At 70.9% G+C, this 113228-nt stretch carries 96 protein-coding genes and 11 pseudogenes (2 of these 107 running past the window's edge); 50 read left to right on the top strand and 57 right to left on the bottom strand.

The features are described from left to right. The 3 genes from AB5J54_RS01160 to AB5J54_RS01170 all read left to right on the top strand — a co-directional run. Positions 1-44, top strand: the 3' portion of a protein-coding gene (locus AB5J54_RS01160) for an ABC-F family ATP-binding cassette domain-containing protein (protein WP_369141960.1). The gene continues 1615 nt to the left of window position 1, outside the view; the window shows 44 of its 1659 coding nt (coding positions 1616-1659); its start codon lies off the left edge, out of view; the stop codon is at positions 42-44. A gap of 115 nt (positions 45-159) precedes the next feature. Beyond that, entirely contained in the window at positions 160-714 is a 555-nt protein-coding gene (locus AB5J54_RS01165; protein ID WP_369141961.1) for an ABATE domain-containing protein, read from the top strand. 222 nt (positions 715-936) lie between these two features. Continuing rightward, entirely contained in the window at positions 937-1479 is a 543-nt protein-coding gene (locus AB5J54_RS01170) for a hypothetical protein (RefSeq protein WP_369141962.1), read from the top strand. Positions 1480-1817: 338 nt separating this feature from the next. Here the strand turns inward: AB5J54_RS01170 and AB5J54_RS01175 are convergent, their stop codons facing one another. Next, positions 1818-2243 (bottom strand): Ohr family peroxiredoxin, encoded by a 426-nt coding sequence (locus tag AB5J54_RS01175; RefSeq protein WP_369141963.1) that lies wholly within the window; start codon positions 2241-2243, stop codon positions 1818-1820. Positions 2244-2580: 337 nt separating this feature from the next. Here AB5J54_RS01175 and AB5J54_RS01180 point away from each other — a divergent pair, with 337 nt between their 5' ends. Beyond that, a complete protein-coding gene (locus tag AB5J54_RS01180) occupies positions 2581-2772 on the top strand; it encodes a hypothetical protein (protein ID WP_369141964.1) in 192 nt (63 codons plus the stop codon). Between the two features lie 31 nt (positions 2773-2803). Here the strand turns inward: AB5J54_RS01180 and AB5J54_RS01185 are convergent, their stop codons facing one another. After that, a complete protein-coding gene (locus AB5J54_RS01185) occupies positions 2804-3784 on the bottom strand; it encodes a GlxA family transcriptional regulator (RefSeq protein ID WP_369141965.1) in 981 nt (326 codons plus the stop codon). A 107-nt stretch (positions 3785-3891) separates the two neighbouring features. Here AB5J54_RS01185 and AB5J54_RS01190 point away from each other — a divergent pair, with 107 nt between their 5' ends. Then, positions 3892-4716: a dienelactone hydrolase family protein gene (locus AB5J54_RS01190; RefSeq protein ID WP_369141966.1), complete on the top strand. Its 825-nt coding sequence runs from the start codon at positions 3892-3894 to the stop codon at positions 4714-4716. A gap of 43 nt (positions 4717-4759) precedes the next feature. On the opposite strand, the gene AB5J54_RS01195 is transcribed toward AB5J54_RS01190, so the two are convergent. The 3 genes from AB5J54_RS01195 to AB5J54_RS01205 form a co-directional block, all read right to left on the bottom strand. Further along, positions 4760-6694 (bottom strand): helix-turn-helix domain-containing protein, encoded by a 1935-nt coding sequence (locus tag AB5J54_RS01195; RefSeq protein ID WP_369141967.1) that lies wholly within the window; start codon positions 6692-6694, stop codon positions 4760-4762. 108 nt (positions 6695-6802) lie between these two features. After that, on the bottom strand, positions 6803-8167 hold the full coding sequence (locus tag AB5J54_RS01200; protein WP_369141968.1) for an MFS transporter: 1365 nt from the start codon (positions 8165-8167) through the stop codon (positions 6803-6805). Between the two features lie 81 nt (positions 8168-8248). Further along, positions 8249-9043, bottom strand: coding sequence for a 3-hydroxybutyrate dehydrogenase (locus tag AB5J54_RS01205; protein WP_369141969.1), 795 nt, complete (start codon positions 9041-9043; stop codon positions 8249-8251). A gap of 215 nt (positions 9044-9258) precedes the next feature. Here AB5J54_RS01205 and AB5J54_RS01210 point away from each other — a divergent pair, with 215 nt between their 5' ends. Further along, positions 9259-10005 carry an IclR family transcriptional regulator gene (locus AB5J54_RS01210; RefSeq protein WP_369149183.1) on the top strand — a complete coding sequence of 249 codons (747 nt, stop codon included), beginning with the start codon at positions 9259-9261 and terminating at the stop codon, positions 10003-10005. Positions 10006-10078: 73 nt separating this feature from the next. Here AB5J54_RS01210 and AB5J54_RS01215 read toward each other — a convergent pair whose 3' ends face one another. The 10 genes and pseudogenes from AB5J54_RS01215 to AB5J54_RS01260 all read right to left on the bottom strand — a co-directional run bounded on the left by AB5J54_RS01215 (position 10079) and on the right by AB5J54_RS01260 (position 24775). Continuing rightward, complete coding sequence (locus AB5J54_RS01215; RefSeq protein ID WP_369141970.1) at positions 10079-10681, bottom strand: sarcosine oxidase subunit gamma; 603 nt, start codon at positions 10679-10681, stop codon at positions 10079-10081. Then, entirely contained in the window at positions 10674-13928 is a 3255-nt protein-coding gene (locus AB5J54_RS01220; protein WP_369141971.1) for a sarcosine oxidase subunit delta family protein, read from the bottom strand. The genes AB5J54_RS01215 and AB5J54_RS01220 overlap by 8 nt, the downstream gene beginning before the upstream one ends. 11 nt (positions 13929-13939) lie before the next feature. Further along, positions 13940-15172 (bottom strand): sarcosine oxidase subunit beta family protein, encoded by a 1233-nt coding sequence (locus AB5J54_RS01225; RefSeq protein WP_369141972.1) that lies wholly within the window; start codon positions 15170-15172, stop codon positions 13940-13942. After that, complete coding sequence (gene glyA / locus AB5J54_RS01230) at positions 15169-16452, bottom strand: serine hydroxymethyltransferase (protein WP_369141973.1); 1284 nt, start codon at positions 16450-16452, stop codon at positions 15169-15171. The genes AB5J54_RS01225 and glyA overlap by 4 nt, the downstream gene beginning before the upstream one ends. Continuing rightward, a pseudogene (locus AB5J54_RS01235) lies at positions 16449-16580 on the bottom strand (bifunctional methylenetetrahydrofolate dehydrogenase/methenyltetrahydrofolate cyclohydrolase); the annotation flags it as partial. The gene glyA and the pseudogene AB5J54_RS01235, both read right to left, overlap by 4 nt. Before the next feature lie 21 nt (positions 16581-16601). Next, positions 16602-19040, bottom strand: a complete 2439-nt coding sequence (locus AB5J54_RS01240) for an FAD-dependent oxidoreductase (protein ID WP_369141974.1) — start codon at positions 19038-19040, stop codon at positions 16602-16604. Positions 19041-19246: 206 nt separating this feature from the next. Then, the gene (locus AB5J54_RS01245; RefSeq protein WP_369141975.1) at positions 19247-20215 is read right to left on the bottom strand and encodes an ABC transporter substrate-binding protein; all 969 of its coding nucleotides are present in this window, start codon (positions 20213-20215) and stop codon (positions 19247-19249) included. Positions 20216-20226: 11 nt separating this feature from the next. Continuing rightward, complete coding sequence (locus AB5J54_RS01250; RefSeq protein WP_369141976.1) at positions 20227-22200, bottom strand: ABC transporter permease; 1974 nt, start codon at positions 22198-22200, stop codon at positions 20227-20229. Then, positions 22200-23285 (bottom strand): glycine betaine/L-proline ABC transporter ATP-binding protein, encoded by a 1086-nt coding sequence (locus AB5J54_RS01255; protein WP_369141977.1) that lies wholly within the window; start codon positions 23283-23285, stop codon positions 22200-22202. The genes AB5J54_RS01250 and AB5J54_RS01255 overlap by 1 nt, the downstream gene beginning before the upstream one ends. 20 nt (positions 23286-23305) lie before the next feature. Further along, positions 23306-24775 (bottom strand): aldehyde dehydrogenase family protein, encoded by a 1470-nt coding sequence (locus tag AB5J54_RS01260; protein WP_369141978.1) that lies wholly within the window; start codon positions 24773-24775, stop codon positions 23306-23308. A 206-nt stretch (positions 24776-24981) separates the two neighbouring features. On the opposite strand from AB5J54_RS01260, the gene purU reads away from it, so the two are divergent. After that, complete coding sequence (gene purU / locus AB5J54_RS01265; RefSeq protein ID WP_369141979.1) at positions 24982-25875, top strand: formyltetrahydrofolate deformylase; 894 nt, start codon at positions 24982-24984, stop codon at positions 25873-25875. A 68-nt stretch (positions 25876-25943) separates the two neighbouring features. On the opposite strand, the gene AB5J54_RS01270 is transcribed toward purU, so the two are convergent. Then, positions 25944-26780 carry a 5,10-methylenetetrahydrofolate reductase gene (locus AB5J54_RS01270; RefSeq protein ID WP_369141980.1) on the bottom strand — a complete coding sequence of 279 codons (837 nt, stop codon included), beginning with the start codon at positions 26778-26780 and terminating at the stop codon, positions 25944-25946. A gap of 3 nt (positions 26781-26783) precedes the next feature. Further along, positions 26784-28454 carry a choline dehydrogenase gene (gene betA, locus AB5J54_RS01275; RefSeq protein ID WP_369141981.1) on the bottom strand — a complete coding sequence of 557 codons (1671 nt, stop codon included), beginning with the start codon at positions 28452-28454 and terminating at the stop codon, positions 26784-26786. A gap of 150 nt (positions 28455-28604) precedes the next feature. Here betA and AB5J54_RS01280 point away from each other — a divergent pair, with 150 nt between their 5' ends. Continuing rightward, positions 28605-29402 carry an IclR family transcriptional regulator gene (locus tag AB5J54_RS01280; protein WP_369141982.1) on the top strand — a complete coding sequence of 266 codons (798 nt, stop codon included), beginning with the start codon at positions 28605-28607 and terminating at the stop codon, positions 29400-29402. A gap of 1 nt (position 29403) precedes the next feature. On the opposite strand, the gene AB5J54_RS01285 is transcribed toward AB5J54_RS01280, so the two are convergent. The 5 genes from AB5J54_RS01285 to AB5J54_RS01305 form a co-directional block, all read right to left on the bottom strand. Next, entirely contained in the window at positions 29404-30534 is a 1131-nt protein-coding gene (locus tag AB5J54_RS01285; protein ID WP_369141983.1) for an aromatic ring-hydroxylating dioxygenase subunit alpha, read from the bottom strand. Between the two features lie 134 nt (positions 30535-30668). Then, on the bottom strand, positions 30669-31856 hold the full coding sequence (locus AB5J54_RS01290; RefSeq protein WP_369141984.1) for an NAD(P)/FAD-dependent oxidoreductase: 1188 nt from the start codon (positions 31854-31856) through the stop codon (positions 30669-30671). Continuing rightward, positions 31853-32215 (bottom strand): bifunctional 3-phenylpropionate/cinnamic acid dioxygenase ferredoxin subunit, encoded by a 363-nt coding sequence (locus AB5J54_RS01295; RefSeq protein ID WP_369141985.1) that lies wholly within the window; start codon positions 32213-32215, stop codon positions 31853-31855. Before AB5J54_RS01295 ends, AB5J54_RS01290 begins: the two co-directional genes overlap by 4 nt. 250 nt (positions 32216-32465) lie before the next feature. Beyond that, positions 32466-33098, bottom strand: a complete 633-nt coding sequence (locus tag AB5J54_RS01300; protein ID WP_369141986.1) for an MBL fold metallo-hydrolase — start codon at positions 33096-33098, stop codon at positions 32466-32468. Then, positions 33098-34186: an S-(hydroxymethyl)mycothiol dehydrogenase gene (locus AB5J54_RS01305; RefSeq protein ID WP_369141987.1), complete on the bottom strand. Its 1089-nt coding sequence runs from the start codon at positions 34184-34186 to the stop codon at positions 33098-33100. Before AB5J54_RS01305 ends, AB5J54_RS01300 begins: the two co-directional genes overlap by 1 nt. A 200-nt stretch (positions 34187-34386) precedes the next feature. Between AB5J54_RS01305 and AB5J54_RS01310 the strand changes: the two genes are divergently transcribed. Further along, on the top strand, positions 34387-35187 hold the full coding sequence (locus AB5J54_RS01310; RefSeq protein WP_369141988.1) for a TIGR01458 family HAD-type hydrolase: 801 nt from the start codon (positions 34387-34389) through the stop codon (positions 35185-35187). Positions 35188-35295: 108 nt separating this feature from the next. Here the strand turns inward: AB5J54_RS01310 and AB5J54_RS01315 are convergent, their stop codons facing one another. Then, positions 35296-35961, bottom strand: a complete 666-nt coding sequence (locus AB5J54_RS01315) for a response regulator (RefSeq protein ID WP_369141989.1) — start codon at positions 35959-35961, stop codon at positions 35296-35298. After that, positions 35958-37616: a histidine kinase gene (locus tag AB5J54_RS01320; protein ID WP_369141990.1), complete on the bottom strand. Its 1659-nt coding sequence runs from the start codon at positions 37614-37616 to the stop codon at positions 35958-35960. Before AB5J54_RS01320 ends, AB5J54_RS01315 begins: the two co-directional genes overlap by 4 nt. Before the next feature lie 64 nt (positions 37617-37680). Between AB5J54_RS01320 and AB5J54_RS01325 the strand changes: the two genes are divergently transcribed. Then, positions 37681-39216, top strand: coding sequence for an alpha/beta hydrolase family protein (locus AB5J54_RS01325; RefSeq protein WP_369141991.1), 1536 nt, complete (start codon positions 37681-37683; stop codon positions 39214-39216). Between the two features lie 112 nt (positions 39217-39328). Further along, complete coding sequence (locus tag AB5J54_RS01330) at positions 39329-39595, top strand: BBE domain-containing protein (protein ID WP_369141992.1); 267 nt, start codon at positions 39329-39331, stop codon at positions 39593-39595. A 135-nt stretch (positions 39596-39730) separates the two neighbouring features. Here the strand turns inward: AB5J54_RS01330 and AB5J54_RS01335 are convergent, their stop codons facing one another. Then, positions 39731-40177, bottom strand: coding sequence for an MscL family protein (locus AB5J54_RS01335; RefSeq protein WP_369141993.1), 447 nt, complete (start codon positions 40175-40177; stop codon positions 39731-39733). A 214-nt stretch (positions 40178-40391) separates the two neighbouring features. Between AB5J54_RS01335 and AB5J54_RS01340 the strand changes: the two are divergent. Continuing rightward, a pseudogene (locus tag AB5J54_RS01340) lies at positions 40392-40639 on the top strand (hypothetical protein); the annotation flags it as partial. 696 nt (positions 40640-41335) lie between these two features. On the opposite strand, the gene AB5J54_RS01345 reads toward AB5J54_RS01340, so the two are convergent. Together AB5J54_RS01345 and AB5J54_RS01350 are read right to left on the bottom strand one after the other, a co-directional pair. Continuing rightward, complete coding sequence (locus AB5J54_RS01345) at positions 41336-41680, bottom strand: hypothetical protein (RefSeq protein ID WP_369141994.1); 345 nt, start codon at positions 41678-41680, stop codon at positions 41336-41338. 237 nt (positions 41681-41917) lie between these two features. Beyond that, positions 41918-44026 carry a SpoIIE family protein phosphatase gene (locus AB5J54_RS01350; RefSeq protein ID WP_369141995.1) on the bottom strand — a complete coding sequence of 703 codons (2109 nt, stop codon included), beginning with the start codon at positions 44024-44026 and terminating at the stop codon, positions 41918-41920. Between the two features lie 150 nt (positions 44027-44176). On the opposite strand from AB5J54_RS01350, the gene AB5J54_RS01355 reads away from it, so the two are divergent. The 3 genes from AB5J54_RS01355 to AB5J54_RS01365 all read left to right on the top strand — a co-directional run bounded on the left by AB5J54_RS01355 (position 44177) and on the right by AB5J54_RS01365 (position 46277). Beyond that, complete coding sequence (locus tag AB5J54_RS01355; RefSeq protein WP_369141996.1) at positions 44177-44524, top strand: hypothetical protein; 348 nt, start codon at positions 44177-44179, stop codon at positions 44522-44524. Positions 44525-44848: 324 nt separating this feature from the next. Then, the gene (locus AB5J54_RS01360; RefSeq protein WP_369141997.1) at positions 44849-45493 is read left to right on the top strand and encodes a GAP family protein; all 645 of its coding nucleotides are present in this window, start codon (positions 44849-44851) and stop codon (positions 45491-45493) included. A gap of 97 nt (positions 45494-45590) precedes the next feature. Beyond that, a complete protein-coding gene (locus tag AB5J54_RS01365; protein WP_369141998.1) occupies positions 45591-46277 on the top strand; it encodes a hypothetical protein in 687 nt (228 codons plus the stop codon). 86 nt (positions 46278-46363) lie between these two features. On the opposite strand, the gene AB5J54_RS01370 is transcribed toward AB5J54_RS01365, so the two are convergent. Then, entirely contained in the window at positions 46364-46585 is a 222-nt protein-coding gene (locus AB5J54_RS01370) for a helix-turn-helix domain-containing protein (protein WP_369141999.1), read from the bottom strand. A gap of 69 nt (positions 46586-46654) precedes the next feature. On the opposite strand from AB5J54_RS01370, the gene AB5J54_RS01375 reads away from it, so the two are divergent. Then, positions 46655-47635, top strand: a complete 981-nt coding sequence (locus AB5J54_RS01375) for a DUF2254 family protein (protein ID WP_369142000.1) — start codon at positions 46655-46657, stop codon at positions 47633-47635. Positions 47636-47965: 330 nt separating this feature from the next. Then, positions 47966-49297 carry a DUF1254 domain-containing protein gene (locus AB5J54_RS01380; RefSeq protein ID WP_369142001.1) on the top strand — a complete coding sequence of 444 codons (1332 nt, stop codon included), beginning with the start codon at positions 47966-47968 and terminating at the stop codon, positions 49295-49297. A 199-nt stretch (positions 49298-49496) separates the two neighbouring features. Here AB5J54_RS01380 and AB5J54_RS01385 read toward each other — a convergent pair whose 3' ends face one another. From AB5J54_RS01385 to AB5J54_RS01415, 7 genes and pseudogenes are all read right to left on the bottom strand, one after another. Further along, positions 49497-50372 carry a universal stress protein gene (locus AB5J54_RS01385; RefSeq protein ID WP_369142002.1) on the bottom strand — a complete coding sequence of 292 codons (876 nt, stop codon included), beginning with the start codon at positions 50370-50372 and terminating at the stop codon, positions 49497-49499. A 438-nt stretch (positions 50373-50810) separates the two neighbouring features. Beyond that, on the bottom strand, positions 50811-51683 hold the full coding sequence (locus AB5J54_RS01390) for a MurR/RpiR family transcriptional regulator (RefSeq protein WP_369142003.1): 873 nt from the start codon (positions 51681-51683) through the stop codon (positions 50811-50813). 159 nt (positions 51684-51842) lie between these two features. Continuing rightward, complete coding sequence (locus tag AB5J54_RS01395; protein WP_369142004.1) at positions 51843-53057, bottom strand: M20/M25/M40 family metallo-hydrolase; 1215 nt, start codon at positions 53055-53057, stop codon at positions 51843-51845. After that, complete coding sequence (locus AB5J54_RS01400; protein ID WP_369149184.1) at positions 53054-53806, bottom strand: amino acid ABC transporter ATP-binding protein; 753 nt, start codon at positions 53804-53806, stop codon at positions 53054-53056. Before AB5J54_RS01400 ends, AB5J54_RS01395 begins: the two co-directional genes overlap by 4 nt. 8 nt (positions 53807-53814) lie before the next feature. Continuing rightward, complete coding sequence (locus tag AB5J54_RS01405) at positions 53815-54780, bottom strand: amino acid ABC transporter permease (protein WP_369142005.1); 966 nt, start codon at positions 54778-54780, stop codon at positions 53815-53817. A gap of 2 nt (positions 54781-54782) precedes the next feature. Further along, positions 54783-55730: an ABC transporter substrate-binding protein gene (locus AB5J54_RS01410; RefSeq protein WP_369142006.1), complete on the bottom strand. Its 948-nt coding sequence runs from the start codon at positions 55728-55730 to the stop codon at positions 54783-54785. Between the two features lie 273 nt (positions 55731-56003). Then, positions 56004-56184, bottom strand: a pseudogene (locus tag AB5J54_RS01415) (IS5/IS1182 family transposase); the annotation flags it as partial. Between the two features lie 108 nt (positions 56185-56292). Between AB5J54_RS01415 and AB5J54_RS01420 the strand changes: the two are divergent. Further along, a pseudogene (locus tag AB5J54_RS01420) lies at positions 56293-56490 on the top strand (hypothetical protein); the annotation flags it as partial. On the opposite strand, the gene AB5J54_RS01425 reads toward AB5J54_RS01420, so the two are convergent. Next, positions 56468-56941, bottom strand: a complete 474-nt coding sequence (locus tag AB5J54_RS01425; RefSeq protein ID WP_369149185.1) for an SRPBCC family protein — start codon at positions 56939-56941, stop codon at positions 56468-56470. The pseudogene AB5J54_RS01420 and the gene AB5J54_RS01425 overlap by 23 nt on opposite strands. Positions 56942-57276: 335 nt before the next feature. Continuing rightward, positions 57277-58290 (bottom strand): PI-PLC domain-containing protein, encoded by a 1014-nt coding sequence (locus AB5J54_RS01430; RefSeq protein WP_369142007.1) that lies wholly within the window; start codon positions 58288-58290, stop codon positions 57277-57279. Between the two features lie 355 nt (positions 58291-58645). Here AB5J54_RS01430 and AB5J54_RS01435 point away from each other — a divergent pair. Continuing rightward, positions 58646-59361, top strand: a pseudogene (locus AB5J54_RS01435) (GvpL/GvpF family gas vesicle protein). A 125-nt stretch (positions 59362-59486) separates the two neighbouring features. Then, entirely contained in the window at positions 59487-59774 is a 288-nt protein-coding gene (locus tag AB5J54_RS01440) for a WhiB family transcriptional regulator (protein ID WP_369142008.1), read from the top strand. Between the two features lie 218 nt (positions 59775-59992). Here AB5J54_RS01440 and AB5J54_RS01445 read toward each other — a convergent pair whose 3' ends face one another. Next, entirely contained in the window at positions 59993-64216 is a 4224-nt protein-coding gene (locus AB5J54_RS01445) for a S8 family serine peptidase (protein ID WP_369142009.1), read from the bottom strand. A 91-nt stretch (positions 64217-64307) separates the two neighbouring features. On the opposite strand from AB5J54_RS01445, the gene AB5J54_RS01450 reads away from it, so the two are divergent. Both AB5J54_RS01450 and AB5J54_RS01455 read left to right on the top strand, forming a co-directional pair. Then, complete coding sequence (locus AB5J54_RS01450; RefSeq protein WP_369142010.1) at positions 64308-65261, top strand: helix-turn-helix domain-containing protein; 954 nt, start codon at positions 64308-64310, stop codon at positions 65259-65261. Positions 65262-65883: 622 nt separating this feature from the next. After that, entirely contained in the window at positions 65884-66336 is a 453-nt protein-coding gene (locus AB5J54_RS01455) for an SRPBCC family protein (protein WP_369142011.1), read from the top strand. 136 nt (positions 66337-66472) lie between these two features. On the opposite strand, the gene AB5J54_RS01460 is transcribed toward AB5J54_RS01455, so the two are convergent. The 4 genes from AB5J54_RS01460 to AB5J54_RS01475 form a co-directional block, all read right to left on the bottom strand. Then, positions 66473-68059: a phospholipase D-like domain-containing protein gene (locus AB5J54_RS01460; protein WP_369142012.1), complete on the bottom strand. Its 1587-nt coding sequence runs from the start codon at positions 68057-68059 to the stop codon at positions 66473-66475. Between the two features lie 213 nt (positions 68060-68272). Then, the gene (locus AB5J54_RS01465; RefSeq protein ID WP_369142013.1) at positions 68273-68539 is read right to left on the bottom strand and encodes a hypothetical protein; all 267 of its coding nucleotides are present in this window, start codon (positions 68537-68539) and stop codon (positions 68273-68275) included. 377 nt (positions 68540-68916) lie between these two features. Further along, on the bottom strand, positions 68917-71766 hold the full coding sequence (locus AB5J54_RS01470) for a type 2 lanthipeptide synthetase LanM family protein (protein WP_369142014.1): 2850 nt from the start codon (positions 71764-71766) through the stop codon (positions 68917-68919). Between the two features lie 151 nt (positions 71767-71917). Then, entirely contained in the window at positions 71918-72121 is a 204-nt protein-coding gene (locus AB5J54_RS01475) for a DUF6229 family protein (RefSeq protein WP_369142015.1), read from the bottom strand. 527 nt (positions 72122-72648) lie between these two features. Here AB5J54_RS01475 and AB5J54_RS01480 point away from each other — a divergent pair. The 4 genes and pseudogenes from AB5J54_RS01480 to AB5J54_RS01495 form a co-directional block, all read left to right on the top strand. After that, a pseudogene (locus AB5J54_RS01480) lies at positions 72649-72897 on the top strand (molybdate ABC transporter permease subunit); the annotation flags it as partial. 737 nt (positions 72898-73634) lie between these two features. After that, positions 73635-73817, top strand: a complete 183-nt coding sequence (locus tag AB5J54_RS01485; protein WP_369142016.1) for an SflA family class IV lanthipeptide — start codon at positions 73635-73637, stop codon at positions 73815-73817. Positions 73818-73819: 2 nt separating this feature from the next. Beyond that, entirely contained in the window at positions 73820-76369 is a 2550-nt protein-coding gene (lanL, locus tag AB5J54_RS01490) for a class IV lanthionine synthetase LanL (RefSeq protein WP_369142017.1), read from the top strand. A gap of 113 nt (positions 76370-76482) precedes the next feature. Next, positions 76483-76647 (top strand): annotated as a pseudogene (locus AB5J54_RS01495) (hemin transporter); the annotation flags it as partial. A gap of 54 nt (positions 76648-76701) precedes the next feature. Here the strand turns inward: AB5J54_RS01495 and AB5J54_RS01500 are convergent. After that, positions 76702-76879, bottom strand: a pseudogene (locus tag AB5J54_RS01500) (tannase/feruloyl esterase family alpha/beta hydrolase); the annotation flags it as partial. 340 nt (positions 76880-77219) lie between these two features. Between AB5J54_RS01500 and AB5J54_RS01505 the strand changes: the two are divergent. From AB5J54_RS01505 to AB5J54_RS01530, 6 genes are all read left to right on the top strand, one after another. Next, positions 77220-78719: a PHB depolymerase family esterase gene (locus tag AB5J54_RS01505; protein ID WP_369142018.1), complete on the top strand. Its 1500-nt coding sequence runs from the start codon at positions 77220-77222 to the stop codon at positions 78717-78719. Between the two features lie 245 nt (positions 78720-78964). Continuing rightward, positions 78965-79741: a CoA transferase subunit A gene (locus tag AB5J54_RS01510; RefSeq protein ID WP_369142019.1), complete on the top strand. Its 777-nt coding sequence runs from the start codon at positions 78965-78967 to the stop codon at positions 79739-79741. Next, a complete protein-coding gene (locus tag AB5J54_RS01515) occupies positions 79741-80394 on the top strand; it encodes a CoA transferase subunit B (protein WP_369142020.1) in 654 nt (217 codons plus the stop codon). Before AB5J54_RS01510 ends, AB5J54_RS01515 begins: the two co-directional genes overlap by 1 nt. Before the next feature lie 400 nt (positions 80395-80794). Then, positions 80795-83761, top strand: coding sequence for an aminotransferase (locus AB5J54_RS01520; protein ID WP_369142021.1), 2967 nt, complete (start codon positions 80795-80797; stop codon positions 83759-83761). A 343-nt stretch (positions 83762-84104) separates the two neighbouring features. Further along, positions 84105-84545 (top strand): Lrp/AsnC family transcriptional regulator, encoded by a 441-nt coding sequence (locus tag AB5J54_RS01525; protein ID WP_369142022.1) that lies wholly within the window; start codon positions 84105-84107, stop codon positions 84543-84545. Positions 84546-84624: 79 nt separating this feature from the next. Next, positions 84625-85152, top strand: coding sequence for a hypothetical protein (locus tag AB5J54_RS01530; RefSeq protein WP_369142023.1), 528 nt, complete (start codon positions 84625-84627; stop codon positions 85150-85152). 115 nt (positions 85153-85267) lie between these two features. On the opposite strand, the gene AB5J54_RS01535 is transcribed toward AB5J54_RS01530, so the two are convergent. Next, the gene (locus AB5J54_RS01535) at positions 85268-85561 is read right to left on the bottom strand and encodes a YciI family protein (protein WP_369142024.1); all 294 of its coding nucleotides are present in this window, start codon (positions 85559-85561) and stop codon (positions 85268-85270) included. A gap of 354 nt (positions 85562-85915) precedes the next feature. Here AB5J54_RS01535 and AB5J54_RS01540 point away from each other — a divergent pair, with 354 nt between their 5' ends. Further along, the gene (locus AB5J54_RS01540) at positions 85916-86296 is read left to right on the top strand and encodes a hypothetical protein (protein WP_369142025.1); all 381 of its coding nucleotides are present in this window, start codon (positions 85916-85918) and stop codon (positions 86294-86296) included. Between the two features lie 33 nt (positions 86297-86329). On the opposite strand, the pseudogene AB5J54_RS01545 reads toward AB5J54_RS01540, so the two are convergent. Further along, a pseudogene (locus tag AB5J54_RS01545) lies at positions 86330-87167 on the bottom strand (IS5 family transposase). Between the two features lie 336 nt (positions 87168-87503). Between AB5J54_RS01545 and AB5J54_RS01550 the strand changes: the two are divergent. Further along, a complete protein-coding gene (locus AB5J54_RS01550; RefSeq protein WP_369142026.1) occupies positions 87504-88073 on the top strand; it encodes an SMI1/KNR4 family protein in 570 nt (189 codons plus the stop codon). A 260-nt stretch (positions 88074-88333) separates the two neighbouring features. On the opposite strand, the gene AB5J54_RS01555 is transcribed toward AB5J54_RS01550, so the two are convergent. After that, complete coding sequence (locus AB5J54_RS01555; protein WP_369142027.1) at positions 88334-88567, bottom strand: hypothetical protein; 234 nt, start codon at positions 88565-88567, stop codon at positions 88334-88336. A gap of 437 nt (positions 88568-89004) precedes the next feature. Between AB5J54_RS01555 and AB5J54_RS01560 the strand changes: the two are divergent. Next, a pseudogene (locus AB5J54_RS01560) lies at positions 89005-89127 on the top strand (IS5/IS1182 family transposase); the annotation flags it as partial. A 234-nt stretch (positions 89128-89361) separates the two neighbouring features. Here AB5J54_RS01560 and AB5J54_RS01565 read toward each other — a convergent pair. The 3 genes from AB5J54_RS01565 to AB5J54_RS01575 form a co-directional block, all read right to left on the bottom strand. Continuing rightward, positions 89362-89901 (bottom strand): hypothetical protein, encoded by a 540-nt coding sequence (locus AB5J54_RS01565; RefSeq protein WP_369142028.1) that lies wholly within the window; start codon positions 89899-89901, stop codon positions 89362-89364. Between the two features lie 745 nt (positions 89902-90646). Next, positions 90647-91021: a DUF6221 family protein gene (locus AB5J54_RS01570; RefSeq protein WP_369142030.1), complete on the bottom strand. Its 375-nt coding sequence runs from the start codon at positions 91019-91021 to the stop codon at positions 90647-90649. Positions 91022-91086: 65 nt separating this feature from the next. Beyond that, entirely contained in the window at positions 91087-93378 is a 2292-nt protein-coding gene (locus AB5J54_RS01575; RefSeq protein WP_369142031.1) for an FUSC family protein, read from the bottom strand. Positions 93379-93521: 143 nt separating this feature from the next. Between AB5J54_RS01575 and AB5J54_RS01580 the strand changes: the two genes are divergently transcribed. From AB5J54_RS01580 to AB5J54_RS01590, 3 genes are all read left to right on the top strand, one after another. Continuing rightward, a complete protein-coding gene (locus AB5J54_RS01580) occupies positions 93522-95018 on the top strand; it encodes an MFS transporter (RefSeq protein ID WP_369142032.1) in 1497 nt (498 codons plus the stop codon). After that, on the top strand, positions 95015-95668 hold the full coding sequence (locus AB5J54_RS01585) for a TetR family transcriptional regulator (protein ID WP_369142033.1): 654 nt from the start codon (positions 95015-95017) through the stop codon (positions 95666-95668). The genes AB5J54_RS01580 and AB5J54_RS01585 overlap by 4 nt, the downstream gene beginning before the upstream one ends. A 153-nt stretch (positions 95669-95821) precedes the next feature. After that, entirely contained in the window at positions 95822-96478 is a 657-nt protein-coding gene (locus tag AB5J54_RS01590) for a maleylpyruvate isomerase N-terminal domain-containing protein (protein ID WP_369142034.1), read from the top strand. A gap of 156 nt (positions 96479-96634) precedes the next feature. Here AB5J54_RS01590 and AB5J54_RS01595 read toward each other — a convergent pair whose 3' ends face one another. Beyond that, positions 96635-97117, bottom strand: a complete 483-nt coding sequence (locus tag AB5J54_RS01595) for a DedA family protein (RefSeq protein WP_369142035.1) — start codon at positions 97115-97117, stop codon at positions 96635-96637. Between the two features lie 381 nt (positions 97118-97498). Between AB5J54_RS01595 and AB5J54_RS01600 the strand changes: the two genes are divergently transcribed. The 5 genes from AB5J54_RS01600 (at position 97499) to AB5J54_RS01620 (ending at position 100714) form a co-directional block, all read left to right on the top strand. Next, entirely contained in the window at positions 97499-97933 is a 435-nt protein-coding gene (locus AB5J54_RS01600) for a nuclear transport factor 2 family protein (RefSeq protein WP_369142036.1), read from the top strand. 30 nt (positions 97934-97963) lie between these two features. Then, complete coding sequence (locus AB5J54_RS01605) at positions 97964-98536, top strand: SMI1/KNR4 family protein (RefSeq protein ID WP_369142037.1); 573 nt, start codon at positions 97964-97966, stop codon at positions 98534-98536. A 112-nt stretch (positions 98537-98648) separates the two neighbouring features. Then, entirely contained in the window at positions 98649-99422 is a 774-nt protein-coding gene (locus AB5J54_RS01610; RefSeq protein ID WP_369142038.1) for an IclR family transcriptional regulator, read from the top strand. Further along, positions 99419-100264 (top strand): SMP-30/gluconolactonase/LRE family protein, encoded by an 846-nt coding sequence (locus AB5J54_RS01615; RefSeq protein WP_369142039.1) that lies wholly within the window; start codon positions 99419-99421, stop codon positions 100262-100264. Before AB5J54_RS01610 ends, AB5J54_RS01615 begins: the two co-directional genes overlap by 4 nt. Positions 100265-100396: 132 nt before the next feature. Continuing rightward, positions 100397-100714, top strand: coding sequence for a DUF6221 family protein (locus AB5J54_RS01620; RefSeq protein ID WP_369142040.1), 318 nt, complete (start codon positions 100397-100399; stop codon positions 100712-100714). Between the two features lie 207 nt (positions 100715-100921). On the opposite strand, the gene AB5J54_RS01625 is transcribed toward AB5J54_RS01620, so the two are convergent. Both AB5J54_RS01625 and AB5J54_RS01630 read right to left on the bottom strand, forming a co-directional pair. After that, positions 100922-101170 (bottom strand): hypothetical protein, encoded by a 249-nt coding sequence (locus tag AB5J54_RS01625; RefSeq protein WP_369142041.1) that lies wholly within the window; start codon positions 101168-101170, stop codon positions 100922-100924. Positions 101171-101550: 380 nt separating this feature from the next. Then, a complete protein-coding gene (locus tag AB5J54_RS01630) occupies positions 101551-101796 on the bottom strand; it encodes a hypothetical protein (protein ID WP_369149626.1) in 246 nt (81 codons plus the stop codon). On the opposite strand from AB5J54_RS01630, the gene AB5J54_RS01635 reads away from it, so the two are divergent. The 5 genes from AB5J54_RS01635 (at position 101684) to AB5J54_RS01655 (ending at position 107632) form a co-directional block, all read left to right on the top strand. Further along, complete coding sequence (locus AB5J54_RS01635) at positions 101684-102814, top strand: MFS transporter (protein WP_369142043.1); 1131 nt, start codon at positions 101684-101686, stop codon at positions 102812-102814. The two genes, AB5J54_RS01630 and AB5J54_RS01635, sit on opposite strands and share 113 nt — an antisense overlap. 177 nt (positions 102815-102991) lie before the next feature. Next, the gene (asnB, locus tag AB5J54_RS01640; RefSeq protein ID WP_369142044.1) at positions 102992-104842 is read left to right on the top strand and encodes an asparagine synthase (glutamine-hydrolyzing); all 1851 of its coding nucleotides are present in this window, start codon (positions 102992-102994) and stop codon (positions 104840-104842) included. Between the two features lie 298 nt (positions 104843-105140). Beyond that, positions 105141-105323, top strand: coding sequence for a hypothetical protein (locus tag AB5J54_RS01645; RefSeq protein ID WP_369142045.1), 183 nt, complete (start codon positions 105141-105143; stop codon positions 105321-105323). Next, positions 105310-106734: an amidase gene (locus tag AB5J54_RS01650; RefSeq protein WP_369142046.1), complete on the top strand. Its 1425-nt coding sequence runs from the start codon at positions 105310-105312 to the stop codon at positions 106732-106734. The genes AB5J54_RS01645 and AB5J54_RS01650 overlap by 14 nt, the downstream gene beginning before the upstream one ends. A 70-nt stretch (positions 106735-106804) precedes the next feature. Then, positions 106805-107632: a thioesterase family protein gene (locus AB5J54_RS01655; protein ID WP_369142047.1), complete on the top strand. Its 828-nt coding sequence runs from the start codon at positions 106805-106807 to the stop codon at positions 107630-107632. Positions 107633-107664: 32 nt separating this feature from the next. On the opposite strand, the gene AB5J54_RS01660 is transcribed toward AB5J54_RS01655, so the two are convergent. Beyond that, positions 107665-108909, bottom strand: a complete 1245-nt coding sequence (locus tag AB5J54_RS01660) for a cytochrome P450 (RefSeq protein WP_369142048.1) — start codon at positions 108907-108909, stop codon at positions 107665-107667. A 95-nt stretch (positions 108910-109004) separates the two neighbouring features. On the opposite strand from AB5J54_RS01660, the gene AB5J54_RS01665 reads away from it, so the two are divergent. Then, positions 109005-109910: a LysR family transcriptional regulator gene (locus tag AB5J54_RS01665; RefSeq protein WP_369142049.1), complete on the top strand. Its 906-nt coding sequence runs from the start codon at positions 109005-109007 to the stop codon at positions 109908-109910. A gap of 37 nt (positions 109911-109947) precedes the next feature. Further along, positions 109948-110077, top strand: a pseudogene (locus tag AB5J54_RS01670) (IS5/IS1182 family transposase); the annotation flags it as partial. Here AB5J54_RS01670 and AB5J54_RS01675 read toward each other — a convergent pair. The 4 genes from AB5J54_RS01675 to AB5J54_RS01690 form a co-directional block, all read right to left on the bottom strand. Further along, complete coding sequence (locus tag AB5J54_RS01675; RefSeq protein WP_369142050.1) at positions 110075-110962, bottom strand: PhzF family phenazine biosynthesis protein; 888 nt, start codon at positions 110960-110962, stop codon at positions 110075-110077. The pseudogene AB5J54_RS01670 and the gene AB5J54_RS01675 overlap by 3 nt on opposite strands. A gap of 48 nt (positions 110963-111010) precedes the next feature. Continuing rightward, positions 111011-112597, bottom strand: a complete 1587-nt coding sequence (gene serA, locus AB5J54_RS01680; protein ID WP_369142051.1) for a phosphoglycerate dehydrogenase — start codon at positions 112595-112597, stop codon at positions 111011-111013. An 81-nt stretch (positions 112598-112678) separates the two neighbouring features. Continuing rightward, the gene (fdxA, locus tag AB5J54_RS01685; RefSeq protein ID WP_369142052.1) at positions 112679-113002 is read right to left on the bottom strand and encodes a ferredoxin; all 324 of its coding nucleotides are present in this window, start codon (positions 113000-113002) and stop codon (positions 112679-112681) included. A 36-nt stretch (positions 113003-113038) separates the two neighbouring features. Beyond that, a protein-coding gene (locus AB5J54_RS01690) for a 2-oxoacid:ferredoxin oxidoreductase subunit beta (RefSeq protein ID WP_369142053.1) crosses the window boundary here: on the bottom strand, positions 113039-113228 show its end. It continues 836 nt past the right edge of the window; the window shows 190 of its 1026 coding nt (coding positions 837-1026); the start codon falls outside the window, past its right edge; the stop codon is at positions 113039-113041.

The following is a 113228-nucleotide window of genomic DNA, read 5'->3' on the forward strand; positions in this document are numbered from 1 at the left end:
CGGAACACGACCGAGGACGGGAGGCGGCTCGGGCCCGGTCCTGACGCCGGCATCCGCGAGGTGGGCCCCAGGTCTCCGTCGAGCGCCCTGACCAGCAGCACTGTCCGGACCGGTGACGCATCCTTGCCTTCGAGGTGAATCACCTGTCAAAATGGTGACGTGAATCTTGACCACGTCTTCGTCTGCGGACACCCGGCGCTCGACTTCGCGGCCACCCTCCGAGCCCGGCGCTCGACCCGGTTCGAGATGTTCGTGACGCCGGACCGGCTGAACGCCTGGTACCTGGAGTCCGGCCTCGTGGATACGATCACGCCCGGCACCGAGGACGACGTACGGGAGGCGGTCACGGTGCGCGAGGCCCTCTACCAGCTCGTCACCGACCGTCGCCTCGGCGAGGAGTTCGACCGCGAAGCGCTCGCGGTGCTCAACGGCGCCGCGCGCAAGGTCCCCGTGACGCCGCAGCTCACCCTGGCGGGCAGGCACACCGACGCGACCCCGGAGCAGGCCCTGGCCACCGTCGCCCGACAGGCCGTCGAACTGCTCAGCGGCCCGGACGTCCCCCTGCTGAAGGAGTGCGGCAACCCGGAGTGCACGCGCGTCTACATCGACCGGTCGCGCGGTATGCGGCGCCAGTGGTGCGGCATGGAGTCCTGCGGCAACAAGTCCAAGGCGGCCGCGTACCGGGCCCGTAAGAAGACCGCGGCAGCGCACTGACAGGGCGGGCGGGGGGACGGCCGTTGCCGGCCCCCCGCCCTGTCGATGTACATCAGGCAGCGCCCTGGTTCGCCGTCGAGCCGCAGCGCACACCTCAGGTAACGCACATGTGATCAAGTACGGAGATACATGTGACCATTGCATCGAGCCGCAGTCCGCACCTGACCGGTCGGTGATGGGTACCATGCGCAGCAACATGCATACCGAGGGAGTGAAGCCGTGGTGACCAACCAGTCAACCGCCACCCGATTGGTGGACCAAGCCACGTCGGACCTGGAGGAGAACCGCCGCCTGCAGCAGGAGCTGACCAAGCGGATCGCGGTGCTGAAGCAGGAGGAGGCCCTCCTGACGGACATCCTGGCTCTCGCCCAGAAGTACGAGGGCTTCTCGGACCCGTCCCTGCTGCCCGAGCAGCAGCAGGACGAGCCGGTGGTCACCAAGGGAAGGCGAGCGTCCACCGGTGCGGCCGCGCGACGGAGGGCTCCGGTCAGGACCACCCCGGAAGGCGGCACATCCACGTCGGGCGCGAAGGGCACGTCGCGCCGGCCTCTGCTCGGTGACCTTCTGCTGGAGCTGCTCGGCACGTACGACGAGCCGCGCCTCGCGAAGGAACTGCGGGACGAACTGCTCACGAAGCACCCGGACCGCAACCCGACCCCGCAGGTGGTACGCAACACTCTCGAAGGCTTGGTCGCCAAGGGACGCATCCAGCGCCACAAGCAGCAGCGTTCCGTCATGTACACCGTCGTCCACCCGGCCGGCTGAGGCTTCCGCGCGCCTGAAGGGCTCACCCGCGTTTCGCCGCTCAGAGGAAATTGGAGGCGGACGGGCCGTACCCGCCGAACATCGCGTTCTGCGCCCAACCCCACACCTGCGCGTCTGTGGGCCATGCCCGCCTCTCGGCGTCTCCCAGGCTCCTGGACAGCCAAGCTCCGGCAACCCCGGAGGTACGGCCGAGAGTACGGCGACGGCGGTCGTCCGTGGGTGTGCGCGTGATGGTGGCCATGTCCTGCCCTCGCTCTCCGGTGGGTGGGATGGGTGTGCATGGGAGGTGCGGGTCCCGCGAGGGGGATCACGGGACCCGCGGTCTCAGGGGGCCGATGTCAGGCGGCGCCGGCGTTGATGACGACGGGGACGTTGTCGCGCGTGGCCTTGGAGTACGGGCAGATCTCGTGGGCGGCCCGCGCGAGCGTCTGGGCGGTCTCCTGGTCGACGCCGCCGAGGACGGGGCTGAGGACGGCGGAGAGGGAGAACGTGTCGTCGTCGCCGTGGGTCAGGGTGACCTCGGCGGTGATGGAGGTGCTGGTCAGCCGGATCTTGCGCAGGGTCGCGGCGCGGCGCAGGGCGCCGAGGAAGCAGGCGGCCCAGCCGGCGGCCAGGAGCTGCTCGGGGTTGGTCGCGGTGCCGGCGCCGCCGAGCTCCTTCGGGAGACCGAGGCCGGTCTCCAGCAGACCGTCGGAAGAGCGGACGCGACCGCCGTTCCGGCCCTCTCCGTCGACGTCGACAACGGCGGTGTAGGTGACTGCCATGGCTGATGCTCCCCGTCTGGGTCAAAGGGCTGGGACACCTCTCGGCCGGATTCCCTGATCGTCACCGGTTGAGGTGGTGACGAAACCATGGCAGCGCAGCGCGTAACCTGTCAAGACGGTGACGTCTGGTACGCGACGAGTTCAGCGGAACCTCCGCGTGGTGCACGGGCCTCTGACACCCACACGAGGTTCGACAGGCCGGAACGTTCGCCCTTCAGGCGCGAGCTGCGCACCTTCGTCACCGTCTTGACAGGTGATGCGCAGAGGTGCACGCTGGCATTACTCGCCATAGGCGACCCCAGGACGCGATCCACGAGCCGTGAGGTGGAGCAAGGTCATGCACAACGACATCGCGATGGACGCCGCCGCTGCCGCACGGCACGAACGCTTCGGCAAGCTCCCCGAGCGGATCCGCTTCGAGGACATGACCACCGAGGCGGACGTCGATCCGGGCTCGGGCGGGGCCGCGTACAACCCCGAGAACTCATGGAACTTCTACTCGTGCGTGGCCCTCGACCTGGGTCTTTAGCACCGCACCGTCGGGTATCTGAGAGACGACCTCACCGTTGCCGGCTCTTCAGCGCCGCGCGGTACGCGCTCGGCTGCCGACCCGTGTGTCGGACGAAGAGGCTGGTGAACGTTCCCGAGTCGCGGTAGCCGACCTCGGCGGCGATGCGCGCGACGGTCCTGTCGGTCGTCGCAAGGAGGTGCCTGGCCCGCCGCACCCGCGCACTGTGCAGATACGCGAGGGGCGTGCGGCCGGTCTCGTCGCCGAAGCGCCGCAGCATGGTCCTCGTGCTGACGCCGAACTCCCGGGCCAGGGCGGGCAGGTCGTAGCGGGCGGCGAGGTTCTGGTCGAGCCATCGCATGACGGCCGGCGAGAACCCTCGTCCCGCCGTCGGCAGGAACTCCGTGTCCACGTACGGCGCCTGGGTGGACCGCGTGTCGTCGAGGAGCGCGATGCGCGCCGTGCGCCGGGCCACGAGGGGGCCGTCGTGTTCGCGGACGAACCGCAGCGCGAAGTCGTACATGGCGCTGAACGCGGCCGTGGTGGTCACTCCGCGGTCGGTCACGACCAGCTCCTCCCGGCGGACCCGCACGGCGGGGTGGCGGTGGGCCAACCGGTCGGCGTGGATCCAGGACGTCGTCGCCTCGCGCCCGTCCAGCAGTCCGGCCTCAGCCAGCAGGAAGGCACCGACGCAGATCGAGACCACGGCGGTGCCCGACTCCGCCTGTGCCCGGATCGTGGCGATCTCCGGCTTGCGGTGAGCGAGTTCCGCGTCGAGGTCGCATGCGGTCGGCGCGTCGAAGCCCGGCACGATCAGGACGTCCGCCGGGCGGACCGCCGAGACGTCGATGCGTGCGCCGCCGGACGCGACCACGCGCCGGCGCGGCGAGACGACGGACACCTCGTACGAGGGCTCGGTGGCCCCGCCGGCGGCGGCGACGTGCGCGGCCATGGTCAGGATGTCGGGAACACCGAAGACCTCCGAGGCGAAGCAGCCGGGATGGGCAAGCACGCTCACTCGCAGCGGGCTCATGCGACACCTCCGAGGGTCGACGGGTGGCGACGTCGTGGCGACATCGCCGTGTGACATGGCGAGATCGCCGGTTCTCCGGGGAAGCAGCCTCCCGCCATCCTCCTGTCATGGCAACCACACGCGGGCGGTACGACGATCCTCTGGACGACTTCGAGCACCGGGAGGTCGAGGTGGAGGGAGTGACCAAGCGCGTGTACGTCGCCGGGTCGGGCCCCGCGGTCGTCCTCATGCCGGAGATGCCGGGCATCAGCCCTGACGTGGCCCGGTTCGCACGGTGGATCCAGGAGGCCGGCTTCTCCGTGTACGTACCGTCCCTGTTCGGCGTCGACGGGGCCTATCCGCTCGCCGAAGCCGCCGAGACCGTCGTCCGGCGCGCCTGCGTCAGCGCCGAGTTCCGGGCGTTCGCCGGAGGCGGTACCAGCCCCGTGGTCGCCTGGCTGCGTGGTCTGGCGCGGAAGGCGCACGCCGAGCGCGGCGGGCCCGGCGTCGGTGCCGTCGGGCTGTGCTTCACCGGCAACTTCGCCCTCGCCATGGCTCTCGAACCCGCTGTCGTCGCGCCCGTGGTCAACCATCCGTCTCTTCCGCTCGATGATCCCGCGGGTCTTGAGCTGGGCGAGGAGGACGCCGCCGCCGTGGCCGAGCGGGTCGGGCGAGACGGGCTGAAGGTGCTCGCCTACCGCTTCGAGAACGACAGGTGGTGCACGGGGCAGCGGTTCGCGGCCTACCGCGCGCTGCTCGGCGACGCCTTCGACGGACGTGTGCTTCCGGCCGAGGCGGCGAACACCGACCCGCCGCCGTTCTTCCGCGACATCGTCGGCTGCCCGCACAGCGTCGTCACGGCGCATCTCGTCGACGAGGCCGGTCATCCCACCGTAAGGGCCCGCGACGAGATCATCGCCTTCCTTGCGGAGCGGCTGCCGGCACGGGCCTGACGCGGGCGGTGCCGCGCCATCGGGCCGGTCGCCTTCTGCCGGTTCAGCGCCTGCGCGTGGCGCGCGCGAGGTGGTGGAGGCGGAGGGCCAGGTGGATCTCCAGGGCGCTGGCCGGGGTGTTCCAGTCGGGGCCGAGGAGTTGGGCGACGCGGTCGAGGCGTTGGACGACCGTGTTGACGTGGACGTGGAGGGCGTCCTTGGCACGGGAGAGGCTGGCGCCTTGGTCGTAGTAGGCGTGCAGGGTCCGCAGGAGTTCGGTGCCGCGCTCGGAGTCGTAGGCCATGACCGGGCCGAGGACGCGCTCGACGTACGCGCCGACGTCGGCGCGGTCGCCGAGGAGGACGCCGACGAAGCCTAGGTCGGCGATGTCGGCGCCTTCTCCGGTGTGGTCGAGGGCGTGCAGCGCCGTGACACAGCGCAGGGCTTCGCCGTGGAGGGCGGCGAGGTGTTCGGGTCCGTGGCCCGGGCCGGCCGCGCCCACGGTGACGGGTGCCCCGAGGGCCCGGGTGAGGTCGGCGGCGAGTTCGCGGGCGAGTGCTCCGGGCCGGTCGCAGGGCGCGAGCAGGACGCTGTGTCCGTGGCGGGTGCCTGCCAGGCCGCCGAGGCCGCGCACGACGCGGGCGGCTTCGGCGGCGAGTCGGGGGCGCAGGGCCGGCTCGGTGTCGAGGACGGCGATGGCATGGGGGCGGGCGAGGTCGAGTCCGAGGCGCCGGGCGCGCAGGGTGAGGCTGCCGCCGTCCCAGTGCGTCGAGGTGGCGGGGTCGGCGAGGAGTTCGTCGAGGAGTTCGCCGCGTACCCGGTCCTCGGTCTCGGCGACGGACCGTCGGATCAGGAGGAGCATGGCGGTGACGAGTGCGGCGCGTTCGAGCAGACGCCGGTCCGCTTCGGGGAGGTCCGCGCGTCCGGTCAGGACGATGCGGCCCAGTGGTTCGGCGCCGGCGAGGACGGCGCAGGTCCAGACGCCGTGGGCGTGGACGGCGCGGCCTTCGCTGTGCGACGCGTCGAGGGTGACGGTGGTGGGCGACACCGGTGCGGTGCCGACCCGGGCGAGCTCGCTGCCGTCGGTGTCGTGGACGGCCACTCCCCCGCCGAGCAGGGCCGCGATCTCGGCCGCCACCTCGTCGGTGCCGGCGCCGCGCAGGACCAGCTTGGAGAGTCGGTCGTGGGCGTCGGATGCCTGGTGCAGGGCTTCGCCGTGGGCGCGGGCCGTGGCGTTGGCGGCTTCGAGCCGGGCGAGGGCGGTGCGGGTCTCCTCCATCCGCCGGGTGCTGTCGATGGCGACGGCGGCGTGGTCGGCGAGCGAGCCGAGGAGGGCGATGGCGTCGGGGGTGAACTCGCGCGGGGTGCGGTCCGCCGCGAAGAGGACGCCGATGATCTCCTCGCCCAGCCGCAACGGCACTCCGAGGATCCCTCGGAGTCCTTCCTCCGCCACACCGTCGTCGATGGTTCCGGTGTGCCGGTAGCGGCGGTCGGTGCGGTAGTCCGTGCTGGCGTAGGGGCGGGCGGTCTGCGCGACCAGGCCGCCCAGGCCTTCGCCCATGCCCAGGCGGAGCTGCTGGAAGGCCGCCGAGACGGAGCCCTCGGTGACGCGCATGAACGTGTCCTGCGCGACGGGGTCGTTGAGCGTCAGATAGGCGACGTCCGAGCCGAGCAGGGTTCGGGCCCGCCGGACGATGGCGCGCAGCACGGCGTCGAGGTCCCGCAGGCCTGCCAGGTCGCCCGCCGTGTCGAAGAGGGCCACGAGTTCCGTCTCCCGGCGCCGGTACTGGTCGAGCACCCGCCGCACCGACAGGGCGACCTCGGTGGTCTCCTCGATCCGTTCGACGTCCTCCGGGGCGGCCCCGGCGGCCCGTGAGCGCGCGGGGAGTGCCGCGAGCTCCTGTGCCGGAGCGTCCGCGGCGAGGAGGTCGAGCATGCGGCGCGCGGCCGTCTCGGCGGGTGACGGCTTTCGGGCGTCGGCTCGACGGCCGGCGGTCATGGGGCCTCCTCGCGGCCTCGGGGCGGCTGGTGCCGCGGTCGTGGGCCCGGTCCGCCGTCGTGACACGCGTCAGGACGGCGGACCGGGCGGCTCACGTGTGGGTCGGTGCTATGCCCGCTCGCCCGCGGGGACCGCGGGAGCGGCGGTGGGCTTCTCGTCCCGGCCGCGGGCGAGGTCGCGGCCGCGGGTCTCCCGGGTGACGGCCACGGTGAGGGTGGTGACCACGGCGGCGGCACACAGGTAGAGGGCGATCGGCGTGGAGGAGCCGTAGTCCTTGAGGAGTTCCACGGCGATGATCGGGGCGAGTGCGCCGGCGAGGATCGAGGCGAGCTGGGATCCCATGGATGCGCCGGAGTAGCGGACCTTGGTGTCGAACATCTCGGAGATGAACGCCGCCTGCGGCCCGTACATCGCGCCGTGAAGGAGCAGGCCCGCGGTGACGGCCAGGGTGATGACGGGGAAGGACTTGGAGTCGAGGAGGCCGAAGAAGGCGAACGCCCACACGGCCATGCCCGCGGATCCGATGAGGGTCACCGGGCGCCGGCCGATGCGGTCGGACAGTGCGCCCCACAGCGGGATGGTGACGAAGTGGACGGCCGAGCCGATGAGGACGGCGTTCAGGGCGGTGCTCTTCGGCAGTCCCAGGTGGGTGGTCACGTACACGAGGAGGAAGGAGGTCAGGATGTAGTACGAGATGTTCTCGCCGAACCGGGTGCCGATCGCGGACAGCACCTCGCGCCAGCTGCGCTTGAACACCTCGACGACCGGGGCCTCCTCCTTGGCGCCGGCCGCGGCGGCGGCCTCGGCCTTGGCCTGCGCCTCCAGGAAGACCGGGGACTCGGAGACCGAGACGCGGATCCACAGGCCGATCATGACGAGCAGGCCGGAGAGCAGGAAGGGGATGCGCCAGCCCCAGGACTGGAAGGCGGCGTCCGACTGGACGGCGGCGAGCAGCGAGAGGACGCCGGTGGCGAGCAGGTTGCCGCCGGGGGCGCCGGCCTGCGGCCAGGAGGCCCAGAAGCCGCGGTTCTTGTCGCCTCCGTGCTCGGAGACGATGAGGACGGCCCCGCCCCACTCGCCGCCGAGCGCGAAGCCCTGGACGAGGCGCAGCACGGTGAGCAGGACCGGCGCCCACACGCCGATCGTGTCGTACGTGGGGAGCAGGCCCATCGCGAAGGTGGCGCCGCCCATCATGAGGAGGCTGAGCACCAGGAGCTTCTTGCGGCCGATCTTGTCGCCGAAGTGGCCGAAGACGATGCCGCCGAGGGGGCGGGCGGCGAAGCCGATGGCGTACGTGATGAACGCGATCAGGGTGCCCACGAGCGGGTCGGCGCTGGGGAAGAACAGCGTGTTGAAGACGAGGGCGGCGGCCGACCCGTACAGGAAGAAGTCGTACCACTCGATGGTCGTGCCGATCAGACTCGCGGCGACGATGCGGCCGATGCCGCCTCTCGGCGTGGTGGTGTCAGACATGGGTTTCACCGGGTTTTCACAAGGGGGGACGGGACGGGGTGGTGCGGGTGGCGCGTGCAGGGGCCGCTGTCGGGCGGCTGTTCAGCCGGCGGTCCAGCCGCCGTCGAGCGGCAGGGAGGTTCCGGTGAGGTAGCCGGAGTGGGGGCCGCAGAGCCAGAGCACGGCGGCGGCCACCTCCTCGGACTCCAGGAGCCTCTTGACGGGCGAGCGGGCGAGCATGACGTTGCTGAGCACGTCGCCCTCGCTGATGCCGTGGGCGGCGGCCTGGTCCCTTACCTGGTTCTCGACGAGCGGGGTACGGACGTAGCCGGGGTTGACGCAGTTGCTGGTCACTCCGTGCGGGGCGCCTTCGATCGCGGCGACCTTGCTCAGCCCCTCCAGGGCGTGCTTGGCGGCGACGTAGGCGGCCTTGTAGGCGCTGGCGCGGAGCCCGTGGACGCTGGAGATGTTGACGATCCTGCCCCAGCCCTGCCCGTACATGTGCGGCAGCGTCCTGCGCATGAGCAGGAACGGGGCGGTGACCATCACCTTCTGGATGAGCTCGAAGCGGTCCGGGGGGAACTCCGTGAGCGGTGCGACGTGCTGGAGACCGGCGTTGTTGACGAGGATGTCGACCTCGGCCGGGAGGAGGTCGACGGCTCCCGGGTCGGCGAGGTCGGCCACCTGTGCACTGCCCCCGGCGATCTCCGCGACCGCCTTGGCCGCGTCGGCGTCCCGGTCGACCACGTGGACGGTGGCCCCCGCCTGTGCCAGGGCGAGCACACAGGCCCGGCCGATGCCGCTGCCGCCGCCCGTCACCATCGCCGTACGACCGCTGAGGTCGAGGCCGGCGACGGGAGACGGCAGAGGGCCCGGGGTGGGAAATGTGTTCGTCATGGCCGGAAACAGTAGGGAGAGCCCTTCGCCCGGCCCATGTATGCGACCACCACAGTGGAGAGCGGCTCAATGGCGTCGAACCCCATAGGCGTGAGCTGTCAGGGGGCGTGGGGCGCTCGGACGGAGGCGCCGACGGCCACGAGGATCTTGCATATAGTTGCGTCATGAGCAACCACTCGGCATATGGCGAAACGCAGGCTCCCGCAGTGAACGGGGTGCAGTCCGTCGACCGTGCCGTCAGCGTCCTGGAGATCCTCGCCCAGCGCGGTGAGGCGGGCGTCAGCGAGGTCGCCGCCGAGATCGACGTCCACAAGTCGACCGCGTTCCGCCTGCTCGGGGCGCTGGAGGCGCGCGGTCTGGTCGAGCAGGCGGCCGAGCGGGGCAAGTACCGGCTGGGTTTCGGGATCGTCCGCCTGGCAGGGGCGGTCACGGGCCGTCTCGACATCACCCAGCAGGGCCGGCCGGTGTGCCAGCGGCTCAGCCAGGAGATCGGCGAGACCGTCAACATCGCGGTCCTGCAGGAGCATTACGCGGTCAACCTCTACCAGGTACGTGGTCCGGGCGCGGTCGGCACGCACAACTGGGTCGGGCAGCTCACCCCGGTGCACGCGACGTCCAGCGGCAAGATCCTGCTCGCCCATCTGCCGACGAGGGAGCGCGCCGATGTGCTCGCGGCATCCAGGTTGCAGAAGCTGACGCCGCACACCCTGACCGCCAGGACCAAGCTGGAGAAGAACCTCGCCGAGGCGCGGGAGCGCGGGTACGCGGTGACGCTGGAGGAATTCGAGATCGGACTGCACGCCGTCGCGGCCCCGATCCGTTCCCACCACGGCGAGACCCTCGCCGCCCTCAGCGCCTCCGGCCCCGCGTACCGCTTCACCGAGGAGCGCATCCACGAGCTCGCACCCCTGCTGGTCCAGGGCGCCGAGGAGATCAGCCATCGGATGGGCTCCGTGGGCTGAGCCTCCCCCGGTCCCCATGGAGGCGTGCGCGAACTCCGGTGCGGCGGCGCAGAGCGCCGCCGCACGGAACCGTTCACCCGTATTCCACGGCCGCGTCGAGGAGCCAGTCCGTCAGGTAGCCGGCGAAGGAGGAGCGTACAAGCACCCAGAACCCTGCCCTGGGCTCGTCCCGGGCCACCAGGACGACCTGGGTGCGGGCCAGCGTCGTCTGGGCCGAGCGGCCTGGGCCGAAGGCGCGCGGGTGCAGATCCAACCGGCAGCCGTGGGACAGCAGGTCGCGGGCGCGCGGTCCGCCGACCAGGAGGGTGGTGCGCTGGGCGGAGACGTCGGTGACGGAGACGTGGTCCTCCCCGGCCGCCGAGCGGATTCGGCTCTCCAGGTCCCGCTGGGTGCCGGGCCGGCCCACCACCAGCCATTCGTCGGGGCCGAGCCACACCGCGCCCCGGTCCCCCACACGTACGACGGTGTCGGGTTCCAGGGGCAGTTGGAGTCCCAGGGCGAGTCCGACGGCGTCCGCCGCCGGACTCTTGGCGTCGAGGCGGACGTTCAGCTGGGCCAGGAAGGGGACCTCGGCCAGGCGGACCGCGCCCCCGGAGGAGCGTGTCGCGGCGGCCAGGCGGTCGGTGGCATGCGCCAGAGGGCTGCGCTGCCGTGCGGTCGGGGCGGTGTCAGCCATCGCGGCGGGCTCCCTCGGGGTCGTAGAGGACGGGGCTTGCGACGGTCACCGGCAGCAGCCGGTCGCCGACGGGGGCGTAGAGGCGTTCGCCGATGCGGTCCCGGCCGCCCTTGATCAGGGCGAGCGCGAAGGTCCGGCCGAGCGCCGCGCTGCGGTAGCTGGAGGTGACGTGCCCGAGCATCGGGACGGGCGGGGCGGGCAGTTCGCTGTCGGCGACCAGGTGGGTGCCCTCGGGGAGGAGGGCTGCCGGGTCCTCGGGGAGGAGGCCGACGAGGTGCTTGCGATCGGGGCGGAGGGTGTCGGCGCGGGCGTAGGAGCGCTTGCCGATGAAGTCGGGCTTCTTCTTGGACACCGCCCAGCTCATGCCGAGGTCCTGCGGGGTGACCGTGCCGTCGGTGTCCTGGCCGATGATCGGGTACCCCTTCTCCGCGCGCAGGACGTGCATGGTCTCCGTCCCGTACGGAGTGATGCCGTGCGGGGCGCCTGCCTCGTACAGCGCCTCCCACAGGGCGAGGGCCTCCCACGGTGACACGTTGATCTCATAGGCGAGTTCGCCGGAGAAGCTGATCCGGCACACCCTCGCCTCGATGCCCGCGACCGTCGTCTCCCGCCATGCCATGAACGGGAAGTCGTCATTGGCGACCGCCAGTCGGGGTGCGAGTGAGCCGAGCACTTCGCGAGAACGCGGGCCGACCAGGGCGACGGTGGCCCACTGCTCGGTGACGGAAGTGCAGTGGACGCGGAGTTCGGGCCACTCGGTCTGCAGCCACTCCTCCATCCAGTCCAGTACGGCGGCCGCGTTGCCCGTCGTGGTGGTGACCAGGAAGCGGTCCTGGGCGACGCGGATGACCGTGCCGTCGTCGAAGATCATGCCGTCCAGGCGGCTCATGACGCCGTAGCGGATCATGCCGACCTTCAGGGTGCTCATCATGTTGGTGTAGAGCCGGTCGAGGAAGACCGCGGCGTCCGGGCCCTGCACGTCGATCTTGCCGAGAGTGGAGGCGTCCATGAAGGCCACACCCTCGCGGGCGGCGCGGCACTCGCGCAGCACGGCCGCGTCCATGTCCTCGCCGTCCTGCGGGTAGTACCAGGGCCGCTTCCACTGGCCGACGTTCTCGAACAGGGCGCCGTGCGCGACATGCCACGCGTGGACGGCGGTCGTACGGATCGGGTCGGACAGCGCGCCGCGGTCGCGGCCGGCGAGGGTGGCGAAGGAGACGGGGGTGTAGGGCGGCCGGAACGTGGGCAGGCCGAGGGCCGAGACGTCCACGCCGAGGAGTTCGGCGACGATCCCGCTCGCCAGGACCCCGCCCGTCTTCCCCTGGTCGTTGGCGGTGCCGGCCGTGGTGTAGCGCTTGGTGTGCTCCACCGAGCGCAGGCCCGCCCCGGTCGCCCGCGCCAGGTCGTCGACCGTGACATCGCGTTGGAGGTCGACGAACCGGGGCGCTCCCGTGCAGGTGGGGACGGCGAACACCGCCATGGGCGGGGTGTACGGCTGGGCCGCGACGGCCGGGAGGGCCGGCGCCTCGGCCGTGTAGCCCTCCGCCTCGACCGCGCGGGCGCCGGCCGCCGCGCCCTGGACGAGGGTCGTGGCGAGATCGAAGGCCCCGTTCGCGCTGCCCGCGACGTCCACCGCCTGGCGGCAGCTGTCGGGCACGAACGTGCCGAGCACCTCGTCGTGGCGGAGCTTGCCGCCCGCCTGGCTGAACAGATGCCCGACCGGGTTCCAGCCGCCGGAGACCAGGAGCAGGTCGACGGCGAACTCACGTCGTCCCGCGGACTCCCCGTACGGGGCAACCGTCACGGCGGTGAGGCGGGCCCCGCCCTCCGTGTCCGTGACCGTGTGTCCGGCCAGCACCTCGATCCCGGCGGACCGGGCGCGCTCGGCCCACTCCCCCGGCTCGGACCGGGTGTCGACGATCGCCGCGATGCCCACTCCCGCCGCGGCCAGGTCGAGTGCGGCGGCGTAGGCGCTGTCGTTGGTGGTGAGCACGACCGCGTGTCGGCCGGGCAGAACGGCGTACCGGTGGAGGTACGTCCGCGCCGAGGCGGCCAGCATCACGCCGGGGCGGTCGTTGTCGCCGAACGCCAGCGAGCGCTCGTGGGCGCCGGTCGCGAGGACCACGCGCCGGGCGCGGATCCGCCAGACGCGCTCGCGGGAGACGTGCTCCGGGGCCTCGGCGCCGAGGTGGCTGGTGCGGCGCTCGACGGCGAGGAGGTGGTTGTCGTCGTAGTGGCCGAAGACGGTGGTGCGCCGAAGGATTCGGACCTCCGGGGCGGCTTCGAGCTGTGCGCGGGTCGACTCCACCCAGTCGAGGTGTTCGCCGGTGCCGAGCAGGCTGCCGCCGAGTTCCGGCTGGTCGTCGGCGAGGATGACGCGTGCGCCGCTCCGCGCGGCCGCCGCTGCGGCCGCGAGGCCGGCGGGGCCCGCGCCGACGACCAGCAGGTCGCAGTGGGCGTGTACGGCGTCGTAGCGGGCGGGGTCCGGTTCTCCGGCGAGGCGCCCCTGGCCCGGGAGGCTGCTCGCGACCAGGCCGTCGTAGAGCTCGACCGTCGTGGCGGGGAGCATGGGCTCGGGGAAGGGGGCCTCGATCTGGACGACCGCGTTGGGTTCCTCCGCACCGGCCGAGAAGATGCCGCGGGGGCGGCCCAGCTTGATGCTGGTGGCGGCCTGGACGACGCCGTTGGCGAGGAGGGCGGAGGCGAGGGTGTCGCCCCGGAACCCTTCGTACCGGATGCCGTCGAAGGTGAAGCTCAGGCGGTCGGTGCGGTCGATCCGCCCGCCTCCCGACAGACGGAATGCCTGACCGGGCACGCCCCACGCGGGAAACTCCCGCGTCGTCCTCGGCTGCGGGCCGGTGGTCGTGCAGCGCCCTTCGGGCTCGCTCGCGGCCATCCCCGGACGGGCTGGATTCACTGGGCGTGGCTCGGTGGTGGCCGGGCGTGGCTCGGTGGTGGCCGGGCGTGGCTCGGTGGTGGCCGGGCGTGGCTCCCCCGCTCGGTACACCGCCAGGACCTCGTTCGTCGCCGTGTCACGCACCGCGTTGAACCACTTGCGGCAGCCCGCCGCATGGCTCCACCGCTCGGCGAACGGACCCTTCGGGTTGTCGCGGAAGAACAGATACCGCGCCCACTCCTCGTCGGTGAGGGCGGCGGGATCCTCGGGGTGGGGCACGTGCGCCTGGCCGCCGTAGTGGAACTCGGCCTCGTCGCGGGGCCCGCACCACGGGCAGGGAATGAGCAGCATGGTTCGGCTCCCTAGTGGGCCACCGCGGCCGCGCCGTGCTCGTCGACGAGCGCGCCGGTGGTGAAACGGTCGAGCGAGAAGGGGGCGTTCAGGGGGTGGGGGGTGTCGTGGGCGATGGTGTGGGCGTAGACCCAGCCGAGGCCCGGGGTGGCCTTGAAACCGCCCGTGCCCCACCCGCAGTTGAGGTAGAGGTTGTCGACCGGGCTGAGGCCGACGATCGGCGAGGCGTCCGGGCTGACGTCGACGATGCCGCCCCAGGTGCGCAGCACGTGGGCGCGGGCGAAGACCGGGAAGAGTTCCAGGGCGGCGGACATCTGCTCTTCGATGATGTGGAAGGCGCCGCGCTGGGTGTAGGAGTTGTACGCGTCGATGCCGGCGCCCATCACCAGCTCGCCCTTGTGCGCCTGGCTGACGTACACGTGGACGGCGTTGGACATGACCACCGTGGGGTGGACCGGCTCCAGCAGTTCGGAGACCAATGCCTGCAACGGGTGGCTCTGGAGCGGGAGTTCGATGCCTGCCATGGCGGCGAGGACCGAGGTGTGGCCGGCCGAGCACAGGGCCACCTTGCCCGCGCCGATGGGACCGCGTGTGGTCTGGACGCCGACCACCCGGCCGCCGACCACGTCCAGGCCGGTGACCTCGCAGTTCTGGATGATGTCGATTCCGGCGGCGTCCGCGGAGCGGGCGAGGCCCCACGCCACGTAGTCGTGCTTGGCGATGCCGGCGCGCGGCTGGTAGGTGCCGCCGAGGACCGGGTAGCGCACGTCCGGGGAGATGTTGACGATCGGGCAGACTTCCTTGACCTGCTCGGCGTCCAGCCACTCGGCGTCGACGCCGTTGAGCCGGTTCGCCTCCACCCGGCGCACGCTGTCGCGGACGTCCTGCAGACTGTGGGCGAGGTTCAGCACGCCGCGCTGGGAGAAGAGGATCGGGTAGTCCAGCTCCTCCTCGAGGCCTTCCCACAGCTTGAGCGCGTGCTCGTAGATGCCGGCGCTCTCGTCCCACAGGTAGTTGGAGCGGATGATCGTGGTGTTGCGGGCCATGTTGCCGCCGCCCAGCCAGCCCTTCTCCAGGACCGCGACGTCGGTGATGCCGTGGTTCTTCGCCAGGTAGTGGGCGGTGGCCAGGCCGTGTCCGCCGCCGCCCACGATCACCACGCCGTACGAGCGCCTGGGCTCGGGATCGCGCCAGAGCCAGTCGGGGTGGTCGGGGAGGTCGGCGCCTGGGGTGCTGGTGCTCATCGGACGTCTCCGTCTTCCGAAAGGTGCGGGTAGAGCGGGTACTTGGCCGCGAGCGTCTCGGTACGGGCGCGCAGGGCGGCCACGTCCGGTTCGGGCTTGAGGGCCAGTGCGATCACGTCGGCGACTTCGGCGAAGTCCTCCTCGGTGAAGCCTCGGGTGGCCAGTGCCGGCGTTCCGATGCGCAGGCCGGAGGTGACCATGGGCGGGCGCGGGTCGAAGGGGACGGCGTTGCGGTTGACGGTGATGCCGATCGCGTGCAGGAGGTCCTCGGCCCGCCGTCCGACGAGTGCGGAGTCCCGCAGGTCGACGAGGACGAGGTGGACGTCCGTGCCGCCTGTCAGGACCTTCACTCCGGCTGCGGCCGCGTCGGGCCGGGTGAGGCGCTCGGCGAGGAGGCGGGCACCGGCCAGCGTGCGGGCCTGGCGTTCGGCGAACTCGGGCGACGCCGCCACCTTGAAGGAGACCGCCTTCGCGGCGATGACGTGCTCCAGCGGGCCGCCCTGCATCCCGGGGAACACCGCCGAGTTGATCTTCTTGGCGAGGTCGGCGTCATTGGTGAGCACGACTCCGCCGCGGGGGCCGCCCAGCGTCTTGTGCGTCGTGGTGGTGACCACGTGCGCGTGCGGGACGGGGCTGGGGTGCAGACCTGCGGCGACCAGGCCCGCGAAGTGCGCCATGTCGACCATGAGGAGGGCACCGACGTCGTCGGCGATACGCCGGAAGGCCGCGAAGTCCAGCTTCCTGGGGTACGCCGACCAGCCCGCGATGATCATCTTGGGGCGGTGTTCCTTGGCGAGTCGCTCGACCTCCTCCATGTCGACGAGGTGGTCCGTGGCGGAGACGTGATACGGCACGACGTCGAGCATCCTGCCGCTGTAGTTGCTGCGCATGCCGTGGGTGAGGTGGCCGCCGTGCGCGAGGTCGAGGCCGAGAATGGTGTCGCCGGGCTGGAGGAGGGCGAAGAAGACGGCGGTGTTCGCCTGTGCGCCCGAGTGCGGCTGGACGTTGGCGAAGCCCGCCCCGAAGAGGGACTTGACGCGCTCGATGGCCAGGCGTTCGGTGACGTCCACGTGTTCGCAGCCGCCGTAGTAGCGGCGGCCGGGGTAGCCCTCGGCGTACTTGTTGGTCGCGACCGACCCCTGGGCCTCCATCACGGCGGACGGCGCGAAGTTCTCGGAGGCGATCATCTCCAGGGTGGACTGCTGGCGGTGCAGCTCTGCGCGGAGGGCGGCGTGGACCTCGGGGTCCAGCTCCGCCAGGGGGGTGTTCAGCGCGTTCATACGGTGTTCGCGTTCCTCTCGGCGGCCTCGACGACATGGGCGAGCAGCATCGCTCGGGTCATGGGTTCCACTCCCCCGGGCATCGACGCGACCCGTCCGGCGACCTGGGCGGCGTCTGGATGCACGTCGGCGGTGCCTCTTCCTCGCGGTCAGCCACGGAGGCGGGACATGGTCGGGTCGAACAGCGGCTCCTCGGCGACGACCGCCTCGATGCGCCGGTCGAAGTAACCGATGTGCAGGGTGGTGCCGGGGGTGGCGAGTTCCGTCGGGAGCCAGGCGTACGCGATGCCCTTGCCGATCGTGTAGCCGTAGGCGGCGCTGGTGACGTAGCCGACCGCGCGGTCGCCGTCGTAGACCGGCTCCTTGCCCAGGACGACCGACTGCGGGTCGTCGATGGTGAGGCAGGTCAGCTTGCGCCGTACGTCCTCCTTGCGGCGCTCCAGGGCTGCCTTGCCGATGAAGTCGCCCTTGTCGAGCTTGACGGCGAAGCCGACGCCGGCCTCGTAGGGGTCGTGCTCGTAGGTCATGTCGGTGCCGAAGGAGCGGTAGCCCTTCTCCAGGCGGAGGCTGTTGAAGGCGCCACGACCGGCGATGACGCCGCCGAGCGGCCGGGCCGCCTGCCACAGGGTGTCCCACAGCTTCAGGCCCTGGTCGGCGGTGGTGTAGAGCTCCCAGCCGAGCTCACCGACGTACGACAGCCGCATCGCGGTGACGGGCACCGGGCCGATGTACGCGCGCTTGGCGCGGAAGTACTTCAGGCCGTCGCCCGAGAAGTCCTCGTCCGTCAGCGGCTGCAGGACCTTGCGGGCCAGGGGGCCCCACAGGCCGATGCAGCAGGTGCCGGCAGTGATGTCGCGGACCTGGACCGTACCGTCTGCGGGGAGGTGGCGGGTGAGCCAGTCGAGGTCCAGGTTGCCGTTGGCGCCGACCTGGAAGAGGTCACGGGCCAGCCGGGCGACGGTGATGTCACTGCGGATGCCGCCGTCGTGGTCCAGGAGCAGGGTGTAGGTCACCGAGCCGACCGACTTGGCGACCTTGCCGGTGGTCAGTCCCTCCAGGAAGTCGGCGGCACCCGGGCCGCTGACCTCGAGTCGCTTGAGGGCCGTCATGTCGTACATCGCGACGGTCTCACGGGTGGCCTGTGCCTCGGCGCCGACGATGGGCGACCAGAACCGCGCGGCCCAGTCGTTCGGGGTGGGAATGTTGCGGCCTTCGACCAGCCCCGCGTTGGCCTCGTACCACTGGGGGCGTTCCCAGCCGCTCGCCTCCAGGAAGAACGCGCCGTGCTCCTGCTGGCGGGTGTGGAAGGGGCTCGTGCGGATCGGGCGCGGGTCCCCCGACGGCTGGAGGGGGTGGAGGATGTCGTAGACCTCGACGAAGTTCCGGCAGTCGCGGGCCAGGACGTACTCCGGGGACAGCTGGTGCGGCTCGAAGCGGTTGACGTCGCACTCGTGCAGGTCGAAGGACGAGCAATAACCGTCGACGAGCCATTCGGCCATGGCGCGGCCCACGCCCGCGGAGTGGGTGACCCACACCGCCTCCGCCACCCAGAAGCCCTTGACGTCCCGGGACTCGCCGAGGAGCGGGAAGTTGTCGGTGGTGAAGGAGAACAGGCCGTTGATGCCCTCCTCGACCTTGGCCTCCGCCGTCGCGGGGAGCAGCGACCGGGTCTCGGTCCAGGCGTCCTCGAAATCCTCCTCGGTGAACTTGAGGACCGACGGCATGTGGTCGGCCTCGTCGAAGGAGAGGATGTCGTCGACCGGGACGGGCATCGGGCGGTGGCCGTAGGAGCCGATGCCGATGCCGTCGAAGCGGTCGCGGTAGTAGAGGTCGGCGTCCTGGTGGCGCAGGATCGGTCGTACCGCCTCCTCCGTCTGGCCCGCGAGCGCCGGGACCGGGCCGGTCCAGGCGAGCTGGTGGGCGAGCGGGGTCAGCGGGAGACTCATGCCGACCATGCGGGCGATCTTCGGCCCCCAGATGCCGGCGCAGCACACCACGATGTCGGCGGCGATCTCGCCCTGGTCGGTGAGGACACCGGTCACCCGGCCCTCGCTCTGCCGGATGTCGAGCACTTCGTGGCGGGCCAGGAAGGTGACGCCGCGTTCGGTGGCCCGCCGGATCTGCGCCTCTACGGCGAGGACGGCCTTGGCGATCCCGTCCGTCGGTATCAGGAGGCCGCCGAGGACCCTGTCCCGGTTCACCAGCGGATGCCGCTCGACGCATTCGTCGGCGCTCAGCATGCGGGCCTCGATGCCCCAGGCGGTGATCCAGCCGTGGCGGCGGTGCAGTTCCGCGAGGCGTTCGGGCGTGGTCGCCACTTCGAGGCCGCCGACCTGCAGGAAGCAGGGCTTGCCGTCGACGTCGAGGGAGCAGAACTTCTCGACGGTGTAGCGGGCCAGCTCGGTCATGGTCTTGGAGGAGTTCGTCTGGAAGACCAGGCCGGGAGCGTGTGACGTGGAGCCCCCGGTGGCGGGGAGCGGGCCCTGGTCGACCACGGTCACTTCGGTCCAGCCGCGCGCGGAGATCTCGTCCGCGAGCGCCGCTCCCACGACGCCCGCTCCGATGATCACCACTCGGGGTCCCGCCATCGCCGCACCTCCTGATTCAAAACCAGTCAAGTTGCTTGCTGCGCAACATGGTTCAGGTTGCGCAACTCAATGTGCCGGTCACGGGGAGGGGTGTCAAGGGGGCGGCGGCGCCGGCGAACTGCCCGGAACGCGGCAATGCCCGGAGGGCGGCGCACACAGGTGCACACCGCCCGCCGGGCATCTCGGGACCGTCTTCTCGACGTGGGCTACTTGAGCCAGGCGTCGACCTTGTCGCGGTGGGCCTCGACCCACTTCTTCGCCGCCGCCTCGGGCGACATCTTGTCCACCGCGATGTACTTGGCCACGGTGTTCTGGTCGTCGTTCGTCCACGTGAAGTTCTTCACCAGGCGGTAGGCCGGGCTGCCGGACTTCGCGAACTTCGCGCTGACGATCTTGTCGAGGTCGTACACGGGATAGTCGCAGGCGATCTTCGCCGCGTCGGCGTCACAGCCCGTCGTGTACGCGGGCAGATCGACCTTGACCAACGGCACCTCGGACAGGAACCACTGCGGCTCGTAGAAGTAGCCGATCACCCATTCCTTGTTCTTCTCGGCCTCCCGGAAGGACTGGATGAGCGCGGTCTCGCTGCCCGCGTACACCACCTTGAAGTCCAGCTTCAGGTTCGTCACCAGCGCCGCGTCGTTGGTGACGAACGAGGGGTCGCCGTCGAGGAGTTGGCCCTTGCCGCCCGACTCGGAGGTCCTGAACTCGGACGCGTACTTGTTCAGGTTCTTCCAGTCGGTGATGTCCGGGTGCGCCTTGGCCAGCCACGGCGGCACGTACCAGCCGATGATGCCCTTGTTGCCGGTCGAGCCGGCACTCACGGCGGTCTTCTGCTGGGTGATGTACTTCTTCTTCAGATCGTCGTGGCCCCAGTTCTCCAGGACGGTGTCGACCTCGCCCGTCCCGAAGCCCTGCCAGGCGATCTCCTCCTTCAGGACCTTCTTGGCGACCGTACAGCCGAGGTCGTGCTGCGCGACGTACGCGACGACCGCCGCGTCCGCCTCGTAGCCCACCCACGGGTTGACCGCGATATTGAAGGTGCCGCACTTGCCCGGGCTGCCCGAATCCGCGGAGTCGGCACCGACCTTCGCGCCGCCGCAGGCGGTGAGGGTCAGCCCGAGGACGGCCACGACGGCCGCGCCGATTCTCCACTGTCGTACCTGTGCTGCCATGCTGGTGCTCCTTACGCACTCGCGCGTCGCGCCGCTGCCTGGGTGATCCGGTCGAACATGACTCCGAGAAGGACGATCGCGAGTCCCGCCGCGAGCCCCTTCCCGTACAGCTGGCCCTGCGAGAATCCGGCGACGACGTCGTAGCCGAGGGCGCCCGCTCCCACCAGGCCTCCCACGACGACCATCGACAGCACGTAGATCAGGCCCTGGTTGGTGGCGAGTGTCAGGGCGCCGCGTGACATCGGCAGTTGAACCTTGGTGATGATCTGCCAGGTGTTGCACCCGGCGGACACGGCCGCCTCGACGGTGGTCCCGGGCACGGCCCGCACCCCGTCCGAAATGATCTTGATGGCGACCGGCACCGCGTAGACGACCGCGGCGACGATGGCCGTGAACCGGGTCGCGCCGAACAGCGCCAGGAACGGCACGAGGTAGACGAACGGCGGCATGACCTGTGCCGCGTCCAGGGAGGGCCGCAGCACCCGGTCCACGAGCATGCTGCGCCCCATCCACACCCCGAGGACGATGCCGAGCAGCATGACCAGCACCGTCGCCACGAGGGTGGACGCCAGCGTCGTCATGGCGTCCGACCACAGGCCGGTGCCGACCAGCAGACCCACGCACACGGCCGTGGTGATCCCGGCCCGCCGACCGCCGAGCACGGCACCGAGTGCGATCAGCACCGCGCCGACGAGCCACCACGGGGAGTCGGTGAGCAGCGTCTGGAGCGGATTGAGCAGGCCGTTGGTGATGCCGTCGCGGAAGGCGTTGGTGAGGCCCGAGAGGTTGTCCTGCACCCAGGTGGTCACGGTGTCCGCAGCGCGCGCGATGGAGCCGCCGATGCCGCCGTCGCCGGGGAACTCCGCCGCCCATACATAGGTGTGCGAGAGGTGGACGAGGACCGCCGTGACCGCCGCTCCCGCACCGAGCAGCGGCCTGCGCCACGTGAGGAGGCGGTTCTTCGAACGCCGGGCCGTCACCTCGCGGGCGCCGGCCGCGGTGGTGACCCGGTCGAGGACGATCGCCATGACGACGATGGCGAGTCCCGCGTTGAAGGCCGTTCCCACATCGAGCGACTGAAGGGCCTGGATGACGGTCTTGCCGAGGCCGGGCGCGTCGATCAGCGCGGCGATGGTCACCATGGCCAGGGCGGCCATGATCGACTGGTTGACGCCCATCACCACCGTCCGCTTGGACATGGGCAGCAGGACCTTCAGCAGTGCCTGACGTCGTGTCGCACCCAGCGACGCCGCAGCCTCGACGGTGGTTCCGGGGACGGAGCGGATGGCGTGCGCGGTGATGCGGATCGCGGGCGGTGCCGCGTAGATCACGGTGGCGATCGTGGCGGAGGCCCCGCCGATGAGGAAGAACAGGGTCAGCGGGGCGAGATAGACGAAGGTCGGCATCGTCTGCATGAAGTCCAGGAAGGGCGTCACGATCCGGTTGAACCGGTCGGACAGCCCGGCCCCCACACCCAGCGGAATCGCGAACAGCAGCGCCACGAGGACCGCGGAGAGGGTGAGCGACAGGGTGTCCATGCTCTCCTGCCACAGCCCCTGCAGCCCCAGGAAGGTGAAGCCCGCCACGGCCAGGAGGGCGACCCGCCAGTTGCCCAGGGCCCAGGAGACGTAGCCCGCGATGCCGACGACGCCGAGCCATCCGATCTGCGGGACGGGGCGGCCGGCGGGGGGCTGTGAGATCAGGTGCTGGATGAAGGTCACCAGGTTGTCGATGACCAGGCGGATCTCGTTGAAGAAGTAGAGGAAGAGCGGGTTGGAGTTGCGGTCCGCGCCGATCGAGTCGTTGACGTCGTTGAACCACCGGTGCAGGTCGGTGAGGTCCGCCGCCGCCAGGGTAAGGGTCTGCTTTCCGCGGAGGACCACGAAGAGCAGCACCCAGGCGGCCAGGATCGCGGCCACCACCGTGCGCCGGCCGACCCCGCGCACGCCGGTCAGGGGGGCGGACTTCTCCAGGGCGACGGCCATCACGCGCCGCCCTCCCGCCCGGCGACCACCGTGAGGATCTCCTCGTCGCCGACGATGCCGAGCAGCTTGCCGTCCTCCACGACCTTGACCGGCCGGTCGGCCGCCAGTACCGCCCGGGTGGCCTCCTTCACCACGACGTCCGGGCCCAGCTCGGGACCGTCCAGGGCGTCATGCGGCTCCACCGGGCGCATGATCCACCGCAGGGTGAGCACGTCGCCGCGCGGCACGTCCTTGACGAACTCGCGGACGTAGTCGTCGGCCGGGGCGCCCACCAGCTCGTCGCCCGTGCCGCACTGGACCGTCTTGCCGTCGCGCATGATCAGGATGCGGTCGCCCAGCTTGAGCGCCTCGGAGAGGTCGTGGGTGATGAAGACCATCGTCTTGCCGACCTCGTGGTGCAGCCGGATGACCTCGTTCTGCATGTCGCGGCGGATGAGCGGGTCGAGTGCCGAGAAGGGCTCGTCGAAGAAGAGCACGTCAGGGTTGCCGGCCAGCGCCCGGGCGAGGCCGACGCGCTGCTGCATGCCGCCCGAGAGCTGGTCGGGGTAGGAGTTCTCGTAGCCGGCCAGGCCGACCAGTTCGACGACCTCCAGGGCCCGCTCGGTGCGCTCGGCCCTGCTCATGCCGCGGATCTCCAGGCCGAAGGCCACGTTGTCCACCACCCGGCGGTGGGGCAGCAGCCCGAAGTGCTGGAAGACCATGGAGAACTTGTGGCGCCGCAGGTCGCGCAGGCGTCTGCCGTCCGCTTCGCGGATGTCCTCGCCCTCGAAGAGGAGCTCGCCGGCGGTGGGTTCGATCAGTCGGGTCAGACATCGCACCAGCGTGGACTTGCCGGAGCCGGACAGGCCCATGACGACGAACACCTCGCCCTTGCGGACGTCGAAGCCGACGTCGCGGACGGCGGCCGTGCACCCGGTACGGTCCATGAGCTCGCGGCGAGTGAGGCCGCGCAACTCCTCGGAGTCCGGAACCTGGTCGGCCTTCGGCCCGAACACCTTCCACAGCCGGCGCACGGAGATGACCGGAGTGCCGTCATCCTGGTGCGCGCCGTGCCGCTGCGACACCTCGGTCTGCGTTGGGGTCATGGTCGACCTCTCTTCGGCATTCAGCCGCGGAACCAGTGCTGCGGCCGGGGTTGGATGTTCTGCCAGATGTGTTTGGGCTCCCGGTACTCGTCCAGGCCGGTCGGTCCCAGCTCCCGGCCCACGCCCGAGTGCCCGAAGCCACCCCATTCCGCTTGCGGCACGTAGGGGTGGTAGTCGTTGATCCACACCGTGCCGTGGCGCAGTCGCCGGGCGACCCGCTGGGCCTTGCCGGCGTCCTGCGTCCAGACGGCTCCGGCGAGTCCGTACTCGGTGTCGTTGGCGATGCGTACGGCGTCGTCCTCGTCGGTGAAGCGCTCGACGGTGAGCACGGGCCCGAAGGACTCCTCGTGCACGACGCGCATGTCCTGCCCGCACTCGTCGAGGACGGTCGGCGGGTAGTAGAAGCCGCCTCCGAGGGCCGGGTCGTCGGGCCGTTCACCGCCGCAGCGCAGTACGGCGCCCTCGGCGAGGCCTGTCGCGACGTACGCCTCGACCTTCTCCCGGTGCCGTGCGGAGATCAGTGCTCCGGTCTCGGCCTCGGGGTCGAAGGGCCCGCCGAGGCGGATCCGCCGGGCGCGGCGGACGACCTCGTCGACGAACCGGTCGTGCAGCGAGTCCTCGACGATCAGCCGGGCGCCGGCCGAGCAGACCTGCCCGGAATGCAGGAAGACGGCCGTGAGAGCGAAGTCCACGGCCGTCTCGAAGTCGGCGTCGGCGAAGACCACGTTGGGGTTCTTGCCACCGAGCTCCAGCGCCACCTTCTTCACGGTCGCCGCGGCGGCGGCCATGATCTGCCGGCCGGTCTCCAGGCCGCCCGTGAAGGAGACCATGTCGACGGCGGGGTGCTCGGAGAGCGGGGCGCCCGCCTCGGGCCCGGCGCCGAGGACGAGGTTGGCGGCGCCGGCCGGGAGCCCGGCCTCCTCCAGCGCCTTCATCAGCAGGATCGAGGTGGAGGGGGTGAGTTCACTGGGCTTGAGAACGATCGTGTTGCCGGCGAGGAGGGCCGGGGCCACCTTCCAACTCGCCTGCAGCAGCGGGTAGTTCCAGGGTGTGATCAGCCCGCACACACCGATCGGCTCGTAGACGACGCGGCTCACGGCGTCGTCGCGGCCGGTGTCGATCACACGCCCGGCGTCGATGCCGCCGATCCCGCCGTAGTAACGGAAGCAGGAGACGACGTCGGCGATGTCGTACTCGCTCTCCACCAGCCGCTTGCCGGTGTCCAGCGACTCGGCGCGGGCGAACTCCTTGGCGTCGCGCTCGATGAGGTCGGCGGTGCGCAGCAGCAGCGCGCCTCGCTCCCGCTCGGAGGTACGCGGCCAAGGCCCCTCGTCGAAGGCCCGGCGGGCCGCGGCGATCGCCGCCTCGGTGTCGGGGCGCGTCCCTTCCGAGACGGTCGCGGTGAGCGAGCCGTCAGCGGGACAGCGGATCTCCCGGCACCCACCGGCCACCGGATCCCGCCATTCGCCAGCCACATACAGGTCTGCCACGCGACAAGCCCTTCAGCCGAAATGCGTTGCGCATCATGCATTCAATTGCTCGTGGTGGAACACCATGGCGAACGCTGCAGACCTGCGTCAAGAGGGCGGCGTACGACGATTTCGCCGGGCGGGCACTTGCGCAACCACCCTTGACCGTAAGGGGAGTCGAGCCGACCATGTTGCGTATCGCTCACCATGTTGTGCATGACGCACCAATGGAGGTCGCTGTGTCCCCCACGTACCCTCGACCGCAGTCCGGCCGCGCATACATCCTCACCCTCTCGTGTCCCGACAGCGCCGGACTGGTCCACGCGGTGAGCGGCTTCCTCGTCAGAAACTCGGGCAACATCGTGGAAAGCCAGCAGTTCGACGACCGGCTCCAGGGCCGTTTCTTCATGAGGGTCCACTTCGACGTCTCCGACCCGGACACGAATGGGGAAACCCTGCGTTACCGATTCGGTCCCGTCGCCGAGGCCTACCGCATCGACTGGACCCTGAGCGAGGCGTCGACCCCGACCCGGACGCTCATCATGGTCTCCAAGTTCGGCCACTGCCTCAACGATCTGCTCTTTCGCCGGCGCACCGGCGCCCTCAACATCGAGATCCCCGCGATCGTCTCCAATCACCGCGACTTGGAGGGGCTGGCGGAGACCTACGACATCCCCTTCCACCACATCCCGGTCACCAAGGACACCAAGCCCGAGGCCGAGGCGCGCCTGATGGAGCTGGTGCGCGGGCTGGACATCGACCTGGTCGTGCTGGCCCGCTACATGCAGGTCCTCTCCGACGGCCTGTGCAAGCAGCTCGAAGGCCACGCCATCAACATCCACCACTCCTTCCTCCCCAGCTTCAAGGGCGCACGCCCGTACGAACAGGCCTACGCCCGCGGCGTGAAGCTCGTCGGCGCGACGGCGCACTATGTGACACCGGACCTGGACGAGGGACAGATCATCGAGCAGGACGTGGTCAGGGTGGACCACTCGCTCGACCCCGGGGACCTGGTCACGGTCGGACGGGACGTGGAGGCACAGGTACTCGCGCACGCGGTGAAGTGGCACAGCGAGAGCCGCGTCATGGTGTACGACAACCGCACGGTGGTCTTCCGCTGAGCGGTACGGCATGAGGGGGCGGGGCTGGTCCTCCAGCCCCGCCCCCTCATGCCGTACGACGCCGGCGTTCAACCTGCGAGCCGGTCCAACACGGCGCGACGCCACCGTTCCGTCTCCGCGATCTGGTTGAACGTGAACAGGTGCAGCCCGGCCACCCCCGCCGACGGCGCGGTGAGCGCCTTCGCGCCGCGCGCCAGCAGCCTGTCGGGGGAGTACCCGCCGGGCGTCGCGAACCGCAGGAACCACGAGGCGTGCCGGGTCAGGAAGCGCGTCGACTCCCCCACGCCGATCTTCGTCGCCATCGTCAGCAGCTTCGCCCGCTGCACGGGCCCCGCGACGCCCAGGTGGACGGGCAGGGTGATGTCCCGGCGCCGTATACGGGCGATCCACTCCCCCAGCACCCGCGGGTCGAAGCAGAGGTTGCTCACGATGTACGTGGCGTGCTCGCGCTTGGCCCACATGGCCTGGATGGTGACGTCGTCGTGGAGGAGCGGATGGCTCTCGGGATAACCGGTCACGCCGACGCGGGCGAAGGGCCTGCCCAGCTCGCTCAGCCTGCGCAGCACCGGCAGCGCCCCGTCGTAGGCCCCGGCCGGCGGGTCGGCGTCGCCCGCGGGAACGAAGACGTCGTCCACGCCCGCCTCGCGCAGCCGATCGACGACGTCCTTCAGGTGCACCTCGTCCCGCAGCAGCCGCGCGGGCACGTGGGGGACGACGCGGTAACCGTTCGCCGCGAGCCGGCCGGCGAGGTCGAGGGTCGGTTCCAGGCCCTTGACCGGCGACGCCGTCACGGTGACGACGACGTCGCGCGGCACATGGGCGAGGACCTTGTCCTGGGTCGCCTTCGCGGGCAGCACCTCGTAGCGGACGCTGTCGAGGAGCGCCCTCATTCCTGGGGTGCCCAAGGTCTACCCGGCCGGTGTCTGGGCGTCGCGGTGGCGGTAGTACACGGCCTTCGACGGCTCCAAGGGCTGCTTGCCGAGGATCAGGTCGGCGGCCTTCTCGGCGATCATCATCACCGGCGCGTAGATGTTGCCGTTGGTGACGTACGGCATCACCGACGCGTCGACCACGCGCAGGCCCTCCACGCCGTGCACGCGCATGCTGGTGGGGTCGACGACCGCCATCTCGTCGGTGCCCATCTTGCAGGTGCAGGAAGGGTGCAGGGCGGTCTCCCCCTCCTTCGCGACCCAGGCGAGGATCTCCTCGTCCGTCTCCACCTCCCGCCCGGGCGAGACCTCCCCGTCGTTGTACGGGGCGAGCGCCGGCTGGCCCAGGACCTTGCGGGCCACCCGGATCGCCTCGACCCACTCGCGGCGGTCCTGCTCGGTGGAGAGGTAGTTGAAGCGCAGCGCCGGGTGCTCGCGCGGGTCCTTGCTCTTGATCTTCACGGATCCGATGGCGTCGGAGTACATCGGGCCCACGTGCACCTGGTAGCCGTGGCCGCCGGCGGGTGAGGAGCCGTCGTAGCGGACCGCGACGGGCAGGAAGTGGAACATCAGGTTGGGGTAGTCCACGTCCTCGTTGCTGCGGGCGAAGCCGCCGGCCTCGAAGTGGTTGGTCGCGGCGGGCCCCTTGCGGAAGAGCCACTGAAGTCCGATGAAGGGGGCACGCCACTTCGCCATGTACGGCTGCACGGAGACCGGCTGCTTGCAGGCGTACTGGACGTAGACCTCCAGGTGGTCCTGCAGGTTCTCGCCGACGCCCGGCAGGTCGTGGACGACGTCGATGCCGAGGGCGCTCAGCTGCTCCGCGTTGCCGACGCCGGAGAGCTGGAGCAGCTGCGGGGAGTTGATCGCACCGCCGCACAGGATGACTTCCCTGGCGCGGACCTGCTGGAGGGCGCCGCGGCCGCGCCGGTACTCGACACCGACGGCCCGCTTGCCCTCGAAGAGCACGCGTGTGACGAGGGTGCGGGTTCTGACCGTGAGGTTGGGGCGGTTCCTGACGGGCTTGAGGTACGCCTTCGAGGCCGACAGGCGACGTCCGCGGTGGACGTTGCGGTCGAACTTGGCGAAGCCTTCCTGCCGGAAGCCGTTGACGTCGTCGGTGGGCGCGTAGCCCGCTTCCTGAGTGGCCTTGAGGAAGGCGCCGAAGAGCGGGTTGGTCGCGGGACCGCGTTCGAGGACGAGGGGGCCGTCATGGCCGCGGAACTCGTCGTCCGGGTCGGCGGCGAGACAGTTCTCCATCCGCCGGAAGTACGGCAGGCAGTGGGCGTAGTCCCAGGTCTCCATGCCGGGGTCGGCGGCCCAGCGCTCGTAGTCCATGGGGTTGCCGCGCTGGAAGATCATGCCGTTGATGCTGCTGGAGCCGCCGAGCACCTTGCCGCGCGCGTGGTAGACGCGCCGGCCGCCCATGTGGGGCTCGGGCTCGGACTCGTACTTCCAGTCGTAGAAGCGGCTGCCGATCGGGTAGGTCAGCGCCGCGGGCATGTGGATGAAGACGTCCCACGGGTAGTCGGAGCGGCCGGCCTCCAGTACGAGCACCCGGTTCGCCGGGTCCGCGGAGAGCCTGTTCGCCAGTGCGCTGCCGGCCGATCCGCCGCCGACAATGACGAAGTCGTATTGCAGGGGAGCCATAGTGCCTCGTCTCACTCGCGCCGTAGATATGCGGGGCATGCTAATCCGGTATCGCAGTACGCACCAGGTTGCGAACAACGCAACTTGCAGGTGCTTCATTTGGGCTTCGAAGCTTGCGACGACGTTGTTTACCGCGCGTATAGTTTCGCCATGAGCAACCACAGCCAAGACAGCGAAGCGTCGAACTCGCAGGCCGGCGGAGTGCAGTCGGTCGACCGCGCCATCAGCGTCCTCGAGATCCTGGCCCAGCGCGGCGAGGCGGGTGTCAGCGAGGTGGCCGCCGAGATCGATGTCCACAAGTCCACCGCGTTCCGTCTGCTCGGCGCCCTTGAGGCGCGCGGCCTGGTGGAGCAGGCGGGCGAGCGGGGCAAGTACCGGCTCGGCTTCGGCATCGTGCGCCTGGCCGGTGCGGTCACCGGACGCATCGACATCACCCAGCAGGGCCGCCCGGTCTGCGAGCGTCTCGCCGAGGAGATCGGCGAGACGATCAACATCGCCGTCATGCAGGAGCACTACGCGATCAACCTCTACCAGGTGCGTGGCCCCGGGGCCATCACGGCTCACAACTGGGTCGGCCAGCTGACCCCGTTGCACGCCACCTCCAGCGGCAAGATCCTGCTGGCCCATCTGCCCGCCGAGGAGCGCGCCGCGCTGCTGACCGAGGCGGGCATGAAGAAGGTCACTCCGCACACCCTCACCGCGAAGACGAAGCTGGAGAAGAACCTCGCCGAGGCCCGCGAGCGCGGCTACGCGTGGACCCTGGAGGAGCTGGAGATCGGCCTGCACGCGATGGCCGCCCCGATCCGCGACCGGGACGGCGTGGTCATCGCCGCGCTCAGCGCCTCCGGGCCCTCGTACCGCTTCACCGAGGAGCGTCTGCACGAGCTCTCCCCGGTGCTGCTCAAGGGTGCGGAGGAGATCAGCCACCGGATGGGCTACCTGGGCTGAGTCACCCCTGGGGGGTGCCCAGGCGCTCGTTCACCCAGTCGTGGAAGGCCCCGATGTGGTGCTCGCTGGGCACCAGCACCCCGCCCTTGGCGTACATGCGGGAGCTCATGCCGGGCTGCGTGCGCTCGCATGCGTCGAAGTCCTGGCGGTTGACCCGGTCGAAGAGCTCGACGGAACGGCTGACGTCCTTGCCGCTGTCGACGACGTGCGGGAGGTAGAGCCAGTCGCACTCGACGATCGTGCGGTCGGCGGCCACCGGGTACATCCGGTGGAAGATGACATGGTCGGGGATGAGATTGATGAAGACCTGCGGCTTGACGGTGATCGCGTAATAGCGGCGGTCCTGGTCCTCCGCCACCCCGGGAATGCGGTCGAGGCCCTCGGATCCGTCGACGGTGAAGCCCTGGATCTCCTCGCCGAACGCGGCACCGTGCCCGACGTAGTACTGGGCCGCGTAGCCGTCCGCGAACTCGGGGAGCACCTCGGTGAGTTCGGGGTGGATCGTGGCGCAGTGGTAGCACTCCATGAAGTTCTCGATGATGAGCTTCCAGTTCGCCTTGACGTCGTAGACGATCCGCCTGCCGACCGAGAGGTTGTCGATGTCGTAACGCTCGATCGACTCCAGGTCGCCGAGGCGGGTGACGGCCGCGCCGATGACGTCCTCCTCGAAGGAGGGCGGGTTCTCCGCCAGGCAGACCCACACGTATCCGAGCCATTCACGGACGGCCACGCTCACCAGGCCGTACTCGGTGCGGCCGACGTCGGGCATCTTGGTGAGGTTGGGCGCGGCGACGAGCTTGCCGTTCAGGTCGTACGTCCAGGCGTGGTACGGGCATTGGAAGGCCCGCTTGACCTCGCCGGTCTCCTCGGTGCGGAGCTTGGCTCCGCGGTGCCGGCACACATTGAAGTAGGCACGGATGGCGTTGTCCCTCGCGCGGGTGACAAGGATGCTCTCGCGACCCACGTCGACGGTGCGGAAGGCGCCGGGCCTCGCCAGTTCCGAGGCGCGCGCGACGCAGAACCACATGGTCTCGAATATGTGCTCCTGCTCCTGGGCGAAGATCGCCGGATCCGTGTAGGAGGAGCCAGGGAGGGTGGCGATCAGGCTGTCCGGCAGACCGGTCGATGTCACGGTGCACTCCTCTGGATACGTCGTGGAGGGGTCGTTCACGCGCCGGGAAGAGCGACTCCGGACAGCGTGGTGGAGGGAGCAACTTCGGGTGCCTGGTGCGGGGGCATGCGTGGTGTTCCGTGGGGGGGGTGACGTCAGGACGTCGCGGCGGCGAGCCGCTTGCGCCAGCGCGTGAACAGCCGCGGCTGGTTCATGCCGAGCACGGCGACCGGTTCTCCGGCGCGCCGGTAGACGGCCAGGACGTTGCGGTCGTCCACGGCGCCTTCCTCGACGGCCACGCTGTCGGCGCCGGCCGCATGACCGGCGAACTGGATCTTGACGCCGTACTGGTCGGACCAGAAGTACGGCGGCCTGGGCGCACCCGGTTCCACCGCGCCCCCCGCGAGCAGTGTGGCGACGGCGGCGTCCGGGCGCTCCCGCGCACCGGTCCAGTGCTCGACGCGCCGATGGGCGCCCGCGCGGGGGTCGTACCAGTTGGCGCAGTCTCCGACCGCGACCACCCCGGCCAGGCTGGTGCGGCCGTCGGCGCCGCACTTGACTCCGTTGTCGAGCTCGACGCCGGATCCCTCCAGCCACTCGACGCACGGACGGGCCCCCACACCGACGACGACGATGTCGGCCGGGATGCTGCGTCCGTCCTCGAGCAGGACGGCGTCCACACTCCCCCGGGCCCCCCTCCGGATGTGCTCGCCCCCACTCAGCCCCTTGACGCCCACACCGCACAGCAGCCGTACGCCGTGGTCCGTGTGGAGGGCGGAGACGATGCCGCCCATGGCCGCGCCGAGCGGTCCGGCGAGCGGAGTCGGGGCCGCTTCGACGACCGTCACGTCGAGACCGAGGGCGTGAGCGGTGGAGGCGACCTCGGCGCCGATGAATCCGCCGCCGATCACCACCAGCCGTCCGCCCCGGGCCAGTTCGTCGCGCAGGGCGCGGGCGTCGTCCAGGGTCCGCAGGACGTGGACTCCGGCCAGGCCCTCGGCGCCGGGGAGCCTGCGCGCGGCGGCGCCCGTCGCGATGACGAGGCCGTCGACGCGGACCTTCCGCCCGTCGGCGAGCCGTACGACGCGCTCGCCGCGGTCGAGTCCGGCGGCCCGGGTGCCGAGCAGCCACTCCGCCCCCAGCTCCTCGTCGTCCGCCTCCAGGGCGAGGTCCGCCTCGTCGAGGGTGCCGGCCAGGAACTCCTTGGACAGCGGAGGCCTGTCGTACGGACGATGGCGCTCGTCGCCGATGACGACCAGCCGCCCGTCATAACCCTGCTTCCGCAGCGAGCGCGCCGCCGACAGCCCGGCGAGCGACGCGCCCACCACGGCCACGGCTCTCATGCGGAACCCCCGGTGAGTCGGGCCGCGAGGCAGGGCGGCAGGTTGGGGGCGTCGGTCGACACCCGGACGTGGATCACGCCGTCCTCGACGACGACCTCGTGCGTCCGGACCGGGCGCTTGGCCGGCGGAGCGTCGACGGCGCCGGTCCGCAGGTCGAACTTCGAGGCGTGCAGCGGGCATTCCACCTCGCAGCCCTCCAGCCAGCCGTCGGCGAGCGAGGCGTCCTGGTGGGTGCAGGTGTCGTCGATGGCGAAGATCTCGCCGTCGTCGGTGTGGAACACCGAGACCGGCGGATCGATGTCAAGCCGGAAGGCCTCACCTCGCGGGAGATCCGCGAGACGGCACACGGGAATCTTCATGACACCTCGGTGCGTATAGCGAAACGGATTGCGGTAAGCGCAACGTCAGTCTGAAGTCGGCCCGAACCCTTGTCAAGGCATGCGCAGGCCGGGCAACTCGCCGCAGGAAGTTGCTCATTGTGCAACGCAACGCACGATGAAAAACGCACGGAGGGATCGCCCCAGCCCTTCCGGACATATGAAGGCGGCCCGCCTCCTCGTCCTGTGACGGACGGGGAAGCGGGCGCGTCGCGCTGCGCGCACCGGGCGGTCAGAATCCCCGGTCGATCCACTCCTCAAGGTGCGGAGCCTCGGCGGCGATGGTGGTCCTCTCCCCGTGCCCGGTGTGCACGACGGTGTCTCCGGGCAGCGTGAGCAGCCGGTCCCGGAGCGAGTCGACGAGGGTGGGGAAGTCGCTGTACGACCTTCCCGTCGCCCCCGGCCCGCCCGCGAAGAGCGTGTCGCCGCTGAAGAGGGCCGCCAGGGCCGGCGCGTACAGACCGACCGCACCCGGGGCGTGCCCGGGGGTGTGCAGCACGGCCAGCTCGACGCCCGCCACCACGAGCACCTGCCCGTCGGCCAGTTCGCCGTCGGGCGCCCGGTCCGGGTGGGTCTGCTTCCACAGCGGCAGGTCGTCCGGGTGGAGCAGGATCGGCGCACCCGTGCGCGCCGCGAGTTCGGGCGCCGCGTCGATGTGGTCGTCGTGGGCGTGGGTGCACACGATGGCCCGCAGCGTGCGCCCGCCGAGAGCACGGGCGATGGCCTCGGCGTCGTGCGCGGCGTCGACGACGATCACCTCGTCGTCGTCACCGATGATCCACACGTTGTTGTCGACGTCCCAGGTGCCGCCGTCCAACGAGAAGGTCCCCGAGGTGACCAGGTGCTCGATGCGGACGCCGGCCATCAGAGGACGACCACCGAGCGCAGGACCTCGCCGCCGTGCATCCGGCCGAAGGCCTTCTCGACCTCGTCAAGACCGATGGTCTCCGTGACGAAGGCGTCCAGATCCAGCCGCCCCTGCAGATAGAGGTCGATGAGCATGGGGAAGTCGCGGGAGGGCAGGCAGTCCCCGTACCAGGACGACTTCAGTGCGCCGCCGCGTCCGAAGACGTCGAGGAGCGGCAGTTCGAGCTTCATCTCCGGGGTCGGCACGCCGACCAGGACGACCGTGCCGGCGAGGTCGCGGGCGTAGAAGGCCTGCTTGTACGTCTCCGGGCGGCCGACCGCTTCGATGACGACGTCGGCGCCGAAGCCGCCGGTCAGCTCGCGGATCGCCTCGACCGGGTCGGACTCCCTGGAGTTGACGGTGTGGGTCGCGCCCAGCTTCTCGGCCGTGGCCAGCTTCCGGTCGTCGATGTCCACCGCGATGATCTTCGCCGCGCCCGCCAGGTGCGAGCCGACGACCGCCGCGTCCCCGACGCCGCCGCAGCCGATGACGGCCACACTGTCACCGCGTCCGACGTCGCCGGTGTTGATCGCGGCACCGATGCCCGCCATCACCCCGCAGCCGAGGAGTCCGGCGGCGGCCGCCGACGCGGCTCGGTCGACCTTCGTGCACTGCCCGGCCGCCACCAGCGTCTTCTCCGCGAACGCGCCGATACCCAGCGCCGGGGACAGCTCCTGCCCGGTCGAGGCGAGGGTCATCTTCTGCTTGGCGTTGTGGGTGTTGAAGCAGTACCAGGGCCGCCCCCGCAGACAGGCACGACACTGGCCGCACACCGCCCGCCAGTTGAGGATGACGAAGTCGCCGGGCGCGACATCGGTGACGCCCTCCCCCACCGACTCCACGACACCTGCGGCCTCGTGACCCAGCAGGAAGGGGAAGTCGTCGTTGATGCCGCCTTCGCGATAGTGCAGATCGGTGTGGCAGACCCCGCAGGCTTCGATCTTCACCAGCGCCTCGCCCGGGCCGGGATCCGGCACGATGATCGTTTCCAGGCTGACGGGGGCGCCCTTGCCCCGCGCGACGACAGCACGGACCTGATGCGTCATGGCCACTCCTCGGCTGGTACGAGACCTGAGCAGACGTTGCTCATCACGACACGTATCTCACGTGCCGCAACAAAGGATCGTTGAGCCCCCACGGGAGGTCAAGGCGTTCGACGCGCGGCACAGCGCACCGGAGTGATGGTCGTCGCGACCCGCGTGCCGAGGTCGCGGGTACCGACGCGTCAGGGGCTACCGTCGGCTTCATGGAGCGAATCCGAGCGGTCCTGGTCGACATCGACGGCGTCCTCACCGTCTCCTGGAAGGCCCTGCCGGGAGCGGTCTCGGCCCTGGAGCAGCTACGCGGCGCGGGGTTCGCCATCGCACTGGTCACCAACAACACCTCCCGCACCAGGGCCTCCATCGCCTCGCGCCTGGCCGGCCTCGGCTTCCCCGTCGAAGCCGGAGACATCCTGACCGCGCCGGCGGCCACCGCGGCGTATCTGCGCGAGCACTTCCCCGGCGCGCGCTGCCGCCTGCTCAACAGCGGTGACGTACGGGACGACCTGCCGGGCGTCACGCTCGTCGACGAGGGTGACGCCGACGTCGTCGTGCTCGGCGGCGCCGGGGCCGAGTTCGGCTACGAGGCCCTCAACCAGGTCTTCCGGCAACTGCAGCGCGGGGCCCGGCTGGTGTCGATGCACCGCAATCTGTACTGGCGCACCGAGGGCGGCCTCGACCTGGACACCGGGGCCTTCCTCGAAGGACTCGAGAAAGCCGCCCGCACCGAGGCGGAGGTGACGGGCAAACCGGCTCCCGCGTTCTTCGCGAGCGCCCTCGCCCACCTCGGCGTCCACGCCTCGGAAGCGCTGATGGTCGGCGACGACATCGAGTCCGACGTGCTGGCCGCCCAGCGGTCCGGCATCACCGGCGCACTGGTGAAGACGGGCAAGTACCTCCCCGAGACGCACCACACCGCCTCCGGCACGCCCGACCACGTCCTCGACTCCTTCGCCGACCTGCCCGCCCTCCTCGCCCCCGGGGGCGGCGGGACACCTCAGCGCTGACAGATCCGGACCGACGTGCCGCAGGGCACCAGTGGCGGGGATTCGGTGGGGTGCCCGGCGGGATCCAGCGGAAGGTTCGGGAGGCTGTCCCGCTTGGGGGCGGTGGTGTCAGGTCGGGTGGACGAGGCGGTTGTCGTAGGCGAAGACGACCGCCTGGATCCGGTCGCGGAGTCCGAGTTTCTGCAGGATCCGCCCGAGGTGGGCCTTCACGGTCGTCTCGGCGAGGTGCAGGGCGGCCGCGATCTCGGCGTTGGACAGGCCGCCGCCCACCTTGACGAGGACCTCGCGTTCGCGCGGGCTGAGCCGGCTGAGCCGTTCGTCCTGGTGGTCGGTGCGGCTCCCGTCAGGGAGGTGCGGCCGGAGGTCGTCCAGCAGGCGGCGGGTGATCCTCGGGGCGAGAACGGCGTCGCCCGCGGCCACATCGCGTATCGCGGTGAGGAGTTCCTCGGGCCTGGTGTTCTTCAGCAGGAAGCCGGAGGCTCCGGCGGCGAGTCCGGCGAAGGCGTATTCGTCGAGGTCGAAGGTGGTGAGGATCAGTACCTTGCTGCTGGGGGAGACACGGGTGAGACGGCGGGTCGCCTCGATGCCGTCGGTCCCGGGCATCCGGACATCCATCAGGACGACGTCGGGGCGCAGTTCCCGGGTGAGGCGTACGGCCTCGGTGCCGTCAGCGGCCTCACCGACGGGTGTCATGTCGGGCTGGGCGTCCAGGACCATGCCGAAGGCCATCCGGAGCAGCGCTTCGTCGTCGGCGATCAGGATGCGGATCGTCATGCGGGAGCTGCTCCGTCGCCGTCGAGGTGGAGGCGGGTGTGGACGTTCCAGCCGCCGCCCGGGAGCGGTCCGGCGCGCAGTGTCCCGCCGTAGGCGGCCGAGCGCTCGCGCATGCCGGGGATGCCCTGGCCGGACGGGCTGTCGGCGGGAGACGACGGGCCGGGGCCGGGGAGGTGGGGGCCGGGGCCGTTGTCGGTGACGTTCACGGTGACGGTCGCGGCGGAGCACTGTATCCAGACGTCGGCGCGGGTGCCGGCGGGGGTGTGTTTGAGGGTGTTGGTCAAGGCTTCCTGCACCAGGCGGTAGACGGTCAGTTGGGCGGTGGCGGGCACGTGGGTGTGGCTGCCGAGGATGTCGAGGCGGGTCGGCAGCCCGGCGGCGCGCATCCGGTCGGCGAGGGCGTCGAGTTGGGCGATGCCGGGCAGGGGATGGCGCTGCGCGTCGGGTTCGTCGGTCCGCAGGATGCCGAGCGAGCGCCGCATGTCGGTCAGGGCCTGCCGACCGGTCTCGGAGACCTGGAGCATCGCGGTGGTGGTCCTGTCGGGTGACCGGTGCTGCGCGTGGACGGCGGCGTCGGTGAGGGCGACCATGACGGACAGGTTGTGGGTGACGATGTCGTGCATCTCCCGGGCGATGCGGGTCCGTTCCTCGGCGACGGCCAGTCGTGCCTGCTGGTCCTGGTGGTGTTCCAGGCGTGCGGCCCGTTCCTCCAGGGCGGCGAGGTAGGCGCGCGTGGTCCGCGCGTTCGTGCCCAGGGCGACGGTGGCGACGACGGTCGCGGTCAGCGCGACGAAGGGGGCCAGGAAGGCGCCTTCCGTCACCCAGCGCAGGCACGCCAGCAGGGCCCCGCCCTCGACGACGGCCCCGGCGACGAGTGTCGCGCGTCCGCCCGCGTGCGCGGCCACCGCGTACAGGGCTGCCAACAGCGCGACGTCCGCGGGCAGTTGGACGTTCGCGAGCCACTGGACGAAGGCTGCGGCTGCGACGGCGCCGAACACCGCGCGTGGGGCAAGCCGCCGCCACAGCAGGGGCAGCGTGAGGGCCGCGGTGAGAGCCGCGGCCGGCGGGAGCTCGTGCGGCGCGCGCGTGGCCGCGACATGGAGCAGGAGGAGAGGTACCAGCAGGAGCGGCGTGGGCGGCAGCGCGCGCCGTACGCCGGGCGGCAGCGCGCGCCGTACGCCGGGCGGCAGCGCGCGCCGTACGCCGGGCGGCAGCGCGCGCCGTACGCCGGGCGGCAGCCGCCGACCGTGGCGCCGGGCGGCTGGTGTCGGCTCCGCCGGTCCCGTCGCCCGCCCGGTGGCGGCGGGGGCCGTGGTCGGCAGCCCGGTTGTCGTCGCCTGCTGTGCGCGGTCCCGGTGGCGTACCGGGTGGGCATGGTCGTGCCCTGCGGCAGCCTCCGTCATCATCACGTCCCTGTCGATGTCCCTTGCTGCTGCGGCGCCGTGGCGGCTCCGGTCCCCGGGCCGGGGCCGCCGCGTACGGCCGGAGCCGGGCCGCCAGGGGACAGCGCCCATGGCCCCCTGCGTCCCCGCGTCGCCGTGCTCCGCCCTTCCACGGTAGGGGGCGGGGGCGGCGGCGCACATACGTCCGCCGTCGGAGGACACCACGCCGGAGTACGACCGCAGGAGGAGCGCGGGTACCTCCTGCGGTCGCACAGCGGCCTACTCTTCGGGGTGTCCGTCTGCGACTGGGGTGGCATGCGCCGAAGACCGCGGGCCGATGTGCCACCGTGTGCGCCGCTTCGAGGATGGCGGGGTGACCGAGACAATCGCGGGACTGCCCATGTCCCCTCCGGAGTTCCTTGCCGTGCTGGGCGCCGTCGCGCTGGTGGTGGCGCGCTGGCTTCCCCCTGCCGCCCGACCGCGCGTCGCGATCGCGGCGGGGGCGGTGTGGGTGCTGTCCGTGATCGTGCTGGGTGTGGTGGGGATCCGTTGGCAGTTGCTGCCGGTGCTGGCGGGTGGTGCCGTCGCGCTGCCGTTCGCCCTCTCCCCGCTGCTCCGGACGCTCCGGCGCCGTCCCGGTCGGCGGGCGTGGCGGGCGCGGTGGTGGCTGGCGTTGCCGGGGTCGGTGGCCTGCCTCGGCCTGGTCGCCGCCGGGCCGGTGGCCGCCTGGGCGTTTCCCGTGCCCGTGTTCCCCGAGCCGTCGGGCTCCTTCGCCGTCGGCACCCGGGTGATGCAGTGGACCGACCCGAACCGCCCCGAGACCTTCACCGCCGCCCCGGACGACCGGCGCACGGTCGTGGTCCAGCTCTGGTACCCCGCACAGAAGAGCCCCGCGGGCGCGCAGCGGGCCCGGTACCTCGGACGCACGGGGCAGGAGGCGCGCACCGTGTCCGATGCCCTGGCCCGTGCCGTCGGCCTACCCGGCTTCCTGGTCGACGGCGTGCCGCAGGCCCGCACCCACGCGGTCTTCAACGCCCCGGTGGCCGGTGGGGGCGAACGGTTCCCCGTCGTGCTGTTCTCTCCCGGAGCGGGCGGGGTACGCACCCAGAACACCGCCTGGGCGGAGGAACTGGCCAGCCACGGCTACGCGGTGGCCGCCCTCGACCACCCGTACGACTCCGCGGCGGTCGTCCTGGACGACGGCCGGACCATCCGCGCCGTGACCGCCTCCACCGGCGACCGGGACGCGGACGAGGAGCTCGCGGCCGGCTGGACGGCCGTCAGGGCCGCCGACCTCGGCTTCGTCCTCACCCAGCTGGAGGGCCTGGACCGCGGCGCGATCGCCGCCCCGCCGGTCGGACGTGACCCGTCGACCGGGCGCGACCCGCTGGCCGGACGTCTGGACACCGGCCGGGCCGTGGCGACCGGCCACTCCATGGGCGGTGCCGCCGCCCTGCAGGCAGCCCGGCAGGACCCCCGGTTCGCCGCCGTCATCGACCTGGACGGCTACCCCCACGGCCCCGCCTCCCCGGCCCTCCACCAGCCGGTGCTCGCACTCACCCAGGCCATCACCCCGAGCACCGACCCGCGATACCTGCCCCGCCTCACCGAGGCCCTCGCATCCGACACCGCCACGAGCTACCGGCTCACCGTCCCCGGCGCCGCCCACCTCACCTTCATGGACGGCCCGCTGTACCTGCCGCCCGTGCCCTCGATCGTCGGCTCCCTGGGCCGCACCGGGAGCCCCCGCGTCGTCGCCGCAACCACGCTCGCCTTCCTGGACGCCACGCTGCGGCACACGCCCGGCGACCTGGCCGACGCACTGTCGGCCTACGGCAGCCTCAGCGTCCACCACCCGGACGCCCCCCGCTGACCGGCCGCGCCCACCGGCCCACCGCCCGGCGCTGCGCTCGACATCTGCCCGTCCCTGCGCTGCTTCCGCAGAGAGCTGCTCTCCCGGTGTCCGTCAACCTGCAGCGTGTGCGGTGGCACCGGTTCCTCCTCCACGCGGTCGGAGCCGCCGCGGGTGCGCGCGATGCCCGCCCGCCCGGGACGATCCGCGGCGCCGTGCGCGGAGCTTCCCTCACCGGCCTGTCCGACACGACACCATCTCCGTCATCGCCGATCACGCCTACCGGGCCCGATCGCGAGAAGCGTACGGCGACCGCGCCTACCGGAGACTGGCCGAGGCCAAGACCAAGTACGACCCCGACAATGCCTTCCACCTCAACAAGAACATCCGTCCCGGCTAAGGTCGCAAGAGCCAGACCGGAGCGGCGGTCCCGACGAATTGCCCTTCTGCTGGGCGACGGCACGCTGGAGGTTTCTCCCGTGTCGAGCACAAGGTACGACCGCCCCCGGGCACGGTGCTCGTCCTGCCGCCCGGCCTAGGAAGTTGTGACGGCGCTGGGCGCCGGGGGCTGCTCGCTGGCGCAGTGGAGACACTTGCTCGCAGCCGCGGGCAGGTCCTCCGAGAGGCAGGCCGGGCAGGTCTTGACCGGCCCGGGTTCGCCGAATGCCTTGACGCCGCGGCGGGCCTGGTAGTGCTTGTACGGCACGACGATCAGGAAGTAGACGACCGCGATGAAGATGATGAAGTAGATCAGGGCGGAGATGAACTGTCCCAGATCGAGGTAGGTCGCCTGGTTGCCCGCCTCGCCGAGCTGCCATCCGAGCCCCACGGATTTGCCGCCCTGGAAACGGCTGACGATCGGGTTGATCACGAAGTCCGTGAACGCTTTGATCAGGGTCGAGAAGGCCAGGGCGATGACCAGCCCGACAGCGATGGTGACGAGGTCGCCTCGCATGAGGAAGTTCTTGAAGCCCTTGAGCAATGTCCGCTTCCTTCCTGGATACCCGCGTGCCCGGCACGTCTGCACAGCGGGAGCAGCGCTCAGCAGCTAAGCGCAGACCCCCTGGCTGGTACGGGAGCCACGGCGCGATGACGCACAGACGGCCGCAGCCCAGGGCATCGAACTGTCGATCCAGCCTGCGGGCGACACGCGCTCCTGGGACGCCTCGGTTCGCAGGCCGAGGCGTTGCGCACCAAAGCGGTGGTTCGCCGAGCTGACCCAGAAGAAACTCAAGCGCGGCGTCCACCGCTCGGTCCAGCCCTTGAACGCGACATCCGGTCCTGGCTCGCCGACTGGAACGAGCACCCCAGACCGTTCGTCTGGACGAAGACCGCCGACGAGATCCTCGACAAAGTCGCCGCCTACTGCCGACGAAGCTCCGACTCGGGTCATGAGCGCTCCTCCGGCTCTGAAGCCTCAGGCAACCTGCCCCTTAATCGGTAGACGTCGTGGCGGGCGCCCCAGGCCAGGCGCCGTAGCAGCACGGAGAAGTATCCAAGACGAGCAGACCTCAGCCCAGTCCCAGAAGTTCGCGGGTGGAGAAACCTCCGGAGCCTCGAGGCGCGGCCGCTCCCCCTCCTCGCTCCACCCTTCATTTCGCCGACACGCGTGGCGTGAGTGCGCGGTACACGTCCCGTGGGGAGAAAAGCGTTCCACGTCCGTCGGGTGGGACGAGCCAGGACAGTCCGGTCACTCTCCGGCCGGGGTCGGGTACGGCCGGCCAGGTCCCGGTTGTCAGATATCGAGCGGGCCGTTCCCATCTAGTGGCGGGGCTGCCTGGAGTCATCAGGAGCACGAGTTCCTGACGCCTGCCGTCGCGAAGCACCGGGCCGGTCGTCACCTGTCCGGAGCGGGCGACAGTGTTCAGCAGACCGTGTCCCAGCATCTCCGGAACGGCCAGGGCGTCCCAGAGCCGCCCGGCCGGCAGGAGCACTACACCCCATTCGCTCAGTCTCCACTCGCGCAGGCACGCGGCGGGGTCATCACAGGCAGAAGCCAGCCACCGAGCCGACCACAAAGACGGATTCATCTGCTACCTCGTTCCCGGGATCAGCTGACGAAGGGGCCGACTATCCCGGACCAGGAGCGCCATGGACAGGGAGGCGGAGGGTGGCGGATTCGGCCGTCGCCTGTGATGTGTCAGCGGTTGTCGCACCCGCTGAGCCAGCGGCGGAGCGCGATGTGGGTGGCGTCGTCCAGCATGCACAGGGCCTCGATGGCGTCGAGGTCCCCCGGCCGGGGCGCGATACCTGCTGTGGTGAGCGCGGCGTGCAGCTCCAGTCGGCGGAGGTCGGCCGGCTCCAGAGCCATGGACAGCCGGCTCGAGGGCGCGGGCGCCGGCAGCGGGTAGTCGCCGAAGCCCATGGTGCCGCGATCCGTCGAGGTCTCCGCGGGCCGGTCGTCGATGAACGTGGCAGGGAAGCGGTACGGGTCGAGATCCAACAGTGCGGCGGGAGCGGTGGCGAGCGCCTGAAACCCAGTCATGAGTGCCTCCTCAGTCTTCGTGCAACTGCAGAGGACGACGGCGCAGGGATTGAGGACAGTTGCGAACAAGGAGGACATCCACCCGGATGTCCCCTACACCATCTCGTCACAAGAGAGATCACCCGACTGGCTGGGTGCAGCCGTAGATGACGCCCGCGAACCTGGTGACCTCACCCGGTGACGCGGGCATCAGCCGATGGTCGGGAAGCCCCCGGGCAGCAACCGGCAACGCCTCAGTCACGTCTCTGGCCGCTCCACGCCAGGTGCCGGTTTGGACTTGCCGCCGGTGAATCGGGTGACCAGCAAGGCAATGTCGTCGTCCGCGGAGCCCGGCACGAGATGGGCGAGGAGGCTGTCGCACAGTCCGGTCAGGGCCGGGTGGGGTTGGGCGAGGAGATGGGTGAGTTCGGCGAGACGCTCGTCGATGTCGCTGCCGCGGGACTCGATGAGGCCGTCGGTGTACAGAACGAGGAGGCTGCCCGGTTGCAGGGTGGTCTCGATGGTGGTGAAGCGGGTGCCGCCGACGCCGAGCGGGGTGCCGGGCGGCAGGTCGAGGAGATCGGCGGTGCCTTCGGGGCTGACGGTAACGGGCGGCGGGTGGCCGGCGCGGGTGATGCGGCAGCGACCGGTTGCCAGGTCGATCACCGCGTAGAGGAAGGTGGCGAGCATCGGCTCGGCGAGGTCGTCGAGCGCCGCCTCCAGCTGATGGAGCAGTTCTTCGGGTTCGATGTCGAGCCTGGCGAGTGCCCGGACGCTGGCGGAGAGCCGTCCCATCACGGCTGCGGCCTGTGTGCCGTGCCCCATGACGTCACCGATGAGCAAGGCCGCCTTCCCGCCTGGCAGGTTGAGCACGTCATACCAGTCGCCGCCGACCTCGTTGACGTCGCTGGCGGGCAGGTAGCGGTGGGCGACCTCGAGCCCGGCCGGTGGGGTGATGTGCTGGGGCAGCATGCTGCGCTGCAGGGTCAGTGCGGTGTCGTGTTCGCGGTGGTACAGGCGGGCGTTGTCGATGCTGAGGGCGGCACGAGCGGCGAGCTCGCCGGCCAGAGTCACGTCGTCGGAGGTGAAGGGGCCGATCGGACGGGTTCGGTAGAAGGAGGCCACGCCGAGTACCAGGTCCCGCGCGAAGAGCGGGGCCATCATGAACGAGTGCACGCCGAGCTGCAGCAGCTGGGCGGGCCTGGTGGTGTAGCGGGCGGCGGGGGATATGGCTTTCTCGTCGAGGGTGGCCAGCAGGAACGGCTGGCGTCTGGAGAGAGCCTGGGTGTACGGGGCTGCCGCGGGGAAATCGAGGGTGCGGCCGAGGGGGGCGAGAACGTCGGTGATCGCGGACCCGGTCAACGGGGACTTGCCCAGGCGGCGCAGGGCGACCCCGCCGGCCAGGCCCATGCCGGGCTCGTCGCCGCGGGCAAGGGAGTCCAGGACGTCGACGGTTACGGCGTCGGCGAAGCGGGGGACGGCAAGGTCGGCGAGTTCCTGGGCAGTGCGTTCCACTTCCAGGCTGGAGCCGATCCGGATGGACGCCTCGCTGAGCAGTGCGAGCCTGCGTCGTCCCGCCTCGGCTTCGACGTGAGCCTGCTGCTGGTCGGTGATGTCGAGCAGCGAGGCGATGACCCCGATCGGTCGACCGCCCGGATCCTCCACGCGTACGTAGGAGCACGACCACACCCGGTCGAAGTCGGGCTCGGACGGTATGCGGCCGATGCGGCGGCGGTCCAGGACCGGCTCCCCGCTGTCCAGGACGTGCCTCATCGCGGCTTCCATGTCCTCGGCGTTCACCTCGGGCAGGAGCTGGGACAGGCGCCGACCGATGTGGGCCGACTCCGACAGGCCGTTCATCCTCTCCAAGGCCGGGTTGACGCGGAGGAACCGCAGCTGCGTGTCCAGGACGGCGATACCGACCGGGGAGCGGGCGAACAGCCCGTCCCACACGGCCGACGATCCGCGGATACGCCGCGCGGCGTGGGCCTCGGCGGCGAAGAGCAGGATCGCGGAGGCGTCGTTACGCCGGTCGGGAACGGGGCTTGCCCAGATCTCCACTTCCACCGGGTGTCCGTCGCGGTGCCAGGCGGTCACCGTGCCCATGACTCCCCGCCCGCCGGCCGCTGCCTCCCACAGCGACCGGCCGAGGCTCCTGTCCGCGCCCGGGTGCAACAGCTCGGCGATGTGCCGCCCGATCACCTGCTGCGGGCTGTAGCCGAGCAGCCCCTCGGCGGCCCGATTCCACCGAACGATCGTTCCATCGGCGCTGGTGGCGACCTGCGCCACCGGAAGCGCACCCAGCCAGCCGCCGGCGTCCTGGGCCGCGGCGCTGACCAGGTCGTCGACCGGGTTCGGCTCACTCATTGCTCGCCTCCCCGCGGGTGAGTCCCGACCGCACTTCTCGGGGTCGTAGTGGCACACCCACTCACCCGCCTGCCGCCCACGAGCAGGAATGGCGTTGCGGTGAACTCGCTCAGCCGCCCGCCCTACGTGGTCGGAGGATGGGCTTCCTCCATGCTTCCCATCGTCTCCCCGGAAGCACCGGACCGCACCAGCGTCTGCCTACTGCCCGAGGCCGGTCGATCACCCACCGAGGCGGTGCCCCTTGCAGCCGACCCTGCTCAGGTCCGGATCAGGGTCGGCATCGCGGTGGGGCATGCCACCGACGTCCATCTGGAGGATCTGGCGGGTATGGCCGAGCAGGTCGTGGAGATACAGGATGCGGTCGGCCGTCTCGTCGGGGCTGCCGACGAAGACCGTGCCGCCGCGGCCGAAGGCCGCCTGACGGTCGGCGCGCGGCGGGCCGGGCGGCCGAGTTCGGCCATGCCCTCGGCCATCATGCGGTGCTCGTACCGCAGGTAGCTCGACCGGGCGTTACTGCCGGTGCCTGCGACGAAACCGTGGACGGCGACCGCGAGGTCGGACTCGGGTAAACGCGGCCAGGCCGAAAGAATGGCTGGTGGCGCCCCGGATCGCCTCGCCGTGGCCTCGGTGAAGCCGATGCGGGCGAAAGCGGCGGTGCGCCTTCGAGGGGACCGACCAGGCTTCACAGGCGTGGCCTGCTTGACCGGCCGGGCAGCCGCCTGCAGAGTCGGAACGCGGTCCCGTAGCAACGCCTCACCCCTACCGAGCGGCTCTCCGTCCCTACGTGGCGAACAGCGCCGAGACCCAGGAGCGACTGGTCCGATGGTCCTCGACCTGATGGTGATCGGTACGGCCATCACCCTCGGGCCCTTGCACAACAGCGCCTTCATCCTGCTGCTCTCCTCGCGGGGCGGCGTTCGTCAGGGTCTGGCGTTCCTGTTGTCGTGGCTGGCCAACCTGGTCGCGGTGATCGCCCTCGTCGTGCTGCTGACCGGCGGTCAGCCCCCGGCCCGTCATAGCGCGCCCTCGACCGCCGCGATCGCCGTGAAACTCGCCATCGGCCTGGCACTGGTGGTGTTCGGCGCGTACCGGCACCGCCGACCGCCCCGGCCGCACGGCCCGCCACGCTGGGCCGCCCGGATCGACAACGCTTCCCCGGTCGCGGCAGCCGGTCTGGCGTGGCTGTTGCAGCCCTGGGGCCTGGTCGGCGCGGGTGCCGCGACCGCCATCGACGCGGACCTCTCCACCCTCACCGACTGGCTCGTACTGACCGGCTACTGCCTGCTGGCCACACTCAGCCTCATCGTCATGGAGATGTACACGGTCTGGGTGCCCGCGGCCGCGCACGCCCGCTTGAACGCCCTACGGAGCTGGCTGGAGCGGCACCAGGAACAGCTGGTGGTCACGCTCTCCCTGCTGGTCGGCCTGTGGCTGACGGCCCGGAGCATTTACGAGCTGGTCGCCTGACGCAGGCAGCTGGTGCAACGCCCGCCCGCCCGACGGCTATACCTTCCGAGGGCAGGACAGCACCCTCACTCCACACTCGACCGTAAGGGCCGCCACCGTGACCGGACGCACCCCAGAGACGACCGAGAGCCCGAGACCGGACGAGACCTTCGGCGAGCCGCGATGGCCGATGGCCGCGGCCGTCCTCGCCGCCATGGTGCTGACCCTCCTGCTCCCCGACGACCTCCGTCTGGCACCTCGCTGGGTCATCCCCGCCGTCGAGGGACTGCTCCTGCTGGCGCTCATCGCCGGCGACCCGGGCCGGATCGACCGGCGCACGGCCGCCCTGCGGAGCATGTCGGTCGCCCTGGTGGGAGTCCTGGCCCTCAGCGCCGTCTGGTCCACCGTTCAACTCATCGACGACATCCTGCATGCCGGGAAGGAGACCAGCTCCGCCATCAGCCTGCTGCAGACCGGCGGCACGGTGTGGGCCTGCACCGTCCTCGCTTTCTCCCTGCTCTACTTCGAACTCGACAGCGGCGGACCCGCCGCCCGCGCCCACCGCATGCCCTCCACCCCCGCACTCGCCTTCCCCCAACAGCTCAACCCCGAACTGGCAAGCGCCGACTGGCGACCCCACTACATCGACTACCTCTACCTCGCGCTCACCAACGCCACCGCCTTCAGCCCGACCGACGTCATGCCCCTGGCACCCTGGACCAAGATCACCATGGGCATTCAATCTCTCGTCTCCCTGCTCATCCTCGGACTCGTGGTCGCCCGTGCCGTCAACGTCCTCGCCTGACAAGCCGCCGCGAGAACCGCGTCGGCCCGCACGGCTCCCGCGGTGAACGCCGGCGCGCGCTGCGGGGCGACGCCGGCGCTTGCCCATCACGCCCGAAGAGGCTCCGCCCAGCCGTTCCGCACCGCGCAGGCCCCGAGCTGCATCCGGGTCCGGACACCGGCCAGGTCCATGTGATGACGCAGCCGCCGGTGCAGCGTTCGCGGTGACAGACCGAGTTGTGTCGCGGCCGCCACGTCCGTCAGGCCGGCCAGGAGCAGCGCGAGGATCCTGCGGTCGAGCTCGGTCGGGCCGTGCTGACCGACCTCCACGGTGGGTTCGGATGCTCCGACCGTGGCCGACAGCGCGAGCGGGCCGGCAGTGCGCCATACCGACGCTACATGCGCCTGTGGTACCGGGACCGGCTGCAGAAGGCGGTGCTGGCGACCTTCACCGGGACGTTCGCGTTCGCTTTCTCCTTGCTGCGCAGCATCGAGACCGACTCCGTCCCCGATCTCGGGGTCACCCTGGCCGGCATGGCGGTGGCCGTCAGCCTCGTGCTCCTGCTCATCTGCCTCAACAGGTTCACCCACAATCTCCGACCGGTGGCCATCGCCGAGCTGGTCACCCGGATGGGGGAGGCCGTCTTCACGAGCGGGGCCGCGGCGATCCGGGGCGCGGCGCTCCACGGAGACGGAACCGTGATGCGCCTGCGTTCCGGACGCGGTGGATCCATCCAGGCGTTCAACGTGTCCGCGCTGGTCCCGGAGGCGGCGCGCCACGACTGCGTCTTCGTCGTGACCCGGCTGATCGGCGACTCCGTACCGCCCGGCACTGTCCTCATCGAGGTCCACGGGGGCACGTCGCAACCGGACCCGGACCGGGTGACCGGTCTCGTCGCCCTCGGTGCCGAGCGCACCATCGAGCAGGACCCCGCCTTCGCCCTGAGGATCCTCGTCGACATCGCCATCAGGGCCCTCTCCCCTGCGGTGAACGACCCTACGACCGCAGTGCAGGTGATTGATCACATCGAGTCCTTCCTGCACATGGTCGGCAGCACACGCCTCCCCGGTCGATGTGTACTGGCCGATCGCCACGAGCGCGCCCGGTTCGTTCTCCCGGGGCGTGACTGGGAGAACTTCCTCCAGCTCGCCGTGTGCGAGATCCGCGAGTACGGCGGGTCGTCCATGCAGATCTGCCGACAGCTCCACGCCATGCTCGAGGGCCTGCTCGACACCCTGCCGCCGTCTCAGCACGACGCCGTGCGGACGGAGATCAGCCTGCTGCAGGAGCCGATCGACCGAGAGTTCACCGACCCGGCCCGCCGGGCCATCGCGCAACGGCCCGACCACCGGGTCATCGGTGGGAAGTACCCCTCGTAGTGGGCTCGCACACGTCCGTCCGTGCCGGACCCGCACAGCGAGGGCGTCGACCGCCCTGTCGCGCAGGCCCTCCGTGATGACCTCCTCGTACCGGCCCGCTTCCGAAGAAGCGATGGCATTGCCGGATCCCCGATCCCGCGGACGCTCACCCCCCGACGCCTCCGCCCACGCCTCGATCGTCAGCGACGCCTCCCATCGCAACTGCTCGTCGCCGGTCAGATCCGACGCTTACGTCTGCGTCACCCGTCCGGCGGACTCGCCGCGCGGGAGGGCGGGTGGCGCTCATAGCGTCGGGCCGACGGAGTTCGCAGAAGCGCCCGGGAGAAACCGATGACAGATGAGTCGCTCGAGAAGCTGGCCACGGAGGCGTGGATCTACGGATACCCACTGGTCACGGCGGCCATGACGAAAGGCTCCATGACGGCGGTTCCGGCCCGGGACGACGCACATCGGAAGGCCCCGGTCAACCAGTTCTGCTACATGCGTGCCACCCCGGACGCCTCCTTCACCGAGGTCGTCTCGCCGAACGCCGACACCCTGTACTCCAGTGCCTGGCTCGACCTGTCCGACCAGCCGCTCGTGCTGACCCTGCCCGACTTCGGCGACCGCTTCTGGATGGTCCCGATCCTGGACGCCTGGTCCGATGTCTGCGCCGTCGTCGGCCGGCGCAAGAACGGCCCGTCCACCGGCCCCTTCCTGATCGCCGGGCCTTCCTGGTCGGGACCGACCCCGCCCGGCCTGACCCTGTTGAAGTCGCCGACCGTCGTGAACTGGATCATCGCCCGGTACGCGACCAGCGGCCCGTCGGACTTCCCCTCCGTCAACCGGCTCCAGGACGCCACGCGCCTGATCCCGCTGTCGGAGTGGACCGGCGACCCCGATGACTACATCCCTCCCACCGATGTCGCCGTTCCCGCCGATGCCGACACCACGACGCCGCCCGTCGACAAGGTCCACACTCTCAGTGGTCGCGAGTACTTCACCCTCCTCAACCGGATGATGGTGGACAACCCTCCCGCCCCGGCCGATGCTCCGGTCCTGGGCAGAGTCGCCAAGCTCGGTATCGCACCCGGCGCGAGCCTGGACGACCTGTCCCCCGAGGAGCTCGCCACCCTGGACGCGGGTGCGCGGCGCGGCCCGGGGGTCCTGCGCGATCTGCTCGCCCGAGCGGAGTCCGCAGGCTCCGGTGGGTGGACCGTGCACCGAGGCCTGGGTGATTACGGAACCGACTACGCCAAGCGCGCGGTCATCACCCGGTTCGGGTACGGAGCCAACCTCGACGCCGACGCCCTGTACCCGCACGCCACCACCGACGCCGACGGCCGCCCTCTCGACGGTGCCCACACCTACGTACTGCACTTCGACGCCGGCGAAACCCCGCCCGTCGACGGCTTCTGGTCCCTCACGATGATGAATGAGCATCAGCTCTTCGCCGACAACCCGCTGAACCGCTACGCGATCGGCGACCGCAGCGGTATGCGGACCAACCCCGACGGCTCCCTGGACATCTACGTCCAGCACGAAAGCCCCGGAACCGAGCGCGAAAGCAACTGGCTACCCGCACCCGCAGGCAGCTTCAACGTCTTCCTGCGTCTGTACTGGCCCAAGCAGCCGGCCCTCGCCGGCGACTGGACCCCGCCGGCCCTGCGACGCACCAGCTGAACCGCAGCCAGCACTCCAGCAGCGTTTCGCCATCCGGCCTGGTCAGGAGCGTCGTCGGGAGGGTGAGCCGGGAGTGAACGGCCCTGCGCCTTCGGCGCGGTGCTCAGTCGGTTTCACGACACGGTCCTCTTCCGGCTCCGCTGCCCCGCGGACAGTGAAACGTGGACGCTGTCCTGCCGACGTCCGATGTGCCCATCCATCAGGTGTGCGGTACGACTGCGACAGGACAGGAGGCGTGGTGGATGACGGCGTGGGTGACCGATCCAATGTGAGCGCCCCTGGTTGCCCTCCGCCGGCCGACGACCACGAGGCGTGCGTCCGACGCGGCCTCGATGAGATGCTCGGCTGCCCGTCCCGAAGCGGACACCTCCGCCACCTCCGTCGCCGGAAACCTGTCCCGGAACGGTCGTACCGCGTCGGCAAGCGCCGCCGCCCTCTCGTCCTTCGCGGCCGCGCTGGAGTGGTGAACGAAGGATTCATGCCATGTGTGCACGATCTCCAGCGGGACGTGGTGCCGCCCGGCGAAATCGAACGCGAAGGACAGGAGCTCGTCCTTGACTTCGTTCACATCGAGACCGAGCACCACCTTCCGGCGGCTGCTCCTCTCGGACGCATCGGAGCTGTCCTTCTCGTATCCGGGGCGAACGAGGACCACCGGACGCTGGGCTTCCGCGATGACCTCCTGCCCTACCGAACCGACGATGAACCCGCGGACGCTACCCAGCCCATGAGAGCCCACGACGAGCAGCTCCGCCTTGGCAGCGGCGGCGAGCAGCACGCTGACGGGCGCGTCTTCGACCTCGTCAGCGGTCAGGGCAAGGCCCGGCTGCCGGGACCCGACACGCCGCTCGGTCTCAGCCAGCACGCCTTCCGCCGCGCCGGCACGATCTTCGTGCGACACCTTCATCGCCCCCAACTGATGCTCCGCCCACCGCGTGGCGTACACCAGTCGCAGATCCTCGCCGCGCAGCGCCGCCTCGTCGGCGGCCCAGTCCACCGCCGCCACGCTTCCTTCAGAGCCGTCCACTCCCACAGTGACAGGTCGGGACATGCTGCTCTCCTCACCTCGGGCCATCGTCGACAGGCCCTCACGGGGCGCCGCTGGGCATCCTTGCGCGAGAGCACCTCGTCGAGAAGCTACCGAGTCGCCGAAGGAATGGTGTGCGCAGTGTTCGACGACGCTGCCGAAGTACCCCGTCCGGCGGAGGCACCGGGATGGCCGCCCTTTCGCAGACCGAGTTGTGTCGCGGCGGTCAGATCCGTCAGGCCGGCCAGGAGCAGGACGAGGATCCTTCGGCCGAGGTCGGTGGGGCCTTCAGCACCGACCTCGACGATGGAGCACCCGATCCGCAGGACTCAGCAGCCGACGTCCGGCCATGTTCCCCGACGTATCGACGGACGATCTGGTCAGGCCAGGACGTGCAAGAGCGACAGGCCGCACCCTGAGAGTCACCGGCAGGGCCGCGTCGACCTCGCCGCCCACACCGTCCGGGAGGGGGCGGTCCGCTTCGGGTCACTGCAGACCGATGCGCCGCGCGATCTCTTCGGTGTGCCGCAGACGCGCGGGCGCTTCCTCGCCGAGCGCCGCGACGACTCCGGCGACGACGGTCTCGACCACGGCGAGGGTGGGCACCAAACTGTCGTACGGCGACGGCGTCGTGACCAGGCTGGGCAGCACGACCTCGGCGTGCGCGGAGACCGGGGACAGCCATCGGTCAGTGAACAGGACGACCTTCGCACCTTGTTCCAGGGCGAGTTGGGCCATGGTGACCTTGTCCTGCTCGTAGCGGCGGTAGTCGAAGACGACCAGGACGTCGCGGCGTGTGAGCGCACCGAGTGCAGCGGTCCGTTCGACGTCGCCCGCGGGCAGGAGGCGGATGTCGCCTCGCAACTGCATGAGGTGCAGTCCGAGGTACTGGGCGAGGAGATGGGTGAAGCGGCCGCCGGCCAGGGTGATGCGCCGTCTGCCGTCGGCCAGGAGCGAGACGGCGTGTTCCAGGTCGTGCGGCGGGAGTTCGGTGAGGGTCTGCGCGACGGCGGAGCTGAACAGCCTGCTGCCCTGCCCGAGAAGGGACACCTCGCCGTCCGCCTCCTCGTCGGTACGGGCGCGGTCGGCGGATTCGTACAGGGACAGGGGCGAGGCGTTGCGTTCGTCGAGTTCCTCGCGCAGGGCGGTCTGGAAGTCGGGGAAGCCCCGGTAGCCGATCCGGTTGACGAAGCGGATGACGGTGGGGGCGCTGACGCCCGCCCGTTCGGCGAGGACGGCGACGGTCTCGAAGCCGGCGGAGGGGTAGTTGGCCAGGAGGACGCGGGCGACCTTGCGCTCGGCCGGGCTGAGGTCGCCCAGCTTGTGCCGGATCACGTCGGCGAGTGCGCCAGAGGCCATCGCGGGTTCCCTTCTCGGTCGTCGGCGGGCGTGCGGCCCGCGTGCCGAGCCTAATGCCGATCATCTGAGCCGCGTTCCAGGCCACCTCGGGGGCGGCGACGGGTGCTCCCGCACCGGGCAACGGCGCGATGAACCGGTGCGGGAGCGTCGGGGGCAGCGTCAGTCGCTGCGGCTGTCGCCGAGGTCGGCGATGAGGGAGGCGAGCAGGGCGACCCTGACCGGGACCGTACTGACGTCGAGCCATTCCTCGGGGGTGTGGTCGGCGCCGCCGACCGGTCCCAGGCCGTCCAGTGTCGGGACCCCTGCGCCGGCGATGGTGTTGGCGTCCCCGACGCCGCCCGTCGCCGTGGCGCCGACGGTCAGGCCCAGGCGTACGCCGATGTCCTGGGCCCGGTCGAGCATCCGGCGGGAGGCGGCCGTGTCCTCCATCGGCGGGCAGGACGCGAGTTCCTCGACGGTGACGCGGGTGCCGGGAACGACGGGCCGCGAGGCGGCCTCCTCGAGGGCGACGGCGGCGGCGCGCATGCCGCTGTCCGTGGCCGAGCGGATCTCGACGAGGAGTTCCGCCTCGGGGCAGACGATGTTGAAGCGACTGCCCGCGCGCACGACGCCGACGTTGAGGGTGACGCCCTCCCACGTGCCGTTCAGCGCTTGGAGGGCGATGACGAGGTGGGCGGCGGCCAGAGCCGCGTTCGCTCCGCGTTCGGGTTCGATGCCCGCGTGTGCGGCGCGGCCGGTGACGGTGAGCCTGAAGTCGGCCACACCCTTGCGCGCGATGACCAGGTCGCCGTTCTCCCGGGCGCATTCGAGGGCGAGGGCGTAGTGCGCCCCTTCGGCCGCCCGCCGGGTGACCGGCCTGCTGGCGGGTGAGCCGATCTCCTCGTCGGGCGTGGCGAGGAAGACGAGTTCCGCGTAGTCCTCGATGCCTGCCGCGGCGAGGATCTCGAGGGCTGCGAGGCCTGCGACCAGGCCTCCCTTGTCGTCGCTGACGCCGGGTCCGTGGGCGAGGGGCCCCCTGAGGGAGAAGGGGCGCTCGGCGGCGGCCCCGTCGTCGAAGACGGTGTCCATGTGCGCGGCGAGAAGGATTCTGCGGCCTCCGTCGGCGACGGCGAGGCGACCTTGTCTGCGGCCGATGAGCACATCTCCGGTGCGGTGTCCATGGGCCGGAGGCAGCGGGACGCGTTCCACGGAGAAGTCCAGACGCTCGAGGCGGGCCCGGACCAGGTCGGCGACCCGGTTGACGCCGTCGGCGCTGTACGAGCCGGAGTCGATCGCGACGAGTTCGGCCAGGTCTTCCAGGTACCGCGCCTGGTGTGCGCGGGACAGGGACAGCAGCGCTTCGTCGAGGGGCTGCTGCCGGGGCGGGGCGCTCACAGGACCTTCGAGAGGAAGGCGCGTGTGCGTTCCTGCTCCGGTTCGGCCAGGACCCGCCGGGGGTCACCGGATTCGACGACGACGCCTTCGTCCATGAAGACGGCCAGGTCACCGACTTCGCGGGCGAAGCCGATCTCGTGCGTGACGACGACCATCGTCATGCCGTCGTCCGCGAGCCGGCGCATGACGTCGAGGACGTCGCCGACGAGTTCGGGGTCGAGCGCCGACGTCGGTTCGTCGAACAGCATCAGTTTCGGTTTCATGGCGAGGGCGCGGGCGATGGCGACGCGCTGCTGCTGGCCGCCCGAGAGCTCGGCCGGGTAGTGGCCCTCCCGGTCGGCGAGCCCCACCTGGTCCAGCAGGGCCCTCGCCTCCTCGCGGGCGCGGTCCCTGGCGGTGCCGGCGACCTTGACGGGGGCCTCGATGACGTTCTCGAGGGCCGTCATGTGCGGGAAGAGGTTGAACCGCTGGAACACCATGCCGATGTCGCGCCGCCGGGCGGCGACCTCGCGCTCGCGCAACTCGTGGAGACGGGTGCCCTGCGGCCGGTAGCCGACCGGTTCGCCGTCGACTGAGAGCCGTCCTCCGTCGATCTTCTCCAGATGGTTGATGCACCGCAGGAACGTGGACTTGCCGGAGCCGGAGGGTCCAAGGAGACAGCACACCTGGCCGCGTTCGACCGTCAGGTCGATGCCCTTGAGGACCTGGAGCTTCCCGAAGTGTTTGCGCACGCCCTCGGCGTGCACCATGGGCGTGTTCAACGGCCCTCCTCCTTGTGTGTGCGGCCGCGCAGGGCGGTGAGGGGTCCGGCGCACAGGCGTCGAAGTGGGGAGGCCTCGGCGCCGCGGGCCGTGCCGCGCCCGTAGCGGCGTTCGAGCCACGCCTGCGGGACGCTCAGGGCGCTGACGAGAGCCAGGTACCAGAGCGACGCCACCACGAGCATCGGGATGACCTGGTAGTTCTGCCCGTACACGTCCTGGATGTTGGACATCAGGTCGTGCGCTGCGATCACCGACACGAGGGCGGTCATCTTGAGCATGTTGATCGTCTCGTTGCCCAGCGGCGGGATGATCACCCGCATCGCCTGGGGCAGCACGATCCGCCGCATGGTGAGTGCCGGACGCATGCCGAGCGAGTGCGCCGCCTCGGTCTGCCCCGCGTCGACGGACCGGATCCCGGCGCGGACGATCTCGGAGGTGTACGCGGCCTCGTTCAGGCCGAGCGCGAGCAAGGCCGCGACGGCCGGGGTGAGCAGGGTGTTGGTGTCGGCCTGGAGGAAGGTGACGCCGGTGAACGGGACGCCGATCATCACGTGCTGGTAGAGGGCTCCGGCGTAGCCCCAGAAGATGATCTGTACGAGCAGCGGGGTGCCGCGGAAGACCCACACGAACAGCGACGAGAGGGCGTACAGGACCGGGTTGTCGGAGAGACGCATGACGGCGACGAGGGTGCCGAGGCCGAGGCCGAGGGTCATCGCGGCGGCGGTCAGCCACAGGGTGGTGGCCAGGCCGTCGAAGATGAGCCCGGCGAACAGGTAGTGGCCGACGACGTCCCAGTGCAGGTTGCCGTTCTTCGCGAGCGAGCCGATGAGGCCGGCCAGCGCGGCGACGGCGGCCACCGCGGAGAGCCGGCGACCCCAGTGGTGGACGGGGACGATCTCGAAGGTGTCGGGTGCGAGGGAGTCGCCGGTGTGCGGTGTGGCCACGGGGGTGGTGGTGGTCATCTCTAGTCCACCGCCGCGTTCTTGGTGGCTTCCTTCACGGCGATGGAGGCGACGCCGTACTTGTCACAGATCCTGGCGAGGGTGCCGTCGTCGATCAGCGCCTGGAGCGCCCGCCTGATCGCGTCGGTCAGTTGCGGGAGCCGTTTGCTGACCGCGATGCCGTTGGGCGAGGCACGGTAGCCGGCCGGCGCCTCGGGATCCTCGGCCAGGTCGAAGGCCTTGCCGCCGTCTGCGGTCTTGGCCGACCAGCCGGCGGCGGGCTTGGTGACGACCTCCGCGATCACCTTGCCGGAGCGCAGGGCGAGTTGGGCGTCGGAGTCCTTGGGGAAGGTCTGGATGTCGGCCGCCTTCCGGCCGATGGCCCGGCATGTGGCCTGGTGGGCCTCGAGCAGCTTGTACTGGTTGGTCGCCGCCTGGACGCCGACCTTCCGGCCGCAGAGGTCGTCCAGCGTGCTGACCTTCGCCGGGTTGCCCTCGGACACCAGGATGCCCGAGCCGGAGCGAGAGTAGTCGACGAAGTCGACGACCTTCTGCCGCTCCTTGTTGTCGGTCAGCGCCGACATCGCGGCGTCGAACTTGCCGGCCTGGAGGGCGGGCACGATGCCGTCGAACTTCGTCGGGGTGAAGGCGAACCTGACGCCGAGCTTCGCACCCAGGGCCTGGCCGAGGTCGTAGTCCAGGCCGGTCAGCTCCCCCTTCCCCTCGGTGACGAACATCGCGAACGGGGGGTAGGGGACGTCCGTGGCCACGCGCACGGCACCTGCCTTCTTGATCTGCTCGGGCAGGGCCTCGTGGAGGGCCGCGTCCCGCGTGACCGTGACCCCGGCGACACTGCCCCCGGCCGCCGGCTCACCACCGCCGGTATCGCTCGCGCCGCAGCCGGAGACCACCGCCAGAGCCGTGCAGGCCAGCACGGCAGTCGCCCCGCGGCGGGGCACAGAGATGTACATCAACGTCGTTCCCTCTCGAACGTCCGAAGCGAGCGGAATCATCTCCGCCGACGTTTCAGAAGTTACACATCAATGTCATCAATGGCTAGATGTAACGTCTATTACGTACGGACGTCCGCCGTGCGAGGCGCCGAGCTGTGCCGTCGCCGCCACACCAGATGACCGACGCGGCGCGAGGCCGTCCGTCCCGGGCTGAACCTCGGTACGCGGGCTGATCCACGAACCCACCGGTGCGCAGGAGCCCATCGCTGCTCTGCCGCGATGGCGGCAAGGGCGGCCTCGACGCAGCCGGTTGCCCCGCTGGTCTGCCGGGACGGGAACCACCGCCCGGATACCGCGCTTGCGCAGGCGCCCGCGGATGGCGCGTGACGAGTACGCCTTGTCGGCCAGGACCATGTCCCGGCCGGGTGCGGGGCCGTCCGCGTCGACGGGGAACGCGCAGGCGGGCCATCACGGGGGCGAAGGCGGGGTCGGAGCGAACCTCGGCCGGCGAGACCTCCCGCTCGCCGGCCGATGTTCGCCCGGCGCACGGGACCGAGCGTGACCCAGGCACGACGTCCGGGCGGGCGGCATGTCCGAACACGCTCACGGGGCTGCCCGCGACACGCGCAGCGCCCTGCTCGTCGCGATCGGCACCGGCGTGGCCGCCGCACTCGTGTGTGACGGCGTCACCGTCACCGGCGGAGGTTACGCCGGGGACTCCCCGGCACGGAACTCTGCCGTCGTCCCGGCGTCTCTCAGCCGCGCGCGTCCCGCGTGAGGCGGCTGTCCACTTCGCCGTGCTCGCGCACCGCGATCCGTGACAGCTTGGTCAGCATCATGCCGTTGCGGACCGCGACGACGTAGTCCACCGGCAGTCCATGCATCCGTGTACCAGGACCGCGGAGCGGATGCCAGTCCAGGATGAACAGTGTGTTGTCGCCCCAGGGGATCAGGTTCATGGCGATGCGTGCCGCGCCGAACGGATGGGCCCTGGCCTCCAGCTCCAGCCGGTGTCCCGGATCGCAGATGCGGACGACGCACGTGTCGTCGAGGGTGAGGGGGCCCACGCCGACCCGGACGCGCAGGCGTGCGCCCACCTGGGGCCAGTGCGTGTCCGCCTCGAGGACCTGCTGGGTACCCGTCACCCATTCTCCGTAGCGATGGCCGTCGGACAGCAGGTTCCAGACCTCGGACGGTGAGCTGAGGATCAGACGGCGGTTGCGGGCCACATCGACCACGCTCCTTGACCAGGTGAGGATGCGGAAGCACAGCGCTTCATGGCCTGGGGCCCCTCCACGGCGAACCGGCGCTCCCGTCGCCGCGTCGCGCACGGAACACCTCCTCGGTCGCGGCGCGCCCATCGACACTATCCGCATCGCGCGCCGCGAGCATCCGCAGGGCGCGGTCCACTGCACGGGGAGAGGTCACGTCGGAGCAGCGCACCACTCGGTACGGCGCGTGGCCGGTCTCTCGTACAGCCAGGGCCAGTGGGCGACCCCCAGGAGCAGCGGCACGACGACCACGGGCCCGCCGCGCTTCAGCCCCGCGGCGGGTGGCCGGGGCCTCAGTTCCGGGCGTTCAGTTCCGCGACGATCGAGGCCGGCGTGTGGCCGCTGCTGTCGGACACCCGGTGGAAGTCGACCGAGACGAAGTTCGGGTCGCGGCCGCCGGCCGCCGCCCGGCACTGCTGGGTCACGCGGTCTCGCAGCTTGGTCCCGTTGTCGAGGGCGGCGTTGATGACCGTGGGTACGTTCCGGTGGTGGCTCATGGTGAAGAGCCGCCGGAAGCCGGGCTCCTGACGGTCCAGCGGCACGTCGGACCACCGGCTGACGCAGGAGAGGTCGTTGCCGAGGTCGCCGAGGCTCCAGAAGTTGCTGACGGTCCAGGCCCTGTCGTACATGACACCGAGATGCTCACGGTCGGGTGCGTCGCTGAAGATCAGCAGGCGCTTCCCCGCGCCGACGAGTTCGGTCATCCTCGGCCACCCCTGCCGGCGCACGTTCCACGCGTCGGGCCGGAAGAGCAGCTGGTCGAGGCCGCGTACCCGGCCGAGCGAGTCGCCCAGCTGCTGGGCGCTGACGTAGTCCTCCAGGAAGACGGTCACGACCTCTTGGGGGTTCGCCGCGAGGAAGTCCACCACTGTCTGCATGCTGCTCTGGAAGGACTGCCGGGGCAGCGCGTACGTGGCCCCTGCGAAGGTCTTGCAGTCGCCGTGGCAGAGGTAGACGTCGCTCGGGTAGCAGTCGCTGCCGAAGCTGACGACGCAGAGCCAGGTGCTGCGCTCGTACCAATGGGTGTCCAGGCTGAGGCCTCGTACCCCGTTGTCGAGCTGATGGCGCAGGGACTCGGACTGCGACACCGAACTCCAGCGGGAGTCCTCGTAGTTGGTGAACGCATTGTGGGTGCCGAGGAAGGAGACCTCGTCGAGCCGCCGGTCGCCCCAGCGCTCGCGGGCCTGGGCCACGGCCGCGCCCCTCGCGTTCGACGTCGCGACGAACCCGCGGGCGGGGGCGTCGGGTGGCGCGGCACTGGCCACGGCGGGTATTCCGACGAGGCTCACCAGGAGGAGCAGGACCACGGCAAGCGGTCCGGCCCTCAGAGAGGAAGCAGTCCCGACCGAGCGCACGCGTAACCGTGGGCCCCTACCGAGGCGGTTCTTCTGGATTGGCATGTCCATGCTCGACATGTACTCGCTCCCACCGGCGCGGCGCAAGGCTCCGCCAGTGACCGAGAACCCAGCCCGGTTTGAGGGCAGGACGGCCGGTAACACGGGAGACGACCACGACACCGAACCGCCCCCACGACATCACCCGGTCCAACGCGTGCTCCCAGCCCCCGGGCGCCTGATCGGGGCCCCGGGCGTTCCCGAGGCCCTCCGCCAGGAACCGTAACGACGGGACGGAAACGACACGCACTGGACGAGAGGGGAAACGATGACAACGTACGTCTACGGCATAGCCCCGGCCGACCGGAAGCTGTCCGGCGACATCGAGGGCGTGGGCGACCCGCCCAGGCCCGTGCGCGCCGTACGCAGCGGCGACCTGGTGGCCCTGTGCAGCGACGCCCCGGCCGAACTCGTTCCGCGGCGACGCGATCTGCTGGCGCATCTGCACGTCCTGATCGAGGCCGGCAAGGACGGATCGGTCCTGCCGCTGAGGTTCGGAGGGATCTCTCCCGACGACGAGACCGTCGCCGCCATCCTGGAGGAACGCCACGACCGCTACCTGGACGGCTGGAGGAGCTCTCCGGTAAGGACGAGTTCAACGTGAAGGTGCATCACGACGAGTACGCCGCACGGCAGGTGGTACTGGCCGACGAACCCAACCTGATGAACCGGCGTCCGGCCGGCCGCGCGGCGGGCGTCGACAGCCACGACACGGCCACCTTCGGCGAACTGGTCGACCGGGCCGTGTACGAGCGGGGAAGGTCCGACGCAGCGCTCGTCGAACGCGTCCTCGGCGCCCATGTGGCGGCGATGGTCCGCGGACCGAGGGCCGTCGGCCGACTGGCCGACCTGTCGTTCCTCGTGGAACGAGAACGCCGCCACGAGTTCGAGGAAGCGCTGCGCGGCCTCCACCAGGAGCACGCGCACCTCCGGACCCAGGCGACCGGGCCGCTGCCGCCGTACAGCTTCGTCGAAACCGATTGACCACATGGCCCCATCAGACGTCACTCCGACGAGGCGGACGAACCCTCGGCCCGTTTCGCGCGGGGCTTCACGGCCAGACGGGAGAAGAGAACCGTTTGGCCACCGAAGCGAAGGAGTGGGCTGACATGTCGAAGACATCGCACCTCCCCGGGCGGGCGGAGCATCAGTGGGCCTGGCAGAGGGCGGCCGCGTGCCGCGGTCTGGGCACCGAGGTGTTCTTCCACCCGGAGGGTGAGCGCGGCAAGAGCCGGGTGAAACGCGAGGAGGCCGCCAAAGCGGTCTGCGACCGGTGCCCCGTACGGGCCCAGTGCCTGCAGCATGCCGTCAGCGTGGCCGAGCCGTACGGAGTCTGGGGCGGCCGCACGGTGAGCGAGCGTCAGCCGTCCACGGGGACCGAGGCGGCTGCGGCATAGCCGGACCCGGCGGGCGCGAGACGGAAAGGAAGGCAGCCATGTCGACCCAGAACGCACTTCTCATCCTCGCGGCGGCGGTCGCCGTACTGGTGAAAGAGGGGCCTGCGTGAGATTCTCCCGCTCGGCCACGCGCGCGAGCGTCGACCGGACCCGGGAGTTCCGGGCCGGGTCGACGCTCGCGCCGGTCATGCGGTCACACGCGTCATGCGCGCGGTGGGTCAGCGGCGTAGCTTCAGGCGGTGCACCCCGCCGTCGACCGTGCCGACGTAGAGCGTGCGGCCGTCGGGGGCGGCGGCCAGCCTCGTGGTGTCGGTGTTCTGCAGGCCGCTTGAGATGTTCTCCCAGGTGAGGCCGTTGTCGGTGCTGCGCAGTACACCCCGGCCGCCCTGGACGAGTCCGGACTCCCTGGAGCCGGCGGTGGCCGCGTAGAGCGCTCCGTTCACCCGCAGCAGGTCCGAGACGTGGACCACGAGCGGGCCGGTGTCGGCGGTGCGGAAGGTCCTGCCGTCATCGGTGCTGACCCGGACGGACGATCCGCCGACGACCAGGCGTCGGCCATCCATCACGATCGCGGAGACGGGGCCCTCGGCGACCTTGGTCTTGGTGACGCCGCCGTCGTCCGAGCGGTAGAGGCCCGAAGCGTTGCCGAGCCAGAGGCGCCGCGGGTCGCGCGGGTCACCGGCCATGGCATCGAAGGACCTCTCGTGGAAGAGGTTCTTCCACGTCCTGCCGCCGTCGGACGTCGCGAACAGCCCGTCGCCGAAAATGCTCCTGAAGCTGATCGCCACCCGGTCCGGGTCGGCCGGGTGGACCAGGATCGAGGTCGGTATCTCCGCCGACGTGCCCTTCACCTGCCAGGTCCGGCCGGCGTCACCGCTGCGGGAGACCTCGAAGAGGCCGGTCGCGGTGCGCCGGACCTGCCACACCACCTTGGTGTCCTCGGGCGAGACGGCGATGTGCGAGGTGAGGCGACCGGTCCTGCCCTCCGCCCCGGACTGGCCCCACTCGGGGCCGGCGACAGGGATCGCGGTGCGGTAGGTGCCGCTCACCGTTCCGGCGAGCAGCTGGTCGCCGCCGGCCGCGAGGGCGAAGGTGGTCAGGCCCTGGACGCCGATCCTCCGGTATCCGCTGCCGTCGGCGGAGCCGCGGTACAGGCCGTCCTGTTCGCTGGAGACGGTCACCGAGCCGTCGGCCCAGCGGTCGTAGTCCATCGCGATGGCGGCCTTCGAGGGGGCGGACACGGGCTTCCAGGTCTTGCCGTGGTCGTGGCTCACCTGCCCGGCGCCGAACAGCGCGCGCAGGTACAGGTCGCCGCCGGAGGCGGACAGTCCGTTGCCGCCCTCCGCCAGGGGCAGCAGGGTGGACCAGGTGCGGCCCTTGTCGTAGGAGCCGCGGACGCCCGTACCGGGGACGTAGGCCGCCACCACGGTGGAGTCGGCCGCCATGCCGCGGACGGTGTTCACGGGCTCGTCGAGAACGAGGTGCGCCGTACCGGGGTCGCCCTTGCCGACGCCGTCGATCCGCCAGACGCCGTCGAAGGTCGCCAGGTACAGGGTGCCGCCGACGAGGGTCGCGTCGCGGACGTCGCCGGTCACGCCGGTGGGGTACGTCGCCCAACTGTCGCCCGCGTCCGTGCTGACCAGCAGTGTGTCGTCGACGATCGCGGCGAGGGTACGGGTCTGCTCGTCCGCGACGAACTCGTCGATGTGCGCGTCGGGCACGTCGAGCTTGCGCCAGGTTCGGCCGTTGTCGTCGGTACGCAGGATCGTGCCCCGGCGGGTGGGGTCGGCGGCCGTGTTCACGGCGTACCACCAGCGATCGGGGCGGCGGGCGTCGACCACGACCGCTCCGGTGCCGTTTCCGTCGGCGATCGGCAGCCTGCCCACCTGGCGCCAGTGGGCGCCGGCGTCGGTGGTCAGCCAGGGGGCGGCCTTCCGGAACTGGGTCATGACGGCCTGCTTCGGCCGGGCGGGCGACAGCGCGACGTGACCGGCCTCGCTGTTCGGGCCGATGGGCTCCCAGCGGTTGCCGCGGCTGTCGGCGGGGGTGACCTCGAAGGCGCCGGTTCCGGTGATCCGCCGGCCGTCGGTGGTCGTGGCCCGCACGGCCAACCGGTAGGCGCCGGCCGCCTTCCCGGTCACGTCGGCCTGGTAGTAGCCGGCGCCGTTCATGGTGGTGGGCAGGGTGAAGGCCTTGCCGTGCGGCGGCGTGACCCTGATCTCCGGCGGCGCGTTCAGGGCGGCCGGGGCGGCGATGTGCACGGTGGAACGGCCGTCGCTCGGGTCGGGGGACGCCTGGACGACCAGGTGCCGGACGACGAGCAGGTACGGCACCCGGAGGGCCGGGCCTCGCACGGGGGTGGCCGTTATCCGGCCGCTGATCTCCGTGTCGGTGGCCGGGCGGTCTGCACGCAGGGTGACGTCGACGGTTGCCGACCCCCCGGCAGGGACGGTCACCCGCGGCGGAGACACGGCGGTGGGCCCGGTACTGCTGAGGGCGACGGTCAGCGGTGTCCTGCCGGGGTTGGCCAGGCGTACCTGCGCGGTGCCGCCGACGGTCCTGTCCGACAGGTCGGCGAGGCCGAACGACACGGTCGTCGGGGAGGCGCTGAGGGTGGCCGACGCTGCGGCGGCCACGTCGAGCCGTCCGTTGCCCTGGGCGGTGGGGCCGGTGCCGGCGAGCTGCTTCGCGGTGCCGACCAGTGCGGACCTGATCTCGTCGGGGTCCTGGTCCGGGCGCAGTTGGCGCAGCAGGGCGGCGGCTCCGGCGACGTGCGGGCTCGCCATCGAGGTGCCCGACATGCGGTAGACACCGGGTGCGTACATCGAGGTGGGGATGGTGGAGCGGATCTCCACTCCGGGTGCGACCAGGTCGGGCTTGAGGCCGAAGCCGGTGCCGGGTCCGCGCGCCGAGAACGAGGCGATCTGGTCGGTGGAGTCGGTGCCGCGCAGGGTGACGGACACCTTCCCAGCGGCCAGTTCGCGGCTCAGCTGGGCGTACTGGGTCGTGTCGATGCCCATGACGACCAGGCGGTCCATACGCAGCGAGTCGCCGGAGGCGGCGGTCCGGGTGAGGTCGGGGCGGGCGGGGGTGGTCGTGGCGCCGACCGTTCCCGGGGTGGCGGCGAGCACGGGTCCGCCCCCGGCCGGAAGGCCGCCGAGCACCGCGAGCGCGCCGCGCTCTTCGGCTTCGCGCGCCCAGTCGATGTCGCTCTCGCTCAGGACATCCGTACTGGGCGCGACGAGGATGTCGGCCCGCAGGATCTTGCCCCGTACGTCACCGACCCGCTTCCAGTCCTCGGCCGTGCCCGCGCCGACGTCCACGAGCGGCGCGGTGACCGGTTCCCGAGGCGGGTTCGCGGACAGGACGCCCCGGTACGTCTGGATCAGCTCGGGCTCCTTGCCCGCCAGGTACGCGCTGGGTATCCGCAGCCCGCTGGTGGAGGCGCCGACCGCGATGACGCCGTCGGCCGACGCCGGAGTGTCGACGGTGCCGCTGCCGGGACCGTCGTTGCCGGCCGCGGCGACGACGACCACTCCGGCCCGCACGGCGGCGGTCGCCGCGCGGCCCAGCGGGTCGGTGCCGTCACCGGGGCCGCCGAGGCTCATGTTGATGACGTCGGCCCGCTGGGGGTTGGCCGGGTCGGCCGCCGCCTCGATGCCGGCGATGATGTCGGAGGTGTAGCCGCTGCCGTCGGCGCCGATGACCTTGTAGGCCAGCAGGCGCGCGTCGGGCGCCATGCCGGTGACGCCTCCCTTCCTGACCGCCTTGCCCGCGATGATGCCCGCGACGTGGGTGCCGTGACCGTTGTCGTCCATCGGGTCGTCGTCGCCGTTGGCGAAGTCGAAGCCGCCGACGACCTTGTGCCCCTTGCCGAAGCCACCGCCCAGGTCGGGGTGGCCGTAGTCCACGCCACTGTCCAGGACCGCCACCACGGTGCCCTTGCCGGTGGCCTTCACACCGGCCGGGTCCTCGCGCTTCCAGACCTCGGGCGCACCGGTCAGCGGAACGCTGATGTCCGTGCGCACCTGTATCCGGGTGTCGGGCCGGACGGCGACGACGCCCGGCAACGCGGCCAGCCGCGCCGTCTCGGAGGCGGGCACCGTCATCGCCACGGCGTTGACGAGCAGGCCGAGTCTGCGGGGCGAGGCGGGGTGCAGTCCGGCTTTCCCCACCGTCCTGACGAAGGCGTCCTGCCGTGCCGCCAGGGCCCGTCGGGCATCGCCGACGGCGGAGGCGGTGCCGGCGGTCAGGGAGGTGAGCGAGCCGCCTGGGGCGGCTGCCACGGCTGCGTCTCCGGACAGCTCGACGATGACCCGCTGGTTCGGGTCGGGTGACTTCGCGGTCGCGGTGCCGGGTGTCGCGCTGAGCGTCCCGGCCAACGCGATGGTGGTGACCGTGGCCGCCGCCAGGCGTCGGCTTCTTCGTGGGTTCTTGGCCATGGGCAGAAGTCCTAGCGCCGAAGTCACGCTCCGTACAACGGATCTTGGCGGCCCATTGCTGCACTTGGCACAAGTGGGCCAGGATCCGCACATGACGAACGAGCTCACCGCGGCAGGCATCGATCCGTTCGACGAAAGCGTCTACCGGGCTGTGTTGACCCGGCGTACGGCGGCCCCGGCCGAGCTCGCCGCCGACCTCGGCTGCTCCCCTCTCCGCGTCGCCAGGGCACTGGACCGATTGCACGACCACGGCCTGGTCGGGCGGCTCGCGGGCGTACGACGCCGGTACGCGGCGATCGAGCCGGGAGCCGCGGTCGAGTCACTGGTGCGAACCAGGACCGCGGAGTTGGACCGGGTCCGTTCGGCGGCGGGCGAACTGTCCCGCCTCTTCGCGGCGGCCCAGGCCGGCACCGCCGGGGAGGACGAGGTGGAGATCACCACCGGCCGCGAGGCGCTCGGCCGCTGGTTCGTCCGCCTCCAACAGGAGGCGCGCGAGGACGTCATGACACTGGATCGGCCGCCGTACGCGCTGACCACGTCCAACCCGGTGGAGAGCAACGCGCTGGGGCGCGGGGTGCGCTACCGCGCGGTCTACGCCCCCGAGGCGCTGGAGTGGCCGGGGGTGCTCGACGACATCCGAGGACTCGTGAGCCGTGGCGAGCAGGCCCGGGTGATGCCGGGCCTGCGGATCAAACTGGCCATCGCGGATCGCCGGCTGGCGCTGATGCCGCTCTCCCTGGACCTCAATGGCGTGCGCGCTGCGGTCATCCGCCCCTCCACGCTGCTGGACGCCCTCACCGACTACTGGGAACTGTGCTGGAAACAGGCCCTGCCGCTCGACGCCCCCGCCCAGGACCCGCTCGGCGAGGAGGACCGTCTGGTGCTCACCCTGCTGGTCAGCGGCCTCAAGGACGAGGCCATAGCCCGCCAGCTCGGCTGGTCGGTCCGCACCATGCGCCGGCGCATGAGCCGCCTCCACGACCTTCTGGGCGCGGTGAACCGCTTCCAGGCCGGTGTCGTCGCGGCACGCCGCGGCTGGATCTGACCCGTCGCCGAGCCGGGGCCGATCTCGCCGGTCAGCGCGGGTTCATCGGCTGCACCACCCGCGGACGAAGAACCTTTGTTGCAGCTACTCCCCCAAGGCGCTTGAGCGCTTCTGGGAAGTGAAGTCGGGTGCCTGGAGGGAAGATCGTCCCACCAGGCACTCCTGCGCTTGGACACGTTGCGACATCACCCGGCTGCCACGTGTAGCGCGTAGCCGGCTCCAGGCGCGCTTCCCGGACCATGCGCGGTCCGGACCGCACACTTCGGCAAGCATCCGCGGGATGCCGACACTCGTCTCCGGGATCTGCCGTTGTCGGCCGCCGCGCGCTCGCAATCCCTCCCGCCGACCCGCTGCTTCAACGTAGCTGCCGGAAGTGCGTCGAGGATGCCGGTGAGCGGAGAGACCCGACTCCGCACGAGTCAGCGCACATGCCCAGTTCCCCACCGTGCAGACCAGGCTCAAACGATCAGAGGTCCGACACACCAGCGCCAACCATGCACGAGCTCGTCGGACCCGGCACCCGCCGTCCGACCCGTCCGAGGTGCGTGGGGCGGGTAGGTCCTCCACTCTGAAGGGAGCCTGCCCCTTGCGCCGGGCGGGAGCGGCCCCGACGAGGAGTGGCATGTCCAAGCAGTTCGAGGCGACGGTCGACGTGGTCCGGGACATCGACAAGGTGTTCGCGTATCTCGCCGACGGGCGGAACGATCCGCGGTTCAGCCCGCGGGTGCTCCGGATCGAGCGGGTCCCCGAGTCGCCGACGGCCGTCGGTACGGTGTTTCGCAGCACGGTGAAGGACGCGGGGATGAAGACCTCGCGGGAGTTCCGCGTCACCGCCTTCGACCCGCCGCGGTCGATGCGCTGGGCCGAGGTGTCGAAGAACCTCGTGACGGTGAGCGAGGGCGGCTACGACCTGGAACCGCTGCCGGACGGCGGGACGCGGGTCCGCATCCACAACGAGCTGGAGGGCCACGGCCTCGGCAAGCTCATCGTCGGCCTGGCCCTGGCCGCGGCGCGCAAGGACGCGCCGGCCTTCGGAAAGCGCATCAAGGCAGCCGTAGAAGCGGACGTGTCCTAGATCGGCGAGAGGTCGGGGCCTGTCCGACCGCTGCGCCTGCGAAGACGGCGTGCGCAGTGCCGGTGTGCACCTCGGGCCGGCGGACACGCTGACCCGAGGTGCGCCGAGGTGCACCGAGGTGCCGGTCGGGCGGGCGTCAGCCCTGGCAGACGCCGCGCGTGTAGTCGTACGTCGCCGTGGCCTGCGAGTACTTCCACTGCGGCACGAGGAGCCCGTCCGCCAGCTGGCGTGCGGCGGCGGGGCTTTCGATCACGTAGCCGAAGTCCTGGAGCCAGGAGGGGTACAGGTTCTTCGAGCCGATGTAGAAGGCCGAGTCGTCCACCGAGACCAGCTTGTGGTGCTGGGCGTACGGTTTGCCGTCCGCCCACGTCGGCTTGTCCGAGGCGCGGAAGGTCGCGAGCTGCAGGTTCTGGCACATCGCGGCCCTTGCCTTCGGCACGTCGCCGGTCAGGGCCGTGAGGCGGTCGCGCAGGGCGTCGCTCACCTCGGACAACGACTTGATCTGCGAGTAGCCGCCGCTGCCGATGGTGCCCCGGTTGGCCGGGTCGCTGACGACGATGCGCACCTTCACGCCGGCGGCGAGTTTCGCGGCGAGGGTGTCGTAGAGCCGGATGTCGTAGCGGGGCAGTGGCGGGCAGGTCGCGTTCAGGTCCTGCTGCGAGATCTCGACGTGCTCGGTCGCGCTCGCGACCAGTGCTCGCAGGGCGCTCTCCTCCGGGTTGACCGTGTCGTAGTCGCGGTCGGAGTTGGTGCGGTCGGACACACCGAATCCACAGGTGGTGTCGGCGGCCCTCGGCAGGACGGGCTGGAACGACGAGGACGGGTCGCTCTGCCGGATCCCGACGCCGAGGCCGCCCACCGCGAGGGCTGCAATGTCGCCTTCGGCGGGCGGGGCGGCAGGCCGGGGCAGCGTGGGCAGGCAGCCCGCGCCGTTGGAGGAGGCGAACCAGACGGCGGTCCAGTTGTTCTTGTTGCGACAGGTCCAGTCCCACAGCGTGTCGAGGTAGCGTCCGGCGGAGCCCGCCGCCGGGCCGGACAGCGCGAGGTCGACGTCGTTCACCGGGTGGGTGGTGTCGAGGTAGTCGTCCTTCCAGCTGTTGATGCCGCCGGTGATCACCGAGTTCCCGTCCACCACCACCAGCTTGGAGTGGTTCCAGGAGAAGCCGGTCTTCGACGTCGTCATCGAGGCCACGTCGAGAGTGACGCTCGCGGCCGCCGGACCGAGCTTGTCCACCAGCTCGTCGCGGTAGTTGGAAGGAATCACGTTGGCGTGGTAGAGGGGTGCGGCACCGACCAGGATGCGAACCTGAAGCCGGTTGCCCTTCTGCGCGGCCTCCTTCAGGCCGGCCACGATCGCGTCCTGGAAGGCTCCGTCGGGGAACGGGGCCAGAGTGGATATGTCCACGCTGTAACGGGCGTTCGCGATGTCCTCGCGTACCTTCTCCAGCAGGCGCCGGGAGCCTGAACGGTCGGCGCAGGTGGGATCGCCCCAACATCCGGGGGTCTGGAGCAGCCAGTCGGAGGCGCCGGGGGTGGAGGCGCCCAGCCTGTTCCCCGTCGTGCGCTCCCAGACGGAGCCCTCAAGGCCCGGAGAGACCTGACGCAGGGACTGCTCCACCGCGTCCAGGTGCGGAGTGGGCGCGTCGGCGAACACCGGGGCGGCGGACAGCAAGAGGGCGGAGAGGGCGAGTGGAAGGGCCGTCGTGCGGATGGTGGGGGCCAATGCGGTTCCTTGCTTGGGGGGGGGTGGCTCGGGCCGAGGGCTCCGCGGAGGGGGCCTCGACCTTGATCAACTCGCGTAAGTTACCAGCGCGTATCTCCTGGTTCACCCCAGCCCACGCTGATTTCGGCCACAATCGCGCCCTGGACCGTCGGCGAGGCTTCCCGGCCATGGCCCGGTCGTGGCCTGACCGTGGCGCGGCCGTGGAAGCCGGTCTCAGGGGCACCCGTGCTCCAGCAAGACGCAGACGAACTTCTCCTCGGTCGCCCGCAGCCCGGCGAGCCGGCCACGTTCACGCGGGGACCGGCGGGCACGGAAGCGCCACCCGGCAACAAGTCCCGCTTGGGCATGGCGGGTGGCCGCGGTGAGCAGCCAGGGCCCGGCGTAGCCGCCGATGAAGCCGGTCTCACGAAGGCCGAGCGGCCGGTACACCAGGTCGCACGGCAGCGACTCGTGCGGGTGCCCCGTGGCCTGTTCGGTCATCAGCGCGACCGCGACGTCGTCCGAATGCGATCAGCCGTACCCCGGCGCCCGTGACCACGCCGACGACCAGCGCCGAGACCCCCAGCGACGCCGGCAGCGGCCCGGTGACCGGGCGGGCCCCCTCGTACACGACGTCGGCGAGCAGGCTGCCCGTGCCGGACCACAGCACGAACCGTGTCGGACAGGGTACGGAGCTCGGCCTGCCGCGCCGACGGCGGAAGGATTCGATGCCGATGGTGCGGATGGCACGGCGAGGCCGCCGACCGACTACGGCTCCGTCGACGACGGCCGATCCGCGAGCGGGTCGCTCCCGTGCGCCGGCGGCCGACCCGCTCGCGGAGTCCGCCGCCGTTCCACATCCGAGGCGGGAGATCGCGTCAGGTGGTGTCCGGCCTCTCGGGGTGGGCCAGGAGGAGAGGCGAGCTCAGGCGTGCTTCGGGGTGCATGCGGAGCAGGTGGTGCACCACCCCGGACAGCCCGGGAAGCAGACCGGGTGCGAACGCCTCCTTGGCGAGGCCACCGACCGGACCGCGCTGCTCGATGCCGGTGATCAACTCTGCGTCGGCCTGTGCGGCGGACGGTCCCTCGTACCCCTTCAAACCGCGCAGGTGGTGCAGGAGCTCCCAGAGTCCGAGGTCGCCGTGACAGAGGGTGTGGCTCCAGCCGAACCCCTCGCGCAGGCCGGCCGGCCCGGAGCGGAGCGCGGTGCCCAGGTGGCGGGGATCGCCCGTGCGCCGGTAGAGGTCGAGGGCGGCCAGGCCGATGCCCGTGCTGCCGTGGCACCATGCGGTGGGGTGGTCGACGTCTCCTCCGATCCGCGCATCGACCCAGGCGCCTGCCTCCGGCGAGTACAGCGACTCTTCGAAGTCGTGTGCCAGAGTGCCGAGTTCGTACCACCGACGCCGGTCGGACGGGCCCCCGGCGGACGAGAGGGCGAGCCTGGTGAGCGCCCACCCGGCGCCGGTGGCGCCATGGGCGAATCCGCCGATGCCCTCGGGGAACATCACCGTGGACCACCGTGCTCCGCGGTCGTCGACGACCGCGCTCCGCTCCAGATGCCGACCGGCGGCCGCGGCGGCTTCCAACCACCGCTCCTCGCCGGTGATTTCGGCGAGGTCGAGCAGGGGGACGATCGCGCCGGCCGCGCCGCTGAGCACGTCGAGGGCACGGTCCTCGGCGATGGCCTCCGGGGTCAGCAGCGCGGCCCTGGCGCGGGCGCGGTCGAGCAGCCCGGGCGTACCGAGAAGGCGGTGCAGCGCGGCCCAGGTCCACACCTGCGAGGCGATCCCGGTGAACCCGCCGAGCTGACGGGTCGGCGTGGTGTCCTCGGTGGCGGACAGTACCTCCAGGGTGCCCGCCAGCACGGACTCGACACCGGCCACCGGATCGGCTCGGCCGGCCCGCTGCTCCCGCTGGTACTCCGCGAGGGCGAGGGCGACGCCGCCCTGCCCGGTGTAAAGGTCCGCGCCCAGCGGACGGACGGCCCAGCCGTAGTCCGTGAGCACGGGACTGATCCAGGTCGCTGTGGCGTCGGTGCCGCGCACGGCCGCCTCGCAGACCGTCCGCACGGCCTCGGCCGCCAGCGTGCGGCGCCGCCGGTCCAGGTCCTCGGCGTGCGGCGCGCGGGCGGGCGTCCGTACCCGGTCCGGAAGCCTGCGTTCGTTCAGGTAGGCGCCGACCAGGGCGCTGCGAATGGTGTCGCGTTCACGGGTGAGGTCCGCCCGCCGCCACCCGGCGAGGAAGGCGTCCAGCCGCTGTCCGTCCACCCGTTCGCCGAACGCGGGGATGTCTCCGACCAGGAGGTCCGCTATCTCCTGGTCGATCACGGCCGGTTCGCGCGGCGCGCCCGGGGCGGCGAGGGCGTTGCGGTGGAGGATGTCCCGGGCCCGGGCCAGGGCGGCGTCGGGGTCGTGCAGCGAAGCCGGGTGCCAGAGCATCCGGCCGATGTCCGTGTACGTCTGCGTGGGCCGCCGGATCCTGCGGACCCGGCAGCCGTCGAACACCCGCAACAGCGCGTCGAGTCCACCGCCCGCGTCGAGCTCCGTCAGGGCCTCGGTGAGCCCGTCGAAGCCGGTCAGCACCTGGTCCCAGTGGCGGATCAGCACCGGCTCGGGGCTGGGGTGGTTGCGGGCCGGCGGCAGGTCCACCGCGGCGACCTCCATGCGGGCGGTGTCCCGTCCTCCGTCCGTGATGACCGGGACGCGGATCTGCGGCTGCTGACCGGGCAGACCACCGGCGGCCGAGAGGTCCACGCCGGCGAGGGCGTAGCCGTCGGTGCGCAGCGGGAGGATGCCGGTGCGCAGCACGGTGTTGCGGATCGTCCGGGCCGCCCGGTCCACGGCGTCGCCGCGCCCGCTCGGCGGAACCTCGACATCGGGGGTGAACAGGGCCTCTGCGTCGACGACGGCGGGCACCGGACCGTGGGCCACCAGGTTCTCGGCGTGCAGGTCGGTCCCGCCGAGGAGCCGCATCACCGCCAGCCAGCCGCCCAGGGCGCGGTAGAAGCGGGCGAGTTCCGCCTCGCCTCGGCAGTAGCGGTGACCGAGGTGCTCGGCCCAGCCGTAGCCGTCCCGTACCACCACCCTCGGTACGCCCAGGTCCTCGGCGCCGGGGACGGCGGCGACGAAGGAGCGCAGCGCGGCGTCCACCTCCACCGGTCGCGGCTTGTACATGACGCGGGCGGACTCGAAGACCAGCAGCGCCACCGCCCGGCCACCGTGGTGGGTGTCCCCTCGGGCCAGCTCCAGGGCGCGCAGCGGTCCGGGATCGCCTCCGAGCAGGCCGGCGACGGCCCGACGGTCCGCGGCGAGCCGCGCACCCAGCTCCAGGGCGCCCTCGGTCAGCAGGCGCCCGGAGGCGAAGGCCCGTCGGCGCAGCGCCGGGTAGCGCCGGTGCAGGGTCTCGGAGAAGCCGGGCGTGGAGGCCTGCCGGAGGAAGGCGTCCCATCGCGCGGACGGGTCCGTGCCGGGCAGGTCGCCGGCGAGGGCTGCAGCCCTCAGCTCCAGCAGGAGCACCCGGTTGAGCCGGAGCTGGAAGGTACGGCGGAGAGCCTCGCGGGTCGCCTCGCGCAGGACTTCCCGCTCGTCGGAGGCCAGCCCGGCCATCCCTGGGATCCGGTCGTCCAGCTCCGCGAACAGCGGGGCCGCGAAGGCGTCCACGGGGCCCGCGAACCATCCCTCGGGCGGCGGTCCGTCGGCCGAGCGGGCCGCTGCCACCGGTTCCACCATGCTGAGTCCTCTCCTGACGTCTGGGTCGGGTTTCCGCACACGGGGGCCGGCCTGCGCGTGGCCGGGCCTGGTCGGCCTCGTCGGGCCGGGTCGGGCCGGGGAGCCCCTAAGGGCTCCCCGGGTGGTGCGTCCGGTGCCGTACGGCGGTTCGTCAGCAGCAGTAGCTGTGCAGCGAGCCCGTACAGCTGCTGCACCCGGTGAGCAGCGCCTCGGTGGCGTCGGTCAGCGCGGCCTCTCCGGCCGCACCGCCCACGTAGAGCGGGCCGGCCGGGTTGTCGGCGCCGAAGGCCGTCTCGGCACCCTGGAGCCAGGCGGTGACGATCTCATCCGCGCGGGTGGTGGACATGATGGACATGCGGTACCTCCTACGATTCGCCGGAAGTGCACGGGGCTACAGAATCCACCGGAGGTGGTCCGTCCGGGATCTACCGGAACCGGCCAATCGTCGAGCGGGATTCCGGGCGCGCCCGACCCGGCCCGGAGGCCGCCGCTGCGCGGCCGGAACGATGGCCGCCGGTCGGCGCGCCGCAGACTCCGGCCATGGTGGCGGGCGGTGTAGGCCCCCTGCGCGTCCGGGTCCGCAGCGGCACCGCCGCGAGGCGCGAGGGGACTGCGACGGCGCCCGTCAAGGGCCGCGGTCCCAGCGCATTTGGCCATTAACGCCCCCGTGGCGGGGGCACGTACGGGGCGATCCGGCGCACGATCGCCCGGTCGAGCGAGCAGTCGAGAAGACCCGCCGCGGCCTCACGGGGGTTGGCCTTCCGCCTCAAAGGGAGTGTGTGCCAGTCGAATCGACGGCCCAGGTTCGCACATGCCGGCACCCCTGCGTCACGCCGCGGTGCGGCCGCGGCCTGGAGAGCGCCTGCACCCTCGTTCCGGGTGCTGGGGCTGTCTCTGCTGCTCGGCGCCCCGCCGGCCTGGCTGCCCGCCCGGGTGCCCTTCCCCGGCAAGGCGTTCGTCCGCTCACTCGTCCTGCTGCCCACGGTCCTGCCGCCGACGCTCGGCGGTGTCGCGCTGCTCCTCACCTTCGGGCATCGCGGACTCCTCGCGCCATGACAGGAGCACACCTTCGGCATCACTCTGCCGTTCCACACCTCCGGAGCCGTGCCGGCGTCAACGTTCGTCGCCATGTCCTCCTGGTCATCAGCCTGGATCCCCGCGACCGTCGTCACGGCGTCCAAGCGGTCGCGGGCGAACTCGGCGATACCGCCGCCGGGGACGAGGCAGGCCAGGCGGCGGTAACCGCGACCCAGGACCACCCCTCGACAGCAGCCCGCCAGCAGCGGTGTCGCGCAAAGAACCGCTGAGCCAGGCCCATGCCGATCAGGGGTGTACGGGACAACTGCGGCTCATCGAGGGCGGCGAGCACCCCGTATCCCACTCCTCTGACCGTCCAGCAGGCGGCGCTCACGAGTGCTGTCGCTCCAGGAGACGGGCCGCTTCACTCGTGCCGTCCGATGACGACACCACCGGCCCGGCGGCGCGCCCGCCGCTGGGCCGTGAACACGCCCCCCGGCCACATCCCATGCATCGGTCTGGATCCCGAGCATCCATGCCTCGCTCTCGTTTCGTGCGCCCCCGACGGCAAGGGCCAACCCCCCGGTCATCAGCCGTTCGGTCCCGGTGTCGAAGGCTCACGTACGTCCGCTGCATCGGAGGGCTGCCCGGGGCTGGGCGAGGGTGAGTTCTGCGGCCTTCGCCGGGGTCGGTGCCGAGATGGGAGTTCTCTAGAGCACTCCCGCCCGCCCCCTTGTCAGCGAGTCCGCCCCTCCCTACTTTTGTTCAGCAAGTCCTTGGCCCGGCGGGTCCACCGACCCACGTCGGCCATTACCTGCTCCTCAGCGCACGACACACCATGGAGGCGTCACATGCCCTTAGCCGTGCCGGGTCTTCTGGAAGCCGACGGATTCCGCGACGCGGGTCCGCTGGAGATCGACGACGAGGCGATCGCGTTCGAGGACGACGACCGCAGCGACCGCGAATACTCGGCGTGTCTCTCCGACCCCTGGGTGACCGCCACCACCCGCTTCGCCTGTGACCTGAACTCGTAGCGGTGGCCGTTTCCATCACCGGCCGCAGCGGTTGGTCCGACGGCACGTGGTCGTATCTGAACGATCCGCGGATGCCGGTGATGGAACACGGATGGAAACTGCACGTATCGGCGCGTCCCGGCGACCTCGACGCCGCCACCAGGCTCGTCCTGCCGGTGCTGTCCCGACACGTCTGCCATGCGAAGTTCGCCCGTGACCCCGAAACGCTGCGCCGCCTCAACTCCGGGGTGGTGAGCGCGGGAGCCGTCGGCAAGGCGATCACCGTCTACCCCACGCCCGGCGCTGTGGTCGAGGTCGGCCGCGAACTCGCCGCCGTACTGCGCGACCGGGAGGGCCCTCGGGTCGTCAGCGATCGGCGGGTCGACCCGAGGGCCCCGGTCTACTACCGCTACGGCCCCTTCACGGGCGACTACCGGACCGGCCGGAGCGGGCGGCTCGAATCCATCATGACCGGGCCGGACGGTCGCATCTTCGACGGCCTGGCCGTCGGCCGCTACAGGTGCCCACCCTGGGCCGAGGACCCCTTCGCACTCGACTCCGGACACGGTGACGAGCCGTCCGCGGCCGGCTTCGGCGGCGGACGCTACACGGTCACCGCCGGCATCGCGCGTGCGCCCCGGGGCAACGTCTACCGCGCGGTCGACCGCACTCTCGGGCGGCCGGTGGTGGTCAAACAGGCGAGGGCCTTCGTGGGCGAGGACGAATTCGGTACGGACGCCCGTCACCGGCTGCGCAACGAGCGCACGGTCCTCACCGCGCTCGACGGCGTCACGGGCGTGCCCCGTGCACTGGACTACTTCTCTCACCAGTCGGACGAGTACCTGGTGATGAGCAGCTGCGGCGACCGGGACCTGCGCAGGGAGGTTCTGCGGAACGGCCCGTACCGGGACGACGACACCCGGCCGACGCGCGCCCTGTCCGTCCTCGCCTCCCGGCTCCTGCGCGTCCTGGACGCGATCCACGACGGGAACGTGGTCGTCCGCGATCTCAAGCCCGACAACGTCGTGCTCGACGACTCGGGCCCCGGCCACTGCCACGTCATCGACTTCGGGATCAGCGAGTGGGACGGTGCCGGCCCGGGCGGGGCGACCCCCGGATACAGCGAGCCGGTTCTGCGCGCGACCGGACCGGCCGCCCCCGCCGACGACTACTACGCCCTCGGCGCGACCCTCTTCTTCGCCGCCACCGGCATGGATCCGGTGATCGTCGACACCGACCACGGGGTCAACCGGGACCGGACCCTGGCCTGCCTGGCATCGGCGCTCCCCGGGCGCGCCCACCGGGAGATCCGGTCGTCGATCACCGGCCTCCTGAGCTTCGACCCGGCCGTACGGACCACCGCCGCCGACCGCCTGCGCACCGGCACGGCCGTCACCGCACCCCGGCCCGTGCGCCCGCGGATCGACAGCGACCTGCTGGACGAGATCATCGAGCACACGACCTCGTTCTGCGTCGGTGAAGCGCACTCGATCGTGGACCCGGTACAGGCCGCGCAACTGAACGTCCCGACCTCGATCGACGTCTACGGCGGCAGTTCGGGACTCGGACTGGAACTCCTCCACCATGCGCACCGGCCCCACGTGCGTTCTGCCGTCGCCGCGTTGGCGCGGTGGACGGCGGAACAGTCCAGGAACCTGCCACCCGGCTTCTACACGGGGCGCACCGGCGTCGAACTCTTCCTCGCGGAGGCGGGGACGGGGACGGACGCGGCCCCGCGGTCCGGGTACCCCGTCCTGCCGGAGCGCGCACCGGACGGCGGACCGCCGGAGGCGGACCTGATCGCGGGCGCCGCCGGAATCGGCCTCGGCCGACTGCTGCTCGCCCGCCACGCCCTCCGGTCCGGTGACCGACACGCCGCGGACCGACACCTCGCCATCGCCGCCGACTGCGACCGGATGCTGGCGTCGGGCACCGCCCGACTGACCCCGACCGGCCCGGACACGGCCGGCAGCGCCGCACTCCACGAGGGCATCGCGCACGGCGAGGCGGGCATCACCTGCTTCCTGCTGGAGTACAGCGACGCGACCGGGGACCCTGACGCGATCAGCCGCTCCGAGAAGGCCGCCGCACGCCTGGCCGCTGTGACACCGGACATCATCGCAGCGGCCGCCGAGCCGGGGGCGACACGCCGCTACGGCTCGTGGTGCCGGGGCCTGGCCGGCATCGGAACCGTACTCGTCCGGGCCGCCGAACGCCTCGAGGAGCCCGGGTACCTCGACCTCGCCCAGCGGGCCGCGCGCGCCTGCGCCGCGCTGGCACCGCGGATGCCGCTGGTCACGCAGTGCTGCGGACTGGCCGGAGTGGGTGACCTGATGGTGGACGTCGCAGTCGCGTCCGCATCCGCGTCCGCGTCCGCGGAATTCTGGGACGCGGCCGAGACCGTCGCCCTGCTCATCCTGAGCCGCAGCGGCGGCACCTGGTCCCGGCCCGTGTTTCCGGACACCGGTCTCGCCCGGTCGAGTGCCACCTGGGCCGGCGGATCCGCGGGTGTGTTGGCCTTCTTCAGACGCCTGCGCGACCGGGGCGGCCCGCGGCTCGGCCTCGTCGCCTGACCGCTGCCACCGGTGGGCGCGGTCGCCCCGCCGCCCACGTCGTACCGGACATGCCCGACGATCGGACACGACCGGCCCGGCCCGACCGCGGACCGTAGTGCATCAGCCCCCTGCCCGGACAGTACGTCAGCAACCAGGTCGAACTCCCGGACAGGGCGCGGGAGATACGCCCGTACAGCCACTCGGCCTCCCCCGGCCGCAAGACCTGCCGCATCACCGTCCATCGGGAACGCTCGGCTGACGGCGGCATCCCCGAGGGAGAGGATTCCTCCTGGCTGCGCCGTACGGCGACTCCCCGACACCTCCCTGCACCGCGCCGTTGAAGCCCGGGGCCCGGGGGTGCCGGAGACGACGAGACCGCCGTTCCACCGGTCGGGCAGGCGGATGACGAACTGGGCGTCGTGGTTCCAGCCGTGGTTGGTGTGGGTGGTGGACGTGTCGGGGAAGTACCCGTCGATCTGGATGCCGGGCACTCCGCTGGGCACGGACAGGTCCTTCGGGGGTGATTCCCTCCCAGGCTCGGGGGCGGGGATCCGCGGGAGGCTGTGCGGCCGGTCGGCCTCTGGACGTGTATACGGCGCCCACCGTCAGCGGACGCCTGGTGGATGCAGGCACCATCCCGCCGCGCGACCGTACGAAGGAGTCCTGGTGTGCGAACTCCCACGCCCTACTAGTCCGTTCGCGGGCCGGACCATGGACGCCCGTCACATTGCCTCTGCGTGAAGCCTGGGTGTCCCGCCCATGTCGGTGCCGGTCAGCGAACCCGCATGATTCACGCCACACCGAGGGCACGAGCCGCAGTCGCCACGGTGTCCCCTCCTCGTTTCCCCCCACCCGGAAGGCATCAGCCATGGGACAGTCGCATCCCCCGCTCCGCACCACGAAGGGCCGCCGCGTCGTCGGCGGCGTCCGCCGCTGGCTCACCGCCGCAGCGGGCGCCCTCGCCCTGACCGGCGGTCTGGTGGCCGTCGGCCCGCAGGCGTCGGCCGCCGGCCTGACGCAGGTCACCGGCTTCGGCTCCAACCCCGGCAACCTCACCATGCACACGTACATACCGGACGGCCTGCCCACGGGCGCACCCCTCGTCGTCGCGCTGCACGGCTGCACGCAGAGCGCGAGCGACTACTACGCGAACTCCGGCTGGCCGAAGTTCGCCGACTCCTACGACTTCGCGCTGGTCTTCCCGCAGACCACCAGTGCGAACAACTCCAACTCCTGCTTCAACTGGTTCGAGAAGGGCGACAGCACCCGCGGCCAGGGCGAGGCGCTGTCGATCAAGCAGATGGTCGACAAGGCCGTCTCCCTGTACGGCAGTGACACGCGTCGGGTGTACGTCACCGGCCTGTCCGCCGGCGCCGGCATGACCGCGAACATGCTCGCCGCCTACCCCGACGTGTTCGCCGGCGGCTCCATCGACTCCGGACTGCCTGCGTACTGCGCGACCGCGCTCAGCGCGGCGTACACCTGCATGTACTCCCCGCCGAACAAGACGCCCGCCCAGTGGGGTGATCTCGTACGGTCGGCCGCGCCCGCCGGCACCACCTCCTGGCCGCGCGTGGCGATCTGGCAGGGCACCGCGGACACCACCGTCAAGCCGGCCAACGCCACCGAACTCCTCGACCAGTGGACCGACGTGTGGGGGATCGGCCAGACGCCCTCCCGCACCAAGAGCCTCAGCGGGGGCACCACGCTGAGCGAGTACGACGACGCCTCGGGCAAGCCCGCCGTCCAGGTGTACTCCATCTCCGGCATGACCCACGGCCTCGCGGTCGACCCCGGCAGCGGCCCGGAGCAGTGCGGCACGGCCGGCACGTACTACCTCGACACGATCTGCTCCAGTTACCACACCGCCCGCTTCTGGGGCCTCGACGGCGCAGGTGACGGCGGTGGCCAGACGCCGGGAGGTCTGCCGGCGCCCACGGGGCTGACGCTCACGGGGACCACCGACACGACCGCGACGCTGAGCTGGGGCACGGTGTCCGGCGCCGCCTCGTACCACGTCTACCGCGGTGGTACGAAGGTGGGCACCACGATGTCGGCGTCCTACACCGACACGGGCCTGGCCACCGGCTCCACGTACAGCTACACGGTGGCCGCCGTGGACGCGGCCGGAACGGTGGGAGCCGTCTCCGCCTCGGTGAGCGCGACGACCACCGGCTACACGCCCACCTGCCACACGGCCAGCAACTACGACCACGTGGCCGCCGGCCGTGCCTACCAGAGCGGCGGCTACGCCTACGCCACGGGTTCGGGTCAGGCCATGGGCCTGTGGAACACGTTCACGACGCACACCCTGAAGCAGACCGCGCCGGGCTACTACGTCGTGGCGGATTCCGGCTGCTCGGCCTGACGCTCGCAAGGCTGGTGGAGGTGGTCGCCAGCGCCTCCGCTCGCCACGCTGGTGGAGGTGGTCACCACCATCTCCACTCGCAAGGCTGGTGGAGGTGCTCGCCACCACCTCCACCAGGGCTGATGTGTGGATGACAGCCATGGTCGCGCCCCTGCGGCCTGCCTAGGCTCGCTGCCCATCCGGTTGTATCGGCCACCGGTTCCGACCAGCGCGGTCGCACCGGTCGCCCGAGGGAAAGGGTCTCCATGGGCCTGGACAAGACAGTCGCCAGCGCCGCCGAGGCGGTGGCCGACATCCCCGACGGAGCCTCGCTCGCGGTCGGCGGCTTCGGACTGTGCGGCATACCCGGCACACTCATCGACGCCCTGTGGCAACGCCAGACATGCGACCTCAGAATCGTCTCCAACAACTGCGGCGTCGACGACTGGGGCCTCGGACTCCTCCTCGCCGCCGGCCAGATCTCCCGCATGACCAGCTCCTACGTCGGCGAGAACAAGGAGTTCGCCCGCCAGTACCTGAGCGGCGAGCTGGAGGTCGAACTCGTCCCCCAGGGCACCCTCGCCGAACGGCTGCGGGCCGGCGGCGCCGGGATCCCCGCCTTCTACACCCCCGCCGGAACCGGCACCCAGGTCGGCGAAGGCGGACTGCCCTGGAAGTACGCCACCGACGGCACGGTCGCCGTCGCCTCACCGGCCAAGGAGACGAGGGACTTCGACGGCCGCCCGCACCTGCTGGAGCACGGCATCACCACCGACTACGCACTCGTCCGCGCCACCATCGGCGACCGCCACGGCAACCTCGTCTTCCGCTCCTCCGCCCGCAACTTCAACCCCCTGGCCGCCATGGCCGGACGGACCACCATCGCCGAGGTCGACCACCTCGTCGAACCCGGCGAACTCGACCCCGACGAGGTCCACCTCCCCGGGATCTTCGTCCAGCGCGTCGTCCGGACCGCCCCCGGCGACCCCGCCGCAGAACGACGCATCGAACGCCGCACCGTCCGAGAGGAAGACAACGCCTGATGACCCTCACGCGCGCACAGATGGCCGTCCGCGCCGCCCGCGAACTCACCGACGGCTCCTACGTCAACCTCGGCATCGGACTCCCCACCCTCATCCCCAACCACCTCCCACCCGGTATCGAAGTCGTCCTCCAGTCCGAGAACGGCATCCTCGGCGTCGGCCCGTACCCGACCGAAGACGAACTCGACGCCGACCTCATCAACGCGGGCAAGGAGACGGTCACCACCCTGCCCGGCGCGTCCTTCTTCGACTCCGCCCTCTCGTTCGGCATGATCCGCGGCGGCCACATCGACACCGCGATCCTCGGCGCCATGCAGGTCTCGGCCTCCGGCGACCTCGCCAACTGGATGATCCCCGGCAAGATGGTCAAGGGCATGGGCGGCGCCATGGACCTCGTCCACGGCGCCGGACGGGTCATCGTCCTCATGGAACACACCGCGAAGGACGGCACCCCCAAACTCGTCGACACCTGCACCCTCCCCCTCACCGGCCGGTCCGTCGTGCACCGCGTCATCACCGACCTCGCCGTCATCGACATCACTCCCGACGGCTTCACCCTCGCCGAACTCGCACCCGACGTCACCGTCGAGGAGGTCGTCGCGGCCACCGCGGCACCGCTGCGCCTGCCGCAGGCGATCAGAGCCGCGGCCTGAGGTCTTCCGCCGGCCCGGTGTTCCTGGACAGCCACCGGACCGGCGGACTCACCGCACCGCCGTCCCGCCGTCCCACAGGCCAGCCCCCTCCGCCCTCCGCCCTCCGCCCTCCGCCGAGAGGTCCCACCCGCTCCGCCCCGACCGCGTCCTGTCCGAGGTTGCCCTGCCTCGCGGTCGGGGCGGCTCACTTTTCCGGCAACGACGCGCCACAGCCGACGCCCCACCCGCTGATCCATGACTGACGCGACGCGCGATCCACGCGTCACGACGCGCGATTCACGCGCTGCGGCACTTGATTCGCGCGAAGAGATGCGCCATGGTGCTTGAAACAGCCGGACGAGGCACTGCTTGCACACACGCCTCGCCACCGACGACGCCCGATCAGCCCGAGGAACCCTGCATGCCGCACGACGCGCACCGCACGATCGACTTCTTCGCCGAGGACGCGCTTCCCGCACCGCGCGTGACGCCGGCCGAGGCGGCACGCGTCGCCGCCGAACTCCTCGGCGTCACCGCCCGCGCGGAGGCACTGGGCAGTCAGCAGGACGCCAACTTCCTGGTCCGCGCCGACGACGGAGCGCCCCTGGCGATACTGAAGATCGCCAACCCCGCCTTCGGCGTCCTGGAGATCGAGGCTCAGGACACCGCCGCCGACCTCATCGCGTCGGCCCACCCGGAACAACTCCGCGTCGCCACCGTCCTGCGCCACCCCGACGGCTCCCCCCGCCGTACGAGGGTGGACACCGAGAGCGGGCCGGCCGTGGCGCGGCTGCTGCGCTACCTGCCCGGTGGCGCACTGTCCGGACCCCGGCACCTGTCCCCGAGCACCGTGGCGGCCATGGGTACGGTCGCCGCGAAGGTCAGCACCGCTCTGCGCGAGTTCCGGCACCCGGGCCTCGACCGTGTCCTGCAGTGGGACCTGCGCCACGCCGACCGCGTCATCGCCGGGCTCGCCGAGCACATCGACGGGCCCGAAGAGCGCACCGCCGTGCGGGCCGCGACCGCCGAGGCCTGGGCCCGGGTCCAGGGTGTCGCCGCCCGGCTGCCCTCGCAGGCCGTGCACCTGGACCTCACCGACGACAATCTGATCCGCTGCCCCGATGCCCGCGTTCCCCTGCCCGACGGCGTCATCGACTTCGGTGACCTGACCACGAGCTGGGCGATCGGCGAGCTGGCCGTGTGCCTGTCGTCCGTGCTCCACCACGACGGGGTCGAGCCTCACCACGTGCTGCCCGCCGTCCGCGCCTTCCACGCGATGCGGCCGCTCTCCCCGGAGGAGGCGGAGGCGTTGTGGCCGCTGGTGGTGCTGCGCGCGGCCGGTCTGGTCGCCAGCGGCCGCCACCAGGCCGCCGTCGACGCGGACAACACCTACGTCACGGCCGCGCTCGATCGCGAATGGCGCGTGTTCGAGCAGGCCACCCAGGTCCCGATGCCCGTGATGACTCATCTCGTCAGGCACGCGATCGGACTGGCCGAGGCGCCCACCGGGGCCGACGCTCCCGATTTCCCCCTGCTGCGAGGCCTCCCGGCCGACGGCATCGCCCGCTGCGACCTGGCCGTCGACGCGGACTCCATGGATCACGGTGCGTGGCTCGAAGCGGCGACCGAGGACCGGCTGACGGCAGCCGCACTCTCCGGCGGAGCGGTCGCGACAGCCACCCCCTACGCCCAGGCGAGGCTCACGCGGACGCCGCCCCTGTCGGCCGTCTCCGCCGCCACGGTGGCCACCGGCATCGACCTGCGGCTCGGCCGGGACACGTGGGTTCAGGCCCCTGCCGCGGGGCGGGTCCTCGCCGCGGCACCGGGCCTGGTGGAGATGGCATGCGGCCCACGGGTCCTGACGCTGTCCTTCCCCCGTACGGTCACTCCCCCGGTCTCGTCCGGCAGCTCGGTGCGCGCGGGCGAGGACCTCGCTTCCCTCCCCTCCGGCGCCGTGCTCCACGTCGCGCTGCGCGCCGCCGACGGCCCCGCCGTTCCTCCCCTCGTCCGCCCCGAGTACGCCCCCGGCTGGCTCGCTCTGACCGTCGACCCCGCTCCGCTCCTGGGACTTCCGCCCGCCGACCGTACGCCTGAGGGGGACCTGCTCGGCCGGCGAGACGCCGTGTTCGCGACCGTGCAGGGGCACTACTACGCCGACCCGCCCCGTATCGAACGCGGTTGGCGCCACCACCTGCTGTCCGCCGACGGCCGCTCGTACCTCGACATCGTCAACAACGTCACCCCGCTCGGCCACGCCCACCCTCGCGTCGAGGAGGCGGTCTCCCGGCAGCTGCGCAAGCTCAACACCAACTCGCGCTTCCACTACGCCTCGGTGGTGGAGTTCACCGAACGCCTCGCTGCGCTCCTCCCCGATCCCCTGGACACCGTGTTCCTCGTCAACTCCGGTTCCGAGGCGGTGGATCTGGGTCTCCGGCTCGCCATGGGCGCGACCGGGCTGCACGACGTCGTCGCCCTGCGCGAGGCGTACCACGGCTGGACGTACGCCTCCGACGCGGTGTCCACCTCGCTCCAGGACAACCCGAACGCCCTCGCCACCCGTCCGGGCTGGGTCCACACGGTGGACTCGCCCAACTCCTACCGCGGCCGGCACCGCGGGAAGGACGCCGTCCGCTACGGACCCGAGGCCGTCGCGGTGATCGACGAGCTGGCCGCCTCCGGCCGCCCGGCGGGGGCGTTCATCGGCGAGACCTTCTACGGCAACGCCGGAGGAGTCGCCCTGCCCGACGGCTATCTCACCAAGGTGTACGCGGCGGTGCGCCGTCACGGCGGCCTGGCCGTCGCCGACGAGGTCCAGGTCGGCTACGGCCGCCTGGGGCAGTGGTTCTGGGGCTTCGAGCAGCAGCAGGTCGTCCCCGACATCGTCTGCGTCGCCAAGGCCATGGGCAACGGGCACCCCCTCGGCGCCGTCGTCACGTCCAAGGCGGTCGCCGACCGATACCGCGACCAGGGCTACTTCTTCTCCTCGACCGGCGGCAGCCCGGTCTCCAGCGTCGTGGGCCTCACCGTCCTGGACACCCTGCGCGACGAGGACCTCCAGGGCAACGCGGTGCGCGTCGGCGGTCATCTGAAGCGCCGGCTCGAAGCGCTGGCCGACCGCTACGGCATCGTCGGCGCCGTCCACGGCTCGGGCCTGTACCTCGGCCTCGAACTCGTCCGGGACCGCACCACCCTGGAACCCGCCGTGGAGGAGACCGCGGAGCTCTGCGACCGCATGCTCGACCTCGGCGTGGTCGTCCAGCCCACGGGAGACCACCTCAACATCCTCAAGATCAAGCCCCCGTTGTGCATCGACACCACCGCGGCGGACTTCTTCGCCGACATGCTCGACGTGGCCCTCGCACAGCTCGGCCACGGCCCGAGGCCCTGACAACTCCACCCACCCTCCGTCGCGCCGGCCGGGCGCGGCTGGCGCATCGGCACGCTGCTGCTCGACGAAGTCGACACGCGAGCTGACCTGGTGCTCGCGCGCACGGGCGGGACACCATGCACACCCGGGCTCCGGGCTTCACGGCCGGGCCCACACGTGACGGGAACCGCCGCACCCGGTGAGCGGCTGCCGAGGGCTTGAGAAGCAGAGTGACAGCCCGCTCGGGCCGGCAGGGCACCGGCCCCTGCCACGCATGGCACCCGTCTTTGATTCGAGCGCGTGAATGCGTCATTGTGCTCGAATCAAGTGTGCGGCTCGCCGTTCATGCAAAGAGAGGTGCTCCATGGACGAGATCGACCAGGCGATCCTGAGGGAGCTGCAGGTCGACGGCCGCATCCCGTACTCCGACCTCGGGCCGAAGGTGGGGCTCTCGCCTTCGGCCGCGCGGCTCCGGCTGCAGCGGCTGATCGACAGCAAGGCCGTCCAGGTCGTCGGCGTGACCGATCCGATGACCCAGGGGCAGCAGACCATGGCCCTCCTGGGCCTGCACGTCGACGGCGACCCCCGGGCGGTCGCCGACGAACTGTCCCGGCACGACGAAGTCGTGTACACGGTTCTGACCGCGGGGAGCTTCGACCTGTTCGCCGAGGTGGTGTGCGGCCAGCCCCGCGATCTCCTCGACTTCGTCAACGACGTCGTACGCGTCGTCGAGGGTGTCACGTCCGTGGAGAGCTTCCCCTACTTCGCGATTCACACCCATCGCTTCCTGTGGCACGTCGACTGAGAAGGCCGAGCGTGGTGCGGCACCGGTCGAGGTGGCGAGCCCAGGGAGGCCGAGGTCTACCATCGGCCGGGTTGACCACATGATCGTCAAGGCGCTCGACAGCCTGAACCAACCACCTCGGCGACCTGCAGTCGCGCGGTGGACCACGGAGGAAGCCATGTCCGGTAGCCCACCGGCCCTCGTCGCCATCAACCATGACGACTACCACGCCCAGCATGTGGGGCGCACAGCCGACGGACGGCAGTTCTTCCTCACCACGCCCTTCGTTCCCGCGATCGGGACGGAGGCGGGCGGCGAGTTTGTGGCCCTGTTCCTTTTCAACGCTACCGGTCGTTTCATCGAAGCGGTCATCGACCACTTCGGGCCACGCGCCACCATGGACAAGGATGCGCGTCGCGAACGGTACGAACGACTTCTTCACGAGCTCGGCCCGGTGACCTTCGAACGCATCGAGGTCGCGCCCTTCGCCGTCGAGCGCTTCGGCACGACCTTCGGCCTCGTCCTTCGTGAGCCGGACGACGAGGACGACGAGTGGGCGGTCGAACTACAACCGGGCGACTACATGGCCTTCTTCGAGCCGTGGGACAGCGGCGACTACGACACCTGACGGCTCCGCGACGATCGGTTCAGCAACTGGCGGCGGTGGTAGGCCTACGCGCCCCGCTAGAGGAGGCCGTGCCCGCAGCGGCACTCCGGCTTCGCTCAACGCCCGGAGAACTTGCTCACCCCTGGGACTTGAGGTCCTCCAAACCGTCCGCGACCAGCAGCGGAGTGAACTCCACGACGCTGTGCGTGGCGACGCCATTGAGGACGTAGGGATCAGTGGCGAGAAGGCGGTCAAGCTCCTCGGCAGGCATCTGGGGGGCGAGGTAGACCCCGCCGACCAGAGGCACCTGGCGCCCGGCAACAAGAAGCAGTCGCTGGGATATCAGCCGGTTCAGCCAGTCGCCATGGGCCGGTCTCCATGGGTCGACTTCTTCGAGCGGTGCCGTGTAAGTGACGGTGACAACGAACATGCTCGGACCGTAGCCGAACGCCAAGGACTGCCGCGATCACATTCCATGCTCCGGGAGACAGCTCCTGGTCGACATCGGCCGAGATCTGGATCGTGGCCCGTCGGCCAGGAGGGCGTTTCTGCGATCAACGCCGGCATCCACCGCCTGGCGCCGTAGAGCCGGCGGGCACCACCGTCAGGGGAACTCGAGCGTGTGCACCACAGCCCCTGGGCTCCCTGAGCGGGTCGAGCAGGATTAAAGGAGCGTTTTGTCCTGACGGGAGCGTTTGGTAACTGGCGCGATGTCGACCGCTTGGGGCGGACTGCGCCGGCATGTGAGGATCCGCCTGTGGAGTGCGATGTCTGTGGTCAAGCGATGTGGCAGTGGCCGGTGCCGCCGACTGCCTGGGAAGAGCAGCTCTGGTCCTGCTTGTGGTGCCATGCCGTCACGCATGTGGGTGGTGAGTGGTTCGAGATCGCGCGGCCGCCGTACCTGCCGATGGAGATGCGCTGGGAGAGAGCCGTTGCGGACGGCCTGCCCGCCGACGTGTCGCACGCCTTCGGAATCTTCGACAAGACCCTGTGCGGCATCGAGCAAGATGCCATGTCGCTGTCTGACTCCTGGTGGCTACCGGAGCGGGAGAACGCTTGCGGCGCCTGCCGTGAGGCGGCGGCAGTGATCGATGAACGCTGGCCCCAGGCCATGAGGGGCGAAGACGCGCGGCTCAGCGTTGCTCGACGACCAGGTGCCTCATAGCCGTGCCCGGCCTCGGCCGGCGTGCCGGAGCGGTTATCCGTCCTTCCAGTTCGGAGTCGACTCCCGGCTGAGCCTGCGACTCATCAGGTCGATCATTGCGACGCCGATCATCGCTTCGGAGCGGTGCGGATGGGTTTCGTAGTCACGGGCGAGGCGGCGGTGGTGCATGAGCCAGCCGAACGTCCGCTCGACGACCCAGCGCCGTGGGATGACCTTGAACCCTTTCTGGCCCGGCTCGCGTTGGGTGATCTCGGCGTCGATGCCGAGGCAGGCGCCATGTTCGATGACCTTGGTGCGGTAGCTGGTGTCGGCCCACGCCTTGGTGACGCGCGGCTGGGCTGCGGCGATGCCGGAGAGCAGGCGGATGCCGCCGGCGTTGTCGGAGACGCTGGCCGCTGTGACCCAGACGGCCAGAAGGAGGCCGAGAGTGCCGACCCCGATGTGGCGCCTGCGGCCAGCGATCTTCTTGCCTGCGTCGATGCCCTGCCCCGAGGCCGGAACGTTGGCGGAGGTCTTGACGCTCTGCGCGTCCAGCACGCAAGCGGTCGGTTCGGCGTTGCGGTCCTCGGCCTCTCGGACCAAGCGGCGAGGAAGCCCGTTGAGCTGGTCGAAGACTCCGTCCTTCTGCCAGGCCGCAAAGTAGCCGTAGACCGTCTCCCACGGTGCGAAGTCGTGCGGCAGGTACCTCCACGGGATCCCGGTGCGGTCGGCGTTGCACCTCGTCCATGATCCGGCGGAGGTCGCGCTCGGGTGGTCGCCCGATGTTCAGGCCCTTCCCTCGCCGCTCGGCCCGCCAGGCCGACAGAATGGGCTCCAGAAGTTCCCACCGGGCATCGGACAGGTCACTTGGGTACGGCCGCTGTCGGGGCAGGTTTCGGTAGTACCGGGACCAGCCCATCGGCTACGGGGCGCAAATAGGGGTGAGCGGGGGCGCCTTGGGATCAGACAGGAGCGAAGGAACCGAAACGGACCCTCGACCGTCGTCACCCGCCACAGATGCTACGAAGGCGACCCACCAGCCTCAACCTTCACAGCCAGGTCACCCACCCAAGAGCCCACCCAGCACCTCTGCCGGTACAAAACGCCCCTTAAGGGGAGGTTTCTGATGACTCTGGTTACATGGGGCGGGCAGGTTTTCCTGGCATCAGAGGACCCTTGGTGAGCCCGCCCGTCGGGGACGTGGGATGCGTGTGCCAGGCTGCGGTTCATGGAAGACGAACTGGTCAGCACGCAGACGCCGCAGCGTCGCATAGCCGATCCGGAGGAGGCTCTCGCGCTGCTGGAGCGTGCTGTCCCTGGATTGACGGATCTGCGTCGGCCCGCGCGGGCCGTGATCGACTGGGCCGGGTTCGAGGACGGCCTGGGCACCCGGCTTCCCTCCGATTTCAAGTACCTCGCGGAGTGGTACCCGACCTTCGACATCGGGGGCTTCCTCCTGGTCCGACTACCTGAACCGGGCGAGGAAGGCCGCATTCTGCAGGGCACCCGTGACAGCCTTAAACTGCTTGCCACTGCTTGGTTGGAACCCGGTCCTGGCTTGCTGGCCCACCCCGCTCCCGGTGGGTTGCTGCCCTGGGGCGAGTCGTGCGACAGCGACAAGTTCATGTGGAGTACGACAGGGCCAACTCCGCAGGACTGGTTCGTCACGGTTGCTTCTCGCGGCGGGGCCTGGTGGCACTACGGTGGCGGTGCAGTCCAGTTCCTTGCGGAGTACTGCACCGGGATCCTGGAACCCTGGGGGTTGCCGCCGATCGACCTGGATGTCCCCCCAAGCTGATCGGCTCGCGCCGAACGCGCCGTCTCCGCCGATGGTAAGCAGAACACGAGCACCTGACGGACCCCCCATCAATTGACTGCTAAGCAGTCACTCGACTCCTCCGACGGTATCGATCACCGCGCACTCATCACCATGGTGTGCCATCACACAACAATGAGCCCGCCCTCGCATGCGAGGGCGGGCCGTTTCCGCGAGCCGTACAAAGGCACGGGATGCGCGGGGTGTTCTCGTCTCTACCTGTCGCCGGGCGTGGGTGCAGGTCAGTGAGCGCCGAGGTAGTAGCCCTCAGCGCCCTCTTCCCAGCCCTTCTCCGAACACGAGGCGGTGAAAATCGTTCCGTAGACGGACGGAACACCGGTCGCCGAGCAGTGCGAACTGAATGCGGCGCTGCCCTCGGAGAAGCTTCCGATTCCGACGCCGTCGTGGGCGAGCGCGGCACCGGCGCCGCCCAGCAGGATGCCCACGGCCAGAACAGACGCGGCCAGAGAACGCATAGCTACTCCTCAAGAGCTCTGAAAGACGCGGCAGAGATTTGCCCGTCGTCTGATCAAACACCACACAGGGGCAGCGAGACACGACACCTCACTCCAATGCCGGATGGCAGGTTACGAGGCCATGCGACAGCAGAAACGATGCTTTTCAGTCGCCCGTTGAGAATGAGCCCCGTAAGAAGTCATCTCGATTGGCTCAGTGGGTTGTAGGCCCCGGCAGCTCGTTGAGCCGCTGATGCCCGGGTGAGTTGTGGGGCCTGCTCCAGCGTGGTGTCGCAGGCACCTTCGCGGCCGAAGGGTTGGCGGTGGGCGTCAGCACGGTGGCCATGAGGTGCCGGCTGCCATCGCGTGTTCGTGGCGACCTCAAGGGCGTGGCAGCAGCTGCCGTCTGCTGAGCCGCTCGGCCCGTCAGGACTTCGGCTCACCGCCGGTTTGCCAAGCCCATCTCCGTTTGCATCCCCGATGCCAACCTCCACGACAGTCAGGCGCTGACTCCGGTGGTGAAGCGCATGCCGCCGATCCGTTCACACCGCGGCCGACGCCGGCGCAGGCCCGGCAAGGTCGGCTCGTGCTGGTCTGGGACAACCTCTGCGCTCACCTGATGCAGCCGATGAGACCATCCATCGAAGCCAACCTCGCCGCCGCAAGCCCCCCCGGCGGCCAGATGGCCAAGGCAGCGAAGCGAAGCCTTAAGTAGATCCCTTACCGGCCGCACCCGGTCGACAGATGCCTCACCGGAACTGGCCTGACCATGGATAACCGATCACCGGTTGGCCGTCGGCCATGTGGGCACCGATTCAGGGCTGCACCATCAACTTGGTCCGACGCTGGTAGGACAAGGCGCACACTCCGAGGGACAATCCCAAAGAAAAGAAATTTACGAATCCGACAACGAAGACCCAGGGGGACATGCCGGCCAAATTTGCCGTGGAGAGTCCACCGGTCGCAATCACCACCAGGCCGAGGCCTCCGTAGGGAGTGAGGGCCACCGTCGAGGCCCATCCGGGTGCAAGGGGCAGCCATCGCGGGACCCGCCGTCCACGCAGCTCGGGTACCCAGCGCGGGAAGATTTGTCCCCATGGTCGGGTGAGGGCTCCAAGGAGCGTGATTCCCAGAACGGTGCCCACGGCGGTGAAGTCGATCCCGTGTTCCTCCAGCCATACAAGAACCTGGGGAGCTCCATTCTTCCTGAACTCCTCGGCGATACTCATGCCCACCGGTTTGCCCGCCGTTCCGCCCCATGACCAGTAGAGCTTCATCGTCACGTAGGGAAGGCTGCCGATAACGCCCGCAATCGCTGCCCACCTGACGGTCAGCGAGGGGCTGATGTACGACATGCTGGATTCAATACGTCGACGCATGTCGTTACTCTGCCGAGGGACAAGCGCTCCGCGCATCCACCCAGGGCACAAGGTGTTCCTCCGTCCTCCGGGGGAGATCGGAGGCCCTCTCGGGCTCGGTCTAGTCGCCGCCCTGCGCGTATCTCACAGCCACAGGACTAGACCTACACGCGCCGTCAGGCGAACGATCCGACATCACCCAGTCACGTTCGATAACGCCGACTCACCAAATGAGATGACGTCTGAGTACGCATACTCAGGTGCACGAAGCACTGGGGGTGGAACCGTGGTCGCGTGGACGCTTACTCGCATGCGCCAGGTCGAACCCTGTTACCACCGATCATTACCGGTGTGGTCGTTCTCCTCATTCTCGGGATCCTTCGCGGCGTCGGATGGCTCATCTCCTCCAGCCACCAATGCAAGGGCAGGAATAACTCCGCGGACTACAACACACCGGGCGAAGCGATTGCCGCCCGACTCGCGCACATCGGTGAGGACGTGCATCGCTGGACCGGGTCAGCGGCGGTCGTGGTCCTCGGCGCCCACAGATCCGGATGATGCTGTGTCCTGTGGGTGCGTGGGTGGTCACGTCATCTCTGCGTTCGGACAACCCGGGCGAGATCCAACGCACTTCACCGCCGGTCGCCCTCACAAGTGGCGCTGCGCATGGTGACCCACTCGACCAGGAAACGCGGCAGATCGAGTGCCGCAGGCTAAGGACTGTTCCGTGAACGGTTTCCGCTCAGGGGCGTCTGGGATAGTCAGGATGATCGGCATACGGTAGGGCGAGGTCGAGCACGTCGTCGCATGGCCCGGGCTCGCCGTCGTACTGGCAATCATCGCGGTTGTCCCACGGTAGTTCCGGGTCACCTATGGCCGGACTGAACTCATGGCGGGCGAGCACGCGTCGCTTGGCCTCGATCTCTCGGAGAACGCGAGCCGGGTCGTGCAGCGCCACGTGGAGGGCGACAGTGGGGTGGAATCCGGCGAGTTCTCCTTGGCAGAAGTCGACAGTGTGCCCCTGAGCAGCCCACTCCCCGCATCCGCCGCAGCGCCGGGCCAGGTCGGCCTCCTCGTCCAGCCGCGCGTTGAGGAACGTCACCAGATCTTGACTCATGGGGTCATCCTGGACGCTGCGCCAGGGCCCGGTCGCCCAATTTTCACCGACCTGGGCCGCTCGTTTCAGCTCGGCTCACTGCGATTCGCGGCAGGCCCGTCGCCGATGGCCGACGGGGCGCTCACGCCGTCGCCTACGAGCCGTGCCAAGTCCGTCGTCAGTGACGACAGCCAGGACACCGTCGCGTAGTACGCGCGCGGTGCGCCCCGCGGGTCGTCGGGGAGGGTGGCTGAGGGCGTCGGGGTGGGGAGTGGTGTCGGCGTTTCGGTCGGGTCGCCGGTGGGATCCGACCGGGCGGAAGTCAGCAGCATGCTCGCCGCGACCCGCTCACCCGTGCGTACGACGGCCTCCGCCGCCTCTCTCCCCAGCGACGGAGCCACGACCGGCTCGGGAGGTACGAGCAGCCGGTCGGCGCCCCACAGGGTGTGGTGTCCGGCGATCAGCGCGGCCTGCCAGTCCTGACCGACCGGCGGCGGACGGGGCTCCTTGGGTTCGCTCTGGTACTGCGCGTACGCCGACTCCGCCATGACCAGCGCGTGCTGCAGCGACCGGTGGCCCGGCGCGGTGGCCACCGGTACGCGCCGGCCGCCCGCCGCGACCTGCCCCGTCGTGGCCACGACGATCTCGGCGGCGATCCGCAGCAACTCCGCGACCGACCGCCGCAGCTCGTCATGGGCGCCCCGAGGCCAGGCCAGGAGTCCGAAGACCGCTCCGATCACGCTGCCGGTCAGCACGTCGAGCAGCCGGAACTCGGCGAGCTGCCAGGTGGCCGGCGCCAGCTGCGCGAAGACGACGGCGACCACCACCGTGAACAGCGCCTGCGCCCACCCGACGCCCTTCACGGGCCCCAGGGTGAAGGTGACCAGCATCAGCGGCGGCAGTGCCACCGCGTACACCTCGATGTCGGTGCCGACCAGTGCGAGCAGCGTCGCCGCGACCAGGGCGCCGACGAGCGTGCCGGTCAGTGCCGTCCGTACGGTCGTCCGGGTCTCCCGTACGGTCGTGCGCGTCAGCGTCAGGGTGGCCAGCAGCACCCAGAAGCCGTGCGGGAGGGTGTCGATGCCCGCGATCAACCGGGCCGCCGCCAGGGCCAGACTGATCCGTACGGCGTTCTGGAAGAACACCGACCGGCCGCCGACGTGGCCCGAAAGGCGGCGCCACCACAACTGTGGCGCCCGCATCCGCGCGTACCAGAACCGGCCCGGGGCCGGCGCGTCGGCCGCTCGGCCCCGTACGGCGATGTCGGCGGCGGTGGACAGCGCGAGCGCCGCGTCCGTCACCTCCAGGAGCGCCGCATTGCGCCGCAGCACGGCGGGAGAGGCGTCCTCCGTTGTGGTCAGCGCCTGACGGAGCTGCCGCAGGTGGGCATGCGCCCGGCCGTCGGGGCTTCCGCCACGGAGCCGGGCGGCGGCCTCCCTCGCCACATCCGCAACAGCGCACAGCGGGGCCTCGGACGCCCCGGTCTGGCCTTCCCGGCCCACGCCTCCTCCCGCCGGCCCGTACGTCTCTGCTCCCGCTCCCCCGTCCGCTCGCACCGCACCTCCCGCTCCCCCGTCCACCCCCGCCCCACCTCCGGCTTCGCCGGGCGGAACCGCATCCCGGGGAGGCGGTGGCAGTACCGTCAGCCGGCCGAGCAGGGTCCGTGTCACCAGGCCCACGTGGGCCAGCGCCCTGGGCCGCAGACCGGCTCCGGCCGGCCGTTCGGCCTCCGGGACGTGGGAGGAACGAAGACCCGTGCTCAGGGTCTGGGCGGAGCGCAGCGTGGCCTCCGGCAGTGTGTACGGGGCGGAGCTCAGCCGGTCCGCGCAGCGCGCCGCGCAGTCGGCGGCCCGGGCGGCCCTTTCCCGGTACGGCAGGGCAGCCGGCTCGGGCAGCAGGGTCAGCTCCGCGAGGATCAGCAGGACGAGCCCGAAGGTCGCCCCTGCCAGGCGTTCGCCGAGCGAGCCGGGGTCGTAGGGCGGGAACGACGGCAGGATGTACATCAACTGCAGCCCTGTGGCCGCCCCCGCGAACCGTGGTCCTCCGACGGCCGTGAACGCCAGCGCGAACCCGACGACCAGCATGCCGACGACGGCACTCCACGTGCGCGCGGACAGGTACGTGCCGAGCGTGATCAACATCCAGCACACCGGTACCGCGCCGAGCAGCAGCGTGGCCCTCTGGCGCCCGGAGCCGGGGAGATGCGACAGCCCGGCCATGGCGATCGCGCCGAAGAGCGCGTACGTGGCGCCCGTCGCCGAGTCGAAGCCGTAGAGGAGCACATAGAACCCGGCCGTGGCGGTGATCGTGACGCGGAGAGCCCGCCGCGCCGCCGCCCGGTAGGCGGGCGACGGCCTTCGCGGAAACGCGCCACCCATGTCCCCAGCATCACCCGCCCCACCGCACGCGGCACCACGGGGGATACGCGGGGCGGGGTGCCGTGCCCCGGCCTTGACGAGAGGTGCACACTTGTACACCCTGGGGGTGAACAAGTGTGCACCCCGCCGTCCCCTGGAGCACGATGCCCCCCGCCGAACCCTCACCGGGCACGACGTCCGGACCTGCCCCCTCCCGGCTCGTCGTCCCCGTCCTCGCCTTCTGCGGCATGGTCGTCGCCGTCATGCAGACCCTCGTCGTACCCCTGCTGCCGCACGTGCCCGAGCTGACCGGAGCGAGCCCGCGCGCCGCGGGCTGGCTCGTGACCGTCACGCTCCTCACCGGCGCGGTGTTCACTCCGGTACTCGGCCGGGTCGGCGACATGTACGGAAAGCGGCGGGTCCTGCTCGCCTCGCTCGGGGTGCTCACCCTCGGTTCCGTACTCTGTGCCGTCAGCTCCGACATCGGCGTACTGATCACCGGCCGGGCCCTCCAGGGCGCGGCGCTCGCGGTGATCCCGCTCGGCATCAGCATCATCCGCGACGAACTCCCCGCCGAGCGTGTCCTGCCGTCGATCGCGCTCATGAGCTCCACCCTCGGCATCGGCGCGGCGATCGGAGTGCCCCTGGCCGCCGTCGTGACGGAGAACTTCGACTGGCACACCATGTTCTGGGCATCGGCCGCCCTCGGCCTGCTCGACTTCCTGCTCGTGCTGGGGATCGTGCCGGAGTCGGGCGTGCGCTCCCGGGGACGCTTCGACGTGCCGGGCACGCTCGGCCTCGCCGTCCTCCTCGTCGGTGTGCTCCTGGCGATCACCCAGGGCTCCGTCTGGGGCTGGACCTCGGCGCTGACACTCGGCCTGTTCGGCGCCTCGGTGGCCGTCGGTCTGCTGTGGGGCTGGTACGAACTCCGTACCGCGTCCCCGATCATGGACCTGCGGGTGTCCGCCCGGCCCGCCGTGCTGATGACCAACGTCGCGGCGCTGCTCATCGGGTTCTCTTTCTACGCCAACTCCCTGGTCACCGCCCAGCTCGTACAGGAGCCCACGAGCACCGGCTACGGCCTCGGTGCCTCCCTCGTCGTCAGCGGACTCTGCCTGCTGCCCGGCGGACTCGCGATGGTGGCCCTGTCGCCCCTCTCGGCGCGGATCTCCGCCTCGTACGGGCCCCGCACCGCGCTCGCCCTCGCGGCGGTCGTCATGACCCTGGGCTATCTGGTCCGCTTCTTCACCAGTCACAGCCTCTGGCTGATCGTCGCCGGCGCCACCGTGGTCGCCTGCGGCACCGCCATCGCGTACTCCGCGTTGCCCGTCCTCGTCCTGCGGGCCGTCCCGGTGAGCGAGACCGCGTCGGCCAACGGCCTCAACACCCTGATGCGCTCCGTCGGCCAGGCCTGCTGCAGCGCCGTGGTCACCGCCGTACTGGCTCGTGTGACCTTCGTGGTGGACGGGCGCACCGCGCCGACGCTCCACGCCTACCTGCTGATCTTCCTGATCGCAGCCGGAACGGCGCTTGCCGCCCTCGTCGCCACCCTCTTCCTGCCGTCCGACCGGCCGAGCCGGGGCACTCCGCGCGACGGCGAGCGGTCGGGCGGTACGGTCACGGTGTCACCGCCCACCAGCGCCGTCCGAGGGAACGCATGAGCACCGCCGACGAACCCATCTCCCCGGCCACGGCCGGCACGGAGCGAACCGTCCACCGTGAAGCCGGAGAACTCCGCGGGGACGGAGCGGAGGGGGGACCGGAAGGGGGCCCGGAGACCGGACGCGATGCCATCATCCGCGCCGCACGGCGGGCGTTCACGCTCAAGCCGTACGCCGAGGTCACCATGCGCGGCATCGCCGCGGCGGCCGGGGTGAGCCCCTCGCTCATCGTCAAACGGTTCGGCACCAAGGAAGCCTTGTTCAACACGGTCGTCGACTTCCGCCCGGCCGCCGCCGAACTCTTCGACGCTCCGCTTCCCGGCCTCGGCCGGCACCTCGTCCTGACCATGGTCGACCTCCGCGACCGGCTCCGCGGCGACCCCCTTCTGCGCGTGGTCTTCTCCCTCGGCATCGAGGACGAGCGCACCCTGCTGCGCTCCCGCTTCCGCGAGCAGGTCACCGACCGGCTCGCCGCCGTCCTCACCGGTCCCGACGCTCGCCTGCGCGCCGAGCTGGTCGCCGGCCAACTCCTGGGCCTGGGCGCCACCCTGAGTCTCCACCGCCCCGACGGCGCCACCGCGCACGCCACCGCCGATCGGCTCGCGGACCTCTACGCGCCCGGCATCCAGCACCTCGTCGACGGGGGCTGAGCCGCCGGCTTCGGCCGGAACTCGGCCCGCCGGGCGGCCGCTCCCGCGGCCCCGCGGCATGGCGACCACCGATCCAGCCGTCTGCGAAGGACCTCGGACTGATGCGGCCGGACCGCGCGCCGGCAGACCCGCCCGGGTTGGTAGCTTGCGGGCGTGGACGACTTCTCACGCTCGTGGACCGCACTGCGCGAGGCCGTCGCCGGTCTCGCCGACGAGGACTTCGATCGGCCGTCGGGCTGCACCGGCTGGCTCGTACGCGATCTGGTGTGCCACCTCGTCATCGATGCCCAGGACGTCCTGATCACCCTCGCGACACCCGCCGATACGCCGCCGACGCGCGACGCCGCGAGCTACTGGGAGGTCGCCGAGGTGCCGCCGACCGGCGACGACCCGCTCGACGCGCTGACCGTACGGCTCGCCGCCGCGTACGAGGATCCGGACCTGCTGAAGTTCCACCTCGACGACGTCGGCTCCGCGGCCGGACGCGCCGCCGTGCTCGCCGACTCCGCCCTCGCGGTCGGAACACGGGGCGAGGTGCTCACCGTCGGCGACTACCTCTCCGCGTACGTCCTGGAGTGGACGCTGCACCATCTGGACCTGGTGGCGCAGCTGCACGAGGCGCAGCGGCCGCCCGCGGAGAGCGTGGCCGCCGCGCGTGAACTGCTTGAGCGGATCGCCGGCGCGCCCTTCCCGGCCGAACTCTCCGACACGGACGCCCTGCTGCTGGGTACGGGCCGCCGCCTGCCGAGCGCCGCGGATCGGGTGGCCCTGTCCGGGACCGGCGTGCGGTTCCCGCTCTCGCTCGGCTGACCGTGGGGTTCCGGCTCGGCAACGACACCGCCGGCCAGTAGGTGACCGTTCCGGGGAGGGGGCAGGCTGCCGGGATCGCGCATGATCTTGTCGCTCAGACCGCAGCGGAGAAGAATCGGAGAAGCACCGCTTCTCCCCGGGCCCTCGCGGGACGGCTCACGATTCGTCGGACACCGTGTCGCCCGAGGACAGGACCGCCCTTCGTCTGCGGTACACCACCACCGCGCACACGGCGAGGAGGAGGACGGCCACGGCGGACACGCCGAGGGCGGTCCGCTCGGCGAAGAGCCTTTCCAGCACTTCGAGTACGCCGAGCCCCGCTGTCGCGTAGATCAGCGCCCAGGCCGCTCCGCCCACGAACAGGGCGGGAAGGTAGCGCGGCAACGGCATGCGCATGCTGCCCGCGAGGAAGTTGGCGGCGGTCTGGAAACCGACGGTCAGGAAGGAGACGGCCACCACCGGCGCGCCCCACCGCTGGATCGCCCGCTCGGCGCGCTGGACCTTCGCCGAGGAGAGCCGCCCGGCGAACCTGCTGCGCCGGGCGCCGGCGCCGGCGAGCCATCCGACCGCGAATGTCCCTGAGGCGCGCAGCAGGACGATGACGTACAGGGCTCCGGCGGTGAGCGCGATCTTATCCACGACGCCTCATCCCCGGCGCCGGGCCGTCGCTCTCGTCCCCGTCGCGCCCGCGTGGGCGTCCCGCCTCGCCAAGGGCACGACGCGCACGAGCCCGGTCACCGTCTCTCACCTGTGCCCTACCTCTGCCCGTTCCGTCGTCTGGGTTCCCATCTGCGGCACCGGAACCCGAACCCTCACGCCCCGACCCCCACATAAAAGGAAGGCCAGCCTAACCTAAGGCGTATGCGACGGGTACGGGGCATCCAGCTGCCTGACGAGCGTACTCACCGGCACCACAGGCAACTCCCCCGCGAGGCATGATCGCACTCCACGCAGCCACCTGCGACCGACCCTCCGTGCCGCCGGGCACCCCGGCCGGCCACCGCGCAAAGGATGATCACCATGGACCGACTGGACGTCGTCGACACCTGCAACCGCATGGCCTGGTTCGCGGACCAGCGCGACTGGGACGCGCTGGCCGGCGTGTTCGCGGACGAGGTGACCCTCGACTACACCAGCCTCAACGGCGGCGAGCCCGTCACCCTCGCCCCGGCGCAGATCGTCCGAGGCTGGCGGGAGGGCCTCGGCGCGTACGCCGCCACCCAGCATCTCCTCACCGGCCACCTGGTCGCCGTCGACGGCGGCGGCGACGGCGACGGCGACGGCGACGGCGACGGGGCGGTGTGCACCGCCGGCTTCCAGGCCACCCACCGTAAGGCCGACGGCTCGCTGTGGACGCTGGGTGGCACGTACCGCTTCGACCTGTCCCGTACGGGCGACGGATGGCGCATCACCGGCGTGGTGATGACCGCGGTCTGGAGCGACGGCGAGCGGTGATGAGGTTCCCGGGCCTGGCAGTCTGTCCCCGTGGACGCTCTCCTTGGCACTCAGGTGCCTCATCAGCGACTGACCGATCCCGCCTCGGCGGTTGCGGCCCTGGAACGGGTCGCACCTGATCTCGCGCGTTTCCGGCGTACGGCTCCCTCCGGCATCGGCTGGGCCCAGGTGGAGGAATGCCTGGGCGTGGGGCTGCCCTCGGACTTCAAGCTGCTCGCCGAGAGCTACCCGTCCTTGATCTTCGGTGACTTCCTGTGCGTCGGTTTCCCGCCCCCCGGGCGGGAGAAGGACTGGGCCGAGGACCCGGACGATCTCGAGATCCTTGCCGAGTGGTGCGAGGACGCCGAGATGGCCGTCCCTTTGCGCCCGTTTCCCGCTCCTGGAGGACTGCTGCCCTGGGCCACGTCGAACCAGGGCGACTACTTCCTCTGGCGCACCAGCGAGGCCGGCCCCGATGCGTGGGGCGTCACCGTGGCCTCCCGCAATGGCGGGTGGTGGCACTACACGGGAGGCGCCGTTCAGTTCCTGGCGGACCTGGTCGGCGGGTCCCTGGAGCTGTGGGGGTTGCCGTCGGTCGGGCCTTCCGTCGACGTCATCGGCTGACCGATGTCGGTCACTTCGGGGCGAGCTGCTGACAGGGGTGGCCCCTGTCAGTAGCCTGTGTTCGTCATTCCGGTCGACTGTTGAGATTTCGAACGAAAGGGAGGAGGCGGTCGTGGGACGCCTCGTACCTGCCGTGACCCGGGCCCTGGACATCCTGGAGCTCTTCCTCGACGGGGACGGAACGCTCTCGACCCCCGAGATCGTGCGCCGGCTCCAGCTCCCTCGCACCACCGTCCACGAATTGGTGACCACGCTGGCCGCCCGCTCGTACCTGGTGCCGGTCCCTGAGCAGCCCGGACGCTACCGGCTCGGCGTGCGGCCGTACCAGCTGGGCAGCCGGTACGCGGAGCAGCTCGACCTCGCCGCCGAGGGCGGACAGGTGGCCCGCAACGTCGCCGAGACCTGTGACGAGACCGTACACGTCGCCATCCTGGAGGGCACGGACGTCATCTACATCGCCAAGGTGGACTCCACGCACGCCGTGCGCATGGTCTCCGCCGCCGGCCGCCGCCTCCCCGCGCACTGCACCTCCGTCGGCAAGATGCTGCTCGCCTCGCTCCCCGAGGAGGAGCTGGCCGCCCGTATCCCCGACGGCGCCGAGCTGGTCGCGATGACGCCGAACAGCGTCACCGATCCGGCGGCGTTGCGCGCTGCCCTTGCCGAGGTGCGGCGGCGGGGTGTCGCCCTGGAGAGCCGCGAATCGAATCCGGACGTCAGTTGCGTGGCCGCCCCCGTGCGGGACCGCTCCGGCCGGGTGGTCGCCGCCCTGTCGATCTCCGTGCCGATGATCCGCTGGAGCGAGGTGCGCCGCGCCGAGCTGGAGGAGCTGGCCGTCAAGGGGGCGACCGAGCTCTCCGAGCGCCTCGGGTACCGGAGCCCCGCATGATCGAGGTCGCGGTACGGGAGGAAGCGGAGCTCGGCGAGGGACCCACCTGGGACCCGGCCGCCCGGCGGCTGGTCTGGGTCGACATCCTGGGCTCCCGGGTGCACACGTACGACCCTGCCTCCGGGCGCCGCACCGTGTTCGCCACCGAGCAGCACGTGGGCGCGGCCAAGCCGCGCGTGAACGGCGGCCTCGTCGTCAACCTCCGCGACGGCGTGGGGGTGTACGACGCCCGGGGGGCGTTCAGCTGGCTGCACCGCGAGCCGGTGCCCGGCCGTCGGGGCAACGACGCCGCCGTCGCACCGGACGGGGCCCTGTGGGCGGGCACCATGCGCTACGACGAGGCTCCCGGCGGCGGCACGCTCTCCCGGCTGGCGCCCGACGGCACGGTCCGCGCGGTCCTCGGCGATGTCGCCGTCAGCAACGGGACCGGCTGGAGCCCCGACGGGCTCCGGATGTACTACATCGACTCCCCCACGCGCCGCGTCGACGTCTTCGATGTCGATCCGTCCACCCAACACCCGGTGAACCGGCGTCCGTTGGCCGTCATCGAGGACGGCGCCGGCTTCCCCGACGGGCTCGCCGTCGACGCCGACGGCTGTGTGTGGGTGGCACTGTGGGACGGCGGGGCGGTGCGCCGCTACACGCCCTCCGGAGCGCTCGACCGGGTGCTGGAACTGCCCGTTCGCAGGCCGACGGCCTGCGCGTTCGGCGGGCCGGGCCTCACCGATCTGTACGTGACGACGGCACGGACCGGCCTGGACCGCCCGCACCCGCTGTCCGGCTCCCTGCTCGTCGTGCCCGACGCGGGACAGGGCCTGCCCCAGCCACCGTTCGCCGGCTGATACCGCAACGGTCCTCAGTGCGGCAGTCGGGCAGGTGGTTGTTGTTCTGGCCCATGGGCATGGGCATCGGCATCGGCATCGGCATCGGCATCGGCATCGGCATCGGCATCGGCATCGGAGATCATGCAGGGCATGACTGCCGAACTGATCACCTGGCTGCACGAGCAGATCGACGCCGACGAAGCGGCAGCCGCAGACCAGCCACCCCTGTCATGGCTTCCCGAAGGGCTGTCCCCCGACAACCCGCTTGCCGCGCTCTACTCCCCGGCCCGCACCATCGCCATGCGCCGCGACCTGCTCGCCACCTGGCGCGACCCGGAACACGCCGATTCCCAGGACCACGACAGCCACAGCATCGACTGGTCGCTGCGGGTCCTCGCAGCAACCGCCTACTCCGATCGCCCGGGATATCGCGCAGAGTGGGCTCCTGCCGACGACGGGCCAGCTTGAGGCGGTCGGCTCCGCCAGCGGAACCCGAGTGCTTGCCCAAGCCGGTCAGACTTCGTTGACACAGGTCACGCCCTCGCACCACAGTCAGCGGACAGCCTTTTAGGTCCGCCGCTGACGGACTCGGACAACGGCCGGGACATCCACTGACGGGTGCCCCGGCGCCGGGTGCGACGTGCGTGGCGGCGGGGTGCGGACGGTGCCGGCCCGTCAGACCTTCTCGTCGACGGGAAGGTAGCGTTCGAGGCCGCGAGCGGTCATCTCGTCGAGTACGCGCTGCCATTCCTTGGCGTACTGCTCCAGCTGTTCCCGTCGCACGGCCAGGTCGAAGCAATACCCCGGCGTACTGGCGTCGTACCTGCGCTGCGCCTCCTTCCCCTGTGCGGCGACACCGTCGCGGTCGAGTCCCACCGCCTTCTCCTGCACGTTCTTTCGGATTTCCTCGTCTGACTCGAACATACTTCTCCTCAATTCAACGGACGGTCTCGTCGGACCGACGCGTCCACCGCGGCGGCGCATCGGACGGTATGCGACGCGGGAGAACCAGAACAACATCGAAATCGAGTCGCCGTCTAGCAGGTTTGCGACGTGAACCGTCAGACGACGATTTTCCCGGGCGGACGGTTTATCGACTTGGCTAAGTCGTCGCGGATCAGGCAGGGACTTCCGTGCGCCGCGTCGGGGCGGCCAGCCCCCGCCGAGCACTGGAGCAGCCCTGTGAGCTGCGGAAATGCTGGAACCGGTGACTCCGCGTCCGCACCTGGGCCGCCCTCGGCAGCTCATGGGGCCGGTTGTTGGTGTCGGGAATCTGCCAGAAGATGGTGCCCGTTCCTGCTGGACTAGAGGTCACACACCCCATGTGATGCCCAACTCAGGACGGGATTCATGTCCACAGCAACCACCCCTTCTGTCCAATCTCCCGCACCGCCGGAGCGCTCGCCTTTCATCTCCTGGCTGGCCGTCGTTTCGGTAATGCTGGGGATCTTCTCCATCGTCACGACCGAAATTCTTCCGATCGGCCTTCTCACGTCGATCGGATCGAGTTTCACCATTTCGGACGGAATGGCTGGTCTCATGATGACCATGCCAGGATTCCTCGCCGCGGTCTCGGCCCCTGTGGTCACGGTGGCCACAGGACGTATCGACCGGCGGGTCATGCTGGGCGTGTTCATCCTGCTGCTGGCGCTGGCCAACTTCCTTGCCGCCGCCGCGTCGAGCTACTGGCTGGTCCTGATCTCCCGTGTCATGGTGGGCGTCACCATCGGCGGCTTCTGGTCCATCGGGGCCGGACTCGCCGGTCAGCTGGTTCCCGCGAAGTCCGTGGGCCGCGCGACCTCGGTGATCTTCTCCGCCGTACCGCTCGGCTCCGTACTCGGAGTACCGCTGGGCACGTTCATCGGCGACATCGCGGGCTGGCGGACGGCGTTCCTCGTCATGGGCGGCTTCACACTGGCCGTCCTCGTGCTGCTCCTCGTCGTCGTCCCGCCCCTCCCTTCCGACCAGGCGACGCGCCTCGATGTCCTCGGCGGCATGCTCCGAAGCGTCAACACCCGCTTCGCGCTGGTCATGACCTTCCTCGTCGTGCTCGCCCACTTCGGCACGTACACGTACGTCACCCCCTTCCTTGAGCAGGTGACCCACGTCAGTTCGGGTCTCATCACGATCTACCTGCTCATCTACGGTGCGGCCGGCATCGCCGGCAACTTCCTCGGCGGATCCATGGTGGGTCGCTATCCGCGGTCCACCTTCGCCGCGGCGGCGGCCCTGATCGCCGCCGCGACCCTGCTCCTGCCCGTCCTGGGACAGTCGGACGCCGGCGCGGTGGCGCTGCTGGTCGTCTGGGGCGTCGCCTACGGTGCCGTCCCGGTCTGCTCCCAGACGTGGTTCTCCAAGGCCGCCCCCGACTCCCCCGAGGCGTCCTCCGTCCTGTTCACCGCCTCCTTCCAGGCCACCATCTCCCTCGGGGCCCTGGTGGGAGGGGCCGTCCTCGACCGTTCCTCGCCCTCCACGGTGATGGTGCTGGGCGGGCTGGCGGCCGTCCTGACGGTCCTCGTGGCCTGGGCCCACTGGGCGGGGAAGTTCACATGGCCGAAGTCCTCCTAGCCACACCGTGACCGGGGCGGCCGTCCGCCTCGGTCGCCTGCCCCACCGCTTTCCCCCCTCGCCCGGTCGCGCCCGCAGAAGCGGGCCGGCCCGGCGAGAGGTGCCTCCCCTTCTCTTTCCCGGACCACCTCGATGAGCCAGGTGCTCTCGACCGCCTACCTAAGGAGAACGTCGCTTATGTGCGGCATTGCGGGCTGGATAGATTTCGGGCGCGATCTCACCCAGGAGCGCGCCATCGTCGACGCCATGACCCAGACGATGGCGTGCCGCGGTCCCGACGCCGACGGCGTGTGGATCGGTCAGCACGCCGCCATCGGTCACCGGCGTCTCTCCGTCATCGACCTGGAGGGCGGGCGTCAGCCGATGACCGCCGAGCAGGACGGGCGCACGCTGGCGGTGCTGACCTTCAGCGGTGAGATCTACAACTACCGCGAACTGCGCGCGGACCTGATCTCCCGAGGACACCGCTTCCGTACCGAGAGCGACACCGAGGTGGTCCTCCGGGGGTACTTGGAGTGGGGCGAGGGCGTCGTCGACAAGCTGAACGGCATGTTCGCCTTCGGCATCTGGGACGTCTGGAACGAGGAGCTGCTCCTCGTCCGTGACCGGATGGGCGTCAAGCCGCTGTACTACTACCCCACGGCGGACGGCGTCCTGTTCGGCTCGGAGCCCAAGGCCATCCTCGCCCACCCGGAGATCCCGCGCCGGGTGAACGCCGACGGCCTGCGCGAGCTGCTCGACATGGTGAAGACCCCCGAGCACGCCATCTTCACCGGGATGTACGAGATCCGTCCGGGTCACACGGTCCGCGTCCGTCGCCAGGGGCTCGTCAAGCGCCGCTACTGGGCGCTCGAGGCCAAGGAGCACACGGACTCCCTGGAGACGACGATCGAGGCGGTCCGCGGACTCCTCGACGACACCGTCAGCCGGCAGCTGATCTCCGACGTCCCGCTGTGCAGCCTCCTGTCCGGCGGACTGGACTCCTCCGCGGTGACCGCGCTGGCGGCCAAGGCGCTGGCCGCACAGGGCGGCGGACCGGTGCGGTCGTTCTCGGTCGACTTCGTCGGAGCCGCGGAGAACTTCGTCCCGGACCCCCTGCGGAGCACCCCGGACGCCCCGTTCGTCCGCGATCTGGCCCAGCACGTGGCGGCCGAGCACAAGGAGATCCTGCTCAACAGCGACGACCTGAGCGACCCCGGCGTCCGGGCCGCGGTCCTCGCCGCCACCGACCTGCCGCCCATGTGGTACGGCGACCTGTGGCCCTCCCTGTACCTGCTGTTCAAGGCGGTGCGGGAGCGGTCCACCGTGGCCCTGTCCGGCGAGTCGGCGGACGAACTCTTCGGCGGGTACAGCTGGTTCCACGACCCTGAGGTCCTCACGGCCGAGACGTTCCCCTGGCTCACCTCGACGCCCGGTCCCTTCTACGACGGGACCCCGCTGTTCGACGGCGGGCTGCTGGGCAAGCTCGACATCCCCGGCTACCGGCGGTCGAGCTACGGCGACGCCATCGCCGAAGTGCCCGTCCTCCCGGGCGAGACGGGCCTGGAGAAGCGGATGAGGGAGATCAGCTACCTCAACCTGACCCGCTTCCTCAACACCCTCCTCGACCGCAAGGACCGCATGAGCATGGCCGTCGGGCTGGAGGTCCGCGTCCCGTTCTGCGACCACCGCCTCGTGGAGTACGTGTTCAACGCGCCCTGGTCCATGAAGACGTTCGACGGCCGGGAGAAGAGCCTGCTGCGCGCGGCCACCCGCGACGTGCTGCCCGAGTCGATCGTGAAGCGTGTGAAGGCGCCGTACCCGAGCACGCAGGACTCCGGTTACGAGAAGAAGCTCCGCGACCGGCTCGCGGAGGTGCTGAGCGGTGGTGACGCGCCGATCCTGCCGCTCCTCGACAAGGACCGTGTCCGCGGCCGGCTCGACGGCGGCATCAGCACGGCCAGCACCCAGATCACGCGGATCGACCTCGAGGTTCCGCTCTGGCTCAACGCCTGGCTGGAGTCCTACGACGTCACGATCGACCTGTAGGGACGGTCCCCGCACCGCCGTGCGCTCCGGCCGTGAACGGCCGGGCGCGCGGCACCTGCTCTCCCGGTGGCCTCCGGAATCCCCCGTCGGGGGCCACCGGGCTTCTTCGCGTCGGCGGGGAAGCGGCACGTCGGCACAGGTGAGCCGCGCTCTTCGCGTCGGCGGGGAAGCGGCACGTCGGCACAGGTGAGCCGCGGACGGCCCCGCCGTCCCCGGCTCCGCTCGTGATCCAAGGTATCCGGCTCCGATCACCCGGAAGGGAACCATGATGGCCGCTGCGGGACCGTCCCGTCCGACCGTGCGACGCGCTCCGCCACCGGACTTCCGTCCCGGCGAGGTGGCCGAACTGGTCGCCCGCCTGGGGCAGCTCTTCGGCCGGCTGCGGACCCTGGACCTGGCGGGCGTCGCGCCGGCCCCGGTCTTCCGGGCGACGACCGGTCCCTCCCCCGCGGCCCCGGGAGCCTTCGATGCGACCCTTTGAGCTCAGCGTCGCGGACGCGGCGGCGGCCATGGCGGCCCGCACCCTGTCCCCCGTGGAACTCGTCGACTCCGTCCTGGACCGGTGCGACGCCGTCGAGGACCGGCTCCACGCCTACGTCACCGTCGTGGCGGACCGTGCGCGACGGGCCGCGCGGCAGGCGGAGAGGGAGATCCGCGAAGGCGTCCACCGCGGGCCGCTCCACGGCATTCCGTACGGACTCAAGGACCTCATCGACGTCTCCGGGATACCCACCACGGCCAGTTCGCGCGCGTGGGCGGGCCGGATGCCCGGCGGGGACAGCACGGTGGCGGCGCGGCTCACGGACGCCGGCGCGATCCTGATCGGCAAGACCCACACCCACGAGTTCGCCTACGGACTGCTCACCCCGCAGACGGCCAATCCGTGGCACGCGGACGCCGTCGCCGGAGGCTCCAGCGGCGGCTCGGCGGTGGCCGTGGCGGCCGGGACCGCGCTGTTCGCGCTGGGGACGGACACCGGAGGGTCGATCCGCATTCCGGCCGCGCTCAACGGGACGGTCGGCCTGAAGCCCACCTACGGCCTGGTCTCCCGCCACGGGGTGGCGCCCCTGTCGTGGTCCCTGGACCACGTCGGCCCCCTCACCCGGACCGTACGGGACGCCGCCCTCGTGCTGCGCGCCCTGGCCGGCCACGACCCGTCGGACCCCGCCAGCGCCTCCGCTCCGGCGGACCCGGCCTCGCCGGCCCCGGCGGATGTGCGCGGGCTGCGCGTCGGCGTGCCCGTCACCTACTACTTCGACCGCGTCGATCCGGAGGTGGAGGCGGCCGTCCGCGCGACGATCGACCGGCTGCGGGAGCTCGGCGCGACGGTGACGCCCGTGGACCTGCCGCTCGTCGAGTACGTCGAGGCGACGCAGTGGGGCCTGATGGCCCCCGAGGCCTCGGCGGTCCACGAGGAGACCCTGCGCGCGACACCGCACCTCTACGGCCCGGACATCCGGCTGCTCCTGGAGGCGGGACACCACGTGTCCGCCCTGGACTACCTGCGCGCCCAGCGCAGCCGGTCCCTCATCAGCCGAGCGTGGGGCCGGCTCTTCGCCGGCATCGACGTGCTCGTCGCCCCCACCTCCCCCATCACGGCGGCGCGGCGCGGGCAGGAGACCGTGCGGTGGCCGGACGGCGTGACCGAGACGGTCACCGACGCCTACGTCCGGCTCTCCTCTCCCGCCAACATCACCGGATTCCCCGCCCTCTCGCTCCCGGTGGGCAGGGACTCCGCCGGTCTCCCCATCGGCGCGCAGCTGATCGCCGCCCCGTTCGCGGAGTCGGTCCTCTTCCGGGTGGGAACCGCCCTCGAGGAAACGCGGCCGGACACGGGCAGACTTGCCGAGGTGGCTCAGGCGGACATCATCCACAGCGCCTCAGATCGCTGAGGCGAGAACGCCTCAGATCGCTGAGACAGGAGCGCCTCAGATCGCTGAGGCAGGACCCGGAGGCATACCCGTGAACCCAGAGCTCGTTCCGTTCCCCGACACGCTGCCCGCGGCCTTCTACCACGAGCTGGGGGACGGCCGGTACGAGAGCACCCCGGCCACGGCGGGCCCGTGGAGCGCGAAGTCGCAGCACGCCGGCCCGCCCTCCGCCCTGATCGGGCGGGCGCTCGAGCGCCACGCCCCCCGGCCGGGCATGAGGATCGCCCGCGTCACCGTGGAGCTGCTGCGCCCGGTCCCGGTCGCGGACCTGCGGGTCGAGGTGCGGACGGTCCGGTCGGGCGGCAGCGTCGAGATCCTGGAGGGGGAGATCACCGCCGACGGCGTCCCGGTGCTGCTGGCCCGTGCCTGGAGGCTCGTCGCCAGCCCCGAGGAGACTCCGGCGCTGCGGCCCGTCCGGCCCGCCCCCGCCCTGCCCGGGGCGCAGCCGCCGCACACCATGGCGGGCGCCCATCTGGACGGCTACATCGCGGCGATGGAGTGGCGCTTCGAGGACGGTGCGGGCTTCGACACGCTCGGTCCGGGGACCGCCTGGGCCCGGCAGCGCATCCCCTTGGTGGCCGGCTCCCCGGACTCACCGCTGACCCGGGCGCTCACGGTGGCCGACAGCAGCTGGGCGGTCGGCTTCGAGCTCGACCACCACGGGAACCTCGTCATCAACACCGATGTGACCCTCGCCCTGCACCGGGACCCCGTCGGGGAGTGGCTGTGCCTGCGCTCCCACACCGCGGCCAGCCCGAACGGATCAGGGCTCGCCCTCGGGCAGCTCGACGACGCGACGGGCGACTGCGGGCAGGTCCTGCAGACCTTGCTGGTCACCGAGCGGCGCGGCCGGCCGTGACCGGCCGCGCCGGACCCGCGGCACGCGCAGGGTCATCCGGGCCATTCGACGAGCAGGCTCCGGGGGCCGCGGAAGGAGACGTTCGCCGGGAAGTCGAAGTCCTGGTCCTCCACCAGCCGCATGTCCGGTGCCCGCTGCGCGAGCAGGTCGAGGGCGATCCGGGCTTCCATCCGCGCCAGCGGGGCCCCGATGCAGTAGTGGATGCCCTTGCCGAAGGCGAGGTGCCGGCGGGCGTCTCCCCGGTGGATGTCGAACGTCTCGGGCTCCTCGAAGTGCTTCGGGTCCCGGTTGGCCGCGCCGAGCAGGATCAGCACCTTGGCCTGGGCGGGTATCTCGACACCACCGACGTCCACCGCCCTGGTGGTGATGCGCCGCCAGGCGGGGATGCTGCTGTCGTACCGCAGGATTTCCTCGACCGCCTTGGCGATGAGATCGCGGTCGGAACAGATCGCGGCCCACTGCTCGGGATTGGTCAGCAGCTGGCGGATCGCGTTTCCGGTGAAACTCGTCGTGGTCTCGTGGCCGGCGAAGCTCAGCCCGTACGCGACGTTGGTGATGTCTTCGAGCGAGAGGCTGTCGGGATTCTCCTGGCGGATCCGGATCAGGTCACTCGTGAAGTCGTCGACCGGTTCTGCGGCCCGCTTGGCGACGAAGTTCTCGCAGTACTCCCAGTAGTTCGTCATGTTCGTGGCGATCTCGCGCTGCTCGTCCGCGCTCGGGCGTCCCCAGCTGAAGGCGATGCGGTTTCCGCACCAACTCTTCAGCATGTCCATGTCCTCGTCCGGGAAGCCGATGAACGTGAAGATCATGTACGCCGGAAGCGGATAGGTCAGCGCGCTCACCAGGTCCACCTGCCCGGGCTTGATGGCGTCCACCAGCTCCGTGGCCTTGGCCCAGACCTTGGGCTCCAGCGACGCGATCCGCCGCGGTGAGAAGCCCGTCATGTTGTGCTTGCGAATGCGGGTGTGCCGCGGCGGGTCGCAGTCCGACATCACCGGGTAGGCGCGGAATCCTTTCTTCAGAATCTCCTGCGCCTCTTCCGAAAGGGGGAACACCGGCTTCTGACCGACCCGCGCGGAGAAGGTCCCCGGATCCTTGAGAACGGCCTCGATATCGTCGTACCGGGTTATCACCCACATATCGATGGCCGATGCGTAGAACGCCGGAGCCTCCTCCCGCACAGCGGTGTGGATCGGATACGGATCGGCGATGTAGGCGTCACCAAGCGGGTCGAAACCGTGATGCACCGGGCAGCCGGCCGTTTCGTTCATCGGCATCATTGCGAAACCTCCTTGACTTGGTACTGCAAGTCTCCGCCACGACCGCCGAATTGAAAACGAAGGAATGGTGAGGTGCGTTATGGGATTCCCTAATGACTGAACGGATCAGCCTTCGCCGGCTGCACGCCTTCGTGGCGTGCGCCGAGGCCGGAACCATGACGGGCGCGGCGCGGCAGCTGTTCGTGACCCAGGGCGCGGTGTCGGTCGCGATCTCCCAGCTGGAACGACAGATCGGTGTACAACTGCTCCTGCGCTCCAAGGCGAAGGGGCTGACGCTGACCGAGGCCGGCCGGCTCCTCCTGCCCGAGGCCCGGTCCCTGCTGGCCCGGGCCGACGCGCTCCAGGCGGGCATGCGCGACCTGGGGAACGCCCCTTCGGGCAGCCTGGTGATCGGCTGCTTCACCACCATCGCCCCGTTCCTCCTGCCCCGCGTCCTGGAGGAGTTCCAGGCCGCACGCCCCCAGGTGACCCTGGACTTCGTGGAGGGCTCGCTCACCGATCTGCAGCAGCTCCTGCTCGACGGGGCGTGCGAGCTGGCCGTCCTCTACGGCGTCGACATCCAGGCCGGCATCGAGTACGACACGCTGTACCCGACCCAGCCGTACGTCCTGCTGCCGCCCGCCCATCCGCTGGCGGAGAAGGAGGAGATCCGGCTCGCCGACCTCGCCGATCACGACATGATCGCGCTCGATGTCCCGCCCAGCCTGCGCTACTTCAACGAGGTGCTGAGCTCGGCCGGGGTGTCCCCGCGCATCCGGCACCGCACGGAGAGCTTCGAGATGGTGCGCAGTCTCGTCGCCCGGGGCGTCGGATACTCGCTGCTCATACAGCGCCCGATCGCGGACGTCAGCTATGAGGGGCGCGGCCTGGTGATCCGCCGGATCAAGGACGAGATACGGCCGCTGGACGTCGTCCTGGCGCGTCCGGCGGGCGTCCGGCTGACGCGTCGGGCGGCGGCGTTCAGGGCGTTCTGCCACGCGTCGGCACCCCGCCGCTGAAGCGTGTCCGTGAAGTCGGTGGGTTGTCGCCGCGTTCGTGGTGCGACGACATGAACGGGCGGATGAGTCGTGGGCGTTGATCGCTCCGCTGCTGGCGCCGGGCCGGACGGGCAGGCCTGCCCGGGGACCGGCGCCAGGAGATGAACGGGATCTTGTGGAGACCGTCAGGCCGGGATGCGGGTCCCTGCGCCGGCGACCCTGATCCGCGGGTCGCCCGCCCGCAGTTCCACCGTCAGGACACCGGGGCGTCCCATGTCCTCCCCCTGGTGGAGGGTGAGGACCGTCGCCTCGGGCACGAGTCCGAGCTCACGGGCGTACGCACCGAAGGCGGCGGCCGCCGCCCCGGTCGCCGGGTCCTCGACCACACCGCCCACCGGGAACGGCGCCCGGACGTGGAAGACCTCCGCGGAGGCGCGCCAGACCAACTGCAGCGTCGTCAGGTCCAGCCGGTGCATGAGGGCCTCCAGGCGGGCGAAGTCGTACGCCAGGCGGGACAGGCGCTCTCGGCTCGCGGCGGCGATGACGAGATGGCGGGCGCCCGCGAACGCGATGCGGGGAGGCAGGTCGGGATCGAGGTCGCCGGCCGGCCAGTCGAGCGCGGCGAGTGCCTCTGCCAGGTCATCGGCCGCGATCTCCTCGATGTGCGGCTCGACGCTCGTGAGTGTGGCCCGCAGCGTCCCGCCCTCACGCGTCACGGTGACCGGCACGGTCCCGGCCTGCGTGGTGAACACAAGGTCGCCGGGGCCGATGCGCTCGCCGAGGGCCACGGCCGTCGCGACGGTGGCGTGACCGCAGAAGGGCACTTCCGCCTTTGGGCTGAAGTAGCGGATGGTGTACGCGCGCCCGTCGTCCGACGCGCCGGAGCCCGCTCCCTCGGACGGCGCCGTCAGGAACGCGCTCTCGCTGTAGCCGACTTCGGCGGCGATCGCCAGCATCTCCTCGCCGCTGAGGCCGGTGGCGTCGAGAACGATTCCGGCGGGATTCCCTCCCTCGGGATCGTCGGAGAAAGCGGTGTAACGCAGGACGTCGGGGGTTTCCCGTGTGGAGTTCATGCCGGGGCAACGACCAAGATCCCCGGGTTGGTTCCCCGGACGTCCGCGCTACGGCATGAGGCGGACGAATCCGGCGGACGCCTCGTCGAGGGCCGACACGAGGCTGCCCACCACGGTCTCGGGGACGTCGATGTCGACGGACATGGCCGCCATCGCCCGGCCGCCGGACCGGGCGACCTCCATGTCGGCGATGTTCACGCCGGCACCGCCCAGGATCTGTCCGGCCTTTCCGATGGCCCCGGGTTCGTCGGAGTACCAGAGGAAGAGCATGCGGTCCGTGAGGTCCAGGTCGATGTCGCATTCGCCGATCTCGACCAGCTTGTGGGTGCCCTTCCGGGCGGACAGGGCGCCGGCGACGACCAGGGACCTGCCGTCCGGCAGGACACCGCGGATGGCGACGGCGTTGCGGTGGTCCGGGCTCTCGGAGCTGGTCGAGAAGCGCACGGAGACGCCGAGCTCACGAGCGAGTTCCGACGCGTTCACCAGCGAGGGCTTCGTGGGGACGAGTGGGGCGAGGATCCCTCGGAGCGCGGCGGCCTCGAGGACCGTGACGTCCCGGCGGGTCACCTCACCGCGGACCTCGATCTCCAGGTGTGTGGCGGCACGGCGGCCCGCGAGCTCGGTGAAGACGTGACCGAGGTCGTCGGCGAGCGCCAGGTAGGGATGGACCTCCTCCGCGACGGGACCTCCCGGGGCGTTCACCGCGTCGGGCACGAGCTCCCCCGCGAGGGCCCGGCGCACCGAGTGGGCGACGGAGGTCCCGGCCTTCTCCTGGGCCTCGTGGGTGGAGGCGCCGAGGTGCGGGGTGACCACCACGTTGCCGAGGCCGAACAGCGGGGAGGCCGTGCACGGCTCCACCGCGAAGACGTCGAGCCCGGCCCCCGCGACGCGTCCGTCCTTCAACGCGGCGGCCAGCGCCTCCTCGTCCACGATGCCGCCGCGTGCCGCGTTGACGATCCGTACGGACCGCTTGACGAGACCCAGCTCCCGCTCGCCGACGAAGCCCACCGTCTCCGGTGTCTTCGGCAGGTGCACGGTGATGAAGTCGGACTCCCGCAGGAGCGTGTCGAGCGGAACGAGGCGAGCGCCCGCGCGCAGGGCGCGCTCCTCCGTGGCGTACGGATCGTGGGCGACGATCCGCAGGCCGAACGCGGACATCCGCTGGGCCACCAGGGTGCCGATGCGGCCGAGACCGATGACTCCCAGGGTCTTGTCGGCCAGTTCGACGCCGGTGTACTTCTGCCGGTCCCACTCCCCGCTCCTGAGCGAGAAGTCGGCCTGCGGGATGGTGCGTGCCGTGGACAGCAGGAGCCCGCAGGTGAGTTCGGCGGCGCTGACGACGTTGGAGAGGGGGGCGTTGACGACCAGGACGCCGGCCTTCGTGGCCGCGGGGACATCGACGTTGTCCAGGCCGACGCCGGCCCGCGCGACGACCTTGAGACGGCGGGCGGCGTCGATCACCTGGGCGTCCACACGGGTGGCGCTGCGCACCAGGAGGGCGTCCGCGTGGGCGACGGCGGACAGCAGGGCCGGCCGGTCGGTCCCGTCGCAGTGCCGGATGTCGAAGTCCGGACCGAGCGCGGTGACCGTGGAGGGCGAGAGCTCTTCGGCTATGAGGACGATGGGCTTGGCCATGGGGAGAACTCGATCCGTGAAAGGCTCGTGGGACGGAAAGGGCGCAAGGGACCGCGGGAGCCGGATCCGGCGCGGGACGGCTCAGGTCTGGGACGGCACGGGCACGGCGTCGACCACCGCGTGATCCGCCGCGAGCGGGGCGTGGTCGCGCGAACCGCCGGGCAGGCCCAGGCCGTCGAACACCTCACGGTCCGCGATGCGGTAGTCGCTGAGGGCCTCCGGGAGGTCGTCCTCGTAGAAGACCGCTTCGACCGGGCAGACCGGCTCGCACGCCCCGCAGTCGACGCACTCGTCCGGCTGGATGTACATCTTGCGCGGGCCCTCGTAGATGCAGTCGACCGGGCACTCGTCGAGGCAGGCCTTGTCCTTGATGTCCACGCAGGGTTGAGCGATGACGTATGCCATGAGGGGTTCCTCCGGTGTCGGTGGTCCGTCGGGGTGTCAGCCGACGACGGACCAGGTGTCGTTGCCCGCGAGCAGCGCGGCGAGGTCGCTCTTCCCGTACCGCTCCACCGCGGCGTCGAGCTGGTCGGCCATGAGGGTGTCGTAGACGGCGCGTTCGATGGAGCGTAAGACGCCGATGGGGGTCTGGTGGAGGGTGTCGGGGTCCGCCAGGCGGGAGAGGGCGAAG

Source organism: Streptomyces sp. R44 (assembly GCF_041053105.1).
In the GTDB taxonomy this organism is placed as follows: domain Bacteria; phylum Actinomycetota; class Actinomycetes; order Streptomycetales; family Streptomycetaceae; genus Streptomyces.

Coding starts and splice junctions, on each gene's coding strand:
- AB5J54_RS01450 (WP_369142010.1), top strand. CDS start 64,308: ATGACGAACGAGCTCACCGCGGCAGGCATCGATCCGTTCGACGAAAGC.
- AB5J54_RS01325 (WP_369141991.1), top strand. CDS start 37,681: ATGTGCCACCGTGTGCGCCGCTTCGAGGATGGCGGGGTGACCGAGACA.
- AB5J54_RS01215 (WP_369141970.1), bottom strand. CDS start 10,681: ATGGCTGACACCGCCCCGACCGCACGGCAGCGCAGCCCTCTGGCGCAT.
- AB5J54_RS01555 (WP_369142027.1), bottom strand. CDS start 88,567: ATGCGTTCTCTGGCCGCGTCTGTTCTGGCCGTGGGCATCCTGCTGGGC.
- AB5J54_RS01475 (WP_369142015.1), bottom strand. CDS start 72,121: ATGTCCATCATGTCCACCACCCGCGCGGATGAGATCGTCACCGCCTGG.
- AB5J54_RS01530 (WP_369142023.1), top strand. CDS start 84,625: ATGATCGTCAAGGCGCTCGACAGCCTGAACCAACCACCTCGGCGACCT.
- AB5J54_RS01550 (WP_369142026.1), top strand. CDS start 87,504: ATGGAAGACGAACTGGTCAGCACGCAGACGCCGCAGCGTCGCATAGCC.
- AB5J54_RS01405 (WP_369142005.1), bottom strand. CDS start 54,780: ATGACCACCACCACCCCCGTGGCCACACCGCACACCGGCGACTCCCTC.
- AB5J54_RS01350 (WP_369141995.1), bottom strand. CDS start 44,026: ATGAGTGAGCCGAACCCGGTCGACGACCTGGTCAGCGCCGCGGCCCAG.
- AB5J54_RS01575 (WP_369142031.1), bottom strand. CDS start 93,378: ATGGGTGGCGCGTTTCCGCGAAGGCCGTCGCCCGCCTACCGGGCGGCG.
- AB5J54_RS01660 (WP_369142048.1), bottom strand. CDS start 108,909: ATGCCGATGAACGAAACGGCCGGCTGCCCGGTGCATCACGGTTTCGAC.
- AB5J54_RS01635 (WP_369142043.1), top strand. CDS start 101,684: ATGCTGGGGATCTTCTCCATCGTCACGACCGAAATTCTTCCGATCGGC.
- AB5J54_RS01375 (WP_369142000.1), top strand. CDS start 46,655: ATGCGCCTGTGGTACCGGGACCGGCTGCAGAAGGCGGTGCTGGCGACC.
- AB5J54_RS01355 (WP_369141996.1), top strand. CDS start 44,177: ATGCTTCCCATCGTCTCCCCGGAAGCACCGGACCGCACCAGCGTCTGC.
- AB5J54_RS01440 (WP_369142008.1), top strand. CDS start 59,487: ATGTCGAAGACATCGCACCTCCCCGGGCGGGCGGAGCATCAGTGGGCC.
- AB5J54_RS01410 (WP_369142006.1), bottom strand. CDS start 55,730: ATGTACATCTCTGTGCCCCGCCGCGGGGCGACTGCCGTGCTGGCCTGC.
- AB5J54_RS01620 (WP_369142040.1), top strand. CDS start 100,397: ATGACTGCCGAACTGATCACCTGGCTGCACGAGCAGATCGACGCCGAC.
- glyA (WP_369141973.1), bottom strand. CDS start 16,452: ATGAACGCGCTGAACACCCCCCTGGCGGAGCTGGACCCCGAGGTCCAC.
- AB5J54_RS01465 (WP_369142013.1), bottom strand. CDS start 68,539: ATGACCGAACAGGCCACGGGGCACCCGCACGAGTCGCTGCCGTGCGAC.
- AB5J54_RS01240 (WP_369141974.1), bottom strand. CDS start 19,040: ATGGCGGGACCCCGAGTGGTGATCATCGGAGCGGGCGTCGTGGGAGCG.
- AB5J54_RS01470 (WP_369142014.1), bottom strand. CDS start 71,766: ATGGTGGAACCGGTGGCAGCGGCCCGCTCGGCCGACGGACCGCCGCCC.
- AB5J54_RS01665 (WP_369142049.1), top strand. CDS start 109,005: ATGACTGAACGGATCAGCCTTCGCCGGCTGCACGCCTTCGTGGCGTGC.
- AB5J54_RS01515 (WP_369142020.1), top strand. CDS start 79,741: ATGACCCTCACGCGCGCACAGATGGCCGTCCGCGCCGCCCGCGAACTC.
- AB5J54_RS01195 (WP_369141967.1), bottom strand. CDS start 6,694: ATGACCGCCGGCCGTCGAGCCGACGCCCGAAAGCCGTCACCCGCCGAG.
- AB5J54_RS01675 (WP_369142050.1), bottom strand. CDS start 110,962: ATGAACTCCACACGGGAAACCCCCGACGTCCTGCGTTACACCGCTTTC.
- AB5J54_RS01315 (WP_369141989.1), bottom strand. CDS start 35,961: ATGACGATCCGCATCCTGATCGCCGACGACGAAGCGCTGCTCCGGATG.
- AB5J54_RS01525 (WP_369142022.1), top strand. CDS start 84,105: ATGGACGAGATCGACCAGGCGATCCTGAGGGAGCTGCAGGTCGACGGC.
- fdxA (WP_369142052.1), bottom strand. CDS start 113,002: ATGGCATACGTCATCGCTCAACCCTGCGTGGACATCAAGGACAAGGCC.
- AB5J54_RS01190 (WP_369141966.1), top strand. CDS start 3,892: ATGGCAACCACACGCGGGCGGTACGACGATCCTCTGGACGACTTCGAG.
- AB5J54_RS01310 (WP_369141988.1), top strand. CDS start 34,387: ATGGAGCGAATCCGAGCGGTCCTGGTCGACATCGACGGCGTCCTCACC.
- AB5J54_RS01345 (WP_369141994.1), bottom strand. CDS start 41,680: ATGACTGGGTTTCAGGCGCTCGCCACCGCTCCCGCCGCACTGTTGGAT.
- AB5J54_RS01455 (WP_369142011.1), top strand. CDS start 65,884: ATGTCCAAGCAGTTCGAGGCGACGGTCGACGTGGTCCGGGACATCGAC.
- AB5J54_RS01650 (WP_369142046.1), top strand. CDS start 105,310: ATGCGACCCTTTGAGCTCAGCGTCGCGGACGCGGCGGCGGCCATGGCG.
- AB5J54_RS01570 (WP_369142030.1), bottom strand. CDS start 91,021: ATGAGTCAAGATCTGGTGACGTTCCTCAACGCGCGGCTGGACGAGGAG.
- AB5J54_RS01290 (WP_369141984.1), bottom strand. CDS start 31,856: ATGAGAGCCGTGGCCGTGGTGGGCGCGTCGCTCGCCGGGCTGTCGGCG.
- AB5J54_RS01505 (WP_369142018.1), top strand. CDS start 77,220: ATGGGACAGTCGCATCCCCCGCTCCGCACCACGAAGGGCCGCCGCGTC.
- AB5J54_RS01185 (WP_369141965.1), bottom strand. CDS start 3,784: ATGAGCCCGCTGCGAGTGAGCGTGCTTGCCCATCCCGGCTGCTTCGCC.
- AB5J54_RS01400 (WP_369149184.1), bottom strand. CDS start 53,806: ATGGTGCACGCCGAGGGCGTGCGCAAACACTTCGGGAAGCTCCAGGTC.
- betA (WP_369141981.1), bottom strand. CDS start 28,454: ATGGCTCCCCTGCAATACGACTTCGTCATTGTCGGCGGCGGATCGGCC.
- AB5J54_RS01250 (WP_369141976.1), bottom strand. CDS start 22,200: ATGGCCGTCGCCCTGGAGAAGTCCGCCCCCCTGACCGGCGTGCGCGGG.
- AB5J54_RS01510 (WP_369142019.1), top strand. CDS start 78,965: ATGGGCCTGGACAAGACAGTCGCCAGCGCCGCCGAGGCGGTGGCCGAC.
- AB5J54_RS01390 (WP_369142003.1), bottom strand. CDS start 51,683: ATGGCCTCTGGCGCACTCGCCGACGTGATCCGGCACAAGCTGGGCGAC.
- AB5J54_RS01255 (WP_369141977.1), bottom strand. CDS start 23,285: ATGACCCCAACGCAGACCGAGGTGTCGCAGCGGCACGGCGCGCACCAG.
- AB5J54_RS01380 (WP_369142001.1), top strand. CDS start 47,966: ATGACAGATGAGTCGCTCGAGAAGCTGGCCACGGAGGCGTGGATCTAC.
- AB5J54_RS01305 (WP_369141987.1), bottom strand. CDS start 34,186: ATGACGCATCAGGTCCGTGCTGTCGTCGCGCGGGGCAAGGGCGCCCCC.
- AB5J54_RS01225 (WP_369141972.1), bottom strand. CDS start 15,172: ATGAGCACCAGCACCCCAGGCGCCGACCTCCCCGACCACCCCGACTGG.
- AB5J54_RS01280 (WP_369141982.1), top strand. CDS start 28,605: ATGAGCAACCACAGCCAAGACAGCGAAGCGTCGAACTCGCAGGCCGGC.
- AB5J54_RS01630 (WP_369149626.1), bottom strand. CDS start 101,796: ATGGTCATCATGAGACCAGCCATTCCGTCCGAAATGGTGAAACTCGAT.
- asnB (WP_369142044.1), top strand. CDS start 102,992: ATGTGCGGCATTGCGGGCTGGATAGATTTCGGGCGCGATCTCACCCAG.
- AB5J54_RS01175 (WP_369141963.1), bottom strand. CDS start 2,243: ATGGCAGTCACCTACACCGCCGTTGTCGACGTCGACGGAGAGGGCCGG.
- AB5J54_RS01200 (WP_369141968.1), bottom strand. CDS start 8,167: ATGTCTGACACCACCACGCCGAGAGGCGGCATCGGCCGCATCGTCGCC.
- AB5J54_RS01205 (WP_369141969.1), bottom strand. CDS start 9,043: ATGACGAACACATTTCCCACCCCGGGCCCTCTGCCGTCTCCCGTCGCC.
- AB5J54_RS01445 (WP_369142009.1), bottom strand. CDS start 64,216: ATGGCCAAGAACCCACGAAGAAGCCGACGCCTGGCGGCGGCCACGGTC.
- AB5J54_RS01625 (WP_369142041.1), bottom strand. CDS start 101,170: ATGTTCGAGTCAGACGAGGAAATCCGAAAGAACGTGCAGGAGAAGGCG.
- AB5J54_RS01245 (WP_369141975.1), bottom strand. CDS start 20,215: ATGGCAGCACAGGTACGACAGTGGAGAATCGGCGCGGCCGTCGTGGCC.
- AB5J54_RS01360 (WP_369141997.1), top strand. CDS start 44,849: ATGGTCCTCGACCTGATGGTGATCGGTACGGCCATCACCCTCGGGCCC.
- purU (WP_369141979.1), top strand. CDS start 24,982: ATGGAGGTCGCTGTGTCCCCCACGTACCCTCGACCGCAGTCCGGCCGC.
- AB5J54_RS01180 (WP_369141964.1), top strand. CDS start 2,581: ATGCACAACGACATCGCGATGGACGCCGCCGCTGCCGCACGGCACGAA.
- AB5J54_RS01535 (WP_369142024.1), bottom strand. CDS start 85,561: ATGTTCGTTGTCACCGTCACTTACACGGCACCGCTCGAAGAAGTCGAC.
- AB5J54_RS01300 (WP_369141986.1), bottom strand. CDS start 33,098: ATGGCCGGCGTCCGCATCGAGCACCTGGTCACCTCGGGGACCTTCTCG.
- AB5J54_RS01540 (WP_369142025.1), top strand. CDS start 85,916: ATGTGGCAGTGGCCGGTGCCGCCGACTGCCTGGGAAGAGCAGCTCTGG.
- AB5J54_RS01600 (WP_369142036.1), top strand. CDS start 97,499: ATGGACCGACTGGACGTCGTCGACACCTGCAACCGCATGGCCTGGTTC.
- AB5J54_RS01565 (WP_369142028.1), bottom strand. CDS start 89,901: ATGTCGTACATCAGCCCCTCGCTGACCGTCAGGTGGGCAGCGATTGCG.
- AB5J54_RS01485 (WP_369142016.1), top strand. CDS start 73,635: ATGCCCTTAGCCGTGCCGGGTCTTCTGGAAGCCGACGGATTCCGCGAC.
- AB5J54_RS01580 (WP_369142032.1), top strand. CDS start 93,522: ATGCCCCCCGCCGAACCCTCACCGGGCACGACGTCCGGACCTGCCCCC.
- AB5J54_RS01385 (WP_369142002.1), bottom strand. CDS start 50,372: ATGGCCCGAGGTGAGGAGAGCAGCATGTCCCGACCTGTCACTGTGGGA.
- AB5J54_RS01520 (WP_369142021.1), top strand. CDS start 80,795: ATGCCGCACGACGCGCACCGCACGATCGACTTCTTCGCCGAGGACGCG.
- AB5J54_RS01585 (WP_369142033.1), top strand. CDS start 95,015: ATGAGCACCGCCGACGAACCCATCTCCCCGGCCACGGCCGGCACGGAG.
- AB5J54_RS01220 (WP_369141971.1), bottom strand. CDS start 13,928: ATGCTGCTCATTCCCTGCCCGTGGTGCGGGCCCCGCGACGAGGCCGAG.
- serA (WP_369142051.1), bottom strand. CDS start 112,597: ATGGCCAAGCCCATCGTCCTCATAGCCGAAGAGCTCTCGCCCTCCACG.
- AB5J54_RS01615 (WP_369142039.1), top strand. CDS start 99,419: ATGATCGAGGTCGCGGTACGGGAGGAAGCGGAGCTCGGCGAGGGACCC.
- AB5J54_RS01295 (WP_369141985.1), bottom strand. CDS start 32,215: ATGAAGATTCCCGTGTGCCGTCTCGCGGATCTCCCGCGAGGTGAGGCC.